Here is a 108,878-nt window from a genome sequence, read left to right on the forward strand (position 1 = left end):
TCTAGACGAAACTCGGGGCAAGGTCACGCGCAATGAAACCAGATTCGCAGCCATCCAGGGTCGTGCCCGTACTGGTGCCGATGCCGGCCGAACGGCCCTATTCCTATTCCGTGCCGGCCGGAATGCAGGTCGGGCCGGGCTCCATCGTGCGCGTTCCGCTCGGACCGCGGCAGGTGGCGGGCATCGTATGGGACGGCGACGGCGGGAGCGTCGATCCGAAGAAGCTGAGGCCCATCGAGGAGGTCTTCGACTGTCCGCGCGTGACCTACGACATGCGGCGCTTCGTCGACTGGATCGCCGAATACACGCTCTCGCCGCCGGGCATGGTGGCCCGCATGCTGCTGCGCGCGCCGGCCGCCTTCGACCCCGAGCCGTGGGTCGAGGCGATCGAGCGCACGGATGCCGCGCCTGACCGCATGACCGCGGCGCGCGGCCGCGTGCTCGAGACCGCCGATACCGGCCTCGCCTGGACGCGCTCGGGTCTCGCTCACGCCGCCGGGGTTTCCTCGACCGTCATCGACGGGCTGAAGGCGCAAGGGGTGTTTCGCGACGTGATGCTGCCGCCTCGCCCGGTGGTGGCGCCGCCCGATCCGTCCTACGCGGCGCCGCAACTCATGCCGGACCAGGAGCGCGCGGCCGTGACGCTGACGGAAAAAGTGTCGGCCGGGACGTTCTCCGTCACGCTGATCGACGGCGTGACCGGCTCCGGCAAGACTGAGGTCTATTTCGAGGCCATCGCCGCGGCGTTGAAGAACGGTCGGCAGGTGCTGATCCTGCTGCCCGAGATCGCGCTGACGCATGCCTTTTTGGAGCGCTTCCAGGATCGCTTCGGCGCCAAACCGGCCGAATGGCACTCGGACCTGCCGCCGCGAATGCGCGAAAAGGTCTGGCGCCAAGTGGCGGAAGGCCAGGTGCGCGTCGTCGCGGGGGCGCGCTCGGCACTCTTCCTGCCGTTTCGCGAATTGGGCCTCGTCGTCGTCGACGAGGAGCACGATCCCGCCTACAAGCAGGAGGATCGCGTCTACTACAACGCCCGCGACATGGCGGTGGTGCGCGGCCACATCGGCGGCTTCCCGGTGGTGCTCGCCTCGGCCACGCCGTCTCTCGAAAGCCGCGTCAACGCGCTGTCGGGACGATACGACCGCGTTGCCCTGCCCGCCCGCTTCGCGGAAGCGGCGCTGCCGGACCTCAAGGCGATCGACATGCGCCGTGCGCCGCCGGCGCGCGGCGGCTTCCTGTCGCCGGTGCTACTCGACGAAACGCGGCGCACGCTGGAGCGCGGCGAACAGTCGCTGTTCTTCCTCAACCGGCGCGGCTACGCCCCGCTCACCCTCTGCCGGGTCTGCGGCCACCGCTTCCAGTGTCCCGACTGTTCGAGCTGGCTTGTCGAGCACCGTTTTCGCGGCCAGCTCGTCTGCCACCATTGCGGCCATAACGAGCCGCGGCCGGAAGCCTGCCCGGAATGCGGCACGCTCGACCATCTGGTCGCCTGCGGGCCGGGGGTGGAGCGCATCGCCGAGGAGGCGGTCGGCCATTTTCCCGAGGCGCGCATCATCGTGCTCTCGTCCGACATGCTGGGCGGGGTGCGCCGCCTGCGGCTGGAACTGGAAGCAATCTCCAAGGGCGAGGCCGACATCGTCATCGGCACGCAACTCGTCGCGAAGGGCCACAATTTTCCCAACATGACGCTGGTCGGCATCGTTGATGCCGACCTCGGGCTTGCAAACGGAGACCCGCGCGCGGCCGAGCGCACCTTCCAGCTGCTCAGTCAGGTCACCGGCCGCGCAGGCCGCACCGGCAAGAAGAGCCTCGGGCTGCTTCAGACCTACCAACCGGAGCATCCGGTGATGAAGGCGATCGTGTCGGGCGACGCGGAAGCCTTCTACGAACGCGAGACCGAGGAGCGCCAGCGGGCGGGAATGCCGCCTTTCGGCCGGCTGGCCGGCATCATTGTCAGCGCCGCCACGCGCCAGGAGGCGGAATCGCATGCCCGCGCCCTGCGGCGTGCCGCGCCGGCGGCGCCTGACATCCAGGTGCTCGGCCCGGCCGAGGCGCCGCTGGCGCTGATCGGCGGCCGCCACCGCTTCCGTTTGCTGATCCACGGCGAGCGCCGCTCCGACATCCAGAAGTTCGCCCGCACGCTGCTTGCCGCGGCCGAACGCCCGCGCGGCTCGGTGCGGGTGCAGGTCGACATCGACCCGCAGAGCTTTCTCTGAGGACCGCGATGCAAACTCTCGGCGTCGTCCCCCGATTGTTCCCTGATATCGTTTCGGGGAGAAAGACCTCGACCATCCGCTGGCGCGAGGGACCCATCGTTACCGGGCTCCTGCGATACGTCTGCGACGGCAACCCCAATCTCACGGCCGTCGTGCGGGTGACCAGGGTCACCACAATGCCGCTTCGCGAAGCCGCTCGCTATCTCGGTCGGGAGGCGGTCTGGCCCGATACGGTGATGCTAGAGGGCATGCGGGAACACTATCCGGAGATCTCGCTCGACGATCCGGTCGAGATCATCGAGCACCTCACTCCGGACCAGACTGCCGAACTCCTTTCCGATTCGAACGCATGATTCGAAGTTTCTCCGCTCCGGCGCTGGCCGAGACGCTTGCCCGTCCTGGTCCTTTGGCCGCCGCTGCGGCGCGGGCATCAGTACGCTGGTGACGGATCCAGACGCCAACGCACCCGCATCCCAAAGCCTCGGCTGGATGATCCCGGCCATGGGGGTGGCGCAGATCTGTTCGTGGGGGTCGATCTTCTACAGTTTCCCCCTGATCGCGGAGGCCATGCGGGTCGATCTCGGATGGGACAAGCCGGCGCTCTATCTCGCCGCCACGCTCGGGGTCCTGTGCGCGGCGGCTTGCGCCTATCCCGTGGGCGCGGCGATCGACCGGGGCTTCGGCCGCTACGTGATGGGCGGCGCATCCGTTCTTGCCGGGCTGCTCTTCTTCGCCTGGTCGCAGGTGACCAGCATCGCCGTCTTCTATGCCGTCTTCGCCGTGCTCGGCGCGCTCCAGGCGGCGCTGCTCTACGATCCGGCCTTTGCCGTCATCGCCCGCCGCGTCGGCGCCGCAAATGCGCGGCGCTCGATCACGGCGCTGACGCTGTGGGGCGGTTTCGCCTCCACCGTGTTCGTTCCCCTCGACCAGTTGCTGATCGACCAGTTCGGATGGCGAGGCGCGCTGATGGTGCTGGGCGGCATCAACATCCTGGTCTGCGGCGGCATCTACTCGACCATCATCGATCCGGCCAGGGACCGCGCCCCGCCAGCACGCTCCGTGACGGACACGCCGCCGCTCGCCGGACTTGCGGCCGTAGCATGGGCGTTCCGCCGCCCCGCCTTCTGGATGCTGATGCTCGCCTACGTCTCCTACGCGGCGGCCTATTTCGCGCTGACATTCCACCTCTATCCGCTGCTATTGGAGCGCGGCCTGGACGCCGCTTCGGTGGTGATCGTCATGGCCGTCTTCGGGCCTTCGCAGGTCGCGGGCCGGGTCCTGATCTGGACCTTTGCGCCGAACATCCCCGTCCGCATTCTCGGTTCGATCGTCGTGCCGGCCTTCCCGCTCGCGCTGGCGGGCTTCGCCTTTGCGCCGCCGGACCTCCTGGTGCTCGCCGCCGTCTCGGCGGTCCTCGGTGCCGCGAACGGCATGATCACTATCGTGCGCGGGCTGGCCGTGCCCGAAATGGTCAGCCGCGACGCCTACGGCGCGATCAACGGCGCCCTGATCGCGCCGATGAACGTGATGCAGGCGCTCGCCCCACTCGCCGCAGCCTGGGCGTGGTCGGCGACCGGCGGCTACGATGCCGTGCTGACCGCGATGCTCGGCGCCTCCTTCCTGCTCGTGATAAGCTTCTGGGTGGCCGCCGCGGTCTCGAGACCATGAATCCGCCGGCCGGATGGGCGTCCTCGCGTCTGGCGCGGGCCGGGGACCAAGGGTAGAAAGCGGCGGCGACAGGGGGAGCGATTCGATGGAACTTGCGATGCCATGGCCGGCGAGCGGCGGAGAGTGGCTGGCCTGGCTTTCCGCCATCGCCGCGATCCTTCTCGGCTTTGCGATCCTCGTCGCGCCGCGCCCCGCCGCTCGGTTTCGGGGCATGGCGGCCGGCGGTGCGGGGCTCCCGGCGCGCGGCCTTCGCGCGACGTCGGGCTTTCCGCTAGGCGTCGGCCTTTGCGCCGTGCTTCTCGCCCAACCTTTCATCTACCTCGCACTCGGCGCGGCCTGGATCTTTTCCGCCATAGCCAGGCTCGTCGGGATCCTCGCCGAGCGTGACGCGAACCCGGCGAGCCTCGGCTGGCTCGTCGCCGAAACTCTCCTCGGGGTGATGCCGCTCGCCTACGTCTTCGGCTACGTCCCCTGAAAGCGGCTGCCTGCGCCGCCGATCCCGCCGCGATGCGACAAAACTGCCGCAAAAGCGTGCGCGCCGGGTTGTTGCGAGTCCGGAATGCCTGTGCTAGACGGCAATCGACTTTCGACCCGGGGAGCGGGCGTGCCCGTATTTGTGGTCGGAATATATCAATAAGGTCAGAGGGTTAGCCAGAGTCTCAGGCTCGCGCCGAAATCCTGCGGCCTCTCCAGTAAGAGAAGACCGTTCGTGGCAAAGTCTACATCGCCAGTTTCCGACGTTGCAGGGCGCTATGCCGGTTCGCTTTTCGAACTGGCGCTCGAACAGAACGTCGTGGAGAAGGTCGAATCCGACCTCGACGATTTCGAGGCACTGCTCTCCGAGAGTACGGACCTGAAGCGCCTGATCGAAAGCCCCGTCTTTTCCGCCGACGACCAGTACAAGGCGATCTCCGCTTTCGTGGCGCGCGCCAAGATGTCGGATCTGGTCGGCAATTTCCTGCGCGTCGTGGCGCGCAACCGTCGCCTCTTCGCGGTGCCGGGCATGATCAGGGCCTTCCGGGCGATCGCCGCCGAGCAGCGCGGCGAGATCGTCGCCGACATCACCTCAGCGCATCCGCTCTCGCCCGAACAGGACCGCGAGCTCAAGTCGGCGCTCACCGGCATCGCCGGCAAGACCGTGACCATGAAGGTCACCGTCGATCCTTCACTTCTCGGCGGCCTCATCGTGAAGATGGGCTCGCGCCAGATCGACACGTCGCTCAAGACAAAACTTAATTCGCTCAAGCTCGCACTTAAAGAGGTCGGCTGATGGACATCCGAGCCGCGGAAATTTCCGCAATTCTCAAAGACCAGATCAAGAATTTCGGCAAGGAGGCCGAGGTCTCCGAAGTCGGGCAGGTCCTGTCCGTCGGTGACGGCATCGCCCGCGTCTACGGCCTCGACAACGTCCAGGCCGGCGAGATGGTCGAGTTCCCCGGCGGCATCCGCGGCATGGCGCTCAACCTCGAAAGCGACAATGTCGGCGTCGTCATCTTCGGTGCCGACCGCGACATCAAGGAAGGCGACACCGTCAAGCGCACCGGCGCCATCGTCGACGTGCCCGTCGGCAAGGGCCTGCTCGGCCGCGTTGTCGACGCGCTGGGCAATCCGATCGACGGCAAAGGCCCGATCGAGGCTGCCGAGCGCCGCCGCGTCGACGTCAAGGCGCCTGGCATCATCCCGCGCAAGTCGGTGCACGAGCCGATGTCGACCGGCCTCAAGGCCATCGACGCGCTGATCCCGATCGGCCGCGGCCAGCGCGAGCTCGTGATCGGCGACCGCCAGACCGGCAAGACCGCCATCCTGCTCGACACCTTCTTGAACCAGAAGCCGCTCAACGACGGCGACGACGAGAGCCAGAAGCTCTACTGCGTCTACGTCGCGGTCGGCCAGAAGCGCTCCACCGTGGCGCAGTTCGTCAAGGTGCTGGAGGAGCGCGGCGCGCTCGAATATTCCATCATCATCGCGGCCACCGCGTCCGACCCGGCGCCGATGCAGTTCCTGGCCCCAATGGCCGGCTGCGCGATGGGCGAGTATTTCCGCGACAACGGCATGCACGCGCTGATCGGCTACGACGACCTGTCCAAGCAGGCCGTGGCCTACCGCCAGATGTCGCTGCTGCTGCGCCGCCCGCCCGGGCGCGAAGCCTATCCGGGCGACGTCTTCTTCCTCCATTCGCGCCTGCTGGAGCGTGCGGCCAAGCTCAACGACGACAACGGCAAGGGCTCGCTGACCGCGCTTCCCGTCATCGAGACGCAGGCCAACGACGTGTCGGCCTACATCCCGACCAACGTGATCTCGATCACCGACGGCCAGATCTTCCTCGAGACCAACCTGTTCTTCCAGGGCGTGCGTCCGGCGGTCAACGTCGGCCTCTCGGTGTCGCGCGTCGGTTCGGCGGCGCAGATCAAGGCGATGAAGCAGGTCGCCGGCTCGATCAAGGGCGAGCTCGCGCAGTACCGCGAGATGGCGGCCTTCGCGCAGTTCGGTTCGGATCTCGACGCGGCCACGCAGCGTCTGCTCAACCGCGGCGCCCGCCTGACGGAGCTTCTGAAGCAGCCGCAGTTTTCACCGCTCAAGACGGAAGAGCAGGTCGCGGTCATCTTCGCGGGCGTGAACGGCTATCTCGACAAGCTGACGATCGCCCAGGTCGGCCAGTTCGAAGAGGGCCTGCTCACCCACATGCGCACGGAAGGCAAATCCGTTCTCGAGGCGATCCGCACCGAGAAGGCGCTTTCCGACGACCTGCGCGGCAAGCTGAAGGCCGAGATCGACGCCTTCGCGAAGAACTTCGCGTAAGCGGCTGTAACGGCAGGATCGGGGCATGGCTTCACTAAAGGATCTGCGCAACCGCATCGCCTCGGTGAAGGCGACGCAGAAGATCACCAAGGCGATGCAGATGGTCGCCGCGGCGAAGCTGCGGCGCGCGCAAGAGGCCGCGGAAGCCGCGCGTCCCTATTCGCAGCGCATGAGCAAGGTGCTCGCCAACATTGCGGGCGCCGTGTCGGGCGGCGACGCACCGGCGCTGATGACAGGCACGGGCAAGGACGACGTGCACCTGCTCGTCGTGTGCACCGCCGAGCGCGGCCTGTGCGGCGGCTTCAACTCGCAGATCGCGCGTCTGGCGCGTGAGCATGTCCGCCGCCTCCAGCGCGAGGGCAAGGAAGTCAAGATCATCACCGTGGGCAAGAAGGGCGCCGACATCCTGCGCCGCGACTTCGCACGGCTGATCATCGAGCGCATCGAACTGCGCGAGGTCAAGCAGGTTGGCTTCGTCAACGCCGACGCGATCGCCAAGAAGATCATCCAGCTCTTCAATGAGGGCGGGTTCGACGTCTGCACGCTGTTCTATTCCGAATTCAAGTCGGTGATCAGCCAGGTGCCGACGGCACAGCAGATCATCCCGGCTTCCGCTCCGGTCGCCGAGGAAGGCGATGCGGCGAACGGCGGCGCCGTCTACGAATACGAACCCGAGGCGGGCGAAATTCTCGCCGACCTCATCCCGCGCAACATATCGGTCCAGATCTTCCGCGCGCTGCTGGAAAACGCGGCCGGCGAGATGGGCGCCAAGATGAGCGCCATGGACAACGCCACGCGCAACGCGGGTGACATGATCAGCCGCCTGACGATCACCTACAACCGTCAGCGCCAGGCGCAGATCACCAAGGAACTGATCGAGATCATTTCGGGCGCCGAGGCGCTCTAAGGAACCAAGAGGGTAAGAGAAATGGCTAAAGCAGCTACCCCGAAGGCACCGGCCGCCGAGAAGGCGCCGGCCAAGCGCGCCCCGCGCAAGACCGCGCCGGCGGCGACCGGCGCCGAAGCCACAGCCGAGGCGTTCTCCAAGGCGGTCGCGACCGGCAAGGTCGCCCAGGTCATCGGCGCCGTCGTCGACGTGTCCTTCGAGGACAAGCTTCCGGCGATCCTGAATGCGCTGGAAACCGACAATGGCGGTAATCGTCTCGTGCTCGAGGTCGCGCAGCACCTCGGCGAAAATACCGTGCGCTGCATTGCGATGGACTCCACCGAGGGTCTCGTGCGCGGCCAGGAAGTGGCCGACACCGGCCAGCCGATCATGGTGCCGGTCGGCGACGAGACGCTCGGCCGCATCCTCAACGTCATCGGCGAGCCCGTCGACGAGGCCGGCCCTGTCGTCACCCAGTCCAAGCGCGCCATCCACCAGGACGCGCCGCTCTACGTCGACCAGTCGACCGAGGCCCAAATCCTCGTCACCGGCATCAAGGTCGTCGACCTCCTGGCTCCCTATGCCCGCGGCGGCAAGATCGGCCTGTTTGGCGGCGCCGGCGTCGGCAAGACCGTGCTGATCCAGGAACTGATCAACAACGTCGCGAAGGCGCACGGCGGCTACTCCGTGTTCGCCGGCGTCGGCGAGCGCACCCGCGAGGGCAACGATCTCTACCACGAGATGATCGAGTCCGGCGTGAACAAGGACCCGCATGAGCACGGCGGCTCGACCGAAGGCTCCAAGTGCGCGCTGGTGTTCGGCCAGATGAACGAGCCGCCCGGCGCCCGCGCCCGCGTCGCGCTCTCCGGCCTCACCATCGCCGAGCACTTCCGCGACCAGGGCCAGGACGTGCTGTTCTTCGTCGACAACATCTTCCGCTTCACCCAGGCTGGCTCCGAGGTGTCGGCACTTCTGGGCCGCATTCCTTCGGCTGTCGGCTACCAGCCGACGCTGGCGACCGACATGGGCACCATGCAGGAGCGCATCACGACCACCAACAAGGGCTCGATCACGTCCGTGCAGGCCATCTACGTGCCGGCCGACGATCTGACCGACCCTGCGCCGGCGACCTCGTTCGCCCACCTCGATGCCACGACCGTGCTCAACCGCGCGATCTCCGAGAAGGGCATCTACCCGGCCGTCGATCCGCTGGACTCGACCTCGCGCATGCTCGACCCGATGATCGTCGGTGAGGAGCACTACCGCGTCGCCCGTTCGGTGCAGGAAATCCTCCAGCGCTACAAGTCGCTGCAGGACATCATCGCGATCCTGGGCATGGACGAGCTTTCCGAAGAGGACAAGGTCACCGTCGCCCGGGCGCGCAAGATCGAGCGCTTCCTGTCGCAGCCCTTCTTCGTCGCCGAGGTGTTCACCGGTTCGCCGGGCCAGCTCGTGCCGATCGAGGACACGATCCGTTCCTTCAAGGGCCTCGTCGCCGGCGAATACGATCACCTGCCGGAAGCCGCCTTCTACATGGTCGGCTCGATCGACATGGCGATCGAGAAGGCACAGCGGCTGGCGGCGGAAGCGGCGTAAACAACGGCAACAGGCAGTAGGGAGTAGGCAGTCGGAAAAGAACGGATGACGGCACTGTTGCCGACTGCCGACCACCGACTACCTGATCAAATATGGCTGAAGCGTTCAAATTCGAACTGGTCTCGCCCGAGCGGCTTCTCGTTTCCGAGGATGTCGAGTCGGTCGTCATTCCCGGTGCGGAAGGCGAGATGACCGTGATGGCGGACCATGCGCCGGTGATGACGACGATCAAGCCGGGCGTCGTCACCGTGAACACGGCAGGCGGCAAGACCGACCGTTACGTGGTGTTCGGCGGCTTCGCCGACATCCTGCCGGAAGGCTGCACGCTGCTCGCCGAATCGGCCACGCATGTCGACAAGCTCAACCGCGAGGAACTGACCCGTCGTATCCAGGAAGCCCGCGAGGACCTTTCCGACGCTTCCGAGCACCATGAGCGCACGCGGCTGGAAGAGTATCTCGGTCAGCTGACCACGCTGGAAGGCGCGATCCTGCCGGCGTGACTGAAGCGCCACGGCGCATTCATCGCGGTTAAGAGCCGGGCCTGTTGGCCCGGCTTTGGTTTATGTTGTTGCGATATTCCTATCAGGTATAGGAATACCCTCGCATCTTTCCTTGCTATCGCAGCCCCATAATTACATCGATATCCGGGTCCGAATTTTGCCCCAACACTTTATACCCTTTCTGGCTGAGATTCGTGACCAGGAGTAGATCCTTGTCAGGATCAAATTTCGAGTTATTATTGATGGAACTTGCTAAGTCTGAGGAGTTGTTTTCATCGGATTCAAGCGCAAAAAACGACGTCGTCTGCTTCCAATAATTTCGTCCCTTCGCCTTAGCTTGAATTGCCTCGTTAACTGAGCCCCATCTATCGGCGTGTACGATCCGTACCGGGTAGTTTCATCTGCAATTCGGAAGGAAACAACAAAGACTGACATAAACGGTTCCTTATGTCGGAACCTCAGCGGACTTGACAGCGAATCAGCACCAGACGTATTGTCCAGTCGTCGTTCTGATTTGTCGCAAGTCCGCCAAGGTCATGCGTAAATCGACACGGAGCCGGGGTTGCAGCCCCGGCTTTTCCGTCTCGCGAACCGACACCATGCCGGTCCAGCCAAGAGAAAGTGCGAGTCGTTCCGGTTCGTCAAGTAGATCTTGAGCGGATGAACAAGGAAAAGGGCGTTAGACCTGCCTCTACCTAAGCAGGCTTTCACTTTTGGGGCTCCCTAGACGTCGGAGCTTATAATCGGGCTCCATTGTTGCTGGTCTGGGACCACAGACCGCCCCCGCACCCCACCGTCCTCATCCTGAGGTGCCCGGCGAAGCCGGGCCTCGAAGGACGCACGCCCTCCCGGCGCCCTACTCGCCCACCCGCCGCACGAAATCGGCCGGCGCCTTGGTTAGCACGGCAAGGAAGCGCCAGCCCATCGCGTCACCTTCGGGCTCAAGCCGCGAAATGCCGGAACGCCGCGATGACCTGGTCGTAGACCTTGCGCTTGAACGGCACGATGAGGTCGGGCAGGTCGTCGACCGGCTTCCAGGCCCACTGGTCGAACTCCGCCTCGTGCCCGCCCGGAGGCGCGTCGATCGCGATCTCGGTCTCGTCGCCCTCGAAGCGGAAGGCGAACCATTTCTGTGTCTGGCCGCGATACTTGCCCTTCAGCGCTATGCCGACGAGATCGGGCGGCAGGTCGTAGTTGATCCAGCCGGGCGTCTCGCCGAGCAGCGAAACGCTGCGCATGCCGGTCTCCTCGTAGAGCTCGCGCCGGGCCGCCGGTAGCGGCTCCTCGCCGGTATCGATGCCGCCCTGCGGCATCTGCCAAAGCTTGGTGGCACCCGCCATCTCGCCATCGGTGACGTGGATGCGGCGCCCGGCCCAGACCAGGCCTTCGCGATTGAGCACCATGACGCCGACACAGGGTCGGTAGGGCAGGCTCTCCGGATCGACGGGGCGCTTCGCCATGCCTCAGTTCCTTTTCTCGGGGTCCACCGCCACGGCCGACACAGGCACGATCTCGATCCCCCGCTTCTTGGCTTCGCGGACCCATGAGGCGACGGCATCGACCGTAGTGTCGAAGGCCGAACCGGTCCCGAGTGCGTAGCCCCTGGCGCGGGCGGTCGCCTCGAGCTGGTCGAGCTTCTTGAGGACCGCACCGCGGTCCCGCGCCTCGTCGATGACGGCATCGCCCTGGGCGAACGGGACCTTGTTCTTGGCGGCGAGTTCGCCCGCAAGGCTGCGCGCCGACGATCCGTCGTCGAGATAGAGCAGGCCACGCGCGCCGATCTCTTCCATCACCGGGGCGAAGGCGGCGCGGTCGGTGGCGAAGCGGGCGCCCATGTAGTTCATGACGCCGATGAAGTTGGTCGTGCGCGACAGGGTCCAGTGGAGGTTGGAAATGTTCTGCTGCTCGTCGGCATCGGTCGTCAACGTGTTGCGGCCGGGATTGACGCGCGGATAATCGAAAGGCTCCAGCGGAAGCTGCATCATGATCTCGTGGCCGTCGCGGCGCGCGGCCTGCATCCAGCGGCCGATGCTGTTACCCTGCGGCGCGAAGGCGAGCGTGACCTCCGGCGGAAGCTTCTCGATGGCTTCCTGCGTGCCCGTCTGTGAAAGCCCGAGCCCGCCGATGACGATCGCCACCCGCGCGCCGCGCGCACCGGACCACGGCCGGGCATAGACGTCCACCGCCCGGCGGCCATCGGCGGCGCGGACCGGGAGCGGACCCGATTCGGATTGTTCCAGGAGTGCCCTGTCGGGCAGATGCGCCACCCGCAGATCCTGTCCGACGGCGGAGGGATCTCGGATCACGATGACGTTCTTGGCGTCACCCGATTCGGGCGAGAGCTTGATGATGGAGGGACCGGGTGTCCTGGCGGCGGAGGCGGGTTCGGCTGGAGGCGTTTCCGCCTTCTGGAGCGCGACGACGGTCTCGGCGTCGGCCGCATCGGCTGCAACGGAGGTCCTGGCCTCCACGGCAGGGGTGCGGAACGGGTCAGGCTGGAGCGCTATGTAGCCGCCGGCTGCGACGATGGCGGCTGCAAGCGCCATGCCGCCGATGCGGGACGGACGAGGAAAACCCCAGCCGCGCTTGGTGGATTCCCGACGCCTTTCCTGCCCGAGGGGACGTTCGAGTTCCTTGGTCACGGGCGGAAACGACTTCCCTGGAGCGCAAGCGACGTTTGCTGGCGCCGGGCCTTAGCACCGGCGCCAGGGTGAGGCACTACTGGTTCAGAACCGCCTGGTCGGGGTTCGGCGGAAATGCCGGGTCGGTCTTCTTTCCGCGCAGCAGGTCCATCGCGTAGGAGAGCTGGACGTCGTCCTTCGGGTCCGGCGGCACGTAGGCGGCGGAGCCCGAACCCTCGTCGTCCTCGGCGGCGCCCTTGATGTGGCCCCGCAGGTCCGATTCGCCGCGCGACACGTCGCGACCGAGCAGTTCGTCCGGCAAGGGTTGTTCGACCTTGATGTCCGGGATGATGCCCGTTCCCTGGATCGACGTGCCCGACGGCGTGTAATAGAGCGCCGTCGTTAGCCGAAGCGCGCCGTTTTCGGCCAGCGGGATGATCGTCTGGACGGATCCCTTGCCGAAGGAGCGGGTGCCGAGCACGGTGGCGCGGCGATGGTCCTGCAGCGCGCCTGCGACGATCTCCGAGGCGCTCGCCGAGCCACCGTTGACCAGTACGATGATCGGCTTGCCGTCCGTCAGGTCGCCGGCGCGCGAGTCGAACCGGGTCACGTCCTTCGGGTCGCGTCCGCGGGTGGAGACGATCTCGCCGCGGTCGAGGAAGGCATCCGACACGCTGACGGCCTGGTCGAGCAGCCCGCCCGGGTTCAGCCGCAGATCCAGGACGTAGCCCTTGAGCTTGTCGGCCGGGATGTCCTTCTTCATGGCAGCGATCGCGCTGCGCAGGTCATCGAAGGTCTTCTCCGTGAAGGAGGTGATCTTCATGTAGCCGACGTCTTCCTCAACCCGGTACTTGACCGCCTTCACCTTGATGATGTCGCGGATGACAGTGATCTGGATCGGGTCGGTGGCGCCCTCGCGCAGGATGGTCAGCTCGATCGGCGTGTTGACCCCGCCGCGCATCTTTTCGACCGCTTCCGACAGGGTGAGGCCCCGGACTTCCTCGCCGTCGATCTCGGAGATCAGGTCTCCCGCAAGCACGCCGGCACGCGAGGCCGGGGTGTCGTCGATCGGGGTGATGACCTTGACGAGCTCATTCTCCATCGTGACCTCGATGCCGAGGCCGCCGAACTCGCCCTTGGTCTGGACCCGCATGTCTTTGGCGGCTTCCGGATTGAGGTACGAGGAATGCGGGTCGAGCGAGGTGAGCATGCCGTTGATGGCGCTCTCCACCAGCATCTTGTCTTCCGGCGGCGTGACGTACTGCGCCCGCACCCGCTCGAAGATGTCGCCGAAGATGGCGAGCTGGCGATAGGTGTCGGAACCAGCGGCGTTGGCCGTGGTACTCGGCGAACCGTAAACGACGCTCATCGCTGTCGCGCCCATCAGGGCGCCGGCAAAAAGAAGCGACAACCTACGTACCATTTCCTGTCCTTCCAGAACTGCGTTCCGTCCACCAGGGTGACGGATCGACGGGTTTTCCATCTTTTCGGAACTCGACATACAGTTCCGGATTGGTGTTGGTACTTCCGAACGCCATCATGCTGGTGAGCCTTGCCTCGCCCATTGCACCCACCGGCTCTCCGGCAACGACGGACTGACCGAGCGAGACGCTTGTTCTTCCCAAGCCTGCCAGGACCACATGATAGCCGTCGCCCGCGTCCAGGATCAAGAGTTGACCGTAGGAGCGGAACGGTCCGGCATAGAGCACGCTGCCATCTGCAGGTGCGGTGACGATAGAGCCGGATTGTGTTTGAACGGTGTCGCCAAGCATGTGCCCGCCGACCCCGTCGCCGTCTCCGAAGCGGCGCACGATCGCGCCGGGAACGGGCAGCGAAACCTTCTTCAGAAGGCTGTCGAACGGCATTCCGCCGACCAGCCGGTTCTGTTCGGGTATGGGCTTTCCGGCCGCTTCCGCCTCGCGTCGTGCCCGTTCCTCCTCGGCGCGCCGTGCCTCCTCCGCCGCCTGCCGGACGGCGGTGATCTCCTCCTCGAGCGCGGCGATCAATTCCTTGAGAGAACCCGCGCGAGCGGCGAGTTCCTCGGCCTTGCGCCGCTCCGCCTCGGCCGTCGACTGCGATTCGCGCAGAAGCCGCTGCTTCTCCTCCTGCAGCAGTGCGAGCCGCTGCTTTTCGGCCGCCTGATCACGCAACGTGGCGAGCAGGCGCTCCTTCTCGCCGTCGATCGACATGCGCAGGGAGGCCAGTTCGCGCAGGTCCGAGATCAGGATCTCGGTCTCGCCGCGCAGTTCAGGCACAACGGCGCCGAGCACGATGGCGCTGCGGACGGACGACAGCGCGTCCTCCGGCTTGACGAGGATCGCCGGCGGAGGATTGAGGCCCATGCGCTGGAGGGCGCCGAGCACCTCGGCCAACACGCCGCGCCTTGCATGCAGCGAGCGCTTGATCTTCGTCTCCTGGTCCTCGAGCCCCGCCAGCCTTTCCTCGATCCCCGAAATGTCCTCAGCCAGTTTGCGCTCGGTCTTGGCTGTCTGGACAAGAGCGGCGGTGATGGCGGTGGTGTCCTTGCGGACCGTGGCGATTTCGTCGGCAAGTTCCTCGAGCCGCTCGTCGGTGAGCGTCATTGCTTCCAGGATGCTTTCGTATTCCGACCGGGTCTGCTCCCGCTTTTCCGTAAGTTCGTGCGGATCCTGCGCCGCCGCTGCCGGCGCCACGACCAGCGCGAGCACCGACGACACGATGCCGACATGCATCGCGCGGCGCAGCTGCCGGCAGGCGGAAAGGGTCATCTTGGCCGCGAGGTCCATTCTTCCAGAGTAGGGACAAGCCAGTTAACGAAGCATCAACCATACCGGGTCGGTTGCAAGCCCCATGGTCCTCTGTCGGTCGCCTTTTTGGCGAAAATGATGCCGGAGGACAGAAAAAACGCTCAGGCGCGGTGATAGGGGTGGCCGGAAAGGATCATCACGACCCGGTAGAGTTGTTCCGCCAGCATGACCCGCGCCAGTTGATGCGGCCAGGTTAGCGAGCCGAAGGAGAGCACGAGCGCCGCCTTGCGCACCGCATCCTCGGCGTGGCCGTCCGGCCCTCCTATGGCGAAGAGCATGTCGCGCTGACCCTGGTCGCGGCGCTCGCCGATCCACGAAGCGAGCGCTTCGGACGACAGGTTCTTTCCGCGTTCGTCGAGAATCACGAGGGCAGTCCCCGCGGCCGATGCCGTATCGAGCCGCTGTGCCTCGTCGCGCTTGCGCTCTGCCGCGCCTTGCGCGCGGCTCTCGGCGATTTCCGTCAGCCCGGCCCATTCGAGCCCGACGGGGGGACCGGCCTTGGCAAACCGGTCGAGATAGCGATCAGCCAATTCCCGCTCGGGGCCGGCCTTCATCCGGCCCACGGCATGAACGGCAATCTTCATTCCGCCTTGTCGAAACGGTTCAGTGAACCGTCTCGTCCTCCAGGTCCGGGGCCTGCCACATCTTTTCGATGTTGTAGAACTCGCGGACTTCCGGTCGGAAGACGTGGACGATCACGTCGCCGGCATCGATCAGCACCCAGTCGGCGCTGGCAAGGCCTTCGACCCGGGCGGTGCCCAGCCCGGACTCCTTGAGCGCCTTGATCAGATGATCGGCCACGGCCGAGACATGGCGGTTCGAACGGCCGGAGGCCACGACCATGTAATCGGCAATGCTCGATTTGCGCTGGATGTCGATCGGGACGACGTTTTCGGCCTTTGAGTCTTCGAGAGAGTCAAGGACGGTTTTCAAGGCATGGGCAATACCATTCCGGTTCAACCCAGCCGGCGAAGGCATATTCTCAGCCTTCTTCACCAAAGCTGTTCTCAGTGTCTTTCCTTTCGCATCAAGAACAACGACGTCGCCATGAATCGTGGGCGACAGAGGAAAGATAGGCAGAGTCCCTTAACACTTTCAAGACGTGCCGCCTTCACATTCCGCCGCCGGCTATTCCTCCGCGTGAGAAGGGGGTGATTCGCCGGTCGGCGCGAAGGCGAGTTCCGCGGCCGGAGGCGTCTGGGCGGACAGCGGCGCGAAGTCTCCGCTCTCGGCCGCCGGCACCGCCTGCGTCTGTGTCAGCCGCCACAGCACGAAGCTTCCGAAAGCGAGCGCGATGACGACGGCGATGACGATGAAGGCGCCGGTACCGACGATTGCCGTAAGCGCTGTGGCCATGCCGGGGATGACGAAACCCGACAGCGACCAGGCGAACAGCATCGTGCTCGCCAGCACCACAAGGTCGCCCTTCTCGGCGCGGTCATTGGCGTGGGCGCTGGAGATCGAATAGATCGATTCGGTGGCGCCGCTCCAAACCATGTAGACGACGATCATCCACCAGAAGACGGAACCGTCCGCGCCGGTTGCGAGCAACCCCGCGCCGACGACGATGATCGAGGCCGCAACCAGCACGTAGCGGCGGTCGGTGCGATCCGACAGCCAGCCGAGCGGCAGCTGAACGATCAGCGTGCCGAGCGGCATGGCCAGCAGCAGGAGGGCGACGTCGTTCTTGCCGAAGCCGAGCGCGGTGGCGTGGATCGGCGCGAAGCCCGCCACCATCATCGACAGTCCGCCGACCGCGAGCATTCCCGCCAGTCCGACCGGCGAGACGCTCCATGCCCGCCGGAGCGCGATCGAGGCGATCGGCGGCGGCGGCGGCGTCCTCAGCCGCGTCAGCCCGACCGGAATGATGGAAACGGCGGCGAAAGCGACCGCCAGAACCGGCGCGGCGTTGGTCATGGCGTCGATGAAGGATAGGAGGAACGACCCCATGCCCAGCCCGACGATGTAGCTCATGTAGAAGGTCGCGGTGACGCGCCCGCGGATGTCGTTCTCGACGACGTCGTTGAGCCAGCTCTGCGCCACGATGAACAGGCCCGATATCGCAAAGCCGTAAAGCACGCGCGCCACGATCCACAGCCAGGGATCGACGGTCACGCCAACCGCGACGTTGGACAGGATGATCAGCGCCGAAAAGGTCATGAAGGCGCGCGCATGCCCGACGCGGTTGACCATGCGCCCGGTGAGGAAGCATCCGGCCATGCCGCCGGCCGACAGGCCAGTCAGGATGAGGCCTGCCCAGGTCGGCGGCAACCCTTCCGCGCCGAGCCGCACCGGTATGAAGGCGAACATCAGGCCGTTGCCGACGGCGACGAGCGCCGACGACAGGATGACGCTGGCGATCGCCGTCAGCGGCGCCGGCAGCGCGTCGGCGGAGGCGTTCTGATCGTTGGAGACGGAGGCGCTCATGGTGAGGAACAATGTCGGTTTCGCCGGCCGCCGAATGCGACGAAAGCGGCAGAAACTGTCCCGAACCGGACGACGTTTCGCCGGCTCAGTCCCGCGACGCGCCGGTGCGCAGCGCGGTGGAGGAAAGCGAGGATCGCGGGCCGTGGATGAAGGTCCAGGCGGGCGCTTGCATGCGTGCCAGCTTGGCGGCCTCGTCCTCGTCGACGCGGGCGCGTGCGAAGGTCTTGGCCATGACCGAGGAAAGGAACGCCAGCGTCGAGCCGGGGCGGTCGATCACCGCGATTGGAAAGGTGGAAGCGATCGCCCGCCAGTCCTGCCAGCGATGGAACGTCGCCAGGCTGTCGGCGCCCATGACCCAGACGAAATGAACGCCGGGATTGCGCGCCTTCACCAGCGCCAGCGTCTCGGCGGTGTAGCGGATGCGCCAGGCGGCCTCGAAGGCGGTGACTTTCACACGCGGATCGTGCATGAGCGCCCGGGAGCGCTCGATTCGTTCGCCGAGCGGCGCGAGGTCGCCCGCCTTCTTCAGCGGATTGCCGGGCGTCACCATCCACCAGAGCTGGTCGAGACGCAGGCGCCTCAACGCGATTTCGGCGGCGAGCGCATGGCCGCGGTGGGGAGGGTTGAAGGAGCCGCCAAACAGGCCGACGGCCATGCCCTTCTCGACATGGGGCATGCGCATGTAGCGCTGGTGCGCTCCAACGGAGCTCATCGGCGAGATGCCTCGAGGAACGCCAGGATCCGACCCTGGACGGATCGGTTCCACGACAGCCAGTGGTCGTCATGGAGCGGGTCGGGCGCCCGATAGACGACGGATTGATGTCGACCGGCACGCGCCATGAACGCACCGCAGTCGCCGCGCAGCGGAGATAGCCGGAACCAGGGATCGTCCGCTCCAACCAGTGACAGGACAGGCTGGTCCGCGGGGGCGCTCAATCCGCGATATTCCGGCCACCCGGCATGGCAGGTCCAGCCCTCGATGATGCGCGCTCTTGCGGACAGCCCGTCGATGGTCGCAACCGTGATCGCACCTTCGGAATGTCCCATCAGGAAGACCGGAAGTTCGGCGATGCGCGGGACGGCCCGGGTCTTTCGAAAGGCGTGACGGATTTCGGACTGCCGCCATCCCAGAACCTCGCGGTGCAGCCCTGCGCGATGGCTGTAAGGAGCGCAACTGACTGGCTTGTGCCGCCTGGCGAAGCTGTCGGGGGCGATGACGATGTATCCGGCACGGGCAAGAAATGCGCCGGTCACGTCGGTAATGCGGCTCAAACCGTCGCATCCATGAGCGTAGAATACGACGCCGGAGGCGCGGCTGGCGTATGCTTCCGCCCCGGCAAGAAGATCCGCAATCGCCGATTTCCGGAAGTGTCCCGGGCGATTCGGCAGATAAACGCGCGCGGCCTCGAAGGTGTGATCGAGTTCGGTCGTCGCGACCACTGGATCGGCCGCGTTCGCAGCGGACAGCCAGCAACAAAAGAATGCGGCGGCGATCAATATGCCGCGAAAGACCATGCCCCGCGGCGATCCCCGCCCGTCAATGGCACTGACGCTCACGGCCGCGTCTGACCCGTTCCGCGCACACGATACTTGAAGGAAGTCAGCTGCTCGACGCCGACCGGCCCGCGCGCATGCATGCGGCCGGTGGCGATGCCGATCTCGGCGCCCATCCCGAACTCGCCGCCATCGGCGAACTGGGTGGAGGCGTTGTGGAGCAGGATGGCGGAATCGATCTCGTTGAAGAACCGTTCGACGACTTCCGCATCCTCGGCGACGATCGCCTCGGTGTGGTGGGAGGAATGGGCTTCGATGTGCTCGATCGCGTCCGCGACGCCGTCGACCAGCTTCACCGAGATGATCGCGTCGAGATACTCCGTCGTCCAGTCGGCTTCCGTCGCCGGCTTCGCCTCGGGATAGAGCGTCCGCGCTTCCTCGTCCGCCCTGATCTCGCAGCCCGCGTTCGCCAGGGCGTTCAGGATCGGCAATAGATGCGTGTCGGCGCAGGCGCGGTCGACGAGCAGCGTCTCGGCGGCGCCGCAGATGCCGGTGCGCCGCATCTTGGCGTTGACTGCGATCTTCACGGCCATGTCGAGGTCGGCTGACTTGTCGACGTAGAGATGGCAGATGCCTTCTAGATGCGCGAAGACCGGCACCCGCGCCTCGGTCTGCACCCGTTCGACGAGCCCGCGCCCGCCGCGCGGGATGATGACGTCGATGTTTCCGCCGAGCCCCTTCAGCATTTCGCCGACGGCGGCGCGGTCGGTCACCGGAACGAGCTGGATCGCGTCCTCGGGCAGACCCGCTGCCCGCAGCCCTTCTGCCAGGCAGGCGTGGATTGCCCCGGACGAATTCGCCGAGTCGGACCCGGCGCGCAGGATCACGGCGTTGCCGGCTTTCACACAGAGCGCGCCGGCGTCGGCGGTGACGTTGGGCCGGCTCTCGAAGATGACGCCGATCACGCCGAGCGGCGTGCGCACGCGCTCGATGTGCAGCCCGTTCGGGCGGTCCCACGCGGCGATCACCTCGCCGATCGGATCCTTCAGCTCCGCGATGGCGCGTACTCCGTCAGCCATGGCGCGGATACGTTCGGGCGTCAGATTGAGGCGATCGAGGAAGGATGCCGCAAGACCGTTCTCCTCGCCCTGCGCCATGTCGAGCCCGTTGGCTTCCAGGATCGCCGCCTCGTTTCGCAGCAGCGCGTCGGCCATGGCGAGAAGGGCGGCATGCTTGCGCTCCGCGCTGGCCATTGCCAGCGGCCGGGCGGCGGCGCGCGCCTTGCGGCCCAGCTCGGCCATGATTGCCGCGACGTCTCCGCTCGATCTCTCGTTTCTGGTCAGCATGGCGTCAGTCCTGGGTTTCCATCCGGGAAGCACTTTGCGTCACCACGAGGTCGTCGCGGTGGATCATCGCGGAACGGCCTTCATAGCCGAGCACGCCAGCAATCTCGTTGCTGCGCAGGCCGGCGATCCTTACGGCATCCGCGGCGTCGTAGGCAACGAGGCCGCGCGCGATCTCGCGGCCTTCGGGCGCAAGGACCGCGACGGTGTCGCCGCGTGCGAAGCTGCCCTCGACGCGCCTGACGCCGGCCGGCAGCAGCGACTTTCCGGCCATCAGGGCGCCGACCGCGCCCGCGTCCACCGTCAGCCATCCCGCCGGCTCCAGATTGCCGGCAATCCAGGTCTTGTAGCCCCGCACCGGCGTGGGGCTCGGCCTGAAGAAGGTCGCTCGCTCGCCCCGATCGATCGCCGATAGCGGGTTGAGCCGCGTTCCGGACGTGATGATCATGGCCGTGCCTGCGGTCGTGGCGATCTTGCCGGCATCGAGCTTGGTGCGCATGCCGCCGCGCGAGAGTTCGGAGGCCGCGGCACCCGCCATCGCCTCGATCTCGGGCGTAATGCGGTCGACGACGGGAATGAATTCGGCGCCGGCATCGAGAGCGGGCGGGGCGGTGTAGAGCCCGTCGATGTCGGACAGGAGTACCAGGAGATCGGCCGACATCATCGTCGCTACGCGCGCGGCCAGCCTGTCATTGTCGCCGTAGCGTATTTCCGTCGTGGCGACCGTGTCGTTCTCGTTTATGACGGGAACGGCCTTCATCTTCAGAAGGGTTGCGATGGTCGCGCGCGCATTGAGATAGCGCCGCCGCTCCTCGGTGTCGCCGAGCGTCACCAGCACCTGTCCGGAGTTCAGGGAATGACGTCCGAGTTCCTCCGACCACGCGCCGGCGAGAGCGATTTGCCCGACGGCGGCGGCCGCCTGACTTTCTTCGAGCTTCAGCGCCCGGCGGCCGAGGCCCAAAATCGTCCGCCCCAGCGCGATCGCCCCGGAGGAAACCACGCACATCTCCACCCCCGCGTCCGCCAGGGCGGCGACATCCGCGCACAGCGAGCGCAGCCATTCACGCTTCAGGCCGGTTTCGCGGTCGACCAGCAGGGCCGAACCGATCTTCACGACGATGCGGCGGTGGGAGGAGAGGGGGAGGGTCATCGGTCTGTGCGCTACGCCTCCCGATCCTGCCATCGGGGGTCCGCCGCGACCGGAGCCTCTCCGGCGCGCGTCTCCTCGATGACGGTCATCAGCCGGCGTAGCACCTCCTCTACGCCTTCGCGCGTGGCCGAGGAGAGCATGAGCGGCTGTATCCCCGCGGCCCGCTTCAGCGCGGCGGTCTTCTTCTTGCGCTCGTCCGCGTCGATCGTGTCGACCTGGCTCAGCGCCACGATCTCCGGCTTCTCGGCAAGTCCATGGCCGTAAGCCTCGAGCTCCTGCCTGATTGTCTTGTAGGCCTTCCCGGGATGCTCCTCGCGTGCCGAGACGAGATGCAGGATCACTCCGGTGCGCTCGACATGGCCGAGGAACCGGTCGCCGATGCCGGCCCCCTCGTGCGCGCCCTCGATCAGGCCCGGAATGTCGGCGATGACGAATTCGCGCGCGTCGATGCGCGCCACGCCGAGCCCAGGATGCAGGGTGGTGAACGGGTAGTCGGCAATCTTGGGCTTGGCGGCGGTTACCGAGGCGAGGAAGGTCGACTTCCCGGCATTGGGCAGGCCGACCAGTCCGGCATCCGCGATCAGCTTGAGCCGCAGCCAGATGGTCATCTCCTCCCCGGGCAGACCGGGATTCGCCCGGCGCGGCGCCTGGTTGGTCGACGTCTTGAAATGCGAATTGCCGAAGCCGCCATTGCCGCCCTTGGCCAGCAGATGGCGCTGGCCGGTCCGGGTGAGGTCGCAGATCAGCGTCTCGTTGTCTTCCTCGTAGACCTGCGTACCGGCTGGGACCTTCAGCACCACGTCGGCGCCCTTGGCCCCGGTCCGGTTGCGGCCCATTCCGTGCGTGCCGGTCTTGGCCTTGAAATGCTGCTGGTAGCGATAGTCGATCAGCGTGTTCAACCCGTCGACCGCCTCGAGCCAGACGTCGCCGCCGCGCCCGCCGTCGCCGCCGTCCGGACCGCCGAATTCGATGAACTTTTCGCGACGGAACGACACAGAACCGGCGCCTCCGTCGCCGGAGCGTATGTAGACCTTCGCCTGGTCGAGAAACTTCATGACTGCACGATCATCCTTCTGGCCGCCGCGGCTTGCCTCGGCGGACGTCAGTTGCTCTAACGCATGCGCGGCGGCCGCGCGAGGGGCCGCGGCATGGAATCCGAACCAGCGCGGAGGGCCGAACCGTGAAATGCGTGACCTACAACATCCAGTACGGCATCGGCATGGACGGCCGCTACGACCTCGCCCGCATCGCCGACGCGGTGCGGGGGGCCGACCTGATCGCGCTGCAGGAGGTTTCGCGCAACAACCCGCAGAACGCCGGTCGCGACATGGTGGCCGAGCTTCGCGACCTCCTGCCGGAGTATTTCTCCGTCTACGGCGCGCCCTATTCGGTCGACATGGGATCGGCGGTCGAGAACGGGCGCGCCATCGACCGTCATTTCGAGTTCGGCAACATGATGCTGTCGAATACGCCGGTGCTGTCCTCGCGCAACCTGCTCCTGCCGCGCAGCCGCACTTTCGACCGGCTCAACCTGCAGCGCGGCGCGCTCGAGGCTCTCGTCGCCACGCCGTTCGGCGCCGTGCGCTTCTATTCGGTCCATCTCGACCATACGAGCCCGAGCGAGCGCATCGATCAGATCCGGCATCTCGTGGCCAAGGTGCTCGCGTATCCAAACGAGGGGGGCGCCTTGACCGGCACGTCCGAAATGGGGTTTCCCGAGCCGCCGCGCCCGGAGGAATTCGTCCTCATGGGCGACTTCAACCTCGAACCCGGCGGTCCGGAGTATGTCGAGATGTCCGGCATTCCCGACGTCGATTTCGGCATCGCGCGCCGCGCCCATCTTCCGGTGGACGCAGCGACGCTCGGTGCATCCAACCCGACCGGCCGCATCACCTGGATCGACCCCAAGCGGCCGGACGACCCGGACCGTCGCCGCTGCCTCGACTACCATTTCGTCCACGCTTCTCTGGCTCCGCGTGTAAGACGCTGTTGGATCGACGAGGCGGCAGTCGGCTCCGACCACCGCCCGGTCTGGCTGGAACTCGGCTGACGGCCGGCTCCGGCAGACGTCGCGCCTGGGCCGGCGCTCACGCCTGCCCCCAGCTTCTCAGGCTCACCCAGGTGCGCCGGTCGAGCTGGTAGCGCTCCACCGGCACCTGGCCGGCGACCAGCGAGTTCAGCATCCCCTGGCCGGCGTACTGGAAGCCGCATTTGTGGATGACGCGCCGCGAGGCCGCGTTGATAACCCGGCAGGAGACGTGCAGCACGTCGATGGCGGTCGCCCGGAAGGCGAGGTCGACCAGCGCGTGCGCTGCCTCGGTCGCATAGCCGCGGCCCCAGTAGGGCTCGCCGATCCAGTAGCCGAGTTCCAGACCCTGCGGCCTGGCGTCGAGGCCGGCACAGCCCACGAAGGCGCCGCTGTCGGAATTGGTGATGGCGTAGACGCAGCCGCCCTTCTCGCGCCGCCGGGAGTTCTCGATGAAGGACTTCGCCTCCACCTCGCCATAGGGATGCGGCATGCGGCCGAGCATCTCGGCGATGCGGCGGCTGTTGGCGAGCTCCGCGAGTTCGGCAATGTCGTCCACGTGCGGCGGGCGCAGCACCAGGCGCTCGGTGACGACCACCGGGCAATCGATCCGCAGACTTTCGTCCTCGACGTCTTCCTTCTCGGCAACCATGTCTTTGCGTCCTTCCAGGCAAAGAAAAAGGGGAGATGGCGGCCCATCTCCCCTGATCCCTATTCTGGACTGTCCAGACACCGGTTCCCGAGATGGGCTGCCGGTGTTGGTAAGTGCGGAACCGGCTACTCCGCGGCCTCGGTCATCGGGTTTACCGATACGTAGGTGCGACCATTGGCTTTCTTCTGGAACGCGACAGCGCCTTCCTGCAGCGCAAACAGCGTGTGATCCTTGCCAAGGCCGACATTGGACCCCGGATGCCACTTCGTTCCGCGCTGACGAATAATGATGTTGCCGGCCACGACCTTCTCGCCGCCGAACTTCTTCACGCCAAGGCGCTTGGATTCCGAATCGCGACCGTTGCGCGACGAACCGCCAGCTTTCTTGTGTGCCATTTTCCTGCTCCTTCGCGCTCGACGAGCGCCTCGTATTCTCTATGGGCGCGAACGCGCCGGGTTTCAACCTTGGAGGCGGATTACTTCGCCAGTTCCTTGGCCTGCTCGCGCCAGTCCGAAATCTGGTCGGCGCTGAACGGCATGTTCTCGTCGATGCGCGCGACGTCCTCGTCGGAGAGCGCGGCGATCTGGGCGAAGGTCGTGATGCCCTGATCCTTCAGCTGACCCGCCGCGACCGGGCCGATGCCCTTGATCGTGGTCAGGTCGTCGCCCTCGCCTTCCGGCGCGGAAAACAGCGGCGCGGCCGAAGCCTGCGGCTTGGCTTCCTCGGCGGCGGCCTTCTTCTTCGCGGCCGGCTTTTCGGCGGCCTTCTTCGACGGCTCGGCACCGCCGGTCAGGATCTCGGAGATCCGCACCGTGGTGAGAAGCTGGCGATGGCCGCGCTTACGGCGCGAATTCTGCCGGCGGCGCTTCTTGAACGCGATGACGGTATCGGCCCGGCCCTGCTCGACGACCTCGGCCGCCACGGACGCGCCGTCCACGAAGGGAACGCCGATGGTGACGTCGTCGCCTTCGCCATGGGCCAGCACCTGGCCGATGCGCACGATCTCGCCGACTTCGCCGGCAATTCTCTCGATCTTGATGGTGTCGTTGGCGGCAACGCGGTACTGCTTGCCACCGGTCTTGATGACTGCGAACATTTTTTGCCTTTCGCTGTTCGGTCCGGCTCTGGACTGGCGCACGCGCCGCCCGGCCGTCTTTTTGTCAGTCTGTTCAGGGTTCAAACGACAACCGGCGCGGAAGGTCCCACGCCGGAAGCCACGCCCCGTTAGCGGAAGGGCGGGATCGAGTCAAGATGCGAGACGGCGTCGAGACAGAATAGGCCTTGTCTCGCGCGGAAGCCTTCGCTATCTAGCAGCCCGCGCCAATGGCGCCCACGGCCCCGCGGAGAGGTGGCAGAGTGGTCGAATGCACCGCACTCGAAATGCGGCATACTCGCAAGGGTATCGGGGGTTCGAATCCCCCCCTCTCCGCCATGTGACCTGGCACTCTCCGCCAGTTTGAACCGCGCTTTTCCCAACAATTCCGGCCCCGCCCGCCCCTTTCGGGAGTGGAGTTCGTGGCCGGAAACCATGGTGTATCGTCCCGTTTATCGCGCGGTGTACCGCTGGAGGAGACCCGCAACGGGCGCGCCGCCAAGCCGCGGAAAGGCGCGCGCGGAGCCGGGCCCTACCTCGTGCGTTCGGGCTCGGTTTACCTTTTCCAGATCAGGGTGCCGCAGGCGGTCGGCGGCGGAAGGGGAACCCGGCCCCTCAGGGTGAGCCTTGGCGCCTGCAGCCAGCGGGAGGCCAGGCACATCGTCGCGCTTTTGGCGGCGCAGGCGCGGCTGCGTTTCGAAAGGATGCTGATGGACAAGGGCAGGAAGGACGGCGACGAAGAGGTTCACGCCGGAGTGCACGACGACGTGGGCACGGACCTGAAGGCCCTGCTGAAGGTCGTCGGGATGGGCGGCGAGCTCAGGCTTGCGGCCGACATTGCGTCGCAGGCCGTCCCGCCGATGAGCGCGGAAGAGCAGGCACGGACGCAGGCCTGGCAAGGCCTCGTCGGCGTCGGCAGGGAAGTCTCGCGAAGGGCGCCGAAGTCAATTCCATCATCACGGACAATGCAGGCGTCCTCTCGTCGCAGTACGCCGACAGGCTGATGACGACCGTCTCGCCGCTGGCCCGTCCGGAGCCGGGCGCGGTCGCACCCGCATCGTCCGGCGACCGAACCTCGGCATCGCCGCTACAGGCTCCCGCTGCATTCGTTCAGGCACTTGTTCCAGCCTTGCCGTCGCCTGCCGCCGCTCGGGCGCAGAGAGATCATGAGACCGGGCAGGACCCGTTCGAGGATCGCTACAACGATGCGGCCGGCTACGACCTCGACAGGCGCCACGCCTCGCCGAAGCCGAAGTTCAGCCGCATGGCCGAGCGCTACCTGGCCGCCTATTCGACCAAGGCGGGCGAGGGCAACAAGGACGTCCGCATCGCCCGGGCCCGCTGCGAGCTGTTCGTGGAGGTGATCGGGGACCATCCGGTCGACACCTACAACGGCACCGACCTGCAGGCATGGGTCCAATTTCCTGAAGTACTGGCCCGGGGACAACAACCAGCGCAATCCGGAATGGACTGCCCGCGAGATCGTCGAGGACAACCAGGACCACCATCTCGCTCCCTTGGCTTACAAGACGCTGGTGGAGGGCTATGTCTCGATCGTGAAGCGCGTCATCCGCTGGGAGATGACGAAGCTCGAGTTTTCCGATCCCTTCGCGGGTGTGCGGCTATTCTACCCCGGGACGGCCGCTCCGCCGAAGCCCGCCCAGCCGCTCAGCGCCGAAAGAATCAGCGCCATCTTTCGGGAGGGCGTCGCAGGCGGCATGCTGGACGAGGCAATGCTGCCGCTGCTCGGGCAGCTGACGGGCCGCCGCCTCGGCCTCCTCGTGCACTTCACGGGCAACGACCTGCGCGAAAAGTACCCCGGCGTATGGGTGGCGCAGACGGAAGGCATCGTGCTTCTGGACGGAGTGTGGACCCGGGTGCCCTACAAGACCCAGGCGAGCACCACCTTCTTCGTCCTGCACGAGATCGGCTTCGTCGAAAGGCGACGGCTTCCTGTTCCCGCAGCTGATAGGCCTGCATGACCCGAGCAAGAGCGCCTCGCAGTACATGCGCCGCCTGTTCGAGCGCGTGGGCATCGAGAGCGGAAAGGGAGAGGTTTTCCACTCGCTGCGCGGCGGGCAGATCGAGGACATGCGCGACGCCAAGGTGAACGGCCGGGACAGCCGCCTGCAGGCAGGGCATGCGGTCGGCGATGACGAGCACAGCCAGTACGGTTTTATGTCGCTGACGGAGAAGCGCGCCCGTGAACTGGCGAGGCTGCCGCTCAACCCCGAGATCGACTATTCGCCCTACAGGGGGCTGGATTTCGAGACGCTCTACCAGGCCAAGAGGACCTACGGGAGGAGACCGAAATAGGAGCGCCGTTGACGCCGCACCTCGAGGGCGGGAAATGATTTCCTGCGTCTCGAAGATGCTAGCAGCGACGAATGGCGGTGCGGCGGCTTAGCGCCCCCAAACCCGCCATCGAGGAGGTCGGCACTTGCCCTGAAAGCCGACATTCACATCGCGTACTCAGTCGGCGAAACCTTGCCGCCAGAGGAGAGGCGCGGCTCCGGCGAAGGAAGATAGAAATAACCGATTCCCAGATGCTACGATAGGCTTATTCCGTCGCCCGAGACTTAGATGATCTGACGGATCTAAGAATCACTCCGCCCTGCCGGAGCCGACAAGCCCACGCATCGCCCTCACCGCGACCGGATAGCCGTCTGGGCCGAGGCCGGCGATGACTGCCGTTGCCGCCTTCGAAACGAGCGAACGGTGATAGATCTCCTCACGACGGTGGATGTTCGAGATGTGCAGTTCGATGACTGGACGGGGAAACATCTTGAGTGCGTCGAGGATGGCGATGGAGACGAAGGTGAAGGCGGCCGGGTTGATGATGATGCCCGCCGCTGGACGGTCGATCGCCTCGTGCACCCACTCGATGATCTCGTACTCGCGGTTCGTCTGTCGGAACTCGATCGGCGTTTCGGCGGCTGCTTCGCGGCACATGGCCTCGACCTCGGCCAAAGTCGTGCGGCCGTAGATCTCCGGCTCGCGGGTGCCGAGCCTGTTGAGGTTTGGTCCGTTGAGGACAAAGATCGGTGCAGTCATGAAGGTTCAGCCCTGGTAGCCGAGAAGGCGCGGTAAGAAGAGGACGATGTCCGGGAAGAAGGTGATGAGCGCCAGCGAAGCCAGCATCGCGTAGAGGAACGGCATGATCTCACCGACCAGCGAGCGCAGGGAGACCTGACCGATGTTGGTCATGATGAAGAGCAGCAGCCCGTAGGGCGGCGTTATCAGCCCGATCATGATGTTGACGACGCACACGATGCCGAAATGGACGAGGTCCACGCCGAGCGCGTTGGCCGTGGGGATGAGCACCGGAAGCACGATCAGGATGATCGTCGTCCCCTCCAGCAGACAGCCCAGCACCAGCAGGAGCAGGTTGACGAGGATCAGGAACCCGGTCGGCGAGAGATCGAAACCCTGCAGGAAGACCGTGAGCGCGCGCGGGATGTTCTCGACGGTGACGACATAGTTGAATACGAGCGCGCCCGCGATCAGCATGCCGATCGACGCGGTCGTGCGGGCGCTGGACAGGAGCGTCGCGTAGGTGCTGCGCAGGGTTACGGTCCGGTACAGGACCGCTGAAATGAGGAAGGCGTAGGCAGCCGCGATGGCCGCGGCCTCCGTGGGCGTCGTGACGCCGGAGTATATGCCGCCGAGCAGGACGACGGGCATGAACAGCGCCGGCAGGGCGCGGATGGTGATGGCAGGGATCTGGCGCAGCGGCACCGGGTCCTCGACGGGGAAGCCGCGCCGTCGCGCCACCCAGACCACCAGCGCCATCATCATCAGGCCCATGAGGAGGCCCGGCAGCATGCCGCCGAGAAAGAGGTACCCGATCGACGCGTCGGAGACGAGCGCATAGAGCACGACGGGGATCGAAGGCGGGATGATCGGTCCGATCACGGCGGTGGCCGCTGTCAGCGCGGCGGCGAAGCTCGGCGGATACCGCCGGCCGTCCGTCATCATCTTCTGCATCATCTTGCCGGTGCCGGCGGCATCGGCGATCGCCGAGCCCGACATGCCTGCAAAGATGATCGACTGGACGACATTGACCTGCGCGAGCCCGCCGCGGAAACGCCCCACCAGAGCGTTGCAGAAGCGCAGCAGTCGCTCCGTCATGGTGCCGCTGTTCATGATCTCCGCCGACAGGATGAAGAGAGGCACCGCCAGAAGGATGTAGCTGGTATACATGCCGTTGAGCAGCTGCTCGGCGGCCGTGCCCATGTCGAGCCCGGCGAGGTAGAGATAGAGGATCGAGGAGGCGATCATGGCATGGCCGATCGGCAGCCCGAGCAGGCTGAGCAGAACGATCGCCAGAACACAAGTGAGGAAGGGATCGGGCATGCCTCAGCCTTCCGACCGGGTCGCCGGAGCATCGTGCGGACGCCCGACGAGCCGCAGCGCCTTCCACAGGATCCAGGCATACCGGCAGATCACGGCGACGACGAAAATGAGGTAGATCGAGAAAAGGTAGTCGAAGCGGATCTTCATGTAGGCCGTCTTCTGGACCTTCATGAAGGTCACGTAGTCGACCACGGCGGGAAGCGAGAACACGTAGAGCGCCAGGAGGGCGAGCGCGGTGATGGCGGCCATCACCCCCCTCGCCCGCGGTCCGACCGAACCGAAGAGAAGATCGAAACGGATTTCCTCGTCCTCGCGCAGCACGAGCGCCGCCCCCCACAGCACGAGCCAGAGCCACATGACGACCGTGAGCTCCAGCGTCCCGCCGATTGGCAGGTTAAGCACATAGCGGAAGACGATCTGGGCGATGAAGGCGAGGAACATCACCGCCAGCATCAGCGCCAGCAGGTTCTCCGCCCGCCGGTAGAGAAACCCGGTAATCCGTGACACCCGCATCCCTCCCCATGGGCGATGGCGACGCTAGCGCCGTTCCATAGAAGCGTGGTCCACCCCAAGGAAGACCACGCCCATTGTGCCGGTTGATCAGAGGGCGTTGATCTTGTCGAGCATGCCCTCGGGCCAATCCTTCGCCAGATCGGATTCCAGATACATCTTCTGCGCATGCTGGCGGAAGGCGTCGACGTCCGGCTTGTAGAGATCGAGACCCTGTTCCTTGAAGAATGCCGCGAGTTCGTCCTCGCGCTTCAGGTGCTCGGCCGTGCTCCATTCGATTGCCGAATCCGCGGCGGCCTGCACCTTCTCCTGCTGCTCGGGAGTAAGCTTGTTCCAGGCGTCGAGCGATATGGTGAGCAGGTCATAGCCCACGAGATGCGATGTCAGCGCGATCTGTTTCATCACCTCGTAGAACTTCATGTTCTGGACGTTCGGCAGCGGATTGTCCTGGCCGTCGATCGCGCCGGTCTGGAGGCCGGTGTAGACTTCGGCGTAGGCCATCGGCACAGGGTTTGCGCCAAGCGCCTGACCCAGGAACTGCCAGGCATCGCCACCCGGCATGCGCAGCTTCACGCCAGCCATGTCCTCGGGCGTGCTGATCTTCTTGTCGATACTCAAGCCGACCTGCCTGGTGCCGAAGTAGGTCGGGCCCAGAATCTTCACGTTGAGTTGGTCCTCGGCCATCTGCTTCATCTCCTGCCCGACGTCGCTGTCGAAGAAGGTGCGCAGATGGTCGGAGTCGCGGAACAGGTAGGCCGAGGTCAGGATCGACCACGCGGGGATCTGGTTGGAGATGTCCTGCGGCGCGATATTGCCCATCTCGAGGTTGCCGCGCTGGAGCGCGACGAGTTCGGTGCCCTGTTTGAACAGCGTGCCGCCGTAATAGCCTTGGTAGTCGAAGCCGTCGCCGATCTCCTCGGCGAACTTCTTCATCATGTTCGCACGGATGTCCTGTTCGGAGAAGACGGCGGAGAAGCGCAAGGGGATCTTGTCCTGCGCGACCGCGGAGCCGCCGAATGCGGCAAGCGCCACGGCGGCACCCGCCGCCAACAAGGTCCGTCTGGTGAAGTCGATCATGGCAATCCTCCCTGGCCAGCTCATGGGCGACGGCAACCCTCGGGAAGGCCGTCGATGGCGGACTCATGCCACTAGAGAGAACCTCGATCAATAGGCGTTTCTTTAATTGTCATATATTTTTCATTCCATCATTTGTCGTTGCCGGCCCTTGAAGGCGAAACCGCCGGGGCGTAGTCAGGATGGGGAGGAAGAAAGGAAGTGGTGATGTCGGCAACCGTGACCATGCAGGATACCGCCGGCGAATGGGCATACCGGCAGATCCGCCACGACATCGTCTTCGGGAAACTGCTTCCCGGCTCGCGCATGCGGTTGGAGCGGCTGCGGGAGGTTTACAATGCCAGCGTCAGCACGTTGCGGGAGATCCTGAACCGGCTCTCATCCGAGCGGCTGGTGATCGCCGAGGAGCAGCGCGGGTTCTCGGTCGCGCCGGTCTCGCAGCGGCATTTTCGCGAAGTGGCGCAGATGCGCGAGCTTCTCGAAGGCCACGCGCTAAAGGAATCCTTCCAGAACGGCGACGTCGAGTGGGAGGGACGGGTGCTCGCCGCCCACCACAAGCTGGCACGCATGGAGGTACGCATGGCGTCGGGCGACCGCAGCGGCACCGAGGAATGGAAGCGCTACGACAGCGAATTCCACGCCGCGCTGATCTCCGCCTCAGGCTCGCGGGAACTGATGTCGGCGCATCGGCAGATCTTCGACCACTACCTGCGCTACCAGATGATCGCGGTGATCTATCGTGGCGACGAAGCCGCCACCGAGCATCGGCAACTGCTGACCTTCGCCATGGACCGCGACCATGCGGGGGCCGCGGCTGTTCTCGGGCGCCACATCAACGCCTGCGTCGAACACACGGTGCGCAACGGCCTTGTCGGCGACGGCGATGCCAGGCCTGCATTGCCCGCCGCGTCATCCGACATTAACACCGTCCCATGAAACACGCCGACGAACCGCTTCATGCCGAACCGCTGCCGACCATCGGAGAAAGCGCGTATCGTCGGATTCGATCGGACATCATTTTCGGTCGCTTGCCGCCGCGGCAGAAGCTGAAACTGGAGCGCCTGCGCGACAGCTACGGCGCGAGCATCAGCACGCTGCGGGAGATCCTGAACCGCCTTTCGTCCGAAAGCCTGGTGGTCGCCGAGGGACAGCGCGGCTTCGAGGTGGCCCCGGTTTCGGTGGAGAACCTGCGCGAGATCGCGGCGCTGCGCCTCTTGCTGGAAGGCCATGCACTGGAGGAGTCCTTTTCAGCCGGCGACATGGAATGGGAAGGCCGCGTGGTGGCAGCGCACCACAAGCTCGCCAGCCTCGAAAGGCGCATGCGCGCGGGAGACCGCTCCGAGACGGAACTTTGGAAGCGATACGACTGGGAATTCCACCAGGCGCTGATCTCGGCCTGTGGCTCCTCGGTGCTCATGGAGACCCACGCGGCCGTATTCGACAAGTATCTGCGTTACCAGATGATCGCGCTGTCCTTCCGGGGCGACATCGCCGCCGAGGAACACCAGATCATGCACGATTCGGCTCTCGAACGGGATGCGGCCAGGGCACGGGAGGTGCTGGTACGGCACGTGGAGGGAGGCGTCGAACACGCGCTCGCGACAGGAACCATCCGCTAGAAAGAAACATACGAAACAGAAATCATCCGACAGAACTCTTTTTGTGTGTTGCGAATGGCTTAGCGAGAGCGTACCCTGCCAGTCCCGTCAACGGATGCAAGGTAGGGACCGTGGCCGTCGTCAAACTCGGGCTGATCGGCGACAACATCACGCGCTCGCAGTCTCCACGCCTGCACGTCCTGGCAGGGAAGCTGTGCGGCATCGAGGTGTCTTACGAGCGGCTGATCCCCGCGCTCCTCGGGCTCGATTTCGATGCGGTGCTGGATAGCTGCGTGCGGGAAGGCTACCGCGGCATCAACATAACCTACCCCTACAAGGAGGTTGTCGTGCACCGGGTTGCGGTGCCGGATCCGCTGACGGAAAGGATGCGGGCCTGCAACACAGTGGTATTCGGTGATCAGCGCCCGCTCGGTTACAACACGGACTTCTCCGGCTTCGTGTCAGCGTACCGTGCCGCCTTCGGTGACGGCTCACCAGGCAAAGTCGCCGTAGCAGGGGCTGGCGGCGTGGGGAAGGCGATAGCTTTCGCCCTGACGAGACTGGGGGCGACCGAACTGCGGTTTTTCGACCAGGACCGTCACAAAGCAGAGGATCTGGCGAGGGTGCTTTCAGATCCTGATCTGCCGATGCATGTAACCACCGCGCCCTCCATCGCGGTCGCTGCCGATGGCGCGGACGGGCTCGTAAACTGCACGCCGCTTGGCATGAGCGGCTATCCCGGAACCGCAATCGACCTGGAGCATATGCGAACAGCGAAGTGGGCGTTTGACGCGGTCTACACGCCCGTTGAGACAGAGTTCCTGAAGCTGGCCTCGGATACGGGGCTGTCCGTCATGAGCGGGTGGGAGCTCTTCTTCCATCAGGGTGTCCACGCCTTTCGTCTGTTCACGGGCGAAGACGTGGACGTAGCGGAACTGCGCCGAGCCTTGGAGACAAGCGACGAAAAGCTCTACGCATGAAGACCTCGATAGCGACCGTCTCCATCAGTGGCGACTTGCCAGAGAAACTCTCGGCCATCGCGGCCGCGGGCTTCGACGGGGTCGAGATCTTCGAGAACGACTTCCTCGCCTTCGATGGCTCGCCGGCCGACGTGGGCCGGATGGTGCGTGATCACGGGCTCGAGATTACGCTTTTCCAGCCGTTCCGCGACTTCGAGGGAATGCCGGAGCCGCAGCGCGGCCGGACCTTCGACCGCGCCGAGCGCAAGTTCGACCTGATGGCGGAACTGGGCACCGACCTCATGCTGGTCTGCTCGAACGCCTCCCCGCTGTCACTTGGCGGCATCGACCGTGCTGCGGCGGATTTCCGTGAGCTCGGAGAGCGCGCGGAACGGAGGGGAATGCGTGTCGGCTTCGAGGCGCTGGCCTGGGGCAGGCATGTCAGCGATCACCGGGATGCCTGGGAGATAGTACGGCGCGCCGATCAGAAGAACATTGGACTCATCCTTGATTCTTTCCACACGCTCGCCCGCAGGATCGATCCGGATACGATCCGTTCCATACCGGGTGACCGCATCTTCATCGTCCAACTCGCTGACGCGCCTCTGATCGAGATGGACCTGCTCTACTGGAGCCGCCATTTCCGGAACATGCCAGGCGAGGGCGACTTGCCGGTGGCGGCGTTCATGCGGGCGGTCGCGGCGACGGGGTATTCGGGAACGCTCTCGCTGGAGATATTCAACGACCAGTTCCGCGGCGGCTCTCCGAAATCGGTCTCGGTCGACGGACATCGTTCGCTCGTCTACCTGATGGACCAGGTTAGGCGTACCGAGCCCGGCGTAGCCATACCGGTTCCAGAAATGCCGGATCGGATCGAAGCGCAGGGTGTAGAGTTCGTAGAATTCACCGCGGACGAGGAGGAATCGCAGGAACTCGCTTCCGTTCTGGTCGCGATGGGTTTCCGGAGGGCGGGACGCCACAAAACGAAGGATGTCACGCTCTTCCGACAGGGCGACGTCAATCTGGTCATCAACACGGAGCGGAAGGGCTTCGCCCACTCCTCCTATCTCGTCCACGGCTCCTCGGCCTATGCGCTGGGGCTCAAGGTGGAGGACGCACGGGCGACCGTTGCACGAGCGACAGCGCTGGGTGCCGAGGTTTTCCATCAGGCGCCCGGACCGGGTGAACTGACGATCCCCGCCATTCGTGGCGTAGGCGGCGGCATCATCTACTTCATCGACGCGACGTCGGATCTCGCCAAGGTCTGGGACATCGAATTCGAGCCGGTCGAGGACGAGACCGCCGGAGCTGACGTCGGCCTGGCGGCCGTCGACCATGTCGCCCAGACGATGGCCTACGAAGAGATGTTGAGCTGGGTGCTCTTCTACACGGCGATCTTCCGGACCCGGAAGACGCCGATGGTCGACATCGTGGACCCGGCAGGCCTGGTGCGCAGCCAGGCCATCGGGAATGGCGACGGCTCTCTGCGTCTCACACTCAACGGGGCGGAGAACCGTCGCACACTTGCCGGGCATTTCATCGCCGAAAGCTTCGGGTCGGGCATTCAGCACCTGGCATTCCGCACCAACGACATCTTTGCGGCCGCCGCTGCTCTGAGACGCAACGGGCTGGAGCCACTCGCGATCTCGCGCAACTCCTACGACGATCTGGAAGCGCGTTTCGGCCTGGAACCCGAACTTGCGGACCGACTGCGCGCCGAGAACATCCTCTATGACCGGGATGGAACCGCCGAGTACTTCCAGATTTACAGCCCCATGTTCGGGGAAGGTTTCTTCTTCGAGATCGTCGAGCGCCGAGGCGGCTACAGCGGCTATGGCGGCCCAAACGCCCCTTTCCGTATTGCAGCCCAGAAGCGCAGGATGCGTCCGAAAGGCATGCCGAAGGTCTGAAGCGTGTCGCCATTGACCTGATTCAGGATTCCCAGCGCGGTTCTGAGGTGATTCACTGCGGTTCGAAGGAGAATCGCGATGGGCAAGCCGCACCCGATGGCGTTGCGTGAGCGTGTTGCCGGGTTTGTCGACGAAGGTCATGGCCACCGTGAAGCGGCGCGGCACTTCCTGGTTTCACCCCGCTTCGTGAACGACTTCATGAAACGGCGGCGGGAAACCGGCTCGCTGGAGCCGCGCCGGCAGGGGCACGCGGCAAGCTTTCGCAGCACGCCGCCTTCGTGCGCGAGCGGATGGCCGCGACCGGGGATCTGACGCTGGACGAACTGTGCGTGGAACTGGAGGTGCGTGGCGTGGTCGTCCACCGCTCGAACGTGGCTCGCCTGCTGCACCGCCTCGGGCTCAGCCACAAAAAAAGCGCTACGCGCCAGCGAGCAGCTGCGATCTGAGGTCCGGGCTGCGCGCAGGCTCTGGACGGCGGGCCGAAAACCGTTCTTCGCCAAAGCCTTGCCCCGCCTCGTCTTAATCGACGAGACCTCGACCAACACCAGGCTGACCAAGCGCACAGGCTGGTCGCTGAAGGGAGAGCGCTACCTGACACACGCGCCCTTCGGACACTGGCGCACGCAGACTTTCGTCGCCGGCCTGCGCAGCCATGGCCTCGTGGCCGCCATGGATCGTCGAGGGCGCCATGAACGGCGAGATATTCGAACGCTACGTCGAGACCCAGCTGGTGCCGGAACTCACCCAGGCGACGTGGTCATCCTCGACAATGTCGGCTTCCATAAGAACGAACGTGCCGCAGACCCCGTGCGCCAGCGCGGCGCATGGCTGCTGTTCCTGCCACCCTACTCGCCCGACCTCAACCCGATCGAAATGGCGTTCTCCAAGCTCAAGGCACTCCTGCGCAAGAAGGCCGCCAGAACCTTCGACGGCATCTCGACAGCGGTCGGCGACATCTGCGACCTGTTCGATCCACAACAATGCCGAAACTTCTTCAAGGCAGCAGGCTATGAGGGGATTAGATGCAACAGGCTTTAGGGCAGGTGCCACGTAGGAAAGGTCGCGAAGGCTTAGTAAAGCGGACCTGCATGTATTCCGATCTGGACAGCTATCGCGGATGGCTCAGACCCGCTGGGAAATGATTGCCCAGACTTTGTCGGGAAGGTCGGAAACGCGTCCCATTCCGGCCGGTTCAACTAATCAAACTGTTCACCGTAAGCTGCCATCAACCGAAAGCTAAAGCCATCGATGTCTTTCACCTGTCTCCCGTCTAGAAAGCGACCGAAGCCTGATGTCGAAAGGACATGCGGGAAGCCGATCGTCCTCTGCGCGGCAGAACCTTCTATGCCATTCCAATTTGGCCGCTGAGACTGCGAAACATCACTTCGACTTCTTTGGTGAACCGGAAGGCATCGAGGAAATCGGTCGTCCTGTAATCCGGGAGCATGGCGTGGATGGTGAGGGTGTACGCAGAGGCTTCTCGCTGCCGTCCGGCAAGGGCGAGGCAGTGCGCGGCGATGGCGAGGATATTCGCGTAGGCATTGAGCCGAGCCGCCGCCTTCACCGCCCATTCGGCGGCCTCGTCGAAATGACCGAGCCGGGCATGGGCCAGAGCCCGGGTGCCCAGCATCTTGAAGAGGAGGGGATCGAACGGACTCAAAAGGCGTTACCGATCCGAGGCGCTAATAGCCACCTCCGGATCGCCGGACTGGGCCTGCACGAAAGAGAGCGCATAATGGCCCAAGGCGAAGTTGGGACTGAGGTCCAGCGCCCGGTCGGGCGAAACGATTCCTTCTTTCGCCTCGCCCTGTAGCCACATCGCGCGCCCCATGGTCAGATGCGCGGCTGGATTGAGGTCGTCGACGCTCAGACTTCGGGCAGCCGTTGCTAAAGCCAGTTCCGTCTCGGTCTCACGATCGGCCCATCGCTGAAAAGCGCTTTACCAATGCGTGAACGATATGCCGGCGTGGGCACGCGCGGAGCCCGGATCGAGCCGTATCGACATATCGAAGAAGTGCTGCGCCAATTCGTTCTCGGTCCGCGTGAACCGGTACATATACCAAAGCCCGCGATGATAGGCTTTCCAAGCACCAAGCGAGCTCGGGGGTTTCAGAATCGCTCTGTCCCGCTCGATGGTCTCGATTTCGCTGGTGATCGAGGACACGATCTTGTTGCCGCGGTGGCAAACAGATTGCGGCCGCGACGCTATCGCGCGCATTACCTCGCCAGCACAAGATGACTTCTTCTTTCGAGGTGGATTTGCAGGGTCGCTACCTAAAAGCGATCACGGTTAGATGGCGGCGGAGCTTTTCCTAGGACCCTGAGAATCGAAGCAATGCAGTCATAGTGGAGTTCAATCGATCCGAGTCCTATGTCGGGGCGGGGTACGGAAAGTCAGGTACTTCACCGGGGAAGTTTGCTTTGTCCACTTGCGCAAAGGCAGTCTCCTTATATATTCCTAATCTTCCTTTCAAATATGTTTTGGTATTAATAAGCATATTATTCCATTAAGGATCCATAGCGGATTTAACGAAACAGCCAATATGTGAATAGTAAAAATGATTATATTTCAATTTGATTTATGATATTGAGATATTAAACGTAAACTATAATGTTAATGCATATACGAGTTTATCTTGCATTTGAAAGGTGATTGACTTACTTTGATGTTTCGACGATCTCTGCGCTAGCATCAGGACCGAAACCGTCTGTCGTCGCAAAAAGCCCGGACAACTATTAAGAAGCTGGAAGCATTCCTCGGTTTTCGTGCATCGCACTTTGCTATACAAAACATCACCTCAATCAGCGTAAATAATTGATATCTTAGTGATCTTTCTGCCGATGGCGCACCCCGCTCCGCCAGCGTTTTCAGCAAGCGTTTAGATTCATTGCGCTCTACAACGCCTGTTATAGACAGACCCACGGATGAAATCGACCTAAAGATGATTGCGGCTCTTCAAGACGATGGCCGGCTCAGCAATGTCGATCTTGCCGCGCAGGTCGGCTTGTCGCCATCCCGTGCCTTCGCCGCGCAAAGCTGCTTGAAGAGCGTGGCGTGATCGACGCGCCGGCATTGTTGGCGTGGACGTAGGTCCGGCAGGACGGCGTGTCGCCCTAAGCATCTCGACGTTCATGTCGGCACCGGCTGTGGCAGGTGGCGCGCAATCTCCTCCAGATGCACGTGCCCGGTGCCGCAGCAGCCGCCCCAGATGTCCATGTGCGGATAGCGTCGACCGACGTCGGCCATCAGGCGGCCAAGCTCTTCCGGGTCGCCTTCCTCGAGATGGCCGAGCTTGCAGAGCGCGATCTTGTCCATCTTAGCGGCGTTCGGCCGGATCGAGCGGATACGCCGCGTCCAGCCGCCGCCATCGAGCGCCGGCTCGAACTCGAAGGGATGCGAGCAGTTGAGCGAGAAGAAGGCGGGGTAGCCATCGGTCGCGGCATCCACCATGGCGATCGCCTCGGCAAGCGCGATGCCCGAGGACAGGCGGTGCGAACTGTCGAGCGAGAACGACACGGCAACGGGAAGGCCGATGCGGCGGGCCGCCCGGACCACGCCGATCGCCTCGGCCGGATTGTTGAACGTGACCGCCCAGGCGAGGTCGACCTCGGCCTTCTTCAGGGTCTCCAGCTGGACGCTGTGATACTCCTCGGCCTCGGAGATCGTCGTACCGCGGTTCAGGCTGTAGGCATCGCCGCGCGGGCCGACATAACCGGAGAACAGCGCCCGCGGGATCTGGCCAGCGTAGTCGGCGGCAACGTCGCGCAGGAACTGGATCGAGCGCAGATTGGCCTCGGCCAGCGCGGCGGGCGAATAGCCGAGCTTGGCGCCCCAGTCGGGGCTGGCGCGGTAGTCGAACCCGCCGATCAGCGCACAATGGCCGTGCCTTGCCACGACGTCGAGATAACGGCGGTACATACCGCGGATCGCCTCCGCGGAGTCGCGCTTCTCCAGAAGCGGATACATCGCGAACTCGGGCAGGTCGAAGCCCCATTTGTACATGATCTCGGTTTCTATGCCGCCTTCGGTCAGGAAGTAGCGGCCCGGACGGGGCGCGGGGAAAGTCGTGTGGGTCATGATCGTCTCCTACCAGTGATAGCGGGCCTGCCGGATCGGCAGTCCGCGCGGCGGCAATCCGATGTCACGGCGCAGGATGTTGTCGAGCTGATCCAAATTCGCCACTTGACCGCATCGACGGCTCGGATGGACAAAGGCTGAGCCGAGTGCGCCGAGACATCGTCGCGCGAAATTCGGTTCTTCTTGACCGAGGAAGGTTTTGCTGAGCATCGTGGATGGCCTTCTGCTATCGTTCTGGCGCGGAACGTTCGTATGCGCCGATGATGCAAATGGTGGACCGCCCGCGCCGTGCGCGATAGAAGACCGATGGTCGGGTTCGACGGACGCGCGGAAACCTCAGCATTCTCAATATGCTGATCCAGCGGCGTGCCGCTGCGGAACCGGTTTCCGGGCTGCGACTCTACCCACGGTACAGTCGCTGGATGCGGGAGACTGCATGGAAAGGGTCAAGTCCAAACGGGAGCTCATCCTCGACATCGCCGAGTCGGGCATCCTGTCGAAAGGCTTCGGCGCGACCTCGATCGATGAGATCATCGCCGAGGCGGACATCACCAAGAGCGGCTTCTTCTATCACTTCAAGGACAAGAACGAGCTCGCCCGGGCGCTTCTGCAACGCTACCTCGACACCGAGGAAGCCCTCCTCGACACCGTGTTCACCCGCGCGAGGGAATTGCACGGCGATCCGCTGCACTCGTTCCTCATCGGGCTGAAGATGCTGTCGGAGATGATGGCGGATCTTCCCAACGGCCATCCCGGCTGTCTGGTGGCGACCGTTGCCTATTCGGAGAGGATGTTCGACCGGGAAGTGAGGACACTGAACCGGCAGGCCATCCTGATATGGCGCGAACGCTTTCTCGGCATGCTCCAGGAGATCGCGGCAATCTATCCCCCGCGCGACGACGTGGATCTGAGAGCGGTCGCCGACATGATCTCCAGCACCGTCGAGGGAGGCATCGTGATGTCGCGCGCGGTCGGCGAGCCCAAGGTGCTGCCCGAGCAGATCGTCCTGCTGCGATCCTACATCAAGCTCCTGTTCACCGCCCCCGGCCAGGGCTGAGCCAGGATCATCCTGCTGTACCGCCAGTCCAGTCGGGCAGCCGGGCGAACGAGGGCGGCTGCTCGAGCCTCATACCATCCTCCTGTTTTCAATAGACTTTCCGTGTCGTCGGCTGCCCCGACCAGCGGTCGACTAGGTTCGGGAGGCCGCTTCGTCCAGAAAGTCGCCAGCCCGGACGAGCCGCCCGGCGCTCACAAGCAAACCCGTTTCAGGAGAAGAGAAATGAGACCTTTCGTCATGGCCACCGCCTTTGCGCTGGCCGCCATCACGGCACCGGCCAACGCGCAGGAAAGCGCCGCGGAAACCTATTCCGAGATCAAGGAGGCTTTCGGTTTTGTACCGACCTTCATGCAGCAGTATCCCGAGCACGGTATTCGGGGTGCCTGGATCATGACCCGCGACATGGAGTTCAGCGACCGGACGGAACTGTCCCCGAAGGTCAAGGCGCTCATCAACATCGCCGTGGGAGCGCAGATTCCCTGCCGTTACTGCGTCTTCGCCGACACCGAAGCCGCCCGCGCCGCCGGGGCGACCGAAGGCGAGATCAAGGAGGCAGTCGGCCAGGCCGCGCTGACGCGCCACTGGTCGACCATCCTCAACGGCCTGCAGATCGACTTCGATGAATTCAAGGCTGAGATGGGCGGCTCCTGAGACCTTTCGGGTCAAGCCGCAGCGCGAGGAGCACCCTTCCCGCGGGATGCGGGGAGGGTGCGACACTTCTGGCCTACCTATCCCTTGACGCCATGCCGTCTCTGCCGTGCCGGCCGTCGCATTCCTCTTGCCCGGGGGTCGCGGCCACTGGTTCCTGCGGGCGACGGCGGCTATAAGGTGGCGATACGCGAAGGTCAGGGAGCGCCGCATGCCACTCGACGGGAAAGTCGCCATCGTCACCGGAGCCGCGGGCGGCATCGGCTATGCCATTGCCGAGCGCTTCCTGCGCGAGAAGGCAAAGGTGGTGATCGCCGACGTCGACACCGAGAAGGGAGCCGCGGCGGAGAAGGATCTCGCCCGGCTCGGCGAGGTGCAGTACATGAAGGCCGATGTCGGGCGGCGCCTCGACGTGCACAACCTCGTGGCCGCGGCGATCGACGCCTATGGCGACATCGACATCCTCGTCAACAATGCCGGCATTGTTCACGGGGCAGACTTCCTCGACCTGGGCGAAGAGGATTTCGACCGCGTGCTGAACGTGAACCTGAAGGGCACTTTCCTCGCCGGCCAGGCGGTGGCGCGCCACATGGTCGAGAAGGTCAGCAATGGCGGCACTCCCGGTTCGATCGTCAACATGTCGTCGATCAACGCCGTCTTCGCGATCGCCAACCAGATCCCCTATTCGGTGTCGAAGGGCGGCGTGAACCAGCTGACCAAGGCCATGGCTTTGTCGCTGGCGCCCTACGGCATCCGCGTCAATGCGATCGGGCCGGGCTCGATCATGACCGACATGCTGTCGAGCGTGAATTCCGATCCGGCCGCGCGCAACCGGATCCTCTCCCGCACGCCGCTCGGGCGCATAGGCGAACCCGCCGAGATCGCCGCGATTGCGGTGTTCCTGGCCTCCGACGAGGCGAGCTACATCACCGGCCAGACCGTCTATGCCGACGGTGGACGGCTGCCACTGAACTATACAGTTCCTGTCCCCGAGGAATGAGTTCCGGGTCCTGACGCAAGGCTGTCAGGAGCACCGTGCGAAGGTCCCTCCGTCGACTAATCGCTTCGATGGAGGACTGTCATGAATGCCAACCCCCGATCCTATTTTGGAATGGTCGGCCGTATCGCCGCAGGCTGGCGCGCCTGGCGCGACGAGGTCAGGACCGAAAGCCTGATCAACCGCCTTCCGCCGCACATCCGCAAGGATATCGGCTGGCCCGACACGCATCCGTCGCGCCAGGCGCGACGCGCTGGAACGCCCTTCGGATTGTGAAGCCGTTCCTGCCTGCTCCTGACAGGATGTTGTCAGGAGCTTCCTGCCAATATCTAATCAGCCAAGGAGATACCCATGACCAGCTTCGTGCCGGAAAATGCAGTCGTATGGTTCGAGATCCCGGTGACCGACATGGCGCGCGCCAAGACGTTCTACGGCGCCGTGCTGCAGAACGAACTGACCGACCAGAACGAGGGCCCGAACCCCATGTCAGTCTTCAAGGCCGCGGGCCAAACCTCCGTCTCGGGCCACATCTATCCCGGCAAGCCGGCGGCTGACGGCGCGGGCAACACCATCCATCTGGCGGTCGCAGCACCGCTCGAGGAGGCGATGGAGCGGGTCACCGCCAACGGCGGCAAGGTTCTGTCGCGCGTCATCAGCATCCCCGCCGGCCGCTTCGCCTATTGCCTCGACCCCGACGGCAACAGCATCGGCCTCTTCACGACCTGATCGACCGTCCCAGGAGATACAACGAGCATGAGACGCGCCGACCGCCTGTTCCAGATCGTACAGCATCTACGCGGCGGCCGTCTCGTGACGGCCCGTATCCTCGGCGAATGGCTCGAGGTCTCGGAAAGGACGATCTATCGTGACATCGCCGACCTCCAGTCGACCGGCGTGCCCATCGATGGTGAGGCCGGCGTCGGCTACATCATGCGGTCCGGCTACGACCTGCCGCCGCTGATGTTCACCCGCGACGAGATCGTGGCGCTGGTGGCAGGCGCCCGCATGGTCAGGGCCTTCGGCGGCGCGGCCATGGCGCGCTCGGCCGAGGAGGCACTGGTCAAGATCGGCGCGGTTCTGCCGGACTCCGAGCGCGACCGAATCTCGCGCACCGAAATCCACGCGCCGCTCTACGTGGTGAGCCAGTCCGACCGGGAATCGATTGACGCCATCGAGCGCGCTATCGAGGCCCGCGCCGTGTTGACGCTCGACTATCGCGACGAAGCGGGACGCGGCACCATGCGCGACGTGCGCCCGCTCGGTCTATGGTTCTGGGGCAAGGTGTGGACGCTGGTCGGCTGGTGCGAGATGCGCGAGGGTTTTCGCGCTTTCCGCATCGACCGGATCGCGGAGCTGAAGCCGGCGGGCCGCAGCTTCAAGCCGGAGCGCGGCAAGCAGCTCGCCGATTTCTACCGCTCCATGGAAAGCCGCGAACCGCCAGGCGCGGACCACTGGCCCGCGCGGGAAGCGCTGTAGCGGCCTCAAGCCACGTCCAGCACGATCTTTCCGATGTGGTTGCCTTCCTCCATCCGCTCGTGCGCCCGCCAGGCGTCGCGCAGCGGAAAGATCATGTCCATGACCGGCGCCAGCCGCCTTTCGCCGAGCAGCGGCCAGACCTGGCGTTCCAGCTCGGCCGCAACCTGGCCTTTGAATTCGGTTGTTCGCGGCCGCAATGTCGAACCGGTGTGGACGAGGCGCTTCATCATCAGCTTGGCGAAGTTGGCGGTCGCCTTCGGGCCTCCGAGGAAGGCGATCTGCACGATGCGACCTTCCACCGCCGCCACGTCGTAGTTCCGGTCGATGTAGTCCCCGCCCACCATGTCGAGAATGAGATCGACGCCCTTGCCGTCCGTCGCCTCCTTCACGACGGCCACGAAATCCTCCTCGCGGTAGTTGATCGCACGGTCGGCGCCGAGCGTCCGGCAGGCCTCGCATTTGTCGGCGGACCCCGCAGTCGCGAAGACCTGCGCGCCGAACGCCTTGGCAAGCTGGATCGCGGTGGTCCCGATCCCCGACGAGCCGCCATGGACCAGGAATCTCTCACCTGACTTCAGGCCGCCACGCTGGAACACGTTGTGCCAGACGGTGAAGTAGGTTTCCGGCAGGGCCGCGGCCTCGGTGAGCGTGAAACCGTGCGGGATGGGAAGCGCATTGCTTTCGTGCGTGAGACAGTATTCGGCGTAACCGCCTCCGGGCGTCAGAGCACAGACCCGGTCGCCGACCTTCCAGCGCCTGGCTTCCGGCCCGACCGCCGCGATTTCGCCGGCGACCTCCAGGCCTGGAAGGTCTGAGGCACCGGGCGGAGGCGGATAGGCGCCCTGGCGTTGGGCCACGTCGGGGCGGTTGACGCCAGCCGCGCGCACGCGGATCAGGATGTCGCCACCAGAGGGGGCAGGTACCGGGCGCCGCTCCTGCTTCAGGACCATGGGTCCTCCGGGTTCGGAAATCGCTATCGCGGTCATCGTCTCCGGAATCGCCTGGGCCATCTCGTCTCCTGTCTGCTTCATCTTTACGGGCCGATTTGATTTGAGCCCGCCTCGAACTGTATCCTCCCCGCCGTGTTCGGCCAACAGGAGGGCGGCGCCATGAGCTTTTTCGATGATGAACCTGTCAAGAAACCGAAACCGCACGAGATCGGACAGGATCTCTCGCTGCTGTCGGTCGCCGAACTGGAGGAGCGGATCGGGCTGCTGAGGACCGAGATAGCGAGGCTGGAGGCGGAGCTGAAAACGAAGGGCAGCACCAAATCGGCCGCCGAAGCCCTGTTCAGCCGAAATTAGCGGGTTGACGCGGCGCTTCGGGCGCCGAAGAACCCCCTTCATCACGGAACGGCTCGAATCGCGAGCCACGACCACGAATGGCCGGAATGTTCGCAAGCTACACGCCCATCTTCTCGCTCCTGCGCGGAACCGCCTTCCTTCTCGCGGCGTCGGGTCTGCACAGCCTCCTCCTGCCGCTGCGCGGACAGGCCGAGGGTTTCCCGACCGCCTCGCTCGGCCTTCTCGGAACGGCCTGGGCGGGCGGCTTCGTAGCGGGTTGCCTGCTGGCGCCGCGGCTCGTACGCCGCGTCGGCCACATAAGGGCGTTCGGGGCCTTCGCGGCTTCTGCGGCGATCATCGCGCTGATGACGGGGCTGATCGTCGAGCAGTACACCTGGATTTTCCTGCGCATCTTCACCGGCTTCTGCATGGCGGGCTCCTTCATGGTCATCGAGAGCTGGCTGAACGAGAGCGCCACCAACGAGAACCGCGGCACGGTCTTCGGCATCTACATGATGGTCACCTACGCCGCGATCATGGCCGGCCAGATGATCGTGGCGGCGGGAGACGTCACCACCGCCTCGCTGTTCATGGTCACCGGCATCTTCTTCTGCCTCGCGCTCATTCCGACGGCGGTATCCACCGACGCCAGTCCGCGACCGCTCATGAGCGTCTCGCTCGATCTCAAGGCGCTCTACCGCAACTCGCCCGTCTCGTTCGCAGGATGCCTGCTCGTGGGCGTGGCAAACGGCGCCTGGGGAACGCTGGGCGCGGTCTACGGTGCGCGCATCGGCATCTCTACCTTCGATATCGCGCTGATGATGAGCCTCGCGGTCATCGCCGGCGCGTTTGCACAGCTGCCCGCAGGCCGCGTCTCGGACAGAACCGACCGGCGCTACGTTCTCGCGGCGGCGGCTTTCGGCGCGGCCGCGGTGGGACTGTTCATCTTTGTGGCGTCCGCCCGTGGCGGCACTGCCGTCATCATCATGACCGGCCTCTACGGATCGCTGGCCTACATCCTATATTCGATCTCGGTGGCGCATGCGAACGACCACGCGAGCCCGGAGGATTTTGTCAAGGTCTCGGGCGGGCTGCTCCTCCTCTACGGCTTCGGCACCATGATCGGCCCGGTTATTGGAGCCTTCCTGATGGAGCGGATGCGGCCCGAAAGCCTGTTCCTGACCACCGCGCTGGCGCATCTGCTGCTTGCCGGCTACACGCTGCTTCGCATCAGCCGCCGCGCGCCGATCCCGCTCGAGGAGAGGGAGACCTTCACGACCCATCCGTCCGAGCGCGCGCTGACGCCGGAGGCCCTGCGGCTCGATCCGCGCAGCGAACCTCAGCCGGAACCGGAGCTCGAGACCGGGGACGACGCCGCGCCGGCGGCGGGTTCCGAAGCGGAAGCGGAAGAGGTGACCAAGGCACACGCTTGAGTTTGCGGAGCCGTGGGATAAGCTATCCCGCTAGAAATGGTCAGCGGGACATCGGGGCAGCAAGATGGTCACGGCCGACGCATTCGCCGCCATATCCGATTCCAATCGCCGGTACCTGCTCGAGGAGCTGCGCCGCGGCCCCAAGACCGTGAACGAACTCGCCTCCGGCCTCCCGGTCTCTCGGCCGGCCGTGTCGCAGCATCTGAAGGTGTTGCTCGACGCTGGTCTCGTCCGCTCCAGCCCGGAGGGAACGAGGCGCATCTATTCCATCAACCCGGACGGCTTCACGCGGCTCAACATCTGGGTCGACCAGTTCTGGTCGGAATGAGGGGAAGTGGACCGGCGGCATGTCGGCCGCCGGTATTTCGCGGCTGAAGGATCGGCCTTCAGTGCCTCGTGGGATGGGATTTGAGCCTTTCGATCGCATCCTTGAGCGCCAGCTTGCGGCGTTTCAACCGGGCTATTTCGAGATCGTCGGCGGACGGATGCGCGATCGCCTCGTTGATCGCTCGGTCCAGGTCGCCATGCTTGCGTTGAAGTTCCTCAAGATGGGATGCTAGAGACATGAGTGCTGTTCCCTTTCATCGTTGCGTCGCATCGATCAGGAACCGCGTCCCACCGCAGGCCGCGATTCGTGACAACGCCATGACAGTGTGCCACCACCCCGGTTCGGTGTCGAATGCTGGATGGTAGCATTTTCTGTCGGGGCGAAATGTGATATAGGGCGCGCGTTGGCGGAATGCCCGCGACCCTCGCCATTTTTGGCGCGCAGACCTGCGCCGGAGAAGCATGAATGTCGGAACAGGACCAGGCCGAAGTTCGTCTCGAATTTGCGCGCTTGAAGCAGGAACACGCGGATTTCGATGCCGCGATCGCCGCGATGATTGCCACAGGCTGCGATCCCATCCAGATCCAGCGCATGAAGAAGAAGAAGCTGGCCCTGAAGGACCGGCTCACGTTGCTCGAAGATCGCTCCATTCCCGATATCATCGCCTGAATCGCGCCTGCTTGCGGGTGCGGATCGTTTCCGGTAAGCCCCGGCTTTCTCGAAAGGGGCCGGAATCGTGACGGACCGCCGCGCCGAAGTCGCCATCATCATGGGCAGCCAGTCGGACTGGGCGACGATGCGCCACGCCGCCGACACGCTCGCGTCGCTGGACGTGCCGCACGAGAGCCTGATCGTCTCGGCCCACCGCACGCCCGAGCGGCTTTACGATTTCGCTCGCGGGGCGCGCGATGCCGGATACAAGGTGATCATCGCCGGAGCCGGCGGCGCCGCGCACCTGCCCGGCATGACGGCGGCGCTGACGCCCCTTCCCGTCTTCGGCGTCCCCGTTGAATCCAAAGCGCTTTCAGGACGGGACTCGCTGTTGTCGATCGTCCAGATGCCGGCAGGCGTCCCGGTCGGGACACTAGCGATCGGGCGCGCGGGAGCGGTGAACGCGGCGCTATTGGCGGCGGCCGTTCTTGCGCTATCCGACGACGCGCTCGCCGGGAGGCTCGACGGCTACCGCGCCGAACAGACCGCCAAGGTGGCGGCGCGACCGGCGGACGAGACATGATCCGTCCGCTCGCCCCCGGCGCCACCATCGGCATCATCGGCGGCGGCCAGCTCGGCCGCATGCTGTCGATGGCCGCGGCGCGGCTGGGATACCGGACCGTGATCCTGGAGCCACAGCCGGATTGCCCGGCAGCGCAAGTCTCCAGCAGCCAGATCGTGGCGGGCTACGACGACCGGGCCGCACTCACCGGCCTCGCCGCCCAGTGCGACGTCGTCACCTACGAGTTCGAGAACGTTCCGGTCGGCGGCGCCAAGCTTCTCACCGACCACGTCGCGGTGTTCCCGCCGCCCCTGGCGCTGGAGACTGCCCAGGACAGGCTGGCCGAAAAGACCTTCCTCAACCGGCAAGGGATATCCACAGCCCGCTTCGCCTCTGTGGATAGTGAGGAAGATCTGGCAGCGGGACTGAAGGAGTTCGGCGGTGAAGGCGTGCTCAAGACCCGCCGCTTCGGCTATGACGGCAAGGGCCAGCGCGTCTTCCGCAAGGGCGGCAAGGGCGAGCGCGACGGCGCGTTCGCGGCGATGGGGGGAGTGCCGCTGATCCTGGAATCGCTGGTCCCCTTCGGCTTCGAGTTCTCCATCATCGCCGCGCGCGGGCAGGACGGGTCGAAGAAGGCCTACGATGCCGTGCGCAACGAGCACCGCGAAGGCATCCTCCGCCGCTCCACCGTTCCGGCGGCGATGCTCACCCATATGGAGGAAGCCGCGCGCGAGGCGGCCTTCACGCTCATGGATGCGCTCGGCTATGTCGGCGTGATCGGGGTGGAATTCTTCGCGCTCGACGACGGCACCGCGCTCGCCAACGAGTTCGCACCGCGCGTCCACAATTCCGGCCACTGGACGGAAGCCGCTTGCGCGGTGTCGCAGTTCGAGCAGCACATCCGCGCCGTCGCCGGCCTGCCGCTGGGCGATACGAAGCGGCATTCGGACTGCATGATGGAAAACCTGATCGGCGACGAGATCGAGCGCATCCCCGATCTGTTGTGGGAAGACGGGGTGGTTCTCGAACTCTACGGTAAGACGGAAACGCGGCCCGGCCGCAAGATGGGCCATTTCACGCGGCTGACCTCCTGATCGCGACCGCCGCCCGATCTTCGGTGCGGCCATTCCGGTTGACACGATCCGCGCTTTGCGGCTAAGAGCACGCGACTTTTTCGGAGCGCGCCGCAAGGCGCGTCTTTCAATTATGGGCCCAGCGGGCCGCACAGCACGGGCTGAGACAATGAAGATCAAGAATTCGCTCAAGGCGCTCAAAAGCCGCCACCGGGACAACCGCATGGTTCGCCGCAAGGGCCGAATCTACATCATCAACAAGAGCGCCCCCCGCTACAAAGCCCGCCAAGGCTGATCGGGCGAACGGGCGCTTTTTCGAAGGCGTCCCGCCCCTCACGCGAATTTCAGTTTGACGTTCCGCGCCGCGAAGCTAGGTTTCGCGGTATGCGGATTTTTGTCGTCTTTCCACTGATTCCCCTGTACTTGGCCGGCGCTCTTGCGGTGCACGCGGCACCCGCCGCCCAGATCGGCGCGGAAGAAGAACCGTCGCGGCTCGATACGCTGTTTTCCGAACTGAAGCGCGAGCGCAACGAGAAGGCCGCCGAGCGCATCGCGCGCCAGATCGGCGCGCATTGGATGGATTCGGGAAGCGCCTCGGTCGATCTGATGATGCAGTGGGCCAACAAGGCGATATCCGACAAGAAGTTCGACGTCGCGCTCGACTTTCTCGACCAGGTGATCGTGCTCCAGCCCGGCTACGCGGAAGGCTGGAACCGGCGCGCGACCGTGCATTTCATGATGGAGAACTATGCGAAGTCGATGACCGACATCGCCCAGACGCTGGCGCTGGAGCCACGTCACTTCGGCGCGCTGGCCGGGATGGCGGGGATCCTGAAGGCGACGGGACGCGAGCAGGAGGCGCTGGATGTCTACCAGAGCGCACTTGACGTCTATCCCATGCTGCGCGACGCGCAGTCCGAACTCGTCGAACTGGCCGACGAACTGGCTGGCGAAGGCATCTGAGTGACGGGCCGGGTTTTCCGGGCCGCCGCCCAGGGTCTATCCGGAACACCCCTCACAGCCCGGCCTCAGCGATGAACCTCCTCTACGCCGCCGCGTCGTTTCTCGTCGCGCTCCTTCTCATCCTCGTCGGCGTCACACGGGTCGGGGCGTGGTTGATCGAGCGGCGCTATCCGCCATCCGGCGAATTTCTCACGGTCAACGGCACCGGCATGCACTTCGTCCACGTGCCGGCCGGAGAAGACGCCGACCTGCCGCCATTGGTCTTCGTCCACGGCGCGAGCGGGAACCTCCGCGACCAGATGGTGCCGTTCCGCGCCCGGCTTGAGGGCCGGGCCGAAATGCTCTTCGTCGACAGGCCGGGCCACGGCTGGTCCGAGCGCGGTCCCGCCGAAAACAAGAACCCAACGGGGCAGGCGGAAACGATCGCCGCCCTGATGCAGGAAGTGGGGATGCCGCGTGCCATCATCGTCGGCCATTCCTTCGCAGGCGCGGTGCTGACGGCCTTCGCGCTCGACGCGCCGGAGCGGACGCAGGGCCTGCTGTTCCTCGCGCCGGCCTCCCACCCCTGGCCGGGTGGCGGCACCGCCTGGCACTACGAGGTGACCTCGATGCCGGTGGTCGGCCGCATCTTCTCCGAAACGCTGACCTATCCGGGCGGGCAGTTGCAGATGTCGTCTGCGGTCGAATGCGTCTTCTCGCCCAATCCCGTGCCGGAAAACTACATGGACGAAACGGCCGTCCCGCTGGTGCTTCGGCCGCGCGCCTTCCGCGCCAACGCGCGCGACGTCGCCGGGCTCTACGCGTTCGTCGAGAAACTGGCGCCCCGCTACGGCGAGATCACCGCGCCGACCATCGTCATCTCGGGTGACAGCGACACGGTCGTCTACGAGAAGATCCACTCGGTGGGGCTGGCCCGCGACATTTCCGGCGCAGAACTCGTCTGGGTGAAGAACCTTGGCCACAAGCCGGACTGGATCGCCACCGATCTCGCGATCGCTGCGATCGAGTCGCTGGCGGGAGAGACGCGGGACCTCGATGCGATCGCCCGGACCGTGGAAGAGCGGATCGCCGGGGATCGTTCCGGCCCGAACTGCCACGACGAGAAGCCAGTCCTCACGCCAGCTGGCACGGAGGCTCCAGGGCAATGACAGACGACGCATTGAGCCGCATTGCCCGTTGCAGCTGTGGTCGGCTTACGGTGCGGTGCCTCGGCGAACCGTCGCGCATCTCGCTGTGCCACTGCCATGCGTGCCAGCGACGCACTGGCTCGGCTTTCGGTATCGCCATCTTCTTCGCCCGCGCTCGCGTAGCGGTCGATGGCGTTTATTCGACCTTCACACGCGAGGCCGAGTCCGGCTTCTTGGTCAGCTCGCACTTTTGTGGGGCATGCGGCAGCACCGTGTGGTGGGAGCCGGCGCGTATGCCCGACTGGATCGGCATTGCCTATGGGGCGTTCGCCGGCACCGAACTCCCGCCTCCCGACCAGCAGGTGCATGTGAAGCAGCGGCTCGACTGGATCAGGCTCGACATTCCGGAGAAGTGAGGACGCGTCGTTCGGATATCCCGGCTTCCGCCGGACGGGGCTTACATCCCGTTCATGCCTTCCGAACCGATATAGGCGATCCGCAGCAGGTTGGTGGCTCCGGGCGTGCGCAGCGGCACGCCGGCGGTGACGATGATGCGGTCCCCGGCCCGGCCGAAGCCTTCCGCGAAGGCGATGCGGCAGGCGCGATCGACCATGTCGTCTAGGTCGCTCGCATCCGGCGTGACGACGCAGTGCAACCCCCACACGAGAGAGAGGCGGCGGGCGGTCTCGACGACCGGCGAAAGCGCGATGATGGGTACGCGTGGACGTTCGCGCGCGGCGCGCAGGCCAGTGGTGCCCGACGCGGTGTAGGTGACGATGGCCGACAGCCGCAGCGTTTCGGCGATCTGTCGCGCGGCGAGCGAGATCGCGTCGGCGCCGGTCGCCTCAGGCTCGGAGCGCTGCGCGTTGATGATGCCCGGATAGGTCGGGTCCTTCTCGACCTGAACCGCGATGGCGTTCATCATCGACACCGCCTCGACGGGGTACTGGCCGGCCGCCGATTCGGCCGACAGCATGATCGCATCGGCGCCCTCGAAGACGGCGATCGACACGTCGGAGACTTCCGCGCGGGTGGGCACCGGCGCGGTGATCATCGATTCCAGCATCTGCGTGGCGACAACGACCGGCTTGCCGGCACGGCGGCAGGCGCGGGTGATCTGTTTCTGGATGCCCGGCACGGCTTCGAGCGGCATCTCGACCCCGAGATCGCCGCGCGCCACCATCAGGGCGTCGGAGAGTTCGATGATCTCGGCAAGCCTGGCGACGGCCTGCGGCTTCTCGATCTTGGACAGGATGGCAGCGCGTCCGCGCGCGATCTTGCGCACCTCGGCGAGATCCTCCGGCCGCTGGATGAAGGATAGCGCCACCCAGTCCACCTCGGCCTGGAGGACCGCGTCGAGGTCGCGGCGGTCCTTCTCGGTCAGCGCGCCCAGCGGCAGGTCGGTGTCGGGAAGGCTGACGCCCTTCTTGTCGGAAATCTTCGTGCCGGCCACCACGACCGCCTCGATCGACTTTCCGTCGGTCTTCACCGCCTTCAGCTGCAGCTTGCCGTCGTCGATCAACAGCCGGTCGCCGGGTTTCACCGACGTCAGGATCTCCGGATGCGGGAGATGGACGCGGGTGGCGTCGCCCGGCGTGCGGTCGTCGTCGAAGGTGAAGGTCTGGCCGACTTCGAGCGGCACGGAGCCTTCAGCGAACTTCCCGACGCGCAGTTTCGGACCCTGGAGATCGGCCAGGATGCCGATCGGCCGACCGATGGAGCGTTCGATCGCACGGATGCGACCGACCAAGGTGCGCATGAGGTCATGGTCGGCATGGCTCATGTTGATGCGGAAGACGTCGGCGCCCGCTTCGTGGAGCTTGCGGATCATCGCCTCGTCGGAGGATGCCGGTCCCAGCGTCGCCAGGATCCGGACCTTGCGGTTGCGCCTCATTGAGTCCCCGCCCCGGTTACGGCGGCCGTCCCGTCGGGCGCGGGATCATCGGTCAGCTGGACCATCCAGCTCGCCTGTTCGCCGGTGTCGTATTCCTGGAACCCGGCGCGCTGGAATCCGCGCGGGATGCAGTCGCGCACGCCGACGATCTTGAACTCCTTGTCGGCGACGCACATGTTGATCGGCCCGTCCCAGCGTCCGCCGCGTTCGGCATCCTCGGCATAGAGGTAGTAATAGCGCGACGAGAGAGGTCCCTCGATCAGGGTCTTGCAGGTGGAACCCTCGACATGCCACCAGCCCTCGGTGATCCATCCGGCCGCGGCACGATAGCCGATCGACACGCCGACCAGGCTCTGGGTCGCGTTGCAGACGCGGAAATCGGCGCGCGCCGCCCCCGACGTCATCGCCAGGGCGGCGAATGCCGCGGTCACCGTGGCCGAAACCGATGCGAGGCGAGCGATGCCTCCAACAGCCGGCAATGCCATGCGCGTGCCCCTTGCCCTTGGACGAACCATGCTTCGTAACTCCTTTTCGGCAATGCGCGGTCCGATGTCAACGCGCGCCGAGTCAGGCCATTCAATCGGTTAGCCACACCACTGCAACTCGACATTCGCCAGAAGATTGTCCAAAGCACGGCATTGCGTCTTCACCAACGCCGTGGATGGATGAGCATGGCACGCCGAACCTACGAAACTCCAGATCGCGCGAACATCACCCGATGACACGAACCGCAGTCTTTTCACCGTTCCATGTGGTCGAGGGCGATCGCGGGCGCGGTATCGTGATCCTCGCCGATCATGCCAGGAACGTGCTTCCCGGCGAGTACGGCGATCTCGGGCTGCCGGCGCGCGAGTTCGACCGCCACATCGCCTACGACATCGGCGTGGAGGCGGTGAGCCGTTCGCTGGCGCGGCAGCTGGACGCGCCGGCACTCCTGTGCGGCTATTCCCGCCTGTTGATCGATCCGAACCGCGGCGAGGACGACCCCACCCTCATCCGCCAGCTCTACGACGGCACGGTGGTCCCGGCGAACTATCCGATGTCGCGGGAGGAGCGAAACCAGCGGCTCGACCTGTTCTACCGGCCTTACCACGACGCCGTCGGGGCAATGATATCGTCCGTGGCAGCCGAATCGGGCAGGGCGCCTCTCATCGTGTCGGTCCACTCCTTCACGCCGGCCATGCAGGGCGTGGCGCGCCCGTGGCACGTTGGACTTCTCTGGGACAAGGACGACCGGGTCGTGACGCCGCTGATGCAGGCGCTGTCGGCCGACCCGGCGCTCGTGGTCGGCGACAACGAGCCCTATGACGGCGCGCTGCGCGGCGACACCATGTACAAGCACGCGATCGCCAACGGCTATCCGCACGTGCTGATCGAGATCCGGCAGGATCTGATCGCGAGCGAAGCGGGCGCGGAGGAATGGGCCGACCGGCTGGCACCAATCCTTGACGGCATCAATGCCCGGCCCGATATCCACGAGGTAAAGTTCTTCGGCTCGCGGACCGGGCCGGTCCCAGGAGGATGACATGGCTGACCTGACACCGGAACAGCAGCGCGACTTCGAAGCGGCGGCCTTCCGCACGCTCGTCGAGCACCTTCGCACCCGCACCGACGTCCAGAACATCGACCTGATGAACCTGGCGGGTTTCTGTCGCAACTGCCTGTCGAACTGGTATCGCGACGCGGCGAATGTCGAGGGCGTCGACCTGTCGAAGGAAGAGTCGCGCGAGATCGTCTACGGCATGCCGTATACGGAGTGGCAGGCCAAGCACCAGACCGAAGCGGTGCCGGAGAAGAAGGCCGCGTTCGAGCAGAACCGCCCCAAGGACCACTGAGGCCAAGGCACCGCCAGTCCGACGCAAAGCAGCCGCGGAGGTTTTCCGCGGCTGATGTCTATAGGGGTGGTGGTTACGCCGCGCCGGCGGCCAGCTGCTTTTCGAAGCGCTTGCGCTCGTTCGGGTCGAGATAGAGCTTGCGCAGGCGGATCGACTTCGGCGTGACCTCGACGAGTTCGTCGTCCTGGATCCAGGCCAAGGCGCGTTCCAGCGTCATGCGAATCGGCGGGGTGAGCTTGACCGCCTCGTCCTTGCCGGCGGCGCGGATGTTCGTCAGCTTCTTGCCCTTCAGCACGTTTACCTCGAGATCGTTGTCCCGCGAGTGGATGCCGATGATCATGCCCTGGTAGACCTTGACGCCCGGATCGATGACCATCGGGCCGCGATCTTCTAGATTCCACATGGCAAATGCCACCGATTCGCCCTGGTCGTTGGAGATCAGAACGCCGTTGGTTCGGCCGGCCAGCTCGCCCTTGTAAGGCTGGTAGGAATGGAAGAGGCGGTTCATCACCGCGGTACCCCGCGTGTCGGTCAGGAGCTCCGACTGGTAGCCGATCAGGCCGCGGGTCGGGGCATGGAAGACCAGGCGCTGGCGGTCGCCGCCCGAGGGGCGCAACTCGACCATCTCGGCCTTGCGCTCGCTCATCTTCTGCACGACGACGCCGGAATGCTCCTCGTCGACGTCGATGACGACTTCCTCGACCGGCTCCAGGAGCTGGCCGTCCTCGCCCTTCTGCATGACGACGCGCGGACGCGACACGGCGAGTTCGAAACCCTCGCGGCGCATGGTCTCGATCAGCACCGCGAGCTGAAGCTCGCCGCGGCCCGAGACATAGAACGAATCCTTCTCGGTCGATTCCTCGATCTTCAGCGCCACGTTGCCTTCGGCCTCGCGCAGCAGCCGGTCGCGGATGACGCGGCTGGTGACCTTGTCGCCCTCGGTGCCGGCGAGCGGGCTGTCGTTGACTATGAACGACATGGTGACGGTAGGCGGATCGATCGGCTGCGCATGCAGCGGCTCTGTGACGGCCGGATCGCAGAACGTGTCGGCGACGGTGCCCTTGGACAGGCCGGCGATGGCGACGATGTCGCCCGCCTGCGCCTCGTCGATCGGCTGACGCTCGAGGCCGCGGAAAGCGAGGATCTTGGAGACGCGGCCGGTCTCGACCAGCGACCCGTCATTGGCGAGCACCTTGACCGACTGGTTGGACTTCAGCGAACCGGACTCGATGCGGCCGGTGATGATGCGACCAAGGAAGGCGTTGGCCTCCAACAGCGTGCCGATCATGCGGAAGGGGCCGGGATGCACCGTCGGCGCCGGCACATGCTTGACCACGAGATCGAAAAGCGGCGCGAGCCCCTGATCCTTGGGGCCTTCCGGGTTTTCGGCCACCCAGCCGTCGCGGCCCGAGCCGTAAAGGATCGGGAAGTCGAGCTGCTCGTCGGTGGCGTCGAGCGCCGCGAAAAGGTCGAACACCTCGTTAACCACCTCGACGTGGCGAGCGTCTGGACGGTCGATCTTGTTGATCACCACGATGGGCTTGAGGCCGACCTTCAGCGCCTTGCCGACCACGAACTTGGTCTGCGGCATCGGGCCTTCGGCGGCGTCGACCAGCACGATGGCCGAATCCACCATCGACAGAATGCGCTCCACCTCGCCGCCGAAATCGGCGTGGCCAGGCGTGTCGACGATGTTGATGCGATAATCCTTCCAGTCGACCGAGGTCGCCTTGGCGAGGATGGTGATGCCGCGTTCCTTTTCGAGGTCGTTGGAATCCATCGCGCGCTCGGCGACGCGCTGGTTCTCGCGGAACGAGCCGGACTGTTTCAGGAGATTGTCGACCAGCGTGGTCTTGCCATGGTCGACGTGCGCGATGATCGCGATATTGCGAAGATTCATATGGGTCACTCGGGGGTGCGTGGCGGGCGCTGGAGCGCTCCGCATTACGGTTGGGCGGCACATACAGCGTTTTTCGCAATTGCGAAAGGGCGTGCCTCTCGAAAGCAGATAGTGCTTTGAGCACTTTTCGCCACCCATTGACGGAACCTTTACCTTGAAAGGTCGTTAATGGCGATTGCGAACCACCCGTTTCGGGCAGATCAGGCCATGAATTTCGTCCTACCCACCATCCTCGTCGCCTCGGCGCTGGCAATTTCGTCCTTCGGCCGACCCGATATCAACGTCGCGCGGGAAGCCGCGCCGCCGCATGTGGAGACGAGCGACGAATGGAACCCGGATCTCGCCTGGGTCGATCCGGTGATAACCGGCCCGGTGTCGGAGGAATATGCGCGCATCCGCGACAAGGCTGGATGTGACGAGGCCGTGTGGCCGGATGTTCCCAAGGTCTGCTTCCCGGACTGAATTCCTAGCCCGAACTCGCCGCGCGCAGCATCATCAGTTCTCCGATGTTCTCGATCGTCACGTAGCCGACGAGACGTTCCTCTGCATCGAGTACCGCAACCGCCGGTGCCTTGCTCTTCTGGAGCGCGTCGAGCGCGGCGGTCAGCCGCTCGCTGCGTCTGACATGCGGGATGTCGCAGTTCATGACGTCGATCACGGGCGTAGACGCCCCACCCTGTTTCATCCCTTCCACCAGCGCACCGCGGGTCAAAAATCCCCGCAGGCGACCGGCGCCGTCGAGCACCGGGAACTCGTGCTGGGTCGTGCGCAGCAGCGCATCGCCCGCATCCGCCAGCGTGGAGGAGAGACCCAGCGTCTCGTAGCTGACGATCATCGTCTCCTCGACAGAGAAGGCGCGCGCAGCGTCCTGAAGGCCGATCGCCTGCGTCTCGGCGTTGGCTGCGAGATAGACGAAGATTGCGACGAAGATCAGCAGCGGATTGCCGCCGATCAGCCCGAGGAAGCCGAACAGGAATGCGGCGATCTGCCCGACGGTGCCGGCGATCTCGGTCGCCCGCACGCGTGGATAGCGGGTGGCGAGCAGCGCCCGAAGCACGCGCCCGCCATCCATGGGAAAGGCCGGGATGAGGTTGAACAGGACGAGCACGACGTTGACCGCCGCCAGTCGCGCCCAAAAACCCTGCGCCGGGTTTTCCATGGCCGACAGCGTCTGGCCGTCGACCTGCGCACCGATGACGAGGATCAGCAGCGCTGCGATCACCACGTTCACGGCGGGCCCCGCCAGCGCGACGAAGATCTCCTCCGACGGCTTTTCCGGCATCCTTTCGAGCTCCGCCACGCCACCGATCGGCAGCAGCGTGATCCGCGGCGTCCCGATGCCGTAGCGCCGCGCCGCGAGCGCGTGTCCGAATTCGTGCAGGACCACGCACGTGAAGACGGCCACGATGAAGGCCACGCCTTCCGCTGCCGCGGCCCCGCCGCCGCTCTGGAAATGCACGATGCCGATCCACAGGAGCAGCAGGAAGAAGGTGACGTGGATCCGCACCTCGCTGCCGGCGATACGGGCTATGGGAAAGGACCATTTCATGGCCAGACTCCTGTCGCGTCATCGAAGATGTAGCGACTGGAAAGGAGAACCGCCAGTTCGAGGGCGGGCCCGACGTGGGCGAAGCGGCGTTCGCGCGAGCATGCGACGTGGCACCGGAACCCAAAACGGCCGAGGAGGGACGGCGGCCGTGCCGCCGTCCCCTAGTCGATACGAAGGATCAGGCGCTGCGGACCGGGTCGAGCGTGACCTTGTAGAGTTCGGCGTCGCCGCGATCCATCAGACGCACGGTCATCTGCTCCGTCTGGCCGTCGATGTCGACGAGACCGAAGAACTGCAGGCCGGCCGACGGCGGCAGATTGACCTGCCCGGCTTCGGGTGCCTTCACGAACTTCAGGTCCGGACCGAAGGTCATGTCGAGGTCGTTCGGGCCGAACGTGCCCGCGTGGATCGGGCCGGACACGAATTCCCAGAACGGTTCGAAATCCTGGAACTGCGCCTTCGACGGATCGTAATAGTGCGCGGCCGTGTAGTGGACGTCGGCCGTGAGCCACACGGTGTTGTCGATGCCGGCGTTCTTGATGAAGCGCAGCAGATCCGCGATCTCGAACTCGCGGCCTTTCGCGGTGCCGTTCTCGGCATTGGCGATGGCCTCGAACTTGGTGTCCCCGTCGCGCACCACCAGGCCGATCGGCATGTCGGCGGCGATGACCTTCCAGGTCGCCTTCGAATTGGCCAGTTCGCGCTTCAGCCAAGCGATCTGCTGTGCCCCGAGGAACACGGTGGCCTCGCTCTCCTGGGTCTGCGTGTTCTCCGTGTTCGGCCCGCGATAAGACCGCATGTCGAGGAAGAAGACGTCGAGAAGCGGTCCATAGGCGATCTTGCGGTAGACGCGGCCGGGTTCGGCGGGCGTGTAGCGGATCGGCGTCATCTCGTGGAAGGCGCGCGCGGCGCGCGACGAAAGCAGCGCGATGGATTTCTCGGTGTAGCGGTCGTCGGCGGTCAGGTCCTTCGAGGACGACCAGTTGTTGACGACCTCGTGGTCGTCCCACTGGAAGAAGGTCGGGCAGATAGCGTTGAGCGCGCGGCAGTGCTCGTCCATCATGTTGTATTTCCACTGGCCGCGGTACTCGTCGAGCGTCTCGGCGACCTTGCGCTTCTCGTCGATCAGCACCTTGTTGACCCATTTGGTGCCATCCTTGAGGTCGACCTCCTCGGTCATTGGGCCGTCGGCGTAGATGGTGTCGCCCGAGTGGAGGAAGAAGTCGGGCGTGTGTTTCGCCATGGTGGCATAGGTGAGCATGCCGGTATCGTCGATGCCCCAGCCCTGGCCGGCGGTATCGCCCGACCACGCGAAGCGGATGTCGCGCTTCGAGGCCGGCGCGGTGCGGAAGCGGCCGACGATCGGCTCCGACACCGAATTGATTTCGGCGAGGTCCGCCGCCGTCATGCGGTAGAAGACGTCCTGGTCGGAGGGCAGGTCCTCGAGCAGGCGCTTGACGGCGAAATCGCTCTGCGGCAGCGCGTCGAGAGAGGCGAGCCGACGAGCATTGGCAAAGTCCTCGGTGGTCGAGACTTCGAACATGACGCGGGCGGGACGATCGGTGCGCGTCCAGATCATGCCCGACGACATGTCGACGTCGCCCGACTGGACGCCGTGGGTGAAGGCGGGACGGGTGTTCGCTCGCGAGTAAAAGGGCATCGCGAGGCCCGAGGCGGCGACGAGGCCGGTGGCGCCAGCACCCGCGAGAAGGGTGCGGCGCGAGACGTGTACGGATCGGTTCATGGCTGTCTTCCCCTGATGGCTGTGACGGGGGCGAACATCCGATCCGATTGTATCAGGCACGTCTAAGCTGCGTGAATTTTTCCTGAAATTTCTGTGACATCGCGATCCGGGCCAGGCTGCCGGGTCTAGACCAGTCCGCGCTTGGCCATCATCGCCTCGGGCGACGGCATCTTGCCGCGGAACGCGGTGTAGAGTTCCTCCGGATCGCGCGAGCCGCCGGCCGAATAGATGTGCTTGCGCAGCTTGCCCGCCAGTTCCGGGTCGAACGGGTCGCCCGTCTCCTCGAAAGCGGAGAAGGCGTCCGCGTCCAGCACTTCCGACCACATGTAGGAGTAATAGCCCGCCGAATAGCCGTCGCCGGAGAAGACATGCGCGAAGTGGGGCGTGCGGTGGCGCATGGCAATGGCATCCGGCATCTTGAGCTTGCTCAGCATCTCCAGTTCGAAGGCGATCGGATCCTCCGGCGCCTCGGCACTCGAGTGATATGCCATGTCGATCAGCGCGGACGCGGCGAACTCCACCGTGGCGAAGCCGGCATCGAAGCTCCGCGCCGCCTCCATGCGCTCCATTAGGTCTTTCGGCATTGCATCGCCGGTCTCGCTGTGGCGCGCGTGCTTCTGCAGGATCTCGGGCACCGTCAGCCAGTGCTCGTAGAGCTGCGAGGGCAGTTCGACGAAATCGCGGCTGACGCCGGTGCCGGACACCGACGGCCAGGTGACTTCGCTCAGCATGCCGTGCAGCGCGTGGCCGAACTCGTGGAACAGCGTGCGCGCCTCGTCCAGCGAGAGCAGCGCCGGCTGGCCTTTCGGCGGCTTTGCGAAGTTCATGACGTTGTAGATGATCGGCGTGGCGCCCTCGCCCAGCGAATAGCCGGTGCGCAGCGAACTCATCCAGGCGCCGGAGCGCTTCGAGGGGCGGTTGAAATAGTCGGCCAGGAAGACCGCGCGATGCGAGCCGTCGGCGTTCCGCACCTCGAAGGTGCGCACGTCGGCATGCCACGCCGGCACCTCGTGCTTTTCCTCGAAATCGAGGCCGAACAGTCGATTGGCGACGTCGAAGCAGGCCGCGATGACGTTCTCCAGGCGCAGGTAGGGCTTGAGCTGGAGTTCGTCGAAGGCGTAGCGTTCGGCCCTGAGCTTTTCCTGGAAGTAGCGCCAGTCCCAGGGCGACAAGGCATCGTTCAGGCCCTCGGCAGCCGCGATGCGGGTCAGCTCCGCCTGGTCGGCGGCGACCTTTTCGATCGCCTTGTCCCAGACCGGATCGAGCAGGTTCGCGACCGCCTCGGGCGACTTCGCCATCGTATTGTCGAGCTTGAGCGCCGCATAGGAGCCGTAGCCCAGAAGCTTCGCCTTCTCCGTACGCAGCGCGAGCATCTGTTTCACGATGTCGCGATTGTCGGTTTCTCCGCCATTGTCGCCGCGCGAGACGAAGGCGCGGAACGCGGCCTCCCGCAGGTCACGGCGCTTCGAGAAAGTGAGGAACGGCTCCATGATAGAGCGCGACAGGGTCACGGCGTACCGTCCGTCCTGATCGCGAGAGGCTGCCGCTTCCGACATCGAGCGCCGGAGGAAATCGGGCAGGCCGTCGAGATCGGCTTCGTCGAGGAACAGCGCCCAGCCGCGCTCGTCGGCCAGCACGTTCTGGCCGAACCGGGCGCCGAGCGACGCCAGTTCCTGGTTGATCGCGGCGAGGCGTTCCTTGTCCTTCGACGCGAGCTTCGCTCCGGAACGCACGAAGCTCTTCCAGGTGAGTTCGAGCACCCGCGCGGTCTCGGGGTCGAGCCCAAGCGCGGCGCGGCGCGCGTAGAGGTCGTCGATCCGCCCGAAGAGCTGTTCGTTCATGGCGATCGCGGAATAGTGCCGGGCCATCTTCGGCGAGATCTCGCGCTCCAGCGCCTGGATCGTGTCGTTCGTGTTGGCGCCGGCCTTGAACCAGAAGATCGCGGAGATGCGTCCGAGCGGACGCCCCGCGAGTTCGAGAGCGGCAAGGGTGTTGTCGATCGTCGGCATATCGGGATGGGAGGAAATTGCCTCGATCTCTTCCTCGTGCGCTGCGAAGGCCTGATCGAATGCCGTGGAAAAATCCTCGTCCCTGACCGCGGTGAAGTCCGGCAGGCCGAGAGGTCCGGTCCAGTGAACCAGAGGGCCGGTGAGGAGTTCTGAACCGTCTTGGGGCAAAGCGGAGCACCTTCTGAAATCGTTCGAGGCGGGATGTAGGTCGCATTCGAGCCGCACGCAACGCACTTGACGGAACGAGAAGCCACTCTATAAGCAGTGCTGATAATAAGCCCTCCTTACAAAGATGCCCACTCGACACGACAGCGACAGCTTCGGCTTCATCATCGGCGACCTCTCGCGCCTTATCCGCGCTGAGATGGAGCGCCGCATCGCGGCAGCCGGTCTCTCGGTCACCCCGGGCGAAGGCAGGACGCTCCTGAACATCGCGCGCATCGGTGCCGTCCGGCAGAACGTGCTCGCCGATCGCATGGGCGTCGAGGCCATGACGCTGTCAGGCTATGTCGACCGGCTGGAACAGCGGCGCCTTGTCAGCCGTACCGTCGATCCCGCCGACCGACGCGCCAAGCTCGTCTCGCTGACCTCGGAGGCGGAAGGGGTGGTGGAGGAACTACGCGCCCTGGGAGATTCGCTGCGCGTCGACCTGAGCCGGACCATGCGCTCGGAGGAATGGGATGCGTTGATGGCCAGCCTCAGGCAAATCCGCGAGAACCTCACCGGAATGAAGTGCAAGGCACCGGCCGCGGTGGATACCAGCGAATGAATGTGCTTCCGCCGGAAAACCGGACCTTCATGACCGAGCGCCGGGTCGGGCTGATCGGCGCCTTCATGGTCGCCGTCGGTCCCGTGTCGATGGCGCTCTACACCCCCGCCATGCCCGAAATCGTCGATGCGTTCGGCACGACGGAGGCGGCGGTCAAGCTGACCTTGTCGCTCTATTTCGCCGGTTTCGCCTTTTCCCAGCTGATTTGCGGGCCGATGTCCGACGGCTTCGGACGCAAGCCGATCATCATCGCCTTCATGACCCTCTACCTCGCCGCGAGCGTGGTGGCGCTCTTTGCGCCGAACGTCGAAATTCTTATCGCGGCACGCTTCTTCCAGGGCGCCGGCGCGGCGGTCGGCATCGCCATCTCGCGCGCGCTGATCCGCGATCTCTTCCACAACGACCGCGCCGCCCGCATTATGAACCTTCAGGCCATCATCCTCGCCGTCGGGCCGGCGCTGTCGCCGACGCTGGGCGGAATCATCATGGAACTCGCCGGCTGGCACGCGATCTTCCTGGTCATGGTGGCCATGGGGTTGGGGGTGATCCTGGTGTCCTCTTTCGGCCTTCGCGAAACCGTCCCCAGAGACCTGTCACGGATCAGGCCGCGGGCACTCGTGAGCTCCTATGCGACACTTCTCGGCAGCGGCTATTTCATGCTGTCGAGCCTCGTGGTCGCCGGAACCGTCGGCGCGCTCTATACGCTCGCCACGGTGCTGCCCTTCATCCTGATCGACCGGGTCGGCCTGACCGCGACCCAGTTCGGCGTCGGCATGCTGTTGCAGTCGGGCAGCTTCTTCGTCGGATCGCTCATCGTGCGCCGCCTGCTGCGCACGATACCGGCGGCGCGCCTCGTGCCGGTCGGACTGGCCTTCGTCGGCGCCGGCGGCGTCGCCATCGCGGTGCTGCTGCGCATCGCCCCGCCGTCGTATCTGAGCGTCATGGGACCGATCGCGTCCTATGCGTTCGGCATCGCCTTCGTCATGCCGGCGATGATGGTCGCATCCGTGGCGCCGTTTCCCCGCATCGCCGGTTCGGCGTCCTCGATGTCCGGCTTCATGCAGATGGGCGGCGGTCTGCTGGGCGGCACGGTGGCCGCGCTGATAGGTGATCCGGTGGTGGCGACGGCAACGATCATTCCCGCCATGGGCTTCATTGCAATCGCAGCCTGGATCGGATGGAGCCTGCTCCCCGAGCCACCCGGCGTGACGCGGATAGGCTCGGGCTGAAATCTTCGCCTGTCAGTCGATCTCGGGCCGCTCGAAATCTCCGGTCTCGCGGTTCATTATCCACAACTCACCGGTGGAGATGTCGAACCAGGCGCCGTGCAGCGACAGGCGTCCCTTGCCTTCCAGTATCTTCACACAAGGGAAGGTGCGGAGATTGGCGATGGAATAGCGGATCGAGATCCGCTCCAGCGAGGTCTGCCTCTCTCCGACCGTCATCATCTTGTTGCCGGTAACCGTTTCGGCGGCCGGCGACACCAGGCTCATCCACTTGCCGATGAAATCGCCCGGCGACAGCGGTTCGGCGGAAGGGTCCAGCGCGGCGCGGATGCCGCCGCAGCGGCCGTGGCCGAGAACCACGATGTTCTTCACCTTGAGGCTCTGGACGGCGAATTCGAGCGCAGCGGAGGTCGAGTGATGGCGGTCGTCCGGCTCGTAGGGCGGAACGAGGTTGGCGACGTTGCGGACCACGAAGAGTTCGCCCGGACCCGCATCGAAGATCGTCTCGGGCGCGGCGCGCGAATCGCAGCAGGCGATCACCATGGTCTGCGGCTGCTGCCCCTTTCGCGCGAGCTCGCGATAGCGGGTCGTCTCGGTCGCATAGCGACCGCCCATGAAGTTGCGATACCCGGAAAGCAGCTCGGCAGGCAGATGGTCCATGGCTACCGTTTGCGGCACTGTGTTGGTTTCGTCAATGTCCAAGATGAGCCTCTCAGGTCCATATGGCGACCGGAAGTCCGTGCGAATCGCGCCCCGGAGGATCGGGGAACGGCACCGCTTCGCCCCGCGCACGCCGCGCCGCGACGAGCAGCACGGCGGCCGCGTCGAGGAAATCGTCTTCGCCGCAGCCACGCGGCGGTGTGGCGTCGAGGAAATCGTATGGAATGCCACAGGCCGAAAGGAGGTCGCGCCTTTCCGTCATGCCGGCCTTGTGGATCCTGTTCCTGACCTTCTTCGGCTCGGCCATCTCCTTCTCGCCGTTGAGGCGCCAGAAGGCGGCTTCGGGATGGGATTCGATCACCCGCTCGGCGATTTCCGGACGCTCCCGCAACAGCGTGTCGATCTCGCGGATCTTGGAGAAGATGCCGAAGGCCTGGATCGAGATGGCGCGCGGCGGATCGGAGGTGGCACGCGCCACGACGCTCGCCCGCCGGTGCGCGTCGTACCACGCTTCCAGATCGGTGAACTCGGCCGTCTCGGCATGGACCGCCGCGCGGGAGGGAATGGAAAAAACGCTCGACTGCCTCTCCCCGAGTCTTTCCCTGACCAGCCGTTCCGGCCCGCGCCCGCCATGGCCCACCCGGTCGGGAAGGCCGATCGGCATGTCGACGGCGATGATCGCCGAACTCGACAGACTGTCGACCAGATCCGAGAACCGCGCGAAAATGCGGGATTCCAGCGGGCGTCCCGGCCTCGAAACGACGGCGATCCAGCCTGCCTTGCACCCGTCCACGCCGGCGATCTCGATGTCGGGCAACGGGACCGGCCGGATTTCCCGCGCCGGCTGCGCGAGGTCGCGCAGGCGGATTCTCGTCGACGGCCGGACGAGGCTCTTGGCATCGGTCTCGATCTGCAGCTCGTCGCCGCCCCGCGCGGCGGTGCGCGACAGGATTTCGAAAACCGACGCGGTCGTGGACCGCAGCGCCTCGCCAGGCGCTTCGCCGGCCATCAGCCGCGCCAGGAACACGGCCGCCGTCAGGTCGCCCAAGCCGTTCGGCGGGTTCTCCACCAGCGGATGTTCGGCAAGAAACGCGCGCGACGGCGTCAACAGGAGGTTGGCGATCCCCTCCGGTCCCGTGGCCGGGGCGGAGGTGACCAGCATCTCGCGGGGAGCGGCGGACGCTGCCGCGGCCAGAATCGCGTCCGTGGTGTCGAGCACCGCTTCCACCAGCCACTCCAGTTCGTAGCGGTTGGGCGTGGCGATGTCGGCGCGCGGAAGGAGGTGGTCGCGGATCGAGACGGCCAGCGCCTGCGGAACATAGAGCCCTGCCTTGTCGCCGATGACCGGATCGCAGACGTAGAGCGCGGACGGATTGCGCCGCTTCACCGCATCGACCAGCGAGGCCACACTTTCGGCCTGCGCCGGGGTTCCGAGATATCCCGTCAGCACCGCGCCGACCTCGCCGAGCCAGGGCGCGGTTTCGAGATCGCGCAGCAGTGCGGCGAAGGCCTGGTCCTCAGGAACGATGCGCGTCGCGCGCCCGTGGCCCGGATGCCATGGCAGTATCACGGTCGGCACGGCCCAGACGGGGTGCCCCAACGTCTCAAGCGCGAAAACGGCGGCCCTGTTTCCGACGGACCCGCGAGCGACATGGCTGGAAATGACGATGACGGAGCGAGGCGCCCCCGGCGTGCCGGAACCCATCTCAGCGGCCGAGGAAGAAGGAGATCAGCCACCCGGCGAGGACGAAGAGCAAAATAACCCCGATGACCCGCCCGATCCGCGTTCCCCAGACTTCGATCGCGTCGTCCTGATCGGCATCGTCGGCGCGCATGTGCTTCTGGACTTTTCGGGTGGCACGCATGGCGAAGGAACCGGACGGATCCGATTCCTTGGCGACGCGATCCAGAATGCGTCGCGATTCCTCGTCGCTTCTTCGCCTGTGGTCGGCCATGGCGCGCCTCGGTTCCCGGCTGCATGCTTCTAGCCCGTTCCGGCGGATCGAGACAATGGCGCACGGGACGGTTGGGGGAGCGGATAAGGGTTCCTTGACCGTACGTAGGGGCTCGGGTCTCAAGGCTCTGTGATTTGACCTTGCCGTCCAGCGCCCTTCCTTCAGGACAGGACAGGAACGAAAGGAAGAATAAATGACACTCTTTTCACGCCGCGCAGCACTGCGGATGGCGGGCGGCATCGTCGCTTCGGCACTCATGTTGGGGGGCGCCGCCGCACATCATGGCTGGTCCTGGACCGAAGACGGCTTCTTCGAGCTCGAAGGCACCATCAGCGGGATCTACGTCGGCAATCCGCACGCCACTCTGGACGTCGATGTGAATGGAGAGACCTGGCGCGTCGAACTCGCGCCGCCCTCTCGCACGATCGCCGCGGGCTTCACCGAAGAAGTCGCAGCGGTGGGTGACGAGGTCAAGGCGATCGGCAATCGCTCGCGCGAATCCACCGAGCCCCGCATGAAGGCGGTCCGGATCGTCGTCAGGGGTGAGACTTACGACGTCTATCCCTATCGCGTCCCGTCCTGAAGATCTTGGACGGTTCGCCGCTGCTGGATTTGTTGACGGGGCTTGAGCGTCTTGCACCGGTGGAGGCGCTCAAGGCTTCCTTCATCGCCTATCCGGTGATCAACGCGGCGCACATCTTTGCCATCGGCTCGCTCGTCACGCTGGTTCTCATGATCGACCTCGCCGTGCTCGGAAGGCTCCCGGCATTGCGTAGCCGCCGGGAGTTCGCCGGAATGCTCCGCCCGCTGGCGTTGGGCGCCCTCGCGCTGGCGCTGGCGACCGGACTGCCAATGTTCGCCATCCGCGCGAGCGAGTACGCGTTCAACCCGGCTATCCGCCTGAAGATGCTCCTCCTGCTGGTCGCCGCGATCAATCTGGCCGCCTTCGTGCTTCTGGATCGCAGCGCGCGCACCGCAGGAGACTATCCGGCCGCCGCGAAAGCCTGCGCGGTCCTGTCGATGGCGCTCTGGCCGGCGATCCTGCTCTGCGGCCGCTTCATCGGCTTCATCTGAGCGGCGGCAGCCTCTGCCCGTTGACACGCGGCGGCGATCACCGGAATCTCGCGCCGCGAGCGAGGGAGCGGGACGTGCGAGGGGAAGTTCTCTATTTCGATCCGGAACGCGGCATCGGCTTCATCGGCGGCACGGACGGAAACCGCTACCATTTCGACCGGAGCGACCTGTCCGGCCGGGCCACGACGGACAAGGGAGAACGCGTCGAGTTCGTGACGGCAGGGAACCGGGCGCACAGCGTGGTCTCTCTCGATGCCCGGCCGGAGGCTGAGCCTGGCGATGCACCCGAGATCGTGCCCAGGAGACAGACCATCGGGACCAGCGTCCCGACGACGGGGCAGGCAGCGGTGGTGTCATCGCCTTTGTCCGACCAATCGCTGTTCGGCTATTTTCGCACCAGCATCTCAGGCAATTACGCGAATTTCCGCGGCAGGGCGCGGCGGAAGGAATACTGGGGTTTCGTACTCTTCTTTGCGCTGACGGTGATCTTCGTGACAGTCGCGGGTGTGGTGATCGATGCCGCGCTCGGCAATCTCGACAGCGAGGAGCCCGTCTTCACGTCGCTCTTCGCGGTCCTCGTGGTGCTCGCCATGATCGTCCCGGCGCTCGCCGTCACGGTGCGCCGAATCCACGACATAGGCCTGTCGGGATGGTTCATCCTGCTCGGCCTGATCCCGACCTTCGGCAACCTGATCATCCTGGTCTTCGCGATGATCCCGTCGCAAAAGCGCGAGAACTGGTGGGGACCGGTCCCGGTCGGAGCCGCCTGAAGCCGGCGGCTACCTCAGGCCGACATTGCCAGGAACTTCTCCACGATCGCGTCGCCCATGGCACCGGTGCCGACGTCGGTCATGCCGTCCGACAGGATGTCGCGGGTGCGCAGTCCGTCGTCGAGCACGGCGGCGATTGCCTTCTCCAGCCGATCGGCCTCCGGCACCATTCCGAAGGAGTAGCGCAGGCACATGGCGAAGGAGGCGATCATGGCGATCGGATTGGCGATGCCCTGGCCCGCGATGTCGGGAGCCGAGCCGTGCACCGGCTCGTAGAGCGCCTTGCGGGCACCGGTCTTGGCATCCGGCGCGCCAAGCGAGGCGGACGGCAGCATGCCGAGCGAACCCGTCAGCATCGCCGCCACGTCCGACAGCATGTCGCCGAACAAATTGTCGGTGACGATCACGTCGAACTGCTTGGGCCAGCGTACCAACTGCATGCCGCCGGCGTCGGCCAGCATGTGGGAGAGCTCGACGTCCGGGTACTTCGCCTTGTGGGTGGCGGTCACCACCTCGTTCCACAGCACGCCCGACTTCATGACGTTGCGCTTTTCCATCGAGCAGACCTTGTTGCGGCGCGTGCGCGCCAACTCGAAGGCGACACCCGAAATACGCTCGATCTCGAACGTGTCGTAGACCTGCGTGTCGATCGCCCTCTTCTGGCCGTTGCCGAGGTCGGTGATGGTCTTGGGTTCGCCGAAATAGACGCCGCCGGTGAGTTCGCGGATGATCAGTATGTCGAGCCCTTCGACAACTTCGGGCTTGAGCGAGGAGGACTGCGCCAGCGCCGGATAGCAGATCGCCGGACGAAGGTTGGCGAACAGCTCCATGTCCTTCCTGAGCCGCAGCAGGCCGGCCTCGGGCCGCATTTCATAAGGCACCGCGTCCCATTTCGGCCCGCCCACCGCGCCGAACAGCACCGCGTCGGCGGCCATGGCCTTCGCCATGTCGTCTTCCGAGATCGCCTGGCCGTGGGCGTCGTAGGCGCAGCCGCCGACGAGCCCCTCCTCGGTTTCGAAACCGGCGCCGAGCCGGTCGTTCATGGCGGCGATCAGCTTGCGCACCTCCGCCATCGCCTCGGGGCCGATGCCGTCACCGGGAAGAAGAAGCAGTTTGCGCGATGACATGAAGGTCGCCCTCTCCGAACAAGAAAAAAGTCCGCGTCTAGCTAGCGACGAAGCGGCAAAGGCGCAAGCGCGCAGCGCACTCCGAAGGTGGTTGCACTTGTTGGCTCAGGTTCGTTGCCGGAGGGGAGTTCGCGGGTCGGCAGACGTTGGTAGGCCGTTGCGTGGTCCCTGACCTCAGAAATCGCTCGGAACGAGCGCCGAAACGGCCTCCGGCCATTCGGCCAGGTCCGGCCAGTAGCGGGTGCGATCGTCCTCCTTCTGGGCGAAATAGATCGTCTGCTCCTCCGGATCCACGACCACGACACTGTCGGAGATGCCGCAGGCATGCGGAACGCAGCCTCTCGCGACGAGCTTGCCGTCGGACGCGATCTCCGGCTCCCCAGCGGTCCCCAGTCCGGCAGCAACGGTTCCCATTCCGTCTCCAAGGAGGTCTTCGGCGGCCGCATGGATGTCGGCATTGCGGAAGATGTCCAGCGGATGACCGATCGAGGCCGCATCGAACGTCGACCACGAGGTGCCCGGCTGCGGGGCATAGACAATGCGGCCTTGCAGGCCAAAGCCTTCGCCAGGCGCCCAGCGGGTGACGTCCGCGACGGTGCCTGGCAGCAATTGGGGAATAAAGAACACCGCCAATTCCGAGATGGCGGGCGGAGGCGTCATGCAGTCGGCCGCCGTCATCTCGAGAGTGACGTCGCCGTCCTCGGGCTTCCACACCATACCGACCGATGGCGCGCAGGCATTGCCGCCCGGTCCGATATAGAAGAATGCGACGTCGGTTCCGCCGACGTCGGCGATCCTTTCGAAGAAGGCGAAATAGTCGCGGGCGAGTTCGCGACCATCGAAGGCGAGCACCTTTTCGAAGTCCGGCGTCTCGGTGATCGTCAGTTCGCCATCCGCGAAGGGAATGCGCTCCGGCTCCTGGTCCTGCGCCGCCGCGGGCAGCACGAGAGGGAGCGAGACGAGAACCACCGACAGGGTACGTCGAAGAAGGGACACCGGAAACCTCCAGAAGGATCGGCTGCAGTCTAGCGCGCAGCCCCGTCGACAAGAAACCATCTTCCTGGGCTACCCCTCGATGACGATGCCCCTGAGGATGCGGCGCACCAGCGGCGCGACGATCAGGACGGCCGGAAAGGCGACGGCCCAGGACGGGAACCACGCCGCCATCCATCGGATGAGGAAGCCGGCGTCGACACCCGATGCAATGGCAGTGGAGAGGCCGGACACGATGCACGACATCATGCCCGACAGGAGCAGCCCGAAGGCGATTGGCTCGAGCCGCCGGGGAAGAAACGGCTTCATCGCAATATGGAATTCAGGCCCAGGGACGCGTCTCGGCGAGCTTCTGCTCGTAGCTGGCGATCGAGGGCGCCTTTTCCAGCGTCAGGCCGATGTCGTCGAGGCCGTTCAGCATGCAGTGGCGGCGGAACCCGTCGAGTTCGAAAAGGACTACCCCCCCGTCCGGACCCCGGATTTCCAGCGCTTCGAGATCGACCGAAATGGTGGCGTTGGACCCGCGCGAGGCGTCGTCCATCAGCTTGTCGAGGTCCTCCTGGCTGACCTGGATCGGCAGGATGCCGTTCTTGAAGCAGTTGTTGTAGAAGATGTCGGCGAACGAGGTGGAGATCACGCAGCGGATGCCGAAATCGAGCAGCGCCCACGGCGCGTGCTCGCGCGAGGATCCGCAGCCGAAATTGTCGCCGGCGACAAGAATCTGCGCATTGCGGTAGGCCGGCTTGTTGAGCACGAAGTCGGGGTTCTCAGTGCCATCCTCGTTGTACCGCATCTCGGCGAACAGACCCTTGCCGAGCCCCGTCCGCTTGATCGTCTTGAGATAATCCTTCGGGATGATCATGTCGGTGTCGACATTGACGATCGGCAGGGGTGCCGCGACCCCGGTCAGCTTGGTGAATTTTTCCATCTTCGGATGCCCGCGCTTTCGGCTGAGTTTCTTCCGGCATGGCTTTACACAGCTTGCTCGCTCAAATCAAAGGGGCGGCTTATGCCGCCGCCCCTTCAAATTTGTCCGGTTCTAGACGCGCCGCACCGCCATGACACCGGTCTCGGTGCCCGTCAGCCGCCGCGAGCGGCCGTCCGAGCCGATCACCATGGTGACCCGGCGCCGCTTGGACGAGAACAGCTCCGAGGTGACCACGTCGACCGGCGGGTCGAAGGCAATGGTGGCGCGCCACAGGTCGGGCTTGATCGTCTCTTCCAGCCCGAACACGTGTCCCTGCGCGGGCCTGCCGTTGAAGGTGCCCTCGATCCGGTCGCCGACGGCGAAGGGGGCGGCCGAATTCTGCGGCATCGCCGCAGCCGGGCCGGCCATGGTCGCCTGTGCCGAAAGCGTGTTCCAGTCGCGCACGCCGTTCTGCCGGGCGACGAGTTCCAGCGCGCGGCCGTGGCTGATGGCGACCCCGTCGGCGGAAAGCGCCTCGCGCAGGCGCCGCGCCTGGGACTTGTAGGTCTCCACGGGATTTTCGAATGTCTGGACGATGGTCATCGTTGTTCTCCTATCGATCTTGCGACCGGCATCGGGATGACGGGAGTCCGCCTTGCCGTTCCAGCCGTCGCATGACAGGGAAACGATGTCTTGTCGGAAGCTTCACCTTGGCTTTCGCCCGCGGACGGCGGGGGCTTCCGGCCCCGGAGCGCACAGATAGGTGCGACATGCCGCCGCGTCAATGGCGGGACGAGATCGTCTCAGATCACGTTCAATTCGCGATACGGCCGTCCCTGAGCGACCCTCTCGTAGCCGAAGACCGAACAGTCGATCGTGCGGTAGCCGCCATGCACGATCAGTTCCGCCAGCGCCCTGCCGACCGCTGGTGCCTGCTGCAGACCGTGGCCGGAGAAGCCGTTGGCGAAGATGAAGTTTTTCACTTCAGGATGCTGGCCGATCACCGCGTTCTGGTCGAGCGTGTTGTAGTCGTAGTGCCCGGCCCAGGCGCGTCCGACCTTGATCGCCTCGAAGGCCGGGATTCGGGCGGCGAGCACCGGCCAGATGGTTTCCTCGAAAAGCGGCCAGTCTGGCTCGAAGTCGCCGGGATCGGCCGCTCGGTCCGTCTCGTGCGGTTCGGCCCCTCCGGTGATGTAGACCGAGCCCTCCGGCCGCACGTAGATGCCCGACGGGTCGACCAGGAGAGGCATGTCGTCGAAGCGCTCGCGCGCCTCGAACACGAAGACCGAGCGTTTCCGAGGCTCGACCGGCAACGCGATGCCGGCCATCGCCGCTACCCGGCCGCCGTTTGGACCGGCCGCGTTCATGACGATCCCGGCCTCGAGGCGTTCGCCATTGTCGAGTTTCACGGCGGTGATGCGGTTTCCCTGCCGATTCAGTCCCGTTACGGAGGCCCGGATCATGTCGATCTTCCGGTCCTTCAGCGCCTTGCGGAACAGCATCAGCAGCGCGTGTGCATCGAACCAGCCTTCGCCGGAGCGGCCCCAGGCGCCGCCCGCGATCCCCTCGGTCGAGAGCCAGCCGAAGCGCCGCGACAGCGCCGCCGCGTCCTCCATGAGGATGTCGGCGCCTTCCGCCGTCTGCACCGCATGGCTCGCCTTCAACACCGGCAGGCCTTCTTCGGAAGCCAGGATGAGATATCCCTTTTCGCGGAAGGCGATGTCGGCCTCAGCACCGAATTCCTGCTTCAGGCGCCGGAACAGGGCGAGCGTGTATTGCGAGAGCCGGATGTTCTCCGCGATCGAGAACTGCTGGCGGATCGAGGCGCAGGAGAGCGTCGTCGCCGCCCGCGCGAACTGCGGGTCGCGTTCGACGAGCGCGATGGTGCCTGCAAAACCCTCCTCGCGCAGATGCCACGCGATGGAGCTGCCGACGATGGCTCCGCCGATGATGACGATGTCGTAGCCGGCCAAGCTGATCTCCGTTGCGGCGAGGGAACTGCGACCAGCGGCGCAGGTGCCGCATCGCGGCGGGACTTGCAAGGCAAATCGCTCCGCGCGATGTAGGGTCATGCAGATAGGATACCGCCCCCGCCGCTCGGTGCTCTACGTACCGGCCTCGAACGAGAAGGCCCTCGCCAAGGCGGCGTCGCTCGCCTGCGATGCCGTCGTCGTCGACCTGGAGGACGCCGTGGCGCCGGACGCCAAGGGCGCGGCCCGCGCCCGCCTCGCCGACTTCTTCGCATCCCGCGGCTCCGGCGGTCCGGAACTGGTGGTGCGTATCAACGCGCTGTCCAGCGAATGGGGCGTCGAGGACCTCGAGGCTGCCTGCGCCTGCCGGCCCGACGCGATCCTTCTGCCCAAGGTGGACGGCCCGCGCGACCTGCTGGACGCCAACGACCGGCTCGACGCGATGGACGCGCCGCCGGACCTCTCCCTCTGGGCGATGGTGGAAACGCCGCGCGGTATGCTGAACCTCGGCGCCATCGCCGAACTCGGCCGCGACCGCGGCGCGCGGCTCGCCTGCCTGGTTGCCGGCACCAACGACCTCGTCAAGGAGACCGGCGTCCGCGCCACGCCGGACCGCGGCTTTCTCATGCCCTGGCTGATGCAGATCGTGCTCGCCGCGCGCGCCGGCGGGCTCGACGCGCTCGACGGCGTCAGCAACGACTTTCGCGACCTGGAGGCCTTCGCCCGGGAATGCGACCAGGGCCGCGCCATGGGGTTCGACGGCAAGACGCTCATTCATCCCGCCCAGATCGCGTCGGCCGAGGGCGCCTTCTCGCCTTCCGAGGCGGAGCTTTCGGATGCCCAGCGCATCGCCGAGGCTTTCGACCAGCCCGAAAATGCCGGCAAGGGCGTCATCCAGATCGACGGTAGGATGGTCGAGCGCTTGCACCTGGAACAGGCCAGGCGGCTCCTGGCCAAGGCCGCCACGCAACGAGGATCCTGACGTGAAGCTCTACCGTTTTCTTTCCGGCCCCGACGATTCGAGCTTCTGCCACAAGGTCACCGCGGCCCTGAACAGGGGCTGGCACCTCCACGGCTCTCCTACCTACGCCTTCGACGCGGAGACGAAGACCATGCGCTGCGGTCAGGCGGTGGTGAAGGAGGTCGACGGGGTGGATTACGAGCCGGGCATGAAGCTTTCCGAGCAATAGCCGGACGGACGGGCCACCGTCGTCAGGGAGCGGCTTCCTCGATCTTCTGCATGTCGTCGTCGGACAGGCCGAAATGGTGGCCGATCTCGTGGATCAGCACGTGGGTGATGATGTCGCCCAGCGTCTCCTCGTTCTCGGCCCAGTAGTCGAGGATCGCGCGGCGGTAGAGCGTCACCCGGTTCGGGCCCTCGCCGGTCGCCGGATTCCAGCGCTCGGCGATGCCGCGGCCCTCGAACAGGCCGAGCAGGTCGAAGGGGGTCTCCAGCGAGAGATCGTCCATGATCTCCTCCTCGGGAAACTCCGTCATCTGGATGACGATCTCGCCGGTGAGCTTACGGAACTCGTCCGGCAGGTGGGCATAAGCTTCCAGGGCCAGCAGTTCCATCTCCTCGATGGAGGGGGAGAGTTGCTCGTGCCAGTCCCGGGTCTGGTAGATGCGTGCCATTTGTCGTCCTTTTGCGGCCATATAGCCTTTTGCGGTCCCGCTTGCGAGAGGGCCGGGGCCCGATGGCGGTCCGCTCACGGGACTAGAGGAATAAATTCTCCGAGACTCCGCTTGACTCTTTCGCGGGCCTCTGGAATCCATAAGAACATAACAGGAACAGAAATGCAGGAAGCAGGGCCATGGCGACCTCCGCCGCGGCGCGGGGCACCCTTTTTGCCTTGCGACGGAAAATCGCGAAGATCGAGGGCGCGCCCGCCGACACCCTGTCGCCGGACGAAGTCGGCATCGCGCCGGAGGGGGTGGTGCTGCGCGAAGGCGGAAGCCCGCTTCGCCATCCGGCGCTGACCGGCGGCCTGATCGCCACCGGCGACCCGGATTTCGACGCCGCGCTGGGCGGAGGCATTCCGCGCGCCGCGCTGACGGAAATCCACGGTGCCGAAATGCGCGACGCGGGCGCGGTGACGGGCTTTGCACTCGGCCTGTGCGCGACCGCAATAGGGGCGGCTTCGAAAAACCTGCCGCTCCTGTGGATCGCGCCTTCGGAAAACAACTGCGAGGCTGGTTTCCCGTATGCGCCCGGACTGCTCGACCTGTTCGGGATTACGCCGGAAAACCTGCTGACCTGCGAGACGCCGAAACTCGCCGACGCGCTCTGGGTGGCGGAGGAGGCGGCGCGCCTGTCCACGCTCGGCGCCGTGCTTCTGGAACTGCGCGGCAACCCGAACAGGGTCGACCTCACCGCCACCCGCCGCCTGCATTTCCGCGCCCGGGATGCCGGCCGCCCGGTCTTCCTGCTCCGCCAGTCGGCCACGGCGGAACCGACAGCCGCTCCGCTGCGGCTTTCCGTATCGCCTGCTGCTGCGGGGATGCGCCGCACGGTGGCCGGCCCGCTTGCCGGCTCGATCGGTCCCCCGGCCTTCCTGGTCGAGATCGGCAAGAGCCGGGTGGCACGGTCCGGCAGCTTCGAACTGGAATGGAACTCTCATGAACGCTCTTTCCGGAAAAGAGGGCCAGAGGTACCTGGCTCTGTGGTTCCCGTACCTGTCCACCGAGGGCATCTGGCGCCGGCGTCTCGGCCGCTCCTGGCGCGGGACGCCGCCTTCGCGGCGGGCGCCGCTGATCGTCAGCCGTCGCGAGAAGAACGCGCAGCGGATCGCCGCCCTCGACGAGCAGGCTGAAGCGCTCCGGCTGAAGCGAGGCATGGGGATCGCCGATGCCCGCGCCATGCATCCGGCGATCGAGATCGTCGAGGCCGATCCGGCCGCCGACCGCCGCCTGCTCGAAGGCCTCGCCGACTGGTGCGATCGTTATACGCCGCTGGTGGCGATCGACGGCGAGGACGGACTCTACCTCGACATTTCCGGCTGCACGCATCTGTTCGGCGGCGAAGGGAAGATGCTGAAAGACCTTCTGGCACGACTTTCCGAACAGGGTTTTCGCGCCCGCGCCGGCATCGCCTCGACAGCCGGGACGGCCTGGGCCGCGGCGCGCTTTTCCGGCGCGACGATCATCGCGCCGGGGGAGGAAGCGGCTTTTCTGGCAGGCCTGCCGCTTGCCGCCCTGCGCCTCGACGGGACGGTGTGCGCCGCGCTGGAGAGCGTCGGGCTGCGCAGCGTCGGCGCCATCCTCGACGCACCGCGCGCGCCGCTGGCGCGCCGCTTCGGCCGCATGCCGGTGACCCGCCTCGACCAGGCGCTCGGCCGGGTGGAGGAAGCCGTCTCGCCGCGCCTGCCGGTCGCCACCCTCTCCGTCGAGCGCAACCTCGCCGAACCCGTGCAGCGCATGGAAGACATCGAGGAACTCGTCTTCCTGCTGGCCGTGACGGCCAAAGGCAGTCTCGAGACGCGCGGCGAGGGAGCGCGGCTCCTGGAACTGGCGCTCTTCCGGGTCGACGGCGACGTCAGCCGCGTCGCCGTCGGGACGTCGCGGCCGATGCGCGAGCCACACCTGATCCGCAAATTGTTTCACGAGAAACTTTCCGCGACCGAGATCGACGCCGGTTACGGCTTCGATCTGGTCCGGCTTTCGGTGCGCGAGAGCGCCCGCTTCGACACCCGTCAGGGCGACCTCGTGGCTGCGAGGGTGGCGGACGAAGAGAGGCTTGCCCTGTTCGCCGACCGGGTCGGCGCGCGCCTGGGCCGGCAGACGATCCGGCGGCCGGTCCTGGCCGAAAGCCATTTGCCGGAGCGCGCCATGACGACCGTCGCCTTCGCCGACGCCCCGGCGGTGGAACACGCGGCACTCTCCCTCGACCTCGGGGAACGGCAGGTTCCGGAGGCGGTCGAGCGGCCGATCCGGCTCTTCGGTCGCCCCGAGCCGATCGAGGCCTCGGCCGAGGTGCCGGAAGGGCCGCCCTTTTCCTTCCGCTGGCGGCGCACGCTTTACCGCGTCGCCCGCGCCGAGGGTCCCGAGCGCATCGCGCCGGAATGGTGGCGTGCCTCGGCGGAGGAGCGGACCCGGGACTATTACCGCGTCGAGGATACGAGGGGCCGGCGTTTCTGGCTGTGCCGAGAAGGTCTTTACGACGGCTCACCGGTCATGCCGCGCTGGTTCGTGCACGGCCTGTTCGCATGACCGCCACGGCCTCCCCCCGGCCCGATGCGCCGGCCTATGCCGAATTCGCGGTACAGTCGAACTTCTCCTTCCTGCGCGGCGCCTCCGGCCCCGAGGAGATGGCGGTGACGGCCAGGCGCCTCGGCATCGCCGCCCTGGGGCTCGCCGACCGCAACACCGTCGCGGGCGTCGTGCGGGCCTGGAAGATGGCGGAGAAGGAGGGCCTCGCCTATCATCCCGGCTGCCGCCTCGTCTTTTCCGACGGCACGCCGGACGTGCTCGCCTATCCCCGCAACAGGCAGGGCTGGGGGCATCTGTGCCGTATGCTGACCGAGGCCAACGCGCTCGGCGAAAAGGGCAACCCCGACCTGCGGCTGCCCGGCCTGATGGAGTGGGGCAACGACATGTCGCTCGCCGTCCTGCCGCGCCTGGAGGCGGAGGGAGCGGCGGAACTTTCGCTTCTGCGCGGCCTAGGCGACCGTTTCGGCCGGGCCATGCGGGTGGCGGTCGCGCCCGCTTACGCCGGCAGGGACCGCTGGCGCCTCGAACAGGCCGCGGCCCTGGCGGATGCCGCCGGCCTGCCGCTGATGGCCTGCAACGACGTGCTCTACCACGAGCCCGGCCGGCGGCCCTTGCAGGATCTCGTCACGGCCATCCGCCTCAACACGCCGGTGGCCGATGCCGGCTTCGAACTGCGCGCCCATGCGGAACGGCACTTCAAGCCGCCATGGGAGATGGCGCGACTGTTCCGGCAGCATCCCGAGGCACTGGCCGAAACGCTGCGCTTCGCATGGGAGCTCGATTTCTCGCTCAACGACCTGCGCTACAACTATCCCGACGAGCCGACCCGCGACGGCGCCTCGCCCCAGGAGGAACTCGCCCGCCTCACCTGGGAGGGTGCGGCCTGGCGCTATCCCGACGGTACCCCGGACAGGATCGCGGCGCTCATCCGCCACGAGCTGGCCGTGGTCGAGAAGCTGCAATACGCCCGCTATTTCCTGACCGTCCACGACATCGTCCAGCATGCCCGCTCGAAGGGCATTCTGTGCCAAGGGCGCGGATCGGCCGCCAATTCGGTGATCTGCTACTGCATCGGCATCACCGACGTCGGCCCAGACATCATGGACCTTTTGTTCGAGCGATTCATCTCGGAGGAGCGCAACGAGCCGCCCGACATCGACGTCGATTTCGAGCACGACCGGCGCCACGAGGTGATCGCCTATATCTACGAGAAGTACAGCGCCAAGCGGACCGCGCTTGCCGCCTCCGTGGTCACCTATCGCGGCCGCTCCGCCATGCGCGAGACGGCCAAGGCGCTGGGGCTTTCAGAAGACGTCATGTCGGCGCTTTCCGGCACGATCTGGGGCTGGTCCACCGCCGGGCTCGGCGAGGACGAGGTAAAGGCGGCGGGCCTCGACATGACCGACCCGGCGACGCGGCACGTCATTGCGCGCTCCAACGAGATCATGGGCTTTCCGCGCCATCTGTCGCAGCATGTCGGCGGCTTCGTCATCACCCGCGACCGGCTGGACGAGGTTGTGCCCATCGTCAAGACGGCGATGGAAGAGCGCAAGATGGTGGAGTGGGACAAGGACGACCTCGACGCGGTCGGCATCCTCAAGGTCGACATCCTGGCGCTCGGCATGCTGTCGTGCCTGCGGCGCGCCTTCGGGCTCCTCAAGGACCACTACGGTCGCGACCTGACGCTGGCGACGCTCCCCAAGGAAGAGCCGGACGTCTACGACATGATCTGCCGCGCCGACACGATCGGCGTTTTCCAGATCGAGAGCCGGGCGCAGATGACCATGCTGCCGCGGCTCAGGCCCAGAAAATTCTACGATCTCGTCATCGAGGTGGCGATCGTGCGGCCGGGGCCGATCCAGGGCGACATGGTCCATCCCTATCTGCGCCGCCGACAGGGCCTGGAGGAAGCGGAATATCCAAGGCCCGAGCTGAAGGAAGTGCTCCACCGCACGCTCGGCGTGCCGCTGTTCCAGGAACAGGCGATGAAGATCGCCATCGTCGCCGGCGGTTTCACGCCGGGCGAGGCCGACCAGCTGCGCCGCGCCATGGCCACCTTCCGCCGTGTCGGCACGATCGGAACGCTGCGGCAGAAGATGATCGACGGCATGATAGCGCGTGGCTACGAGCAGGATTTCGCCGAGCGCTGCTTCAAGCAGATCGAGGGTTTCGGCGAATACGGCTTTCCCGAAAGCCACGCCGCCTCCTTCGCACTGCTCGTCTACGCCTCCTGCTGGTTCAAGGCGCGCTATCCGGACGTCTTCTGCGCAGCGATCCTCAATTCCCAGCCCATGGGGTTCTATGCGCCCTCGCAGCTGGTGCGCGATGCGCGCGAGCATGGGGTGGAACTCCGCGAGCCCGACGTCAACCATTCCTCCTGGGACTGCACCCTCGAGCAGGCGCCCTTCGAACCGGCTAGCATCGCCGGCCGCCATGCCGAAATGCGCGGCGTCATAAGGACCCGCCATGCCGTGCGTCTCGGCCTGCGCCAGATCAAGGGCCTGCGGCAAGACGAGATGGATCTCCTCGTCGAGCGGCGAGGCGCCGGTTATGACTCCGTGCGCGATCTGTGGCTGCGCTCGGGGCTCGCGAAGGCCACGATCGCCAGGCTCGCCAAGGCGGACGCTTTCCGCTCGCTCGGCCTGGATCGCCGAGAGGCCCTGTGGGCGGTGCAGGCGCTTGACGATACCGGATCGGGCGGCTTCCTGCCCCTGCTCGACGATCCCCGTATTGCGCTCGCTGACCACGAGCCCGAGATGCGCTTGCCGTCGATGCCGCTAGGCGAACACGTCATCCACGACTACCGCACGCTGACACTTTCCTTGAAGGCGCATCCCGTCGCCTTTCTGCGAGACCGCCTCCATGCCGAACGGGTGGCGCGCAATTGCGAGCTCGAAACCATCCGCAACGGCACGCGGGCGCTGGTTTCCGGCCTCGTGCTCGTCCGCCAGCGTCCGGGTTCGGCCAAGGGCGTCATCTTCATGACCATCGAGGACGAGACCGGGGTGGCCAACGTCATCGTTTGGCCGAAGGTCTTCGAACGCTTCCGCTCGGTGGTTCTGGGCGCGCGGCTGGTCAGGGTTCGAGGTAAGGTGCAATCCGAATCTGGCGTCATCCATGTCGTGGCCGACCACGTCGAGGACATTTCCGCCTGGCTCGGCACGCTGTCGGAGGAGGCACATCTCATCGACGGCCTCGCCAATGCCGACGAGGTCAGGCGGCCCGTGGTCGAACTGCGGGAAAAGATGTCACAGGGCTCGCGCCTGGCACAGCTCATCGAGGAAGTCCCCGGCCTGCGCCAGGACTACCAGGAACTGGCGAAACGCTCCGGCGCGGTGATGCCCAAGGGAAGGAACTTCCATTGACGTCCCCCAGGTCTCCCGACACCGGCATCGCCGGAAACATCGATACCGGTCAGGTCTTCCCAGGTTTCGCGCCAGGCGCATCGGTTCTGAGCGAGCGTGCCTCCGACGGGAGCATGATCGGGATGCCGTCGCGCACGGGGTAGGCAAGCATGGCCGATTTCGACACAAGCTCGGACTTTTCCGCGTCGTAGACCAGCGGTCCCTTGGTCATCGGGCAGGCCATGAGCTCGAGAAGCTTCGGATCGATCCTGGCGGTTCTCTCGCTGGCAGCCATGTCTGTTTCCCTTGCCTGTTGGGAGGTCTATTGCAGGCTCGCGCCGGAGCCGTCACCTTCCCGCGCCATCGCCATCTCGGTGATGGCGATCAAGGTCTCGGCGCGGGTCCTGAGATCCGGCGCCTCCAGCAACGCCTGCTTCTCGCTGGCGCCGTAGGGGGCCATCATGGAAAGCGCGTTGACGAGCGTGGCGTTTTCCGCCCGGCTGATGCTGTTCCAGTCCGCCTCGAGGTCGTTGGCGGCGAGATAGGCCCGGAACGCCTTCAACAGCGCATCCCGGTCGACATCTGCCGCTTCCTTTTCGAGGTCGAGGTCGCCCCCGAAGACCATGATTCGGCATTTGCGGAACGGCGCGCGCGAGGCGACCTCCTCGACCACCCGGAAGCGGCACACGCCCTGAAGCGCGATGAGATAGCGGCCGTCGCCAGTCTCGGCGAACGAGGTCAGGCGGCCGAGGCACCCGACCTCGCAAAGCTCGGGCTCGCCGTCGGGCCGCACGGCTCCGTCGAGCCGCGGCTGTATCATGCCGATGAGGCGGCTGCCGGAGATGACGTCGTCGATCATCTGGATGTAGCGCGGCTCGAAGACGTTGAGCGGCATGCGCCCGCTCGGCAGCAGCAAGGCCGCCGACAGCGGAAAGACCGGCACGACGTCGGGCAGATCGCCTGTCTTCCTGTAATGGGCATTACCCGCCTGCACGCCGCTTCTTCCTCTCGCTCTCGCACCTACGGATATGGAACAGTTTGCGCAAAGCGCAACGGCCGGATCGACATCCGCCCGACTACGAGAAGAGTAGCGAGGACAGCCGGCGCCGCGCCGAGAGCGTCGCGGGGTCGGTCATGCCCCATGCTTCGAAGAATTTCAGCAGCTGGGCGCGGGCGCCGTCGTCGCGCCAGCTCCGGTCGGCACGCACGATGTGGAGCAAATTGTCCGCCGCTTCCATGCGATCGCCCTGCGCGTTCTGGATCAGGGCGAGATCGAAGCGGGCATCGTGATCCTGCGGGTCGGTTTCCAGCCGGTGCACAAGCTGGCGGGGATCGCCGATGGCGCTGACCTCTTCGGCGAGCGCGATGCGCGCCCGCACGCTGGCGAGTTCCGGCGGCTCCTTCTCATCCGCCGGCACCTCGGAAAGGAGCTCCCTCGCTGCGTCGACGTCGCCCGCATCGAGCATTAGCCCCGCGAGCCCCCCGACCGCCACCGCATTGCCGGGCACCGCTTCAAGCACGCTGCCGTAGATCGCCGCCGCCGTGTCGCGGTCGCCGGCCGCGAGCGCCTCCGCAGCCTGTTCCAGCGCCTCCTCCAGCGGATCCGGGGCCTTGCCGCCGACCTTCTTGATGAACTCGCGCACCTGGCTTTCCGGAAGGGCGCCCATGAACCCGTCGAGAGGGCGGCCATCGCGGAAGGCGATCACGGCCGGGATCGACTGGATCCCGAGCTGCCCGGCGATCGACGGGTGGTCGTCGATGTTCATCTTGACCAGCTTCACGGCGCCGCGCGCCTCGCGGACCACCTTTTCGAGCACTGGCGTCAGCTGCTTGCAGGGGCCGCACCACGGCGCCCAGAAATCGACCAGCACGGTCTGCTTTCGCGATTCCTGGATGACGTCGGCGGTGAACCCGGCGGTCGTCGTGTCCTTGATCAGGTCCGAACCCCCGTTCGCCGCCGCCGGCGCGGCCGGTTCCCGGGCCGCGGGGGGCTGCGCTCCGAAGCTGATGTCGTAGCCGCCGCTCTGCCCGGCGAACGGATTGTCCCTGCTGTTCATCTGTCTGGCTTTCCGGTTGGTTCGAAAATCGCCTTCAATGTGGCATCGCACCCGTCACGTTCAAGACGAGCGGCTCGTGTCCCGTCGCCTCGGCGAAACGAAGAAGGTCGCCGCTCGCGATGGAGGTCGTCGCTTCGTTCGTCAACGGATGGCAGTTCACGATCGCATTCTGCATCAGCTGCCGGTCGAGCACCAGCGTGACCCGGCCTTCAGTGTCGTTGACGACGCCGAACGCGGTGACGGCGCCCGGCTGCACGCCGAGGAGTTCCAGGAGCGCGTCGGGCTTCCCGAAGGAAACACGGCCGGTGGCGCCGATGATCTGGTGGATGGTCTTCAGGTCGACCTCGGCCTCCTCCCCGACGGTGACGAGGAAGTAGCGCCCCTTCTTGTCCTTCAGGAACAGGTTCTTTGTGTGCGCGCCGGCGATCTGCCCGCGCAAGGCCTGGGACTCGGCGACGGTGAACAGCGGCGGGTGTTCGACCGTGGTGGTCGAAATGCCGATCGCGTCGAGATAGGCGAGGAGTTCGGCCGGGGTCTTCGGCATGATGCGGGTCCGCGTCTGTTCAGCCCGCCCCGTCTAGGCCAAACGGCCCGGAGAGTGCAAGCACGCCAAGCGCGGCGGGAGGGCCGGTGGGAACGCGCCCTTCAGGCGAAATGGCAGCTCACCGAGCCGTGGGGCCCGAAATCCGCGAAGATCGTATCCCCGCTGCGCGCCTCGATCGGCCGGATGAAGGAGCCGGCCAGCACGACCTGCCCCGGCTCGATCGACGATCCGTAGAGGGCCAACCGGTCGGCGAGCCACGCGATGCCGCGGGCCGGATGGTTGAGCACGCCGGCACCAAGGCCCGTCTCCTCCACCTGGGCGTTGCGCGAGACGATCGCTCCCACCCAGCGCATGTCCAGCGCATCGGGCCGCATGGCGCGCCCGCCGAGAACGACGCCCGCATTGGCCGCGTTGTCGCAAACGGTGTCGACGATGGTGCGCGCCTTGCCGGTACGCGGGTCGCTCCTCAGGATGCGCGTGTCGAGGATTTCGAGCGCCGGCGTCACGTAGTCGGTGGCGTTCATCACGTCGAACACGCTCGTGCCGTTTCCCTTCAGCGGCGCCTTCATGACGAAGGCGAGTTCCGCCTCGATGCGTGGCTGAATGAAGCGGGCCGCCGGGATGGTGGCGCAGTCGTCGAACATCATGTCGTCGAGCAGCACGCCGGAATCCGGTGTGTCGATGTTCAGCGCTTGCTGCATCGCCCGCGACGTCAGGCCGATCTTCCAGCCGACCTGTCTGCGCCCCGCGGCCAGCTTGCGCTGCACGAAGGCGGTCTGGACCGCATAGGCGTCGTCGAGTGTCATGTCGGGATGCGCCAGCGAGAGGAGTCCGGTCTGGACCCGCGTGGTCTCCGCCTCGACCAAGGCTTCAGCCGCTCGACCTAAATCTAGCCGGCTAATCATTGACAATTTCGTCCTTCACACCGTTTCGCAGGGTACCGAGACCCTCGGCGGAAACCTCGACTACGTCTCCTGGTTTCAGCCAGACCGGAGGGTCGAGGCGGGCGCCCGCGCCCGTCGGCGTGCCGGTGAGGATCATGTCTCCGGGCACGAGCGTGGTGAAGGTGGAGATGTAGCTGATGATCCTGCGGAAGGAGAAAATCATGCGGCCGGTGCGGTCGCGCTGGCGGACTTCTCCGTTCACCCGAGTCTCCAGCGTAATGTCGGCGATCTGGCTTTCGTCGGCGAAGGGAATGAGCCAGGGACCGATCGATCCCGTGCCTTCGAAGTTCTTCCCCTGAGTGACGTTGAATTTGGCATGTCGCACCCAGTCGCGGATCGTGCCTTCGTTGGCAAGGCTGACAGCCGCGACGTGCGAGAGAGCGTCGGCCTCCGCGATCCTGCGGCCTGCCTTTCCCACGATCAGCGCGATCTCGCCCTCGTAGTCCAGCTGCTCCGATTCCGGTGGCCGGGTAAGCGGAACCTCGTGGCCGACGAAAGAGCGGGGAAACCGCACGAAGAGCGACGGGTTCGCCTGGGCAGCCTGGCCGTCGCGGTACTCTTCGTTGCGGTCGGGATAGTTCACGCCCACGCAGATGATCTTTTCGGGGGCAGGAACGGGGATGCCGCGGGTGATGCCATCGGCGGGAAAGTCCGCGGAGAGCCGCGAGGCCTCCGTCGCGAGCGTGTCGAGCGCGCCGTCGGCGATTACCTCCCGCAGAGTCGGCCATCGCCCGCCATGGCGCGCGGAAAGATCGACGATGCCGGCCGGCGTCTCGATACCGTACCCGGCGGTCCCGTTCCTGATGAAACTCAGGAAATGTGCATGTCCTGTCATGGCGCGACGATCGGCTGGGCCTTCAGGATGGACTCGACCGCGCCAGCTCCAGCGAAGGCGGTGCCTTCCTCGAACCACGAGCGCGGCGCGGGCGCGCCCCACAGCGTCTGGCGCTGCGGGTCCTTAAGGTCCCATCGTATCGGCTCGTGGTCCGGGTCCACCGTCTGGTAGTCAGAACAGTAGATTTCGATCCGATGGCCGTCGGGATCGCGGATATAGAGGAAGAAGGCGTTGGAGATGCCGTGGCGGCCCGGCCCACGCTCGATATTGGCGAGATATCCCGTGGTGGACATGAGGTCGAGCAGATCGATGACGTTGAGCGGTGTCGGGACCCAGAAGGCGGTGTGGTGCAGCCGCGGCCCGCGGCCGTTGGTGAAGGCCATGTCATGGACGCCGCCCTTGCGATGCATCCAGGCCGCCCACAGCATTCGGCTGTCCTCGTCCTCGGTATACTCGGTGACGCGGAATCCCATCTCGTTGTAGAAGGCGACCGAAGCGTCGACATTCGGCGAGAAGCAGTTGAAGTGGTCGATCCGCAGCGGCTTCACGCCATGATAGAGGCGGTACTGCTGATGGATCGGCTGGAGCCGATCCATCTTGTAGTAAAATTCCAGAGGGACGCCGAAAACATCGCGGGTGCGCAAGGTGCGGCCCTGGAAGGGGCGCTCGACCCAGGACGTCGGCAATTCGCGGCGCGCAAACCATGTCTGCGCGCGGTCGAGGTCCTCTTCCGAATAGACCTTGAAGCCGAGCACGTTTGCCTCGGCGCGCTCGCCTTTCCTGAGGATCATGCAATGATGCCCGCGCTCCTCAAGCGCGCGGAGGAATATCTCATCCTCGTCCTCGTGCGTGACCTGCAGCCCGAGCAGGTCTGCATAGAACGTCCGGCTGGCGGCGAGATCGGTGACGACGAACTCCACATGACTGAGGCGGACGATGTTGAAATCGGGATAGAGGTTTGGACTGGGAACCGGCATCTTATCCTCCCTGCCCGTCCAGCTTCGGTATTTTGTGAGCCGACGTGGCGAAGGCAATATTCTTTGTTTCCATGTAGAATTCAAAGGACCAATCGCCGCCGTCCCGCCCGATACCGGAGCTCTTGACGCCGCCGAAGGGCGTTGGAAGGTGGCGGACGTTTTCCGAGTTCACCCAGATCATGCCGGCTTCGAGCTGGTCGGTAAAGCGGAAGGCCCGCGTCACGTCGGACGTCCAGAGATATCCGGTCAGCCCATATCGGACGTCGTTGGCGAGCGCCACCGCTTCCGTTTCGTCCGAGAACGGGATGGCAACCAGCACGGGGCCGAAGATCTCCTCCTGCGCGATGCGCATGTGGTTGTCCACACCGGTGAACAAGGCCGGGCGGACATAGCAGCCGCCGTCGGGACCCTCGAAAGCCGCATCGCCGGCGGCGAGCGTTGCCCCTTCCGCCTGGCCCAGGGCGAGATAGTCGGAGACCTTTTTTCGGTGGACCGGGTGGATCAGCGGACCGACCACGGTCTCGGGGTCCAGCGGATGGCCGACCCTAATGCGGCGGGCGCGCTCCGCCACCATCGCCGTAAATTGCTCGTAAATGCTCGCCTCCACCAGAAGGCGCGACGACGAGGTGCAGCGCTCGCCGTTCAAGGAGTAGATCATGAAGGTCGCCGCGTCAGCTGCGCGTTCCAGATCTGCGTCGGCGAAGACGATGACGGGGTTCTTTCCGCCGAGCTCGAAATGAACGCGCTTCAGCGTGTCCGCACCCTGCTTCATGATCTGGGATCCGGTCCGGCTTTCGCCCACGAAGCCGATCGCCCTGATGTCGGGATGCTCCGTCAGGGCCTTGCCCGCATCCTCGCCAAATCCGTTCACGAGGTTCCACACGCCCTTCGGCAGGCCGGCCTCTTCCGCGATCTCGACGAGCAGCCGCGCCGTCAGCGGCGAGAACTCCGCCGGCTTGTGCACGACCGTGCAGCCGGCCGCGAGAGCCGGGGCGATCTTCCAGGTCGATAGCATGAAGGGCGTGTTCCACGGCGTGATCACACCCACCGGGCCGATCGGCACCCGCGTCGTCATATTCACCTGCCCGGGCCCCCTCAGCGACTGCCCGTCGCGTGCGGCAGGCGCCCGGTCAGCGAAAAAGCGGAAGTTCTCGGCACCCCGGAGCGCGGCTTTCGACATGAAGCGCAGCGACTGACCCGTGTCCATGCACTCGACGAGCGCGATCTCCTCGGCGCGGCTCTCGATCGCATCGGCGATCCTGTGGAGCAGCTTCTTGCGAGCCTCGCCCGGCATCGCAGCCCAGGCGGGAAATGCAGCCTTCGCTGCCTTTGCCGCCAGATCCACATCGGCTGCGGTCGATCGGGCAACAGTCGCCAGCGGCTTGAGGTCGACGGGAGATAACGACTCGAAAGTCGCACCGTCCCGTGCCGGTACCGCTTCGCCGCCGATCTGGTTAAGCACCCCGTCCCGCGCGAAGCGCGCGAGATATGCCTCCGCTTTGGACAGGTTTTCTTCGAATGTGGCCATCATCACCCCTTCACGGGTATTTCCGGAGCCGGGAATGCATCGAGTTCCGCTTCCAGCTCAGGTCCCTGTCGATTTCGCGAATCTCGAGCGACAGGGCAAAATACGGCTCTGCCAGGAGATCGTTCAGATAGGTCGTTGCCGCCTCGAAGATCCCGTCGCCGGCACCCTTCTTCTCGGCCTCGCTACGACCGACGCCGATCCGCAGGCTCATGTCGATGAAGGCGTTCTGCGGAAGTTTGTCGGCGATCGCATAGGCCTCGCAACGGATCGCGCGGACGCGGATCGCGCCTTCCTCGAAGAGGCCGGTCTCCAGCATCTTGCCGTGTATCACCTGGCAGAGCCCGCCGACATCGACCTTCCCGTCCAGGTTCGCCGAGTACTCCATGGTGAAATGCGGCATATGGTTCGCCCTCAATCTTTTAACGTGTTAAGTGCTCTCTCCCATCCTTGTCAACCGTCGTGCGATCCGCGATCCGGCATGCTAGGGGTGGGGCATGGCGCAGAAAAAATCCCATGAAGTCGATGGGTGGCTGTCGCGGCCGGACTCCGGCACGGCAGTCGTCCTGATCTACGGCAGCGATCGCGGCCTCGTCTCCGAGCGCGCGAAACGATTCAGCATGAGCACCGGTCTCGATCCGGACGACCCGTTCTCAGTGGTCAAGCTCGAGGCTTCGGATATCGACAGTGACCCTGGCCGGCTGGCGGACGAGGCGAACACCGTCTCCATGTTCGGCGGCCGGCGCCTGATCTGGGTGCGGAATGCGGGCGCCCAAAAGGGCTTGGTCAGCGCGGTGAAAGCGCTGGTGGAAACCCCTCCGCGGGATACTGTCGTATTGATCGAGGCAGGGGAACTGAAGAAGGGAAGCCCGCTTCGTTCCTCGATCGAAATCGCGTCGGCCGCGATGGCATTGCCTTGCTACGCGGACGAGGGTCGCAGCCTCGACCAGTTGCTCGATTCGCAGTTGCAGGAGGCGGGCGCGTCGATTTCGCTCGAAGCCAGGCAGCTCCTCAAGTCCCACCTCGGCGGCGACCGGCTCGCAAGCCGCGGCGAAATCGAAAAACTTCTTCTCTACTGCGCCGGAGAGAAGCAGATCGATGTCGAGGATGTCATCGCCTCCACGGGCGACGTGTCCGGCGTCACAGGCGACCAGGTTGTCGACGCCATGCTGCAAGGCGAGTACGCCGAGATGGACAGCCGCCTCCAGCGCGCCTTCGCGTCGGGTACCGCCCCTTTCTCGCTGGTATCCTCCGCGATGCGCCAGTTTCAGGCTCTGTCTGCCATGCGCGCCGACATGGACCGGAACGGCAAGGCGGCTGCCAGCGTCGTCGCTTCGGCCAGGCCTCCGGTCTTCTATGCACGAAAAAGAATCATCGAGAATGCGCTTGGCCGGTGGACCACGGAGGCATTGGCCGCCGCTCTGGACCGCTTGCAGCAAGCCGTCCTCGCGACCCGCAGACGACCGGAACTGGCGCCCGAGATCGTCCGCCAGAGCCTGCTGGCCCTCGCGGTGACCGCGGCGCGCGGGCGAGGCTGAGGCCGCACCCGGCCTTCGGGTTCTCGGTTCAGCCTGCCTGCAGTCGACGGCAGAGATCGTCGAGTTGCTCGAGCGTCGAGTAGCTGATGCGAACCTCACCACCCTTCTCTCGGTGATGGATCGCCACGCCCAGCCCCATTGCATCGGAAAGGAGTTTTTCCAGTGCGATGGTGTCGGCATCCTTCTCCTTAGGAGCAGCACTGCTCTTGGTTTCGGGCGCCCGCCCCGGGGCCGGCGCCTGTGCGAGAGCCTCGGCCTGCCGGACAGACAGGCCCTCGCTGACGATCCGTTCGGCCAGCGCCTTCGGGTTTTCCGCAGTAACGAGCGTGCGGGCATGACCGGCGGACAAGGCACCGTCCGTGAGCATCTGCCGGACCTCTTCAGGCAGCCGCAACAGGCGGAGCGTATTCGCGACATGGCTGCGGCTCTTGCCGATCACCTGGGCGAGGTCCGCTTGCGTGTACTGATGCTCCTCGATCAGGCTCTGGTAGCCACCGGCTTCTTCCAGTGGGTTGAGGTCGCTTCGCTGGACATTTTCGATGATCGCAAGTTCGAGCGCGACGCGATCGTCCACTTCGCGCACGATGACCGGCACCTGGCTGAGCCCGGCAAGCTGCGCGGCGCGCCACCTGCGTTCGCCGGCAATGATCTCGAAACGGCTCGATCCGGAGGGCCGCACCACTATGGGCTGGACGACACCATGCTCCTTGATCGACTGGGCCAGGTCGGCCAACTCGGCCTCGGGAAACCGGCGGCGCGGGTTTCGCGGATTGGGCGTCAGGAACTCGATCGGAACCTTCCTGTCCGACGGAGCGCTTGCACGCTGCGGGTCGGCAGGCTTGTCCATTTCGCCGATCAACGCAGCGAGCCCGCGCCCCAGCCGCTTTCTCGAAAGATCTTCGCTCATCGCAGGTAATATCCGGTCGAAGGTTGAAATTTCAGGCGGCGCGAAGCTGCCGTTCCCGACGAATGACCTCGGAAGCAAGCTGGAGATAGGCCTGGCTACCGCTGCACTTCAGGTCATAGAGGATCGCAGGCTTCCCGTAAGATGGCGCCTCTGAAACTCGCACGTTCCGGGGGATGACGGTCTGGTAGACCTTCTCTCCCATGTGGAGCCGCACATCCTCGACGACCTGATTGGCGAGATTGTTGCGGCCGTCATACATCGTCAGAACGATCCCCTGGATCTGGAGCCCGGGATTGATGCTCGCTCGAACCTCGTCAATGGTTTCGAGGAGCTGGCTGAGGCCTTCCAACGCGAAGAACTCGCATTGCAAAGGCACGAGGACCGAATCGGCCGCTGCCATCGCGTTGACTGTGAGAAGGTTGAGCGAAGGCGGGCAGTCGATCAGGACGTAGGAGTAATCGCCGGAGCTCGACTTTGGCCCATGTAGAGCCTTGCGCAGTCGCATAGCCCGATCGGGAGCGCCCGCGATCTCCATTTCCACCCCGAGCAGGTCCATGGTCGACGGTACGACCGAAAGCTCAGGCACGGCGGTCTTCATGGCCGCTTCGACAACCGACATATTGCCGACCAGCACGTCATAGGAAGAGCGATCACGATCCTTACGATCGATACCAAGTCCGGTACTGGCGTTCCCCTGTGGATCGAGATCCACGATCAGCACGCGCTCACCGATCGCTGCCAGCGCGGTAGCGAGGTTTATAGCGGTCGTCGTCTTTCCGACGCCGCCTTTTTGATTCGCAATCGTGATGATGCGTGCGCCGCCCAGCATCTGAGAAATCCTGCCTTGCGTTAGCCCTTGCGCCGGACGCTTCGAATCTCAAGGATGACGCTTTCGACGTCGACGGCGCTCTGGTGTTGTATCAGATCGAGATTCCACGTGTCATGCGCTAGTTGGAGCTCTCCACGGTAATCCCGCCCTTTATGGAAGTAGCCTATCGTTTCCCTAGCCAACCAGGGCTCGGAGAGGCTCACCAAGGATGATAGGTTCGCAAGCGCTCTGGCGCTCATGGCTTGCGGCGCGGGATGCTCAGCAATGTAATCTTCCGCGCGTTCGCAGATGATTTCTGCGCGTGGAGCGAGGTCCGCCAGCGCACTGCGGAGGAACGCAGCCTTCTTGCCGTTGGATTCCACCAAGGAGAGGGACCGCGTCTTTTGCTCCTCGGCAAGAATCGCCAGAACCGCTCCAGGAAATCCACCCCCCGTTCCGATATCGACCCAATGTGATATCGGTCCCTCTTTCGTGATGCCCGCTAGCTGGGCGCTGTCGAGAATGTGCCTGGTCCAGAGATCATTCAGCGTGGACGGAGCGGACAGATTTATACGCGCGGCCCAGCGCAGAAAGATTCCTTCAAAAGCCTCCAGGCGTTCAAAAGTTTCACGTGAAACAACTCCTGCGACAGCCTGAAGCGAAGCATATCGGTCCCCAATCACGACGCGATACGCCGCCTGTTGCGCTCCTCCGCACGAATCGAGGCCACCAGAAATGCCAGCGCGGCGGGAGTCATCCCATCGATCTTCTGGGCATCGGCGACCGACCCCGGACGACGCCCGGCCAGCTTCTGCTTGAGTTCGTTCGAAAGACCAGACAAGCGCTGATAGTCGAAATCCGCCGGAATCGCCATCGACTCCTCTCGCCGCAACAGAACAATGTCTGCCTCCTGCCTGTCGAGATAGACTGCATATTTTGCTTCAGTTTCAATAAGTTCCGCAACGTCCGGCCGCCAACCATTCAACTCCGGCCAGATCGCCGACAGTCGCCCGATGGTTACATCGGGATAGGCGAGCAGCTCATAGGCGCTGCGCCTAACGCCATCGGCATTGACCGACAATCCATGGCGCCGCGCTTCATTCGGCGTGAGCGACCTTTCCCTGGATATCGTCCTGGCGGCATCCACTTCCTGCATCTTCTGATCAAAGGCATTTTGGCGGGCAGCAGAAACCATGCCGAGGTCTATAGCCCTTGGTGTAAGACGCGAATCCGCATTGTCGGCCCGAAGGGTGAGGCGGAATTCCGCCCTCGACGTGAACATCCGGTAGGGTTCCGAGACGCCGCGGGAGACGAGATCGTCGATCAGCACCCCGATATAGGATTCGCTCCGGCTGAAAGTTGTACAATCCTTATCGCCCGCGAATCGCGCCGCGTTGATACCGGCCACCAAGCCCTGCGCGGCCGCCTCTTCGTAACCCGTCGTCCCATTGATCTGACCCGCGAGATAAACTCCCTCGACCGTGCGCAGTTGAAGAGTGGGATGCAGCTCCCGGGGATCGATGTGGTCGTACTCAATTGCATAACCGGGCTGAAGAATGACCGCTCTTTCCAGGCCCGGAATCGAGCGGACGAGCTGTAGCTGGACATCTTCTGGCAGAGACGTAGATATGCCATTCGGATAGATTGTATCATCATCCAGACCTTCCGGCTCGAGGAAGATCTGGTGCGCGTCGCGATCGGCGAACCGGACCACCTTGTCCTCGATCGATGGGCAATATCGAGGGCCTACGCCCTTGATATTGCCGGAATACATCGCTGACCGATCGAGGTTCCGCCTTATGATACCGTGCGTTTCCGTCGTCGTGCGGACAATACCGCATTCGATCTGCGGGTTTGTGATGCTCTTCGTCATATAGGAGAATGGCGACGGCGTATCGTCCGCCGCCTGCATCTCCAAACCGGCCCAGTCGATTGAATTCCGGTCCAGGCGTGGCGGAGTACCAGTCTTCAGGCGACCCATCCGCAAACCTTTCGAACGAAACCAATGACTTAACTTGACGCTGGCCTTTTCATTCATGCGCCCGGCAGGAAAATTCCGCTCGCCGATATGGATGAGGCCTCCAAGGAAAGTACCCGTCGTGACGACGATCGCGCCGCAGAGAATACTCCTTCCATCACCCAGTAGGACGCCGCAGACCCGTCCGTCGGAGTGGATCAGTTCCTCTACCTCACCTGCCACAACGTCGAGACCGGCCTGCACGTTGATCTCTGACTGCATGGCAACACGATAGAGTTTGCGATCGGCCTGTGTGCGAGGACCTCGAACCGCCGGGCCCTTCCGGCGATTGAGAAGACGGAACTGAATCCCCGCCGCATCCGCGACCCGACCCATGAGGCCGTCCATGGCGTCAATTTCGCGTACGAGGTGGCCTTTTCCAAGACCACCGATCGCCGGATTGCACGACATGACGCCGATCTTGTCCGGGTCCAGTGTAACCAGGGCGGTAAGAGCTCCGGACCGAGCGGAGGCGGAGGCGGCCTCGCATCCGGCGTGGCCACCACCTATGACCACGACATCGTAGCGCAAGGAATTGCTTTTAAAGTTCACCGTCTACCCTAGCGTCTCGTATGAGCTGGAATGTTTCACGTGAGTCACGCCGGTTCCTCTCGGCATTGTTTCACGTGAGTCATTTCCCGATACAGAATCTCGAGAAGATTACATCCAGCACGTCTTCGACATCCACATCGCCTATGATCCTCCCCAAGGCAAGGCTGGCGCGCCGCATTAGTTCCGCTTTCAGCTCCAGATCAAGCGAGTCCTCGGTTAGCGCATTTCCGAGCAACCGTTCCGCCTCGACCAATTGGGCGACATGGCGCTCGCGGAAAGGGATTAAGTTCTGTGATGTGGAAACCGCCGTAACGGCATGTTCCCGGATGCGCTCTAGAAGAGCCTCCAGCCCCGCGCCCGTTTTGGCCGACACTTTCAGATCGGCAAGCGGACCCACCTCGATCGTTGTCAGGTCCGAATACCCGACGAGATCGGACTTGGTCCCCACCTTGATTTCGTTTTCGAACCGATCCTGGACGGTGGTGTCTGAAGAAGCCGAGAGATCGTGCAGCCGCAGTACCAGTTGTGCCGAACGGCCAGCTTCGCGCGCACGTTCTATACCTTGCTGCTCGACCGGACCTGCACCTTCCCGCAATCCCGCGGTATCGGTCAGCACAACTTTGACACCGCAGAGGTCGAGGTTAACTACGACGAGGTCTCGTGTCGTTCCAGGCTCCTCCGAAACGATCGCCGCGTCGCGGCGGATCAACGCGTTGAGAAGGCTGGATTTTCCCGCATTGGGTAGTCCGATCAGCGCGACCTGGTACCCATTGCGGATGATTTCCGAAGTGCGGTAACCCTTGATGTGCTCAAGAATCTCGACACGGAGTTCCGCAATTCCCGCCCACACAGTCGATCCCACCGCGCCCGGGATGTCTTCCTCATCCGAGAAATCGAGTTCCGCTTCGATCATGGCGCGTGCATGAATAATCCGCTCACGCCAACTCTGGTAGAGCTCAGATGTTCTGCCGCTCGCATTGGCAATTGCAAAACGTCGCTGCGCTTCCGTCTCGGCTTCGATGAGGTCGGCGAGGGCCTCGGCGCCCGTCAGATCGAACTTGCCATTGACATGGGCCCGTCGCGCGAACTCGCCAGCTTCGGCCGTCCTGAGGCCGGGCAAAGCGGCAAACGTCCGGAACAAGGCCGCGATCACAGCTATACTGCCGTGGACCTGGAACTCGGCGCTGTCGTCCCCGGTAAAGCTGGCCGGGGCTGCGAAGTAGGAGACGAACCCGCGGTCGATCACCCCGCCGTCCAAGTCGCGGAGCGTTGCCAGCACCAGTTGCCGTGGTTCGGGTACGGAACCGACAAGTGTCGTCAGGACCTCCCGCACGTGTGGGCCGGACAATCGGACGACCGCGACGGCCGACGGGAGGTTGCCGGAGGAAAGAGCGTAAATCGTATCGCGGAACATCGTACAACCCGCCCGCCATAGATGTGACGATCTTTACATCGACTTCCTAAATATAGGAAATTCAGCTCCGATCACGGATCGTCATCGGACAAACAGATCAAGTATTCATGGAATCGAAGAAGTCAGAGTTGCTCTTCGTCTGCTTCAACTTGTCGATCAGGAACTCGATCGCGTCGGTCGTTCCCATCGGGGAAAGGATGCGACGCAATACGAATATCTTCTGCAGATCCTGACGCTGGACAAGAAGATCTTCCTTACGGGTGCCGGACTTGAGAATGTCCATGGCGGGGAAGATGCGCTTGTCGGCCACCTTGCGGTCGAGCACAATCTCGGAGTTGCCGGTACCCTTGAACTCTTCGAAGATCACCTCGTCCATGCGGCTGCCGGTATCGATGAGCGCGGTCGCGATGATCGTGAGCGATCCGCCTTCCTCGATGTTGCGCGCGGCACCGAAGAAGCGCTTCGGCCGCTGCAGGGCGTTGGCGTCGACACCGCCCGTCAGCACCTTGCCGGACGACGGCACGACGGTATTGTAGGCGCGGCCGAGACGGGTGATGGAATCGAGCAGGATCACGACGTCGCGGCCGTGCTCGACCAGGCGCTTGGCCTTTTCGATGACGATCTCGGCGACCTGGACGTGGCGGACCGCCGGTTCGTCGAAGGTCGACGACACTACCTCGCCGCGCACGGAGCGCTGCATGTCGGTGACTTCCTCCGGCCGCTCGTCGATCAGGAGCACGATCAGGAAGCATTCCGGATGGTTCGATGTGATCGAATGGGCGATGTTCTGGAGCAGGACGGTCTTGCCGGTGCGCGGCGGCGCGACGATCAGGCCGCGCTGGCCCTTGCCGAGCGGTGCGACCAGATCGATGACGCGCGAGGAGATGTCTTTGGTCGTCGGGTTCTCGAGCTCCATCTTCAGCCGCTCGTTCGGATAGAGCGGCGTCAGATTGTCGAAATGGATCTTGTGCCTGATCTTCTCGGGATCGTCGAAGTTGATCGTGTTGACCTTCAGCAGCGCGAAGTAGCGTTCGCCTTCCTTGGGGCTGCGGATGGGGCCTTCGACGGTATCGCCAGTCTTCAGCGAGAAGCGGCGGATCTGCGAGGGCGAGATGTAGATGTCGTCCGGGCCGGGCAGGTAGTTAGCGTTCGCCGACCTCAGGAAGCCGAACCCGTCCTGCAGGACCTCGACGACGCCATCCCCGATGATCTCGATGTCCTGCGCGGCGAGTTTCTTCAGGATCGCGAACATCAGCTCCTGCTTGCGCATCACGCTGGCGTTTTCGACTTCCAGCGATTCGGCGAACGCAATGAGATCGGTCGGCTTCTTGTTCTTGAATTCCTGTAGTTTCATTTCCTGCATGGAAAAACTCTGAATGTGCGAGGGGATACAGCGGGATGCGGCGACTGCCGGCGGCGAACTGGATACGGCTCGGCTGCGCTGTACAGGGAGGAAGCCGGTCTTTTATAGCCGACACGACGCCAGCGCAAGAAGGCTTTTTGACGGTCTCAGAACGGTTTCACGATCACGAGGATCACGATCGCGATCATCAGCACCGTCGGGCCTTCGTTCATCAGACGCCAGTGCCGCGCCGGCTTGTCGTTTCGATCCTCCGCGAACTTCCTGACCGCGGCCGAGAAGTAGCCGTGAAGTCCCGACAAGAGAATAACCAGAAGGATCTTCACGTGGAGCCATCCGGCCTGGAACCGGAAGCCGTCCCAGGCGAGCCAGAGCCCGAAGACCCAGGTGACGGTCATCGCCGGATTGATGATGACCCTCAGGAGCCGTTGCTCCATCACCTTGAAGGTCTCGGACTGCACCGAGCCGGGCTCGGCATCGCAATGATAGATGAACAGACGCGGCAGGTAGAGCATCCCGGCCATCCACGAGATCACCGCGATGACATGGATGGCCTTGGCCCAGAGATAGAAACTGTCCGGGTCGATTGCAAACAGCAGCGCCGTCAAGGCGAGAAAGATCGCGATCGCGACGGCTGCGCGACGCGCGGCGGTGCGTCCGCCTGTCGATCCGCTGTTTTCCATTGGCTCTAGCGCCCTCTCACCTGGGCGATCATCGCCTCGACATGCTCGATGGGGGTCTCGGGCGTGATGCCATGTCCGAGATTGAAGACGAAGGGGCCGTCCGAAAGCGCGTCCAGGATCGCCGCCACACCATCCGACAGCGCCTCGCCGCCGGCGACGAGCCGCATCGGGTCTAGATTGCCCTGAACGGTCCCTTGCGCCTGCAAACGGCGCGCCTGGGAGAGCGGCACGGCCCAGTCGAGCCCGAGTGCCTGCACGCCGGTGCTTGCCTTGTAGCCGTCGTAGAGGCTGCCAGCGCCTTTCGGAAAGCCGATGATCGGGGTTTCCGGGTGCGCCTGCCTGATCTTCTTCACCATCCTGGCGACGGGCGCCTCGCAGATTGTGCGAAACGAAGCCTCGTCGAGCACACCCGACCAGCTGTCGAAGATCTGGACGGCGTCCGCGCCATTGTCGATCTGCCGGATGAGATACTCCGCAGAGACGTCCGCCAGGACATCGAGAAGCTTCGCGAAGGCCTGCGGATGCTCGTAGGCGAACAGCCGAGCCGGCGCCTTCTCGGGCGTGCCCTTCCCGGCAATCATGTAGGTGGCGACCGTCCAAGGGGCGCCGCAGAACCCGAGAAGCGTCGTCTCGGCCGGAAGTTCGTGCCGCAGACGCCTCACGGTCTCGTAGACGGGGGCGAGTCGCTCGTGGAACGCATCCGTCCTCAGCTCTTCGATGCCCGTCTCATCGATCGGCGTCATCAGCGGTCCTTGCCCCTCTTCGAAGCGCAGATCCCTTCCGAGCGCATGGGGAACGACGAGAATGTCGGAAAACAGGATCGATGCGTCGAAGCCAAAGCGCCGGATCGGCTGCAGGGTCACTTCGACGGCGAGATCGGGATTGTAACAGAGATCGAGGAAGCTCCCGGCTTCTTTCCGCACTTCCCGGTACTCGGGCAGATAGCGGCCAGCCTGGCGCATCATCCAGATCGGAGGAGGATAGACAGTCTCGCCCTTCAGGACGCGCATCATCCGTCGTTCGACTGCCATCTGCGTCACCTCTCCGCCCTCAATGAAAAAGAGAATCTCTTTTTTAAGGAATCTGATTGTTCTTAGACTCTGTCAGAATCGGGGATATCGGCTTTTCCCCATCCGCGCCAGCGCGGGTACCTCCGATCGCGCGCGTGCATAGTGTCGCGGCGGCGGTGGTGATAGCGGGGATTGTCCAGAATTCCTGTTCACAAACAGGGAGTTGATCCGGCACCGCTTATTGCGATCGTGCAGGCTTGTTCCGGACGACTTCTACCGCCCGCCTTTTCCTCCCCAGCCCGGGAGACAATTCCACACCCATCCGAATTGTGGATGAAACGGCTTCTGATACAGTCGCGCCGGCCGCACCTCGCGGTCTCGCCAAACCATCCCCTGATTCCCACAGGACAGGCCTTTCCCCTGTGAACAAGCCGCGAAACTTCTTTCATCTCCACCTCATATCGGATGCCACCGGCGAGACGCTGCTGGCCGCCGGCCGGGCGGCGTCGGCCCAGTACAAGGATGCGCGTGCGATCGAGCATATCTATCCGCTGATCCGCACGGAGCGGCAGCTTGCCGCCGTGCTTCAGGAGATCGACAGCGAACCGGGGATCGTCCTCTACACGATCGTCGACCAGCCGCTGGCCCGCATGATCGACGAGAGCTGCGCGGCAATGGGCCTGCCTTGCGTTTCGGTACTCGAACCCGTGCTCACCGTCTTCCAGTCCTATCTGGGAGAACCGGCCGGCCGACGCGTCGGCGCGCAGCACGTGCTCGATGCCGAATATTTTCGCCGCATCGACGCGCTGAACTTCACCATGGAGCATGACGACGGGCAGCTGCCGACGGACATAGACGAGGCCGACATCGTGCTCGTCGGTATTTCAAGGACGTCGAAGACACCGACGAGCATTTATCTCGCCAACCGCGGCATCAAGACCGCGAACCTGCCGATCGTCCTGGGCGTCGACATCCCCGACAGCCTGAAGAAGGCGAAACGGACGCTGATCGTCGGGTTGATCGCCTCCGCCGAACGCATCTCGCACGTGCGCCAGAACCGGATTCTCGGCACCGGCGCTGGGTACGATGCGGAACGTTATGCCGATCGCACGGTGATTTCGGAGGAGCTGACCTACGCCAGGCAGATCTGCAACCGCTACGGCTGGCCCATGATCGATGTCAGCCGCCGCTCCATCGAGGAAACCGCGGCCGCCATCCTTGCGTTGCGCGGTCGCAGCCGCTAGCGGGACCGGCCAAGGAGAACGAAAATGCGCGACCAGATCATCCTCGCCTCGGGCAGCCCATTCCGGCGCCAGTTGCTGGAAAATGCCGGCGTGACCTTTCAGGTAGTCAGGGCGGATCTCGACGAGCGATCCCTCGAGGCCCCCTTGGCGAATTCAGGCGCAGGTGCGGAGGACATCGCCTCCGTCCTGGCGGAAGCGAAGGCCACATCGGTGAGCGAGGCGCATGCCGGCGCCTTCGTGATCGGCTCGGACCAGACTCTGTCGCTGGAAGACGAGGTCTTCCACAAGCCCGAGGACATGGAGGGCGCGCGCCGCCATCTGCTGCGGCTGTCGGGGAAGACGCATTATCTCAACAGCGCGGTGGTGATCGTCCGCGACGGCGAGACGATCTGGCGTCATGTGGCGGTAGCCGCCATGACCATGCGCGAGCTCGATCCGGGCTTCGTCGGACGCTATCTGTCGGCCGTGGGCGACGACGCGCTTTCGAGCGTCGGCGCCTATCAGGTCGAGGGTCGCGGAATCCAGCTCTTCGAAAAGATCGAGGGGGATTATTTCACCATCGTCGGTCTTCCGCTTCTGCCGCTGCTCGCGGAACTCAGGGCATTGGGCGCGATCGATGGCTGACGCACGGACGCGGGCATTCGTCTGCGGGCATCCGGTGGCGCATTCGCGGTCGCCGCTGATCCACCGATACTGGCTTAGAACGCTCGGCCTGACCGGCGAATACGTCGCGGTCGACGTGGCGCCATCCGAATTCGATCCGTTCATCAGGGGACTTGCGGCGGCGGGCTACGCTGGCGGCAACGTCACCATCCCCCACAAGGAGGCCGCCTTCGCGGCGACCGACCGCATCGACGAAGCCGCGAGGATCGTCGGGGCGATCAACACCGTCTGGCTGGAGGATGGCCGCCTGTGCGGGACGAACACGGACTGGTCCGGCTTTTCCGCCAATCTCGATGCCCGTGCACCGCAATGGAGCGCTGGCGGCACGGCGGTCGTGCTCGGTGCCGGCGGAAGCGCGCGCGCGATCGTCCATGCGCTGTCGGCGAAGGGTTACCGGGAGATAAGGGTGGTCAACCGAAGCCCCGCGCGAGCGAGGGAACTCGCCGATCGCTTCGGGCCGAAGGTAACCGCGCACGGCTGGGCCGCCGTGCCCGAACTTCTCGCGGATGCCGACCTGCTCGTAAACACCACGCCGCTCGGTATGGCGGGAGACGCCGGCGAAGCGATCGATCTCGCGCCACTGCCCGATCATGCAGTCGTCACCGACATCGTCTACGTTCCATTGATCACGCCGCTGCTCGCTGCCGCGCGCGCACGGGGACTGACCATCGTCGACGGGCTCGGAATGCTTCTCCACCAGGCCGTGCCCGGCTTCGAGCGCTGGTTCGGTACCCGGCCTTGTGTGACCGAGGAGCTGAGGACGCTCGTCGTCGCCGATATGGACCTGCGCAAGTGATCATCCTCGGACTGACCGGCTCGATCGGAATGGGCAAGTCGACGACGGCGAAAATGTTCGCCGATTTCGGCGTTCCAGTGAACGACGCGGATGCCACGGTGCACGAACTCTACCGCGGAGTGGCAGTGCCGCTGATCGGCGAGGCGTTTCCCGAGGCCATCAGGGACGGCGTTGTTGATCGCACGCGGCTGGCGCAGTCCGTCCTGGGAAACGGCGAGGCGATGCGGAAGCTGGAGGCGATCGTGCATCCGCTCGTCCGCGAAGCAGAAGCCGAATTCGTCAGGCTTCAAGAGTCGCGAGGCGCCCCGCTGATCGTGCTGGACATCCCGCTGCTCTTCGAGGCCGGCGGCGCCGACCGAGTGGACCGGATCGTCGTCGTCACCGCCTCTCCCGAGGTACAGCGCGAGCGCGTGCTGAAGCGCCCAGGCATGACGGAACAAAAGTTCGAGGCCATCCGCGCGAAGCAGATGCCGGATGCCGAGAAGCGCGCCCGGGCGGATTTCGTCATCGACACCGGGCAGGGCATGGAGCCGGCGCGCCAGGCGGTGGCGGCAATAATCGGTGAACTGACGGGCCACCGCCCCGCTTGAACGGGTACATTTCCGCTCGAAATCGGCTAAGCTCGTCGCGATCACGAATCGGAGCCGGGCGTTTTGCGGGAAATTATCTTCGACACCGAAACCACGGGTCTCGACCCGCTGGAGGATCGCGTCATCGAGATCGGCGGCGTCGAGCTCGTGAACCGCTTCCCCTCGGGCCGCTCGATCCATTTCTACATTCACCCCAGCAGCCGGGAGATTCATCCGGAAGCCCAGGCTGTGCACGGCATCAGCATGGCCGATCTTGCCGGGAAGCCCACCTTCGCCGAGATCGTCGGAGAGTTCCTGGCTTTCATCGACGGCGCCAAGCTCGTCGCCCACAACGCGACCTTCGACATGAACTTCCTGAACCAGGAGCTGAAGCGGGTCGGCATCGAGCCACTGCTTCCCGACCGCGTCGTCGACACGCTGGCGATGGCACGCCGCAAGCATCCGATGGGCCCGAATTCACTGGATGCCCTGTGCAAGCGCTATGCGATCGACAACAGCCGCCGCACCAAGCACGGCGCGCTGCTCGATTCGGAGCTGCTGGCGGAAGTCTACATCGAACTCGTCGGCGGCAAGCAGGCCGCGCTCGGACTGGAAGTCGTCGAGGCGGCGGTCGAGATCGATGCGGGCGGGATGAGTGTGGTCGCGGCGGTCGCGCGGCGCCGGATCCCGCTTGCTCCGCGGCTTCTGCCGACAGAGCGCGCCGCACACGCGGCGATGGTCGAGGGGCTGGGAGACGCGGCGATCTGGAAGCGGATCGCGATGCCGGAGGGCCGGGAACCGGCCTCCGGCTTCACGCATGCTGCGGAATAGCCGGGTCGACTGGCCTCAGCTGACCTGGACCTTGGAGCGCGCCTGGTCCTCTGCGATTTTCTGCTGGAACATCTGCGCGAAGTCGATCGGATCGAGCATCAGCGGCGGGAAGCCGCCGTTGCGGGTCGCTTCGGCGATGATCTGGCGCGCGAACGGGAACAGAAGCCGCGGGCACTCGATGAAGAGCACCGGCAGGACGTGCTCCTTCGGAAAGTTCGCGACCCGGAAGACGCCGCCATAGATCAGTTCGACGTTGAACAGGACGGTCTCGTCGACGGTCGCCTTGGCATTCAGCGTCAGCGTCACGTCGTATTCGGTGCCCGACATCGGGTTCGCGTTGACGTTGACGTTGATTGCGATGTTCGGAGCCTTGTCGCGACCGCGCAGCGAACCCGGTGCGCCGGGGCTCTCGAAGGAGAGATCCTTGACATACTGTGCAAGCACGTTCAGCGACGGCTGGGCGCCGTTGCCGGCAGTGGCCGCGCCTGCCGTTCCGTTCTCGTTGGTCTCGTTCGCCATCCGGTCGTTCCTTCTTTGATACCGCCGCCCGGGCGGCGCAATTTGGGCGGTTGGCTATCACGCACATTGTGGCGATACAAGGCTGAACGGGCGTTTCGCCGTCTCGCCGGTGCGGGTCAGTCGCGCTTCCACGGCGAGTTCGGGTCGGTGGAGCGCGAGTACTCCTCCTCGTCGAGATCGATGGTCCGGCTGTCTTTTTGCCGCGCGCGGCCGAGATCCATGCCGCGAATATCGACATTGGCGACGATGCGCGCGCTGAGGAAGCGCCAGGCGGCATCGCGGAAGGCCGGCACGAAGAGCAGGAATCCCATGGCATCGGTCACGAATCCCGGAAGCAGCAGGAGGAGCCCGGCAAGCAGGATCATCACGCCGTGGACGAGTTCGCGCTGCGGCACGCGTCCGGCATCGACCTCCTGGCGGATACGGCTCAGAAGGCCGAAACCCTGCACGCGAAGGAGGATGGAACCGACCAGTGCCGTGACCAGCACCATCGCCAGCGTGGCGACGACCCCGATCCGGCTGCCGACCAGCACGAAAGCGGCGATCTCCATGAGCGGGACCGCGACGAAGAGGATGAAGAGGAAGGGAAATCGCACGTCGGAATCTTTCCGGGGCTTTGGGGTGGAGAAAAGGCGTCAACCCTATAGGTAGTTAGCGCCGCATTGGATTTGAATGATAGACCGGCGCGTTCTATATGGGCGTAATGAGGTTGCGCGGCGTCTGATCAGGATACGGGTTTTTTCGGCCCTGGCGCGGCCCGACAGGATTGTTTGGCGGACGAGATGGAATTCTTGGACTTCGGGACACTGTTCTTCATCGTGGCTGCGGTCGTGATATTCCTGCAGCTGCGGAATGTCCTCGGCCGCCGCACCGGCAGCGAGAAACCGCCCTTCGATCCTTACACCGCAAACCGTACCCGTGAAACCGAGGGGCCTTCGCCTCAGGACAACGTGGTTTCCCTGCCACGCCGCAAGGCGACGGGCGACACCGAATCGGCCTATGCGGACATCGACAAGACCGCCGCGCCCGGCACGGATTTGAACAAGGGTCTGCGGGCGATCCGGGATGCCGATCCCAGCTTCGATCCCAAGGTCTTCCTGGATGGCGCCAAGATGGCCTACGAGATGATCGTCATGGCCTATGCCGATGGCGACCGGAAGACGCTGAAGAACCTCCTGTCCCGCGAAGTCTACGACGGTTTCGTGCAGGCGATCGCAGAGCGGGAGACCCGCTCGGAGAAGATCCAGTCCTCCTTCGTCGGCATCGAAAAGGCCGACATCGTTTCGGCCGAAATGAAGGGCACCGAAGCGCACGTCACGCTTCGCATCGTGAGCGAACTCATCTCGGCGACCCGCGACAGCGCCGGTTCGGTCATCGACGGCGACCCCGAGACGGTCGCCGAAGTGAAGGATGTCTGGACCTTCGCCCGCGATACGCGTTCGCGCGATCCCAACTGGAAGCTCGTGGCCACCGAAGCCGAAGACTGACAGGCGAGGGGAAGAGGTGCCGCTATCCTCGCTCTTCCGACCCGTGGAGTTCGCGGATATCCCCGGCTGGGATAGCGACCGCACCGCGCCAGCCTTCGAAGCGTTCCGGCGGTCGGCCGGGCATGCTGCTCTCGTAAAGCCCTACAGGACCGGTTCGCTCGGTATCGAAGCAAGTGCGTTCGCCGCCGCCTACGAGGCGGCGATTGGTTGCGAGGCGCTCGACGATGCGGCCTCGACCGCGTTCTTCGAGCGCTGGTTCGTCCCCCATCTCATTCGCCCGGAAAATGGTAGCCGCGGTTTTGTGACCGGCTTCTACGAGCCGGAGGCGGTGGCCTCGCCGACACGCACCGAACAGTTCCGGTATCCGATCTATTCTCGCCCCGCGGACCTCGTCGATCTGGACGAGCACAACAGATCGCCGGAACTCGATCCCTATCTCGCCTTCGGCAGATCCATGGAGGGGAGGATCGTGGAATACCACGATCGAAAGGCGATCGAGGAAGGAGCGCTGGCCGGCCAGGGCCTCGAGATCGCCTGGCTGGAAGATCCCGTCGATGTCTTCTTCATCCATGTCCAGGGCGCGGCGCGGCTGAACATGCCGTCGAGCGTCAAGCGGATCACCTACGCGGCGAAATCCGGCCAGCGGTTCACCGGACCGGGCGGCGTTCTGGCCGATATGGGCGAACTGCGCCGGGAAGACGTCACCATGCAGTCGATCCGGCAATGGTTCCGGGATCACGCGGACCGGATCGACGAAATCCTGTGGCGCAACCGCTCCTTCATCTTCTTTCGGGAGGCTGAGGTCACCGACCCGCGGCTCGGGCCGGTGGCGGCCGCGAAGGTGCCGCTGACGGCGGGTCGCTCGATCGCGGTCGACCGGCTGCTCCACACGTTCGGAACGCCTCTGTTCATCCATGCTCCGGCCCTGGCGGCTTTTGGAGAGGCTCCGTTCCGAAGGTTGATGATCGCGCAGGACACGGGTTCGGCGATCGTCGGCCCCGCCCGCGGCGATCTTTTCGCCGGATCGGGCGACGCTGCCGGCGAGATCGCCGGCGTCGTGCGCAGCGAGGCGGATTTCTATGTGTTCGTCCCCCGGGCACTTGCGAGCGCCGAACCATGAGCCGGAGAACGGGCTCCCGCCGCGATCTCAGCGAGGATGACCGCATCCTCTGGAATCAGGTCGCGCGCACCGCGGTCCCGCTGAAGGGGAAGACGCTGCCGGAGGAGATGCTGGACCCGATGGTCGATGCATCGGCTGCCTTTCACGACGTCCTCGAGGCCGCCGCCGCAGCGCCGCCGCCGCAGAGGCCCCGTAAGTCGCAGGAGCATGTTCATACGCCCCGCACGATCGATCAGCCGACCCGGCAGAAGCTCGCCAAGGGGCGGCTGCCGCTGGAAGCGCGCGTCGACCTGCACGGCATGACGCAGGGCGAGGCGCATGCGCTGCTGCTCGGCTTCCTCCACCGCGCCCATGCGATGGGTATCCGCCATGTCCTGGTCATCACCGGCAAGGGCTCGTCGCTCGGCAGCGAGGGCGTCCTGCGCAAGGCCGTGCCTGCCTGGTTCGCGACGCCATCGTTCAGGCCGCTGGTCGGCGGCTACGAATTCGCCGCGCGTCATCATGGAGGGGCCGGGGCTCTCTATGTGCGGCTGCGCCGGCAGTCGGATGTTTCCTCGCGATGACGCCCTTCGGACTGCGCATGCGCGAGATGCGCCGCGAAAGAAAAGTCACGCAGAAGGAAATGGCGCGTTCGCTCGGCGTCAGCGCGGCTTATCTGTCAGCGCTGGAACGCGGGCACAGGGGGCGCCCCAACTGGATCCTGATGCAGAAGATCATCGGCTACTTCAACATCATCTGGGATGATGCCGAAGAGCTCGTACGCTTGGCCGAACACTCGCATCCACGCGTCGTCATAGATACCGCCGGCCTCTCTCCGTCCGCGACGGAACTGGCTAACCTGCTGGCGGCTGAGATCGGTCTGCTGGACGAGGAGGTCCTGGTCGATCTCATCGATCGGCTGCGTTCGGCTGGCCGGCGATAGACGGCGACTTGCCGGACTCTGGAAAGAGCGCGCGCAGGTCCGGCAGCTTGTCGTTCACCAGCCAGCCGTAATAGTTTTCCTCCGGCAACCGCGGTGGTTCGCCTTTCGCCTTGCGTGCCAGATTTTCCGCCTTCAGCGCACGGGCGCGGCCCTCCGGATCGCCGACATTGTAGAGCGTGGCAGTGATGCCCGGATTTCCCGAGATATCGTAGCCGGCGATCGATGCGTAGGCGTCGATCGACTTGCGGAGCGTCGCCGCGACATAGGTGAGCGTCAGGTCCGGATCCATGATCGTCCGGTAGACCTCTTGCGGATTGCGATGATCGAGCGTCGGAAGGCCGGTCTCCTTGTGAACGACGTCCGTCATGGTCAGCGCGGTGAGGGGATTGAGCTGTCCGATGCCGAATGTCTGGCCCGCGTAGAAGGGCTGGAAGAAGACGGCGCTGAGCCGGTCGGCGGGAAAGGACTTGCCGTCCACGGTCTTGCCCCGGAAGACCGTCGTCCAGACGCGCTCGCGGCAGGTCCAGAGGTCGTAGCTTCCGGTCTTATCGGTGCACACGCCGAACTCCGGCCTGGCGATGAAGCTCTCGATGCTCTCCCCGTCGTAAGAGAAGCTGAAGTTCGAGTTAAGATAGGAGACCGCCTTGACGTAATAGGTCTGCAGCCGATCGTAGGCGTCGACGTTGTAGGTGTGCTCGCCGACGATCGCTCCGGCGACATGGAGCGGATCGAGCCCAAAATGGGCGGACGCCTCCCTGATTTTACTGCGAAGCGATCCGTCGGTTTCCAGAAGGTGCAGGACCTTCTGGTACTTCCGCTCGTATGTGGTCTTCAGCGCCTTGGTCCGCGATGCCGATCCGGACGGCACCGGCGGCTGTTCGGCGTACCGGTTACCCGGAGGAACCTCGGTCAGCGCGAGCGCGGGAACCACGCCCCACGCCAGCGCCACACCGATGGATACAGTCAGACATTTCCCCATGCACCCACGTCCGCATACCGCCAAAAAAATCTCCGGGACCCTAGTCAAACTGGTCCGGGGTGTCGAGCGCACCGCCAAAGCAATGGCCCACCGTCGCCATACACGTCGTCAAACCTGCGTGATGACCTGCATCCGGCCCGTGTCACACGGCACGAAAACCTGTTCGGCAGGGCGACATGCGCCCTGCCTTTCACGGTTTCCGCAATGGGCTTACAGGATGAAACGGGACAAATCCGTGTTCTTCGCCAGATCGCCCACATTCCTGTCGACATATTCGGCGTCGATCACAACCTGCGAGCCGGAGCGGTCCGGGGCATCGAAGGAAATGTCGTCGAGGACCCGCTCCATGACCGTCTGCAGTCTGCGGGCACCGATGTTCTCCACGCTGGCGTTGAGATCGACCGCGATCTGCGCGAGCCGGTCGATGGCGTCCTCGGTGAATTCGAGATCGACGCCTTCGGTTTTCATCAGCGCGATGTACTGCTTGATGAGGCTCGCTTCCGTTTCGGTGAGGATGCGGACGAAGTCGTCCTTCTCGAGGGCCCTCAGTTCGACGCGGATCGGCAGGCGGCCCTGGAGTTCCGGCAGCAGGTCAGACGGCTTGGAGACGTGAAAGGCACCCGAGGCGATGAAGAGGATGTGATCGGTCTTCACCGGCCCGTACTTGGTCGCCACGGTCGTTCCCTCGACGAGCGGCAGCAGGTCGCGCTGAACGCCTTCGCGCGATACGCCGGCGCCGACCCCGCCTTCGCGCGTGGCGATCTTGTCGATCTCGTCGAGAAAGACGATGCCGTCGTTCTGGGTCGATTCCAGCGCGCGCTGGACCACCTCGTCCTGGTCGAGCAGCTTGTCCGATTCGTCGTTGATCAGATGGCCGTAGGATTCCTTCACGGTCGTCTTGCGGGTCTTGGTGCGTCCGCCCATCGCCTTCGACAGCATGTCGTTGATGTTGAGCACGCCGATGTTGGCACCCGGCATACCGGGGATATCGAACCCGGCGGGCGACGTGTCCGCCACCTCGATCTCGATTTCCTTGTCATCCATCTCGCCGCTGCGTAGCTTCTTGCGGAAACTGTCCTTCGTCGCCGGGCTGGCGGTCTTGCCGACGAGCGCATCGAGCACGCGCTCCTCCGCGTTGACATGCGCGCGCGCCTTGACATCCTCGCGCATCTTTTCCTTCACGAGGCCGATCGCGATCTCCACCAGATCGCGGATGATCTGCTCCACGTCGCGGCCGACATAGCCGACTTCGGTGAATTTCGTCGCCTCGACCTTGGTGAATGGCGCGCCGGCGAGACGAGC

General features: G+C 64.9%; 121 protein-coding genes, 1 tRNA gene and 1 pseudogene (1 of these 123 cut by a window edge). 60 read left to right on the top strand and 63 right to left on the bottom strand.

Annotated features, from left to right (window positions below; translation table 11 throughout):
* The first annotated feature begins 32 nt into the window (after window positions 1-32).
* The 9 genes from BSQ44_RS01375 to BSQ44_RS01415 all read left to right on the top strand — a co-directional run bounded on the left by BSQ44_RS01375 (window position 33) and on the right by BSQ44_RS01415 (window position 9,665).
* A complete protein-coding gene (locus BSQ44_RS01375; RefSeq protein ID WP_072601592.1) occupies window positions 33-2,216 on the top strand; it encodes a primosomal protein N' in 2,184 nt (727 codons plus the stop codon).
* An 8-nt stretch (window positions 2,217-2,224) separates the two neighbouring features.
* On the top strand, window positions 2,225-2,569 hold the full coding sequence (locus BSQ44_RS01380; RefSeq protein ID WP_072601593.1) for an ASCH domain-containing protein: 345 nt from the start codon (window positions 2,225-2,227) through the stop codon (window positions 2,567-2,569).
* Between the two features lie 88 nt (window positions 2,570-2,657).
* A complete protein-coding gene (locus BSQ44_RS01385) occupies window positions 2,658-3,884 on the top strand; it encodes an MFS transporter (protein ID WP_235633319.1) in 1,227 nt (408 codons plus the stop codon).
* A gap of 85 nt (window positions 3,885-3,969) precedes the next feature.
* Window positions 3,970-4,359, top strand: a complete 390-nt coding sequence (locus BSQ44_RS01390) for a hypothetical protein (RefSeq protein WP_072601595.1) — start codon at window positions 3,970-3,972, stop codon at window positions 4,357-4,359.
* A gap of 234 nt (window positions 4,360-4,593) precedes the next feature.
* Entirely contained in the window at window positions 4,594-5,154 is a 561-nt protein-coding gene (locus BSQ44_RS01395; RefSeq protein ID WP_072601596.1) for a F0F1 ATP synthase subunit delta, read from the top strand.
* Window positions 5,154-6,683 (top strand): F0F1 ATP synthase subunit alpha, encoded by a 1,530-nt coding sequence (gene atpA, locus BSQ44_RS01400; RefSeq protein WP_072601597.1) that lies wholly within the window; start codon window positions 5,154-5,156, stop codon window positions 6,681-6,683. The genes BSQ44_RS01395 and atpA overlap by 1 nt, the downstream gene beginning before the upstream one ends.
* A gap of 25 nt (window positions 6,684-6,708) precedes the next feature.
* A complete protein-coding gene (locus tag BSQ44_RS01405) occupies window positions 6,709-7,590 on the top strand; it encodes a F0F1 ATP synthase subunit gamma (RefSeq protein WP_072601598.1) in 882 nt (293 codons plus the stop codon).
* 21 nt (window positions 7,591-7,611) lie between these two features.
* Window positions 7,612-9,165, top strand: a complete 1,554-nt coding sequence (gene atpD / locus BSQ44_RS01410) for a F0F1 ATP synthase subunit beta (protein WP_072601599.1) — start codon at window positions 7,612-7,614, stop codon at window positions 9,163-9,165.
* Window positions 9,166-9,257: 92 nt separating this feature from the next.
* Window positions 9,258-9,665, top strand: coding sequence for a F0F1 ATP synthase subunit epsilon (locus BSQ44_RS01415; protein ID WP_072601600.1), 408 nt, complete (start codon window positions 9,258-9,260; stop codon window positions 9,663-9,665).
* A 941-nt stretch (window positions 9,666-10,606) separates the two neighbouring features.
* Here the strand turns inward: BSQ44_RS01415 and BSQ44_RS01420 are convergent.
* The 12 genes from BSQ44_RS01420 to obgE form a co-directional block, all read right to left on the bottom strand.
* Window positions 10,607-11,125, bottom strand: a complete 519-nt coding sequence (locus BSQ44_RS01420; RefSeq protein WP_072601601.1) for an RNA pyrophosphohydrolase — start codon at window positions 11,123-11,125, stop codon at window positions 10,607-10,609.
* A 3-nt stretch (window positions 11,126-11,128) separates the two neighbouring features.
* Window positions 11,129-12,307 carry a divergent polysaccharide deacetylase family protein gene (locus BSQ44_RS01425; RefSeq protein ID WP_072601602.1) on the bottom strand — a complete coding sequence of 393 codons (1,179 nt, stop codon included), beginning with the start codon at window positions 12,305-12,307 and terminating at the stop codon, window positions 11,129-11,131.
* A 76-nt stretch (window positions 12,308-12,383) separates the two neighbouring features.
* On the bottom strand, window positions 12,384-13,709 hold the full coding sequence (locus BSQ44_RS01430; protein ID WP_072601603.1) for a S41 family peptidase: 1,326 nt from the start codon (window positions 13,707-13,709) through the stop codon (window positions 12,384-12,386).
* Window positions 13,699-15,051: a murein hydrolase activator EnvC family protein gene (locus tag BSQ44_RS01435; protein WP_235633320.1), complete on the bottom strand. Its 1,353-nt coding sequence runs from the start codon at window positions 15,049-15,051 to the stop codon at window positions 13,699-13,701. The genes BSQ44_RS01430 and BSQ44_RS01435 overlap by 11 nt, the downstream gene beginning before the upstream one ends.
* 122 nt (window positions 15,052-15,173) lie before the next feature.
* Window positions 15,174-15,656 (bottom strand): 23S rRNA (pseudouridine(1915)-N(3))-methyltransferase RlmH, encoded by a 483-nt coding sequence (gene rlmH, locus BSQ44_RS01440; RefSeq protein ID WP_072601604.1) that lies wholly within the window; start codon window positions 15,654-15,656, stop codon window positions 15,174-15,176.
* Between the two features lie 19 nt (window positions 15,657-15,675).
* Window positions 15,676-16,050 carry a ribosome silencing factor gene (rsfS, locus tag BSQ44_RS01445; protein WP_072607789.1) on the bottom strand — a complete coding sequence of 125 codons (375 nt, stop codon included), beginning with the start codon at window positions 16,048-16,050 and terminating at the stop codon, window positions 15,676-15,678.
* A gap of 150 nt (window positions 16,051-16,200) precedes the next feature.
* Window positions 16,201-17,499, bottom strand: coding sequence for an MFS transporter (locus BSQ44_RS01450; protein ID WP_072607790.1), 1,299 nt, complete (start codon window positions 17,497-17,499; stop codon window positions 16,201-16,203).
* A gap of 85 nt (window positions 17,500-17,584) precedes the next feature.
* Complete coding sequence (locus tag BSQ44_RS01455) at window positions 17,585-18,211, bottom strand: nicotinate-nucleotide adenylyltransferase (protein ID WP_072601605.1); 627 nt, start codon at window positions 18,209-18,211, stop codon at window positions 17,585-17,587.
* Entirely contained in the window at window positions 18,208-18,996 is a 789-nt protein-coding gene (locus BSQ44_RS01460) for a dienelactone hydrolase family protein (RefSeq protein WP_157894484.1), read from the bottom strand. Before BSQ44_RS01460 ends, BSQ44_RS01455 begins: the two co-directional genes overlap by 4 nt.
* 56 nt (window positions 18,997-19,052) lie before the next feature.
* Window positions 19,053-20,339, bottom strand: a complete 1,287-nt coding sequence (locus BSQ44_RS01465; protein WP_072601607.1) for a glutamate-5-semialdehyde dehydrogenase — start codon at window positions 20,337-20,339, stop codon at window positions 19,053-19,055.
* 4 nt (window positions 20,340-20,343) lie between these two features.
* On the bottom strand, window positions 20,344-21,486 hold the full coding sequence (gene proB, locus BSQ44_RS01470; protein ID WP_072601608.1) for a glutamate 5-kinase: 1,143 nt from the start codon (window positions 21,484-21,486) through the stop codon (window positions 20,344-20,346).
* 11 nt (window positions 21,487-21,497) lie between these two features.
* Window positions 21,498-22,541 (bottom strand): GTPase ObgE, encoded by a 1,044-nt coding sequence (gene obgE, locus BSQ44_RS01475; RefSeq protein WP_072601609.1) that lies wholly within the window; start codon window positions 22,539-22,541, stop codon window positions 21,498-21,500.
* Window positions 22,542-22,666: 125 nt separating this feature from the next.
* Between obgE and BSQ44_RS01480 the strand changes: the two genes are divergently transcribed.
* Window positions 22,667-23,536 carry an endonuclease/exonuclease/phosphatase family protein gene (locus tag BSQ44_RS01480; RefSeq protein ID WP_072601610.1) on the top strand — a complete coding sequence of 290 codons (870 nt, stop codon included), beginning with the start codon at window positions 22,667-22,669 and terminating at the stop codon, window positions 23,534-23,536.
* A gap of 37 nt (window positions 23,537-23,573) precedes the next feature.
* Here the strand turns inward: BSQ44_RS01480 and BSQ44_RS01485 are convergent, their stop codons facing one another.
* The 3 genes from BSQ44_RS01485 to BSQ44_RS01495 form a co-directional block, all read right to left on the bottom strand.
* The gene (locus tag BSQ44_RS01485) at window positions 23,574-24,164 is read right to left on the bottom strand and encodes a GNAT family N-acetyltransferase (RefSeq protein WP_072601611.1); all 591 of its coding nucleotides are present in this window, start codon (window positions 24,162-24,164) and stop codon (window positions 23,574-23,576) included.
* 125 nt (window positions 24,165-24,289) lie between these two features.
* Window positions 24,290-24,559: a 50S ribosomal protein L27 gene (gene rpmA, locus BSQ44_RS01490; protein WP_072601612.1), complete on the bottom strand. Its 270-nt coding sequence runs from the start codon at window positions 24,557-24,559 to the stop codon at window positions 24,290-24,292.
* Window positions 24,560-24,639: 80 nt separating this feature from the next.
* On the bottom strand, window positions 24,640-25,260 hold the full coding sequence (locus tag BSQ44_RS01495; protein WP_072601613.1) for a 50S ribosomal protein L21: 621 nt from the start codon (window positions 25,258-25,260) through the stop codon (window positions 24,640-24,642).
* Window positions 25,261-25,506: 246 nt separating this feature from the next.
* Between BSQ44_RS01495 and BSQ44_RS01500 the strand changes: the two genes are divergently transcribed.
* From BSQ44_RS01500 to BSQ44_RS01520, 4 genes are all read left to right on the top strand, one after another.
* Window positions 25,507-25,596, top strand: a tRNA-Ser gene (locus tag BSQ44_RS01500).
* An 83-nt stretch (window positions 25,597-25,679) separates the two neighbouring features.
* Window positions 25,680-26,261, top strand: coding sequence for a DUF6538 domain-containing protein (locus BSQ44_RS01505; protein ID WP_157894485.1), 582 nt, complete (start codon window positions 25,680-25,682; stop codon window positions 26,259-26,261).
* 513 nt (window positions 26,262-26,774) lie between these two features.
* On the top strand, window positions 26,775-27,239 hold the full coding sequence (locus BSQ44_RS01515; protein WP_072601616.1) for a hypothetical protein: 465 nt from the start codon (window positions 26,775-26,777) through the stop codon (window positions 27,237-27,239).
* 25 nt (window positions 27,240-27,264) lie between these two features.
* Complete coding sequence (locus BSQ44_RS01520; protein ID WP_072601617.1) at window positions 27,265-27,573, top strand: site-specific integrase; 309 nt, start codon at window positions 27,265-27,267, stop codon at window positions 27,571-27,573.
* A gap of 288 nt (window positions 27,574-27,861) precedes the next feature.
* Here BSQ44_RS01520 and BSQ44_RS01525 read toward each other — a convergent pair whose 3' ends face one another.
* The 4 genes from BSQ44_RS01525 to BSQ44_RS01540 all read right to left on the bottom strand — a co-directional run bounded on the left by BSQ44_RS01525 (window position 27,862) and on the right by BSQ44_RS01540 (window position 31,200).
* Window positions 27,862-28,311 (bottom strand): type II 3-dehydroquinate dehydratase, encoded by a 450-nt coding sequence (locus BSQ44_RS01525; protein ID WP_072601618.1) that lies wholly within the window; start codon window positions 28,309-28,311, stop codon window positions 27,862-27,864.
* Between the two features lie 6 nt (window positions 28,312-28,317).
* Complete coding sequence (locus tag BSQ44_RS01530; RefSeq protein WP_072601619.1) at window positions 28,318-29,613, bottom strand: TRAP transporter large permease; 1,296 nt, start codon at window positions 29,611-29,613, stop codon at window positions 28,318-28,320.
* 3 nt (window positions 29,614-29,616) lie between these two features.
* Complete coding sequence (locus tag BSQ44_RS01535) at window positions 29,617-30,126, bottom strand: TRAP transporter small permease (RefSeq protein WP_072601620.1); 510 nt, start codon at window positions 30,124-30,126, stop codon at window positions 29,617-29,619.
* 87 nt (window positions 30,127-30,213) lie between these two features.
* Window positions 30,214-31,200, bottom strand: coding sequence for a sialic acid TRAP transporter substrate-binding protein SiaP (locus BSQ44_RS01540; RefSeq protein WP_072601621.1), 987 nt, complete (start codon window positions 31,198-31,200; stop codon window positions 30,214-30,216).
* Between the two features lie 204 nt (window positions 31,201-31,404).
* On the opposite strand from BSQ44_RS01540, the gene BSQ44_RS01545 reads away from it, so the two are divergent.
* The 6 genes from BSQ44_RS01545 to BSQ44_RS27315 all read left to right on the top strand — a co-directional run bounded on the left by BSQ44_RS01545 (window position 31,405) and on the right by BSQ44_RS27315 (window position 36,702).
* Complete coding sequence (locus BSQ44_RS01545; RefSeq protein WP_083534338.1) at window positions 31,405-32,133, top strand: GntR family transcriptional regulator; 729 nt, start codon at window positions 31,405-31,407, stop codon at window positions 32,131-32,133.
* Window positions 32,130-32,816, top strand: coding sequence for a GntR family transcriptional regulator (locus BSQ44_RS01550; protein WP_072601623.1), 687 nt, complete (start codon window positions 32,130-32,132; stop codon window positions 32,814-32,816). The genes BSQ44_RS01545 and BSQ44_RS01550 overlap by 4 nt, the downstream gene beginning before the upstream one ends.
* A gap of 110 nt (window positions 32,817-32,926) precedes the next feature.
* The gene (locus BSQ44_RS01555) at window positions 32,927-33,775 is read left to right on the top strand and encodes a shikimate dehydrogenase family protein (protein WP_072601624.1); all 849 of its coding nucleotides are present in this window, start codon (window positions 32,927-32,929) and stop codon (window positions 33,773-33,775) included.
* Complete coding sequence (locus BSQ44_RS01560) at window positions 33,772-35,664, top strand: bifunctional sugar phosphate isomerase/epimerase/4-hydroxyphenylpyruvate dioxygenase family protein (RefSeq protein WP_072601625.1); 1,893 nt, start codon at window positions 33,772-33,774, stop codon at window positions 35,662-35,664. The genes BSQ44_RS01555 and BSQ44_RS01560 overlap by 4 nt, the downstream gene beginning before the upstream one ends.
* A 78-nt stretch (window positions 35,665-35,742) precedes the next feature.
* Window positions 35,743-35,976: a helix-turn-helix domain-containing protein gene (locus BSQ44_RS27370; protein ID WP_235633321.1), complete on the top strand. Its 234-nt coding sequence runs from the start codon at window positions 35,743-35,745 to the stop codon at window positions 35,974-35,976.
* A gap of 33 nt (window positions 35,977-36,009) precedes the next feature.
* On the top strand, window positions 36,010-36,702 hold the full coding sequence (locus BSQ44_RS27315) for an IS630 family transposase (RefSeq protein ID WP_083534341.1): 693 nt from the start codon (window positions 36,010-36,012) through the stop codon (window positions 36,700-36,702).
* A 304-nt stretch (window positions 36,703-37,006) separates the two neighbouring features.
* Here BSQ44_RS27315 and BSQ44_RS27820 read toward each other — a convergent pair whose 3' ends face one another.
* Window positions 37,007-37,324, bottom strand: coding sequence for a hypothetical protein (locus BSQ44_RS27820; protein ID WP_072601627.1), 318 nt, complete (start codon window positions 37,322-37,324; stop codon window positions 37,007-37,009).
* Window positions 37,325-37,603: 279 nt separating this feature from the next.
* Window positions 37,604-37,882, bottom strand: a complete 279-nt coding sequence (locus BSQ44_RS27825; protein ID WP_072601628.1) for a hypothetical protein — start codon at window positions 37,880-37,882, stop codon at window positions 37,604-37,606.
* Window positions 37,883-38,606: 724 nt separating this feature from the next.
* On the opposite strand from BSQ44_RS27825, the gene BSQ44_RS26230 reads away from it, so the two are divergent.
* Window positions 38,607-38,723, top strand: coding sequence for an AsnC family protein (locus BSQ44_RS26230; RefSeq protein WP_335622616.1), 117 nt, complete (start codon window positions 38,607-38,609; stop codon window positions 38,721-38,723).
* A 71-nt stretch (window positions 38,724-38,794) separates the two neighbouring features.
* Here BSQ44_RS26230 and BSQ44_RS01590 read toward each other — a convergent pair whose 3' ends face one another.
* Window positions 38,795-39,742, bottom strand: a complete 948-nt coding sequence (locus BSQ44_RS01590; protein ID WP_072601629.1) for a homocysteine S-methyltransferase family protein — start codon at window positions 39,740-39,742, stop codon at window positions 38,795-38,797.
* Between the two features lie 9 nt (window positions 39,743-39,751).
* Window positions 39,752-39,952, bottom strand: a complete 201-nt coding sequence (locus BSQ44_RS26725) for a hypothetical protein (RefSeq protein WP_157894486.1) — start codon at window positions 39,950-39,952, stop codon at window positions 39,752-39,754.
* A gap of 226 nt (window positions 39,953-40,178) precedes the next feature.
* Here BSQ44_RS26725 and BSQ44_RS01595 point away from each other — a divergent pair, with 226 nt between their 5' ends.
* From BSQ44_RS01595 to BSQ44_RS01620, 6 genes are all read left to right on the top strand, one after another.
* Window positions 40,179-40,799 (top strand): TetR/AcrR family transcriptional regulator, encoded by a 621-nt coding sequence (locus BSQ44_RS01595; protein ID WP_072601630.1) that lies wholly within the window; start codon window positions 40,179-40,181, stop codon window positions 40,797-40,799.
* Between the two features lie 222 nt (window positions 40,800-41,021).
* Window positions 41,022-41,450, top strand: coding sequence for a carboxymuconolactone decarboxylase family protein (locus BSQ44_RS01600; protein WP_072601631.1), 429 nt, complete (start codon window positions 41,022-41,024; stop codon window positions 41,448-41,450).
* Between the two features lie 208 nt (window positions 41,451-41,658).
* The gene (locus BSQ44_RS01605; RefSeq protein WP_072601632.1) at window positions 41,659-42,447 is read left to right on the top strand and encodes an SDR family NAD(P)-dependent oxidoreductase; all 789 of its coding nucleotides are present in this window, start codon (window positions 41,659-41,661) and stop codon (window positions 42,445-42,447) included.
* 81 nt (window positions 42,448-42,528) lie between these two features.
* Window positions 42,529-42,720: a hypothetical protein gene (locus tag BSQ44_RS01610; protein WP_072601633.1), complete on the top strand. Its 192-nt coding sequence runs from the start codon at window positions 42,529-42,531 to the stop codon at window positions 42,718-42,720.
* A gap of 75 nt (window positions 42,721-42,795) precedes the next feature.
* Entirely contained in the window at window positions 42,796-43,170 is a 375-nt protein-coding gene (locus BSQ44_RS01615; RefSeq protein ID WP_072601634.1) for a VOC family protein, read from the top strand.
* A gap of 27 nt (window positions 43,171-43,197) precedes the next feature.
* Window positions 43,198-43,920 carry a helix-turn-helix transcriptional regulator gene (locus tag BSQ44_RS01620; protein ID WP_072601635.1) on the top strand — a complete coding sequence of 241 codons (723 nt, stop codon included), beginning with the start codon at window positions 43,198-43,200 and terminating at the stop codon, window positions 43,918-43,920.
* 5 nt (window positions 43,921-43,925) lie between these two features.
* Here BSQ44_RS01620 and BSQ44_RS01625 read toward each other — a convergent pair whose 3' ends face one another.
* Entirely contained in the window at window positions 43,926-44,930 is a 1,005-nt protein-coding gene (locus BSQ44_RS01625) for an NAD(P)H-quinone oxidoreductase (protein WP_114579905.1), read from the bottom strand.
* Window positions 44,931-45,029: 99 nt separating this feature from the next.
* Here BSQ44_RS01625 and BSQ44_RS01630 point away from each other — a divergent pair, with 99 nt between their 5' ends.
* The 3 genes from BSQ44_RS01630 (at window position 45,030) to BSQ44_RS01640 (ending at window position 46,964) form a co-directional block, all read left to right on the top strand.
* Window positions 45,030-45,224 carry a DUF1192 domain-containing protein gene (locus BSQ44_RS01630; protein ID WP_072601636.1) on the top strand — a complete coding sequence of 65 codons (195 nt, stop codon included), beginning with the start codon at window positions 45,030-45,032 and terminating at the stop codon, window positions 45,222-45,224.
* 86 nt (window positions 45,225-45,310) lie between these two features.
* The gene (locus BSQ44_RS01635) at window positions 45,311-46,636 is read left to right on the top strand and encodes an MFS transporter (protein ID WP_083534934.1); all 1,326 of its coding nucleotides are present in this window, start codon (window positions 45,311-45,313) and stop codon (window positions 46,634-46,636) included.
* Between the two features lie 64 nt (window positions 46,637-46,700).
* Window positions 46,701-46,964 (top strand): ArsR/SmtB family transcription factor, encoded by a 264-nt coding sequence (locus BSQ44_RS01640; protein WP_072601637.1) that lies wholly within the window; start codon window positions 46,701-46,703, stop codon window positions 46,962-46,964.
* Window positions 46,965-47,022: 58 nt separating this feature from the next.
* Here BSQ44_RS01640 and BSQ44_RS01645 read toward each other — a convergent pair whose 3' ends face one another.
* A complete protein-coding gene (locus tag BSQ44_RS01645; protein ID WP_072601638.1) occupies window positions 47,023-47,202 on the bottom strand; it encodes a YdcH family protein in 180 nt (59 codons plus the stop codon).
* Between the two features lie 227 nt (window positions 47,203-47,429).
* On the opposite strand from BSQ44_RS01645, the gene BSQ44_RS01650 reads away from it, so the two are divergent.
* The 7 genes from BSQ44_RS01650 to BSQ44_RS01680 all read left to right on the top strand — a co-directional run bounded on the left by BSQ44_RS01650 (window position 47,430) and on the right by BSQ44_RS01680 (window position 51,756).
* Window positions 47,430-47,633, top strand: coding sequence for a YdcH family protein (locus BSQ44_RS01650; protein WP_072601639.1), 204 nt, complete (start codon window positions 47,430-47,432; stop codon window positions 47,631-47,633).
* A gap of 67 nt (window positions 47,634-47,700) precedes the next feature.
* On the top strand, window positions 47,701-48,198 hold the full coding sequence (gene purE, locus BSQ44_RS01655) for a 5-(carboxyamino)imidazole ribonucleotide mutase (RefSeq protein WP_072601640.1): 498 nt from the start codon (window positions 47,701-47,703) through the stop codon (window positions 48,196-48,198).
* Complete coding sequence (locus BSQ44_RS01660) at window positions 48,195-49,271, top strand: 5-(carboxyamino)imidazole ribonucleotide synthase (protein WP_072601641.1); 1,077 nt, start codon at window positions 48,195-48,197, stop codon at window positions 49,269-49,271. Before purE ends, BSQ44_RS01660 begins: the two co-directional genes overlap by 4 nt.
* 148 nt (window positions 49,272-49,419) lie before the next feature.
* The gene (ykgO, locus tag BSQ44_RS01665) at window positions 49,420-49,545 is read left to right on the top strand and encodes a type B 50S ribosomal protein L36 (RefSeq protein WP_072601642.1); all 126 of its coding nucleotides are present in this window, start codon (window positions 49,420-49,422) and stop codon (window positions 49,543-49,545) included.
* An 89-nt stretch (window positions 49,546-49,634) separates the two neighbouring features.
* Window positions 49,635-50,213, top strand: a complete 579-nt coding sequence (locus tag BSQ44_RS01670) for a tetratricopeptide repeat protein (protein ID WP_072601643.1) — start codon at window positions 49,635-49,637, stop codon at window positions 50,211-50,213.
* Window positions 50,214-50,284: 71 nt separating this feature from the next.
* Window positions 50,285-51,361, top strand: coding sequence for an alpha/beta fold hydrolase (locus BSQ44_RS01675; RefSeq protein ID WP_072601644.1), 1,077 nt, complete (start codon window positions 50,285-50,287; stop codon window positions 51,359-51,361).
* Window positions 51,358-51,756, top strand: coding sequence for a GFA family protein (locus tag BSQ44_RS01680; protein WP_083534343.1), 399 nt, complete (start codon window positions 51,358-51,360; stop codon window positions 51,754-51,756). Before BSQ44_RS01675 ends, BSQ44_RS01680 begins: the two co-directional genes overlap by 4 nt.
* Window positions 51,757-51,797: 41 nt before the next feature.
* Here the strand turns inward: BSQ44_RS01680 and pyk are convergent, their stop codons facing one another.
* Together pyk and BSQ44_RS01690 are read right to left on the bottom strand one after the other, a co-directional pair.
* The gene (gene pyk, locus BSQ44_RS01685) at window positions 51,798-53,234 is read right to left on the bottom strand and encodes a pyruvate kinase (RefSeq protein WP_072601645.1); all 1,437 of its coding nucleotides are present in this window, start codon (window positions 53,232-53,234) and stop codon (window positions 51,798-51,800) included.
* Window positions 53,231-53,638 (bottom strand): DUF1036 domain-containing protein, encoded by a 408-nt coding sequence (locus BSQ44_RS01690; protein ID WP_235633397.1) that lies wholly within the window; start codon window positions 53,636-53,638, stop codon window positions 53,231-53,233. The genes pyk and BSQ44_RS01690 overlap by 4 nt, the downstream gene beginning before the upstream one ends.
* A gap of 314 nt (window positions 53,639-53,952) precedes the next feature.
* Between BSQ44_RS01690 and BSQ44_RS01695 the strand changes: the two genes are divergently transcribed.
* Entirely contained in the window at window positions 53,953-54,759 is an 807-nt protein-coding gene (locus BSQ44_RS01695) for an N-formylglutamate amidohydrolase (protein ID WP_072601647.1), read from the top strand.
* A gap of 1 nt (window position 54,760) precedes the next feature.
* The gene (locus BSQ44_RS01700) at window positions 54,761-55,069 is read left to right on the top strand and encodes a DUF1244 domain-containing protein (RefSeq protein WP_072601648.1); all 309 of its coding nucleotides are present in this window, start codon (window positions 54,761-54,763) and stop codon (window positions 55,067-55,069) included.
* 73 nt (window positions 55,070-55,142) lie between these two features.
* Here BSQ44_RS01700 and typA read toward each other — a convergent pair whose 3' ends face one another.
* Window positions 55,143-56,969 carry a translational GTPase TypA gene (gene typA, locus BSQ44_RS01705; protein ID WP_072601649.1) on the bottom strand — a complete coding sequence of 609 codons (1,827 nt, stop codon included), beginning with the start codon at window positions 56,967-56,969 and terminating at the stop codon, window positions 55,143-55,145.
* Window positions 56,970-57,176: 207 nt separating this feature from the next.
* On the opposite strand from typA, the gene BSQ44_RS01710 reads away from it, so the two are divergent.
* Window positions 57,177-57,431 (top strand): hypothetical protein, encoded by a 255-nt coding sequence (locus BSQ44_RS01710; protein ID WP_157894487.1) that lies wholly within the window; start codon window positions 57,177-57,179, stop codon window positions 57,429-57,431.
* Between the two features lie 4 nt (window positions 57,432-57,435).
* Here the strand turns inward: BSQ44_RS01710 and BSQ44_RS01715 are convergent, their stop codons facing one another.
* From BSQ44_RS01715 to BSQ44_RS01725, 3 genes are all read right to left on the bottom strand, one after another.
* Complete coding sequence (locus BSQ44_RS01715; protein ID WP_072601651.1) at window positions 57,436-58,518, bottom strand: site-2 protease family protein; 1,083 nt, start codon at window positions 58,516-58,518, stop codon at window positions 57,436-57,438.
* A gap of 178 nt (window positions 58,519-58,696) precedes the next feature.
* Window positions 58,697-60,262, bottom strand: a complete 1,566-nt coding sequence (locus BSQ44_RS01720; protein ID WP_072601652.1) for an alkaline phosphatase D family protein — start codon at window positions 60,260-60,262, stop codon at window positions 58,697-58,699.
* Between the two features lie 125 nt (window positions 60,263-60,387).
* Window positions 60,388-62,439 carry a M3 family metallopeptidase gene (locus BSQ44_RS01725; protein ID WP_072601653.1) on the bottom strand — a complete coding sequence of 684 codons (2,052 nt, stop codon included), beginning with the start codon at window positions 62,437-62,439 and terminating at the stop codon, window positions 60,388-60,390.
* A gap of 124 nt (window positions 62,440-62,563) precedes the next feature.
* On the opposite strand from BSQ44_RS01725, the gene BSQ44_RS01730 reads away from it, so the two are divergent.
* Both BSQ44_RS01730 and BSQ44_RS01735 read left to right on the top strand, forming a co-directional pair.
* On the top strand, window positions 62,564-63,040 hold the full coding sequence (locus BSQ44_RS01730) for a MarR family winged helix-turn-helix transcriptional regulator (RefSeq protein WP_072601654.1): 477 nt from the start codon (window positions 62,564-62,566) through the stop codon (window positions 63,038-63,040).
* Window positions 63,037-64,269, top strand: coding sequence for a multidrug effflux MFS transporter (locus BSQ44_RS01735; RefSeq protein ID WP_072601655.1), 1,233 nt, complete (start codon window positions 63,037-63,039; stop codon window positions 64,267-64,269). The genes BSQ44_RS01730 and BSQ44_RS01735 overlap by 4 nt, the downstream gene beginning before the upstream one ends.
* Before the next feature lie 12 nt (window positions 64,270-64,281).
* On the opposite strand, the gene BSQ44_RS01740 is transcribed toward BSQ44_RS01735, so the two are convergent.
* The 4 genes and pseudogenes from BSQ44_RS01740 to BSQ44_RS01755 all read right to left on the bottom strand — a co-directional run bounded on the left by BSQ44_RS01740 (window position 64,282) and on the right by BSQ44_RS01755 (window position 66,881).
* Window positions 64,282-64,926 (bottom strand): carbonic anhydrase, encoded by a 645-nt coding sequence (locus BSQ44_RS01740; RefSeq protein WP_072601656.1) that lies wholly within the window; start codon window positions 64,924-64,926, stop codon window positions 64,282-64,284.
* 52 nt (window positions 64,927-64,978) lie between these two features.
* Complete coding sequence (locus BSQ44_RS01745) at window positions 64,979-65,719, bottom strand: DUF429 domain-containing protein (RefSeq protein WP_235633398.1); 741 nt, start codon at window positions 65,717-65,719, stop codon at window positions 64,979-64,981.
* A 33-nt stretch (window positions 65,720-65,752) separates the two neighbouring features.
* Window positions 65,753-66,631 (bottom strand): annotated as a pseudogene (gene pdxY, locus BSQ44_RS01750) (pyridoxal kinase PdxY); the annotation flags it as partial.
* 1 nt (window position 66,632) lies between these two features.
* The gene (locus BSQ44_RS01755) at window positions 66,633-66,881 is read right to left on the bottom strand and encodes a hypothetical protein (RefSeq protein ID WP_072601657.1); all 249 of its coding nucleotides are present in this window, start codon (window positions 66,879-66,881) and stop codon (window positions 66,633-66,635) included.
* 193 nt (window positions 66,882-67,074) lie between these two features.
* Between BSQ44_RS01755 and BSQ44_RS01760 the strand changes: the two genes are divergently transcribed.
* From BSQ44_RS01760 to BSQ44_RS01770, 3 genes are all read left to right on the top strand, one after another.
* Window positions 67,075-67,464 carry a DUF6152 family protein gene (locus BSQ44_RS01760; RefSeq protein WP_072601658.1) on the top strand — a complete coding sequence of 130 codons (390 nt, stop codon included), beginning with the start codon at window positions 67,075-67,077 and terminating at the stop codon, window positions 67,462-67,464.
* Between the two features lie 5 nt (window positions 67,465-67,469).
* Entirely contained in the window at window positions 67,470-67,955 is a 486-nt protein-coding gene (locus BSQ44_RS01765; RefSeq protein WP_235633322.1) for a hypothetical protein, read from the top strand.
* A gap of 74 nt (window positions 67,956-68,029) precedes the next feature.
* Window positions 68,030-68,725 (top strand): DUF805 domain-containing protein, encoded by a 696-nt coding sequence (locus tag BSQ44_RS01770; RefSeq protein WP_072601659.1) that lies wholly within the window; start codon window positions 68,030-68,032, stop codon window positions 68,723-68,725.
* Between the two features lie 14 nt (window positions 68,726-68,739).
* Here BSQ44_RS01770 and leuB read toward each other — a convergent pair whose 3' ends face one another.
* From leuB to BSQ44_RS01800, 6 genes are all read right to left on the bottom strand, one after another.
* The gene (gene leuB / locus BSQ44_RS01775) at window positions 68,740-69,852 is read right to left on the bottom strand and encodes a 3-isopropylmalate dehydrogenase (protein ID WP_072601660.1); all 1,113 of its coding nucleotides are present in this window, start codon (window positions 69,850-69,852) and stop codon (window positions 68,740-68,742) included.
* Between the two features lie 174 nt (window positions 69,853-70,026).
* Window positions 70,027-70,848 (bottom strand): hypothetical protein, encoded by an 822-nt coding sequence (locus tag BSQ44_RS01780; protein WP_072601661.1) that lies wholly within the window; start codon window positions 70,846-70,848, stop codon window positions 70,027-70,029.
* Window positions 70,849-70,917: 69 nt separating this feature from the next.
* Entirely contained in the window at window positions 70,918-71,154 is a 237-nt protein-coding gene (locus BSQ44_RS01785; protein WP_072601662.1) for a DUF2798 domain-containing protein, read from the bottom strand.
* A gap of 13 nt (window positions 71,155-71,167) precedes the next feature.
* Entirely contained in the window at window positions 71,168-71,773 is a 606-nt protein-coding gene (gene leuD, locus BSQ44_RS01790) for a 3-isopropylmalate dehydratase small subunit (RefSeq protein WP_072601663.1), read from the bottom strand.
* 111 nt (window positions 71,774-71,884) lie between these two features.
* On the bottom strand, window positions 71,885-72,355 hold the full coding sequence (locus tag BSQ44_RS01795) for a glyoxalase superfamily protein (RefSeq protein WP_072601664.1): 471 nt from the start codon (window positions 72,353-72,355) through the stop codon (window positions 71,885-71,887).
* A gap of 200 nt (window positions 72,356-72,555) precedes the next feature.
* Window positions 72,556-73,725, bottom strand: coding sequence for an NAD(P)/FAD-dependent oxidoreductase (locus BSQ44_RS01800; protein ID WP_072601665.1), 1,170 nt, complete (start codon window positions 73,723-73,725; stop codon window positions 72,556-72,558).
* A gap of 97 nt (window positions 73,726-73,822) precedes the next feature.
* On the opposite strand from BSQ44_RS01800, the gene BSQ44_RS01805 reads away from it, so the two are divergent.
* Both BSQ44_RS01805 and BSQ44_RS01810 read left to right on the top strand, forming a co-directional pair.
* Complete coding sequence (locus BSQ44_RS01805; protein WP_072601666.1) at window positions 73,823-74,704, top strand: HpcH/HpaI aldolase/citrate lyase family protein; 882 nt, start codon at window positions 73,823-73,825, stop codon at window positions 74,702-74,704.
* A gap of 1 nt (window position 74,705) precedes the next feature.
* Entirely contained in the window at window positions 74,706-74,912 is a 207-nt protein-coding gene (locus BSQ44_RS01810; protein WP_072601667.1) for a DUF1737 domain-containing protein, read from the top strand.
* 22 nt (window positions 74,913-74,934) lie between these two features.
* Here the strand turns inward: BSQ44_RS01810 and BSQ44_RS01815 are convergent, their stop codons facing one another.
* Window positions 74,935-75,357 (bottom strand): metallopeptidase family protein, encoded by a 423-nt coding sequence (locus BSQ44_RS01815; protein WP_072601668.1) that lies wholly within the window; start codon window positions 75,355-75,357, stop codon window positions 74,935-74,937.
* 179 nt (window positions 75,358-75,536) lie between these two features.
* Here BSQ44_RS01815 and BSQ44_RS27380 point away from each other — a divergent pair, with 179 nt between their 5' ends.
* From BSQ44_RS27380 to BSQ44_RS01830, 3 genes are read left to right on the top strand one after another with little or no spacing between them, the layout of a single operon-like run.
* Window positions 75,537-76,535, top strand: a complete 999-nt coding sequence (locus tag BSQ44_RS27380; RefSeq protein ID WP_072601669.1) for an ImuA family protein — start codon at window positions 75,537-75,539, stop codon at window positions 76,533-76,535.
* Window positions 76,477-77,931 carry a Y-family DNA polymerase gene (locus tag BSQ44_RS01825; protein ID WP_072607794.1) on the top strand — a complete coding sequence of 485 codons (1,455 nt, stop codon included), beginning with the start codon at window positions 76,477-76,479 and terminating at the stop codon, window positions 77,929-77,931. Before BSQ44_RS27380 ends, BSQ44_RS01825 begins: the two co-directional genes overlap by 59 nt.
* Entirely contained in the window at window positions 77,928-81,296 is a 3,369-nt protein-coding gene (locus tag BSQ44_RS01830; protein WP_072601670.1) for an error-prone DNA polymerase, read from the top strand. Before BSQ44_RS01825 ends, BSQ44_RS01830 begins: the two co-directional genes overlap by 4 nt.
* A 49-nt stretch (window positions 81,297-81,345) precedes the next feature.
* Here the strand turns inward: BSQ44_RS01830 and BSQ44_RS01835 are convergent, their stop codons facing one another.
* The 9 genes from BSQ44_RS01835 to BSQ44_RS01875 all read right to left on the bottom strand — a co-directional run bounded on the left by BSQ44_RS01835 (window position 81,346) and on the right by BSQ44_RS01875 (window position 88,560).
* Complete coding sequence (locus tag BSQ44_RS01835; RefSeq protein WP_072601671.1) at window positions 81,346-81,570, bottom strand: Trm112 family protein; 225 nt, start codon at window positions 81,568-81,570, stop codon at window positions 81,346-81,348.
* A gap of 27 nt (window positions 81,571-81,597) precedes the next feature.
* Entirely contained in the window at window positions 81,598-82,269 is a 672-nt protein-coding gene (locus BSQ44_RS01840; protein ID WP_072601672.1) for an LON peptidase substrate-binding domain-containing protein, read from the bottom strand.
* Window positions 82,270-82,351: 82 nt separating this feature from the next.
* Entirely contained in the window at window positions 82,352-83,332 is a 981-nt protein-coding gene (gene trxA / locus BSQ44_RS01845) for a thioredoxin (protein ID WP_072601673.1), read from the bottom strand.
* A gap of 34 nt (window positions 83,333-83,366) precedes the next feature.
* Entirely contained in the window at window positions 83,367-83,876 is a 510-nt protein-coding gene (locus BSQ44_RS01850) for a prolyl-tRNA synthetase associated domain-containing protein (RefSeq protein ID WP_072601674.1), read from the bottom strand.
* Between the two features lie 101 nt (window positions 83,877-83,977).
* The gene (gene hpaH, locus BSQ44_RS01855) at window positions 83,978-84,781 is read right to left on the bottom strand and encodes a 2-oxo-hept-4-ene-1,7-dioate hydratase (RefSeq protein WP_072601675.1); all 804 of its coding nucleotides are present in this window, start codon (window positions 84,779-84,781) and stop codon (window positions 83,978-83,980) included.
* Window positions 84,774-85,655, bottom strand: a complete 882-nt coding sequence (locus BSQ44_RS01860; RefSeq protein ID WP_072601676.1) for a fumarylacetoacetate hydrolase family protein — start codon at window positions 85,653-85,655, stop codon at window positions 84,774-84,776. Before BSQ44_RS01860 ends, hpaH begins: the two co-directional genes overlap by 8 nt.
* On the bottom strand, window positions 85,652-86,632 hold the full coding sequence (gene hpaD, locus BSQ44_RS01865; protein WP_072601677.1) for a 3,4-dihydroxyphenylacetate 2,3-dioxygenase: 981 nt from the start codon (window positions 86,630-86,632) through the stop codon (window positions 85,652-85,654). Before hpaD ends, BSQ44_RS01860 begins: the two co-directional genes overlap by 4 nt.
* A 1-nt stretch (window position 86,633) precedes the next feature.
* A complete protein-coding gene (hpaE, locus tag BSQ44_RS01870; RefSeq protein ID WP_072607795.1) occupies window positions 86,634-88,160 on the bottom strand; it encodes a 5-carboxymethyl-2-hydroxymuconate semialdehyde dehydrogenase in 1,527 nt (508 codons plus the stop codon).
* Window positions 88,161-88,170: 10 nt separating this feature from the next.
* Window positions 88,171-88,560: a 5-carboxymethyl-2-hydroxymuconate Delta-isomerase gene (locus BSQ44_RS01875; protein ID WP_072601678.1), complete on the bottom strand. Its 390-nt coding sequence runs from the start codon at window positions 88,558-88,560 to the stop codon at window positions 88,171-88,173.
* Between the two features lie 94 nt (window positions 88,561-88,654).
* Here BSQ44_RS01875 and holA point away from each other — a divergent pair, with 94 nt between their 5' ends.
* Window positions 88,655-89,695, top strand: coding sequence for a DNA polymerase III subunit delta (gene holA / locus BSQ44_RS01880; protein ID WP_072601679.1), 1,041 nt, complete (start codon window positions 88,655-88,657; stop codon window positions 89,693-89,695).
* A 28-nt stretch (window positions 89,696-89,723) separates the two neighbouring features.
* On the opposite strand, the gene BSQ44_RS01885 is transcribed toward holA, so the two are convergent.
* The 8 genes from BSQ44_RS01885 to hemE form a co-directional block, all read right to left on the bottom strand.
* Window positions 89,724-90,602 carry a ParB/RepB/Spo0J family partition protein gene (locus tag BSQ44_RS01885; RefSeq protein ID WP_072601680.1) on the bottom strand — a complete coding sequence of 293 codons (879 nt, stop codon included), beginning with the start codon at window positions 90,600-90,602 and terminating at the stop codon, window positions 89,724-89,726.
* 31 nt (window positions 90,603-90,633) lie between these two features.
* On the bottom strand, window positions 90,634-91,431 hold the full coding sequence (locus BSQ44_RS01890) for a ParA family protein (protein ID WP_072601681.1): 798 nt from the start codon (window positions 91,429-91,431) through the stop codon (window positions 90,634-90,636).
* A gap of 20 nt (window positions 91,432-91,451) precedes the next feature.
* On the bottom strand, window positions 91,452-92,093 hold the full coding sequence (gene rsmG / locus BSQ44_RS01895) for a 16S rRNA (guanine(527)-N(7))-methyltransferase RsmG (protein WP_072601682.1): 642 nt from the start codon (window positions 92,091-92,093) through the stop codon (window positions 91,452-91,454).
* Window positions 92,090-93,979, bottom strand: coding sequence for a tRNA uridine-5-carboxymethylaminomethyl(34) synthesis enzyme MnmG (gene mnmG / locus BSQ44_RS01900; RefSeq protein WP_235633323.1), 1,890 nt, complete (start codon window positions 93,977-93,979; stop codon window positions 92,090-92,092). The genes rsmG and mnmG overlap by 4 nt, the downstream gene beginning before the upstream one ends.
* A 79-nt stretch (window positions 93,980-94,058) precedes the next feature.
* Window positions 94,059-95,393, bottom strand: coding sequence for a tRNA uridine-5-carboxymethylaminomethyl(34) synthesis GTPase MnmE (gene mnmE / locus BSQ44_RS01905; protein ID WP_072601684.1), 1,335 nt, complete (start codon window positions 95,391-95,393; stop codon window positions 94,059-94,061).
* Window positions 95,394-95,490: 97 nt separating this feature from the next.
* On the bottom strand, window positions 95,491-96,756 hold the full coding sequence (gene rho / locus BSQ44_RS01910; protein ID WP_114579908.1) for a transcription termination factor Rho: 1,266 nt from the start codon (window positions 96,754-96,756) through the stop codon (window positions 95,491-95,493).
* 146 nt (window positions 96,757-96,902) lie between these two features.
* Window positions 96,903-97,436, bottom strand: a complete 534-nt coding sequence (gene hemJ / locus BSQ44_RS01915; RefSeq protein ID WP_072601685.1) for a protoporphyrinogen oxidase HemJ — start codon at window positions 97,434-97,436, stop codon at window positions 96,903-96,905.
* Between the two features lie 5 nt (window positions 97,437-97,441).
* Window positions 97,442-98,467, bottom strand: coding sequence for a uroporphyrinogen decarboxylase (hemE, locus tag BSQ44_RS01920; RefSeq protein ID WP_072601686.1), 1,026 nt, complete (start codon window positions 98,465-98,467; stop codon window positions 97,442-97,444).
* A gap of 401 nt (window positions 98,468-98,868) precedes the next feature.
* Here hemE and BSQ44_RS01925 point away from each other — a divergent pair, with 401 nt between their 5' ends.
* From BSQ44_RS01925 to dnaQ, 5 genes are all read left to right on the top strand, one after another.
* Window positions 98,869-99,690 carry a pyruvate, water dikinase regulatory protein gene (locus tag BSQ44_RS01925; RefSeq protein ID WP_072601687.1) on the top strand — a complete coding sequence of 274 codons (822 nt, stop codon included), beginning with the start codon at window positions 98,869-98,871 and terminating at the stop codon, window positions 99,688-99,690.
* A 24-nt stretch (window positions 99,691-99,714) separates the two neighbouring features.
* Entirely contained in the window at window positions 99,715-100,314 is a 600-nt protein-coding gene (locus BSQ44_RS01930) for a Maf-like protein (RefSeq protein ID WP_072601688.1), read from the top strand.
* Window positions 100,307-101,149: a shikimate dehydrogenase gene (locus BSQ44_RS01935; RefSeq protein ID WP_072601689.1), complete on the top strand. Its 843-nt coding sequence runs from the start codon at window positions 100,307-100,309 to the stop codon at window positions 101,147-101,149. Before BSQ44_RS01930 ends, BSQ44_RS01935 begins: the two co-directional genes overlap by 8 nt.
* Entirely contained in the window at window positions 101,146-101,739 is a 594-nt protein-coding gene (gene coaE, locus BSQ44_RS01940) for a dephospho-CoA kinase (protein ID WP_072601690.1), read from the top strand. Before BSQ44_RS01935 ends, coaE begins: the two co-directional genes overlap by 4 nt.
* A 63-nt stretch (window positions 101,740-101,802) precedes the next feature.
* Window positions 101,803-102,549, top strand: coding sequence for a DNA polymerase III subunit epsilon (gene dnaQ, locus BSQ44_RS01945; protein WP_072601691.1), 747 nt, complete (start codon window positions 101,803-101,805; stop codon window positions 102,547-102,549).
* Between the two features lie 15 nt (window positions 102,550-102,564).
* On the opposite strand, the gene secB is transcribed toward dnaQ, so the two are convergent.
* On the bottom strand, window positions 102,565-103,068 hold the full coding sequence (secB, locus tag BSQ44_RS01950; protein ID WP_072601692.1) for a protein-export chaperone SecB: 504 nt from the start codon (window positions 103,066-103,068) through the stop codon (window positions 102,565-102,567).
* A gap of 116 nt (window positions 103,069-103,184) precedes the next feature.
* Window positions 103,185-103,664, bottom strand: a complete 480-nt coding sequence (locus BSQ44_RS01955) for an FxsA family protein (protein WP_072601693.1) — start codon at window positions 103,662-103,664, stop codon at window positions 103,185-103,187.
* A gap of 186 nt (window positions 103,665-103,850) precedes the next feature.
* On the opposite strand from BSQ44_RS01955, the gene BSQ44_RS01960 reads away from it, so the two are divergent.
* From BSQ44_RS01960 to BSQ44_RS01975, 4 genes are read left to right on the top strand one after another with little or no spacing between them, the layout of a single operon-like run.
* Window positions 103,851-104,555 (top strand): Tim44/TimA family putative adaptor protein, encoded by a 705-nt coding sequence (locus BSQ44_RS01960; RefSeq protein ID WP_072601694.1) that lies wholly within the window; start codon window positions 103,851-103,853, stop codon window positions 104,553-104,555.
* Between the two features lie 16 nt (window positions 104,556-104,571).
* Complete coding sequence (gene mltA, locus BSQ44_RS01965; RefSeq protein WP_072601695.1) at window positions 104,572-105,675, top strand: murein transglycosylase A; 1,104 nt, start codon at window positions 104,572-104,574, stop codon at window positions 105,673-105,675.
* Window positions 105,672-106,238: a Smr/MutS family protein gene (locus tag BSQ44_RS01970; RefSeq protein ID WP_072601696.1), complete on the top strand. Its 567-nt coding sequence runs from the start codon at window positions 105,672-105,674 to the stop codon at window positions 106,236-106,238. The genes mltA and BSQ44_RS01970 overlap by 4 nt, the downstream gene beginning before the upstream one ends.
* The gene (locus BSQ44_RS01975; protein ID WP_072601697.1) at window positions 106,235-106,597 is read left to right on the top strand and encodes a helix-turn-helix domain-containing protein; all 363 of its coding nucleotides are present in this window, start codon (window positions 106,235-106,237) and stop codon (window positions 106,595-106,597) included. Before BSQ44_RS01970 ends, BSQ44_RS01975 begins: the two co-directional genes overlap by 4 nt.
* Here BSQ44_RS01975 and BSQ44_RS01980 read toward each other — a convergent pair.
* A complete protein-coding gene (locus BSQ44_RS01980; RefSeq protein ID WP_072601698.1) occupies window positions 106,563-107,576 on the bottom strand; it encodes a DUF1402 family protein in 1,014 nt (337 codons plus the stop codon). The two genes, BSQ44_RS01975 and BSQ44_RS01980, sit on opposite strands and share 35 nt — an antisense overlap.
* A 210-nt stretch (window positions 107,577-107,786) precedes the next feature.
* On the bottom strand, window positions 107,787-108,878 hold the 3' portion of the coding sequence (gene hslU / locus BSQ44_RS01985; RefSeq protein WP_072601699.1) for an ATP-dependent protease ATPase subunit HslU. The gene runs 210 nt beyond the window's last position; 1,092 of the gene's 1,302 nt are visible here — the last part of the coding sequence; its start codon lies off the right edge, out of view; the stop codon is at window positions 107,787-107,789.

Source organism: Aquibium oceanicum, assembly GCF_001889605.1.
Lineage (GTDB): Bacteria > Pseudomonadota > Alphaproteobacteria > Rhizobiales > Rhizobiaceae > Aquibium > Aquibium oceanicum.

Excerpts from the sequence above, each read along its gene's own strand:
- BSQ44_RS01375 (WP_072601592.1), top strand. The coding sequence starts at position 33 with ATGAAACCAGATTCGCAGCCATCCAGGGTCGTGCCCGTACTGGTGCCG.
- BSQ44_RS01380 (WP_072601593.1), top strand. The coding sequence starts at position 2,225 with ATGCAAACTCTCGGCGTCGTCCCCCGATTGTTCCCTGATATCGTTTCG.
- BSQ44_RS01390 (WP_072601595.1), top strand. The coding sequence starts at position 3,970 with ATGGAACTTGCGATGCCATGGCCGGCGAGCGGCGGAGAGTGGCTGGCC.
- atpA (WP_072601597.1), top strand. The coding sequence starts at position 5,154 with ATGGACATCCGAGCCGCGGAAATTTCCGCAATTCTCAAAGACCAGATC.
- BSQ44_RS01405 (WP_072601598.1), top strand. The coding sequence starts at position 6,709 with ATGGCTTCACTAAAGGATCTGCGCAACCGCATCGCCTCGGTGAAGGCG.
- atpD (WP_072601599.1), top strand. The coding sequence starts at position 7,612 with ATGGCTAAAGCAGCTACCCCGAAGGCACCGGCCGCCGAGAAGGCGCCG.
- BSQ44_RS01415 (WP_072601600.1), top strand. The coding sequence starts at position 9,258 with ATGGCTGAAGCGTTCAAATTCGAACTGGTCTCGCCCGAGCGGCTTCTC.
- BSQ44_RS01420 (WP_072601601.1), bottom strand. The coding sequence starts at position 11,125 with ATGGCGAAGCGCCCCGTCGATCCGGAGAGCCTGCCCTACCGACCCTGT.
- BSQ44_RS01430 (WP_072601603.1), bottom strand. The coding sequence starts at position 13,709 with ATGGTACGTAGGTTGTCGCTTCTTTTTGCCGGCGCCCTGATGGGCGCG.
- BSQ44_RS01435 (WP_235633320.1), bottom strand. The coding sequence starts at position 15,051 with ATGGACCTCGCGGCCAAGATGACCCTTTCCGCCTGCCGGCAGCTGCGC.
- rlmH (WP_072601604.1), bottom strand. The coding sequence starts at position 15,656 with ATGAAGATTGCCGTTCATGCCGTGGGCCGGATGAAGGCCGGCCCCGAG.
- rsfS (WP_072607789.1), bottom strand. The coding sequence starts at position 16,050 with ATGCCTTCGCCGGCTGGGTTGAACCGGAATGGTATTGCCCATGCCTTG.
- BSQ44_RS01450 (WP_072607790.1), bottom strand. The coding sequence starts at position 17,499 with ATGAGCGCCTCCGTCTCCAACGATCAGAACGCCTCCGCCGACGCGCTG.
- BSQ44_RS01455 (WP_072601605.1), bottom strand. The coding sequence starts at position 18,211 with ATGAGCTCCGTTGGAGCGCACCAGCGCTACATGCGCATGCCCCATGTC.
- BSQ44_RS01465 (WP_072601607.1), bottom strand. The coding sequence starts at position 20,339 with ATGCTGACCAGAAACGAGAGATCGAGCGGAGACGTCGCGGCAATCATG.
- proB (WP_072601608.1), bottom strand. The coding sequence starts at position 21,486 with ATGACCCTCCCCCTCTCCTCCCACCGCCGCATCGTCGTGAAGATCGGT.
- obgE (WP_072601609.1), bottom strand. The coding sequence starts at position 22,541 with ATGAAGTTTCTCGACCAGGCGAAGGTCTACATACGCTCCGGCGACGGA.
- BSQ44_RS01485 (WP_072601611.1), bottom strand. The coding sequence starts at position 24,164 with ATGGTTGCCGAGAAGGAAGACGTCGAGGACGAAAGTCTGCGGATCGAT.
- rpmA (WP_072601612.1), bottom strand. The coding sequence starts at position 24,559 with ATGGCACACAAGAAAGCTGGCGGTTCGTCGCGCAACGGTCGCGATTCG.
- BSQ44_RS01495 (WP_072601613.1), bottom strand. The coding sequence starts at position 25,260 with ATGTTCGCAGTCATCAAGACCGGTGGCAAGCAGTACCGCGTTGCCGCC.
- BSQ44_RS01520 (WP_072601617.1), top strand. The coding sequence starts at position 27,265 with ATGCGCCGCCTGTTCGAGCGCGTGGGCATCGAGAGCGGAAAGGGAGAG.
- BSQ44_RS01525 (WP_072601618.1), bottom strand. The coding sequence starts at position 28,311 with ATGACTGCACCGATCTTTGTCCTCAACGGACCAAACCTCAACAGGCTC.
- BSQ44_RS01530 (WP_072601619.1), bottom strand. The coding sequence starts at position 29,613 with ATGCCCGATCCCTTCCTCACTTGTGTTCTGGCGATCGTTCTGCTCAGC.
- BSQ44_RS01535 (WP_072601620.1), bottom strand. The coding sequence starts at position 30,126 with ATGCGGGTGTCACGGATTACCGGGTTTCTCTACCGGCGGGCGGAGAAC.
- BSQ44_RS01540 (WP_072601621.1), bottom strand. The coding sequence starts at position 31,200 with ATGATCGACTTCACCAGACGGACCTTGTTGGCGGCGGGTGCCGCCGTG.
- BSQ44_RS01545 (WP_083534338.1), top strand. The coding sequence starts at position 31,405 with ATGTCGGCAACCGTGACCATGCAGGATACCGCCGGCGAATGGGCATAC.
- BSQ44_RS01550 (WP_072601623.1), top strand. The coding sequence starts at position 32,130 with ATGAAACACGCCGACGAACCGCTTCATGCCGAACCGCTGCCGACCATC.
- BSQ44_RS01560 (WP_072601625.1), top strand. The coding sequence starts at position 33,772 with ATGAAGACCTCGATAGCGACCGTCTCCATCAGTGGCGACTTGCCAGAG.
- BSQ44_RS27370 (WP_235633321.1), top strand. The coding sequence starts at position 35,743 with ATGGGCAAGCCGCACCCGATGGCGTTGCGTGAGCGTGTTGCCGGGTTT.
- BSQ44_RS27825 (WP_072601628.1), bottom strand. The coding sequence starts at position 37,882 with ATGCGCGCGATAGCGTCGCGGCCGCAATCTGTTTGCCACCGCGGCAAC.
- BSQ44_RS26230 (WP_335622616.1), top strand. The coding sequence starts at position 38,607 with ATGATTGCGGCTCTTCAAGACGATGGCCGGCTCAGCAATGTCGATCTT.
- BSQ44_RS01590 (WP_072601629.1), bottom strand. The coding sequence starts at position 39,742 with ATGACCCACACGACTTTCCCCGCGCCCCGTCCGGGCCGCTACTTCCTG.
- BSQ44_RS26725 (WP_157894486.1), bottom strand. The coding sequence starts at position 39,952 with ATGCTCAGCAAAACCTTCCTCGGTCAAGAAGAACCGAATTTCGCGCGA.
- BSQ44_RS01595 (WP_072601630.1), top strand. The coding sequence starts at position 40,179 with ATGGAAAGGGTCAAGTCCAAACGGGAGCTCATCCTCGACATCGCCGAG.
- BSQ44_RS01600 (WP_072601631.1), top strand. The coding sequence starts at position 41,022 with ATGAGACCTTTCGTCATGGCCACCGCCTTTGCGCTGGCCGCCATCACG.
- BSQ44_RS01605 (WP_072601632.1), top strand. The coding sequence starts at position 41,659 with ATGCCACTCGACGGGAAAGTCGCCATCGTCACCGGAGCCGCGGGCGGC.
- BSQ44_RS01610 (WP_072601633.1), top strand. The coding sequence starts at position 42,529 with ATGAATGCCAACCCCCGATCCTATTTTGGAATGGTCGGCCGTATCGCC.
- BSQ44_RS01615 (WP_072601634.1), top strand. The coding sequence starts at position 42,796 with ATGACCAGCTTCGTGCCGGAAAATGCAGTCGTATGGTTCGAGATCCCG.
- BSQ44_RS01620 (WP_072601635.1), top strand. The coding sequence starts at position 43,198 with ATGAGACGCGCCGACCGCCTGTTCCAGATCGTACAGCATCTACGCGGC.
- BSQ44_RS01625 (WP_114579905.1), bottom strand. The coding sequence starts at position 44,930 with ATGGCCCAGGCGATTCCGGAGACGATGACCGCGATAGCGATTTCCGAA.
- BSQ44_RS01630 (WP_072601636.1), top strand. The coding sequence starts at position 45,030 with ATGAGCTTTTTCGATGATGAACCTGTCAAGAAACCGAAACCGCACGAG.
- BSQ44_RS01635 (WP_083534934.1), top strand. The coding sequence starts at position 45,311 with ATGTTCGCAAGCTACACGCCCATCTTCTCGCTCCTGCGCGGAACCGCC.
- BSQ44_RS01640 (WP_072601637.1), top strand. The coding sequence starts at position 46,701 with ATGGTCACGGCCGACGCATTCGCCGCCATATCCGATTCCAATCGCCGG.
- BSQ44_RS01645 (WP_072601638.1), bottom strand. The coding sequence starts at position 47,202 with ATGTCTCTAGCATCCCATCTTGAGGAACTTCAACGCAAGCATGGCGAC.
- BSQ44_RS01650 (WP_072601639.1), top strand. The coding sequence starts at position 47,430 with ATGTCGGAACAGGACCAGGCCGAAGTTCGTCTCGAATTTGCGCGCTTG.
- BSQ44_RS01660 (WP_072601641.1), top strand. The coding sequence starts at position 48,195 with ATGATCCGTCCGCTCGCCCCCGGCGCCACCATCGGCATCATCGGCGGC.
- ykgO (WP_072601642.1), top strand. The coding sequence starts at position 49,420 with ATGAAGATCAAGAATTCGCTCAAGGCGCTCAAAAGCCGCCACCGGGAC.
- BSQ44_RS01670 (WP_072601643.1), top strand. The coding sequence starts at position 49,635 with ATGCGGATTTTTGTCGTCTTTCCACTGATTCCCCTGTACTTGGCCGGC.
- BSQ44_RS01675 (WP_072601644.1), top strand. The coding sequence starts at position 50,285 with ATGAACCTCCTCTACGCCGCCGCGTCGTTTCTCGTCGCGCTCCTTCTC.
- BSQ44_RS01680 (WP_083534343.1), top strand. The coding sequence starts at position 51,358 with ATGACAGACGACGCATTGAGCCGCATTGCCCGTTGCAGCTGTGGTCGG.
- pyk (WP_072601645.1), bottom strand. The coding sequence starts at position 53,234 with ATGAGGCGCAACCGCAAGGTCCGGATCCTGGCGACGCTGGGACCGGCA.
- BSQ44_RS01690 (WP_235633397.1), bottom strand. The coding sequence starts at position 53,638 with ATGACGTCGGGGGCGGCGCGCGCCGATTTCCGCGTCTGCAACGCGACC.
- BSQ44_RS01695 (WP_072601647.1), top strand. The coding sequence starts at position 53,953 with ATGACACGAACCGCAGTCTTTTCACCGTTCCATGTGGTCGAGGGCGAT.
- BSQ44_RS01700 (WP_072601648.1), top strand. The coding sequence starts at position 54,761 with ATGGCTGACCTGACACCGGAACAGCAGCGCGACTTCGAAGCGGCGGCC.
- typA (WP_072601649.1), bottom strand. The coding sequence starts at position 56,969 with ATGAATCTTCGCAATATCGCGATCATCGCGCACGTCGACCATGGCAAG.
- BSQ44_RS01710 (WP_157894487.1), top strand. The coding sequence starts at position 57,177 with ATGAATTTCGTCCTACCCACCATCCTCGTCGCCTCGGCGCTGGCAATT.
- BSQ44_RS01715 (WP_072601651.1), bottom strand. The coding sequence starts at position 58,518 with ATGAAATGGTCCTTTCCCATAGCCCGTATCGCCGGCAGCGAGGTGCGG.
- BSQ44_RS01720 (WP_072601652.1), bottom strand. The coding sequence starts at position 60,262 with ATGAACCGATCCGTACACGTCTCGCGCCGCACCCTTCTCGCGGGTGCT.
- BSQ44_RS01730 (WP_072601654.1), top strand. The coding sequence starts at position 62,564 with ATGCCCACTCGACACGACAGCGACAGCTTCGGCTTCATCATCGGCGAC.
- BSQ44_RS01735 (WP_072601655.1), top strand. The coding sequence starts at position 63,037 with ATGAATGTGCTTCCGCCGGAAAACCGGACCTTCATGACCGAGCGCCGG.
- BSQ44_RS01740 (WP_072601656.1), bottom strand. The coding sequence starts at position 64,926 with ATGGACCATCTGCCTGCCGAGCTGCTTTCCGGGTATCGCAACTTCATG.
- BSQ44_RS01755 (WP_072601657.1), bottom strand. The coding sequence starts at position 66,881 with ATGGCCGACCACAGGCGAAGAAGCGACGAGGAATCGCGACGCATTCTG.
- BSQ44_RS01760 (WP_072601658.1), top strand. The coding sequence starts at position 67,075 with ATGACACTCTTTTCACGCCGCGCAGCACTGCGGATGGCGGGCGGCATC.
- leuB (WP_072601660.1), bottom strand. The coding sequence starts at position 69,852 with ATGTCATCGCGCAAACTGCTTCTTCTTCCCGGTGACGGCATCGGCCCC.
- BSQ44_RS01785 (WP_072601662.1), bottom strand. The coding sequence starts at position 71,154 with ATGAAGCCGTTTCTTCCCCGGCGGCTCGAGCCAATCGCCTTCGGGCTG.
- leuD (WP_072601663.1), bottom strand. The coding sequence starts at position 71,773 with ATGGAAAAATTCACCAAGCTGACCGGGGTCGCGGCACCCCTGCCGATC.
- BSQ44_RS01795 (WP_072601664.1), bottom strand. The coding sequence starts at position 72,355 with ATGACCATCGTCCAGACATTCGAAAATCCCGTGGAGACCTACAAGTCC.
- BSQ44_RS01805 (WP_072601666.1), top strand. The coding sequence starts at position 73,823 with ATGCAGATAGGATACCGCCCCCGCCGCTCGGTGCTCTACGTACCGGCC.
- BSQ44_RS01815 (WP_072601668.1), bottom strand. The coding sequence starts at position 75,357 with ATGGCACGCATCTACCAGACCCGGGACTGGCACGAGCAACTCTCCCCC.
- BSQ44_RS27380 (WP_072601669.1), top strand. The coding sequence starts at position 75,537 with ATGGCGACCTCCGCCGCGGCGCGGGGCACCCTTTTTGCCTTGCGACGG.
- BSQ44_RS01830 (WP_072601670.1), top strand. The coding sequence starts at position 77,928 with ATGACCGCCACGGCCTCCCCCCGGCCCGATGCGCCGGCCTATGCCGAA.
- BSQ44_RS01835 (WP_072601671.1), bottom strand. The coding sequence starts at position 81,570 with ATGGCTGCCAGCGAGAGAACCGCCAGGATCGATCCGAAGCTTCTCGAG.
- trxA (WP_072601673.1), bottom strand. The coding sequence starts at position 83,332 with ATGAACAGCAGGGACAATCCGTTCGCCGGGCAGAGCGGCGGCTACGAC.
- BSQ44_RS01850 (WP_072601674.1), bottom strand. The coding sequence starts at position 83,876 with ATGCCGAAGACCCCGGCCGAACTCCTCGCCTATCTCGACGCGATCGGC.
- hpaH (WP_072601675.1), bottom strand. The coding sequence starts at position 84,781 with ATGATTAGCCGGCTAGATTTAGGTCGAGCGGCTGAAGCCTTGGTCGAG.
- BSQ44_RS01860 (WP_072601676.1), bottom strand. The coding sequence starts at position 85,655 with ATGACAGGACATGCACATTTCCTGAGTTTCATCAGGAACGGGACCGCC.
- hpaD (WP_072601677.1), bottom strand. The coding sequence starts at position 86,632 with ATGCCGGTTCCCAGTCCAAACCTCTATCCCGATTTCAACATCGTCCGC.
- hpaE (WP_072607795.1), bottom strand. The coding sequence starts at position 88,160 with ATGGCCACATTCGAAGAAAACCTGTCCAAAGCGGAGGCATATCTCGCG.
- BSQ44_RS01875 (WP_072601678.1), bottom strand. The coding sequence starts at position 88,560 with ATGCCGCATTTCACCATGGAGTACTCGGCGAACCTGGACGGGAAGGTC.
- holA (WP_072601679.1), top strand. The coding sequence starts at position 88,655 with ATGGCGCAGAAAAAATCCCATGAAGTCGATGGGTGGCTGTCGCGGCCG.
- BSQ44_RS01885 (WP_072601680.1), bottom strand. The coding sequence starts at position 90,602 with ATGAGCGAAGATCTTTCGAGAAAGCGGCTGGGGCGCGGGCTCGCTGCG.
- BSQ44_RS01890 (WP_072601681.1), bottom strand. The coding sequence starts at position 91,431 with ATGCTGGGCGGCGCACGCATCATCACGATTGCGAATCAAAAAGGCGGC.
- mnmE (WP_072601684.1), bottom strand. The coding sequence starts at position 95,393 with ATGTTCCGCGATACGATTTACGCTCTTTCCTCCGGCAACCTCCCGTCG.
- rho (WP_114579908.1), bottom strand. The coding sequence starts at position 96,756 with ATGCAGGAAATGAAACTACAGGAATTCAAGAACAAGAAGCCGACCGAT.
- hemJ (WP_072601685.1), bottom strand. The coding sequence starts at position 97,436 with ATGGAAAACAGCGGATCGACAGGCGGACGCACCGCCGCGCGTCGCGCA.
- hemE (WP_072601686.1), bottom strand. The coding sequence starts at position 98,467 with ATGGCAGTCGAACGACGGATGATGCGCGTCCTGAAGGGCGAGACTGTC.
- BSQ44_RS01930 (WP_072601688.1), top strand. The coding sequence starts at position 99,715 with ATGCGCGACCAGATCATCCTCGCCTCGGGCAGCCCATTCCGGCGCCAG.
- BSQ44_RS01935 (WP_072601689.1), top strand. The coding sequence starts at position 100,307 with ATGGCTGACGCACGGACGCGGGCATTCGTCTGCGGGCATCCGGTGGCG.
- secB (WP_072601692.1), bottom strand. The coding sequence starts at position 103,068 with ATGGCGAACGAGACCAACGAGAACGGAACGGCAGGCGCGGCCACTGCC.
- BSQ44_RS01960 (WP_072601694.1), top strand. The coding sequence starts at position 103,851 with ATGGAATTCTTGGACTTCGGGACACTGTTCTTCATCGTGGCTGCGGTC.
- BSQ44_RS01970 (WP_072601696.1), top strand. The coding sequence starts at position 105,672 with ATGAGCCGGAGAACGGGCTCCCGCCGCGATCTCAGCGAGGATGACCGC.
- BSQ44_RS01975 (WP_072601697.1), top strand. The coding sequence starts at position 106,235 with ATGACGCCCTTCGGACTGCGCATGCGCGAGATGCGCCGCGAAAGAAAA.
- BSQ44_RS01980 (WP_072601698.1), bottom strand. The coding sequence starts at position 107,576 with ATGGGGAAATGTCTGACTGTATCCATCGGTGTGGCGCTGGCGTGGGGC.